This window comes from Mycobacterium sp. URHB0044 (assembly GCF_000620625.1).
Taxonomy (GTDB): Bacteria; Actinomycetota; Actinomycetes; order Mycobacteriales; family Mycobacteriaceae; genus Mycobacterium.
In genome coordinates, this window is sequence record NZ_JIAW01000004.1 from 328,764 (window position 1) to 444,106 (window position 115,343).

The following is a 115,343-nucleotide window of genomic DNA, read 5'->3' on the forward strand; positions in this document are numbered from 1 at the left end:
CGGGACCTCCTCGACGCGCAGATCCCCCGCCCCGTGGGCGACGACGGCCAGGGCAGTCGATGGAGGTGTGTCGAAAGTGGTCATCGCGCCACCGGTTCCGACGTGGTCAGCAGGTCCAGTTCGTCGCGGCGGGGCATGCCTTCCCAGTCGCCGTCGACGGTGCAGGCGAGTGCACCGACGGCCGTCGCCGTGCGTAGCCGCTGCTGGATGTCGCAGCCGGCGAGCCGGTCGGCGAGGTAACCGGCGACGAAACCGTCACCGGCGCCGACGGTGTCGATCACCGACACGGGTACGGCGGGTTGGCGGTACTCGACGCCATCCACCACGGCGAGTGCGCCGTCGGCACCCAGCTTGACGACGGCCTCGGCCGGGCCCATCGCGCACAACCCAACCGCCAGTTGCGCAGGAGTACCGCTGCCGACGACGATGGCGGCCTCGTCCGCGCCTGCGAACACGACGTCGGCGAGCGCGACGAGCACACGATAGGTCGGACGCGCTTCGTCGGCTGACCACAGCGAGTGACGATGGTTGACGTCGAACGACACGGTGATTCCCAGCCCCTTGGCATGCTCGACGTAGTGCACGGTCGCCTTCGCCGCCGAATCCGACAGCGCTGGTGTGATTCCCGTGACGTGAAGCAAGGTCACGGTGTCCCACAACGTTTCTGGGACGTCACCGATGGCGAATCGTGAACCAGCGCTGCCATCGCGGTAGTACCAGACGCGGGTGGCGGAGGCGGTCCGGCGCTCCTTGACCATCAGCCCGGTGGGTGCGTCGTGGTCGCGCACGACGTGTGGGCGAAGGTCTTCGGCGCGCAGTTCGCGCTCCACCAGGTCGCCGAAGCTGTCGTCGCCGACGCGCCCTACCCAGGTCACTTCCGCGCCGAGCCGGCGCAGCGCCACCGCCACGTTCGACTCGGCGCCACCGATACCGAGATGCATGGTGGTGGTGTGCGCCAGCGGACCGGTGCCCGTCGGACGCAGCAGGGCCATCGTCTCGCCGAAGGTGAGCACACTCATCGATGCGCCTCCGCGGCCGCCACGGTGTCGTTGAGTTTGCGGCACCGTCGCGCGAGGGCATCGAGGTCTCCCCCGCTGAGCGCGTCACCGATGAGCGGCCCGCCCACGCTCACCGCGCAGGCACCGGCGCGGATCCATTCGACCGCCTCGGCCATGCCGACGCCACCCGATGGGATGACCTCGATGTCGGGGAACGGGCCCCGCAGGTGCGCAACGTAATCCGGACCCACCAGGGCGGCCGGAAAGACCTTCACGGCAGTGGCACCCGCGGCCCACCCCTTCCACAGCTCGGTTGGGGTGAGACCGCCGGGATAGATCGGCACACCGGCAGTCACGGCCGCGTCGATCACCGCGACGTCGGTCGTCGGTGTCACCACGAAGTCGACCCCCACGCCGAGCGCCTCGTTCAGCTGCGCCACGGTGGTGACCGTCCCGATGCCCACCTGGACCTCGTCGGGTATGCCTGCGCGGATGTCGGCGAGCACGTCGAGCGTTCCCGGTGTGCTCATCGTCAGCTCGATACCGCGAATGCCGTTGTCCGCCAATACGTCGACGACGGGTGCGTATCGGCGCGCGTCGGCCGCGCGCAGCACCGCGATGACGACGGGCGTCACGGCAGGCCGGGGATTCGCGTGGTCCCGCTGCTTGGCGACCGTCATGCGCGCGCCTCCTCGGCCCGCACCGTCAGCGCGTCACGGGTGTCCGTCAGGTCGCGGTTGCGGGTCTCGGGGGCCACCACCGCCGCGATGAGGACGGTGACCGCCATCGCAATCATGTACACCGCCACCGGGATCCAGGACCCAGAGAAGGCCGTGATCAACGACGCGCAGATCAGGGGCGCGACGCCGCCACCGAACACCGAGGCGAACTCCCGGCCGAGTGTCACGCCGGCGTAGCGGTAGCGGGCACCGAACAGTTCGGGGAAGTAGCTCATCGTGACGCCGACGGCACCTTGGCAGGCGAGGATGAATCCGACGATCATCACCAACGTGATCAACAGGTGCGAACCGGTATTGAGGGCGAGGAACGTCGGAATCGGCAACAGCACCAGGCAGATGACGATGCCGATGTAGACGGGCTTGCGGCCTACCCGGTCGGACAGCCTGCCGAAACCGTATGCCGCGATGCCGCCGCAGATCGCCCCGATCAGCAGGACCTTGGGGATGAACGCCGGATCCACCCCGACGTCGTTCTTGAGGTACGACGCCATGAACACCTGATAGGTGTAGGACTGCGAGCTGATCCCGATCGTCATGAACATGACCAGCAGTACCGAACGCCTGCCGTTCGCGAAGACGTCGCGCAGCGGAGTCTTGGGTACCACGTGGGATTGCTTGAGCTGTTGGAAGACCGGGCTCTCGGTGAGTCGGCGCCGGATGACGAAGGCGGCGATGGTCACGAACAGGCTGCTGCCGAACACGAGCCGCCAGCCCCAGGTCATCAGGTCGTCCTCTGGCAGCATCTGCGCAAGGATCCAGGCAATCGCGCCGAGTGCGGTGCCGAGTGCGGCGCCGGTCATCACCAGGGCCGCGAGTCTGCCCCGCCGCCCGATCTGCGCGGTCTCGGTCAACAGGGTGGCACCGCCGGATTGTTCCGCGCCTGCGCCGAAGCCCTGCAGGAATCGACACAGCACCAACAGGATCGGGGCGAGCAGGCCCACCTGGCCGTAGGTGGGGAGCGCGCCGATCAGTAGCGTCGCGCCACCCATCAACAGCAGCGTGGCCACCAACACCCATTTGCGTCCGAGGCGGTCGCCGTAGCGGGAGAAGAACAGGCCACCCAGTGGTCGAGCGAGGAAACCCACGGCGTACGCACTGAAGCTGGCGACGATGCCTGCGGCCGGCGAGATATTGGGGAAGAACAGCTTGTTGAAGACCAGCGCCGAGGCGGTCCCGTAGATGACGAAGTCGTACTGCTCGAGGGTGGTACCGATCAGGCCCGCCCACGCCGCACGCCGGACGGCGGCGGGATCGTGGGTCACCTGGTCCCCGGACTGGTTCGCCGACGGATCAATGGTTGTCGTCATGTCTTCCTCGCTGGTTGGTGCCCGGCCAGGGCTGGATGGTTGTATGGGCGACGTCATCAACTCATCGCCTCCTCGGCCGCAGCGTGCGGACCGTGAGCGACGATTGTCTCGACGAATCGAGTTGTTGCACAGACGAAATCATCGGATGACGCTAGGTCGCCCTGGAAGAGCACGCCAGGGGCGAGCACGCCGCGAACGAAGTCGCGGGTGGAGGCGGATCGCGCGGCCAATTCGACGAGGCGCTGCCGCGCGGGGTCGGCCATCGCGCCCGCCTGCGGACCGGGGTCGAAACCGTGCGGTGCGGCGATGCAACACAGGTAGGCCGCGACGGTCAGGGCGAGGTGTCGTGGTGTGCGGCCGGCGCGCAGATGGATGTCCGCCGGGATGGGAATCCGCTGGGCCAGTTTCACCGATCCGTCGGAACCGACCTGCGCGGTGCGATGCCCGAGCGCGGTATTGGACCAGCGGTCGAACAGCTGGGTGGTGTAGTCGTCGACGCTCACGTCACCTGGCACGGTGACGGTGGGCAGGTAGTCCTCGAGCATCACCTGCCGCGCCGCTGATTCGATGAAGGGTTGCGCGACCGACTCGGGAATGGAGGCACGTCCGTCGAGCGCCCCCAGATACGCGATCAGTGAGTGCGTGCCATTGAGCAGACGCAGCTTCATCAGCTCGTAGGGTTCGACGTCATCGGCGAAGGTCGCACCGCCGACTTCCCAGGAGGGCCGCCCACCCGGGAAGCGGTCCTGCATCACCCACATCGTGAAGGGCTCTGCGGGGACGGCGATCTCGTCGATCACGCCGAGCGAAGTCCGAGCCGCCTCGTTGTACCGGTGGGCACCGCTGGGCACGATGCGATCGACCATCGAATTCGGGAAGGAGGCGTGGCGGTCCATCCACGCCAACGTCTCGTCCGCGGACGGCAGTGCCGCGATGAACTCCCGCACCAAGGCCTCGGTGCGCTGGCCGTTGGCGAGCAGGTTGTCACAGCTGAGGATGGCGACGGGCTCTCCGTGGGTGCGTGCGCGCGCGACGAGGCCGCCGGCGATGCGACCGATCGGCGTCATCGGCGACGACGGGTCGGCGAGGTCGTGCCGGACCGCCGGTGAGTCGACGTCCAGGGTGCCGGTCCTCGGCGAGGTCGTGTAGCCGTGTTCGGTCACCGTGAGGGTGACGATGCGCGTGGTCGGCGCAGCGATGGCGTCGACGACCGTCTCGGGGGCATCGTCGGCGACCATGACGCCGGTGTGCACGCCGGGCACCGCTACCCGCGACCCTGCGGGTGAGATCTCGACCACGCTGTACAGCAGGTCCTGTGCGTTCATCGAATCAACCACGGTGCGTGAGCGATTCGCGACACCCAGGATGCCCCACGGTCCCGGTTCGGCGGCCAGCGCCGCGGCCGTGTACACCGCCTGGTGAGCGCGGTGGAAGTTGCCGAGGCCCAGATGCACGATTCCCGTTCGACGCGCGGCCCGCGGATTGATCAACGCGCTCGCGGGCACCGAGGTTCTCGTCAGTACCGCCGCCGGGGCGAGGCCGGTTCGGTCGGTGGTGCAGTCGGTCACGGGATCACCAATCGGTCATCGAGCCGTCGAGACGACGGGCGACGGGTAGGTAGGCGGCGTCGTACGGGTACTTCACGGCGAGTTCTTCGTCGATCTCCACGCCGATCCCGGGCTGTTCGCCGGGAGTGAGGTAACCGTCGGAGAAGCTCCACGCGTGCGGGAACACCTCGTCGACGAGGGGGTCGTAGCCCATGTATTCCTGGATGCCGAAGTTCGGTGTGGCCAGCCCGAGGTGGATGCTCGCGCCGAGGGTGATCGGCGAAACGTCGGAGGGACCGTGCGGCGCGCCCCGCACCTGGTGGACCTCGGCCAGGCCGAAGATCTTGCGCACGTGGCTGATTCCGCCGGCGTGGGCGATCGCGACCCGGATGAAGTCGATGAGTTGCCCGCTGATCAGCTGGTGGCAGTCCCAGATGGTGTTGAAGACCTCGCCGATCGCCAGCGGCGTCGTGGTGTGCTGGCGCACCAGCCGCAGCGCGTCCTGGTTCTCGGCCGGGGTGACGTCCTCGAGCCAGAACAGGTCGACGTCTTCGACGGCCTTGCCGAGCCGGGCCGCCTGCTGAGGCGTGAGCCGGTGGTGCGCGTCGTGCAACAGCTTGATCGACGGGCCGACGTGGTCGCGTACCGACCGCAGTACGCCGGGGGCGTGGGTGAGATAGGCGTCGGTGTCCCAGATCTCCTCCACCGGTGCGGCACCGCGGGCGGCGGGCTCGTAGCCGGCGGCGTCGCGGTGTACGCCGTAGACGGACTCCAGGCCCGGTACCCCGGATTGGGCGCGCACCGCGATGAAGCCCTCGGCGAGACGCTTGTCCACGGAGTCGAGCAGTTGCGGCAGGTCCCAGCCGGTGGCGTGGGTGTAGGACAGCACGCGATCGCGCACGGAGCCGCCGAGGAGTTGATATACGGGCTGTCCCAGCGTCTTTCCCTTGATGTCCCACAGCGCGACGTCGACCGCGCCGATCGCCGCCATGGTGACGGGTCCACGCCGCCAGTACACGCCGCGGTACAGGTACTGCCAGGTGTCCTCGATCCTGGCGGCGTCGCGGCCGACGAGCAGCGGTGCGACGTGGTCCTTGAGGTAGGAGGCGACGGCGAGTTCGCGACCGTTGAGGGTGGCGTCGCCGTAGCCGACGACACCGTCGGCGGTGGTGATCTTCAGCGTGACGTAGTTGCGGCTGGGGCTGCACACGATGACGTCGGCGGCGACGATGCGGTCGGTCACGAGGGGGTTCCTCCCTTGGCGGCAACGAGATTGAGTAGGGGTTCACCGCGTTGCAGGCGTCCGATGTTGGCGGTGATGTCGTCGACGCGGCCGATGAAGGTCTGACGAGTGATTCCCGAGGAGTGCGGGGTCATGAGGACGTTGTCCAATTCGGCGAACGGCAACCGGCTGGGTGACCCGGTTCCGTTGGCCGGGTAGTCGTACCAGACGTCGAGCGCCGCGCCGGCGATGTCCCGGTTGGCCAGCGCCCCGTAGATGGCCGTCTCTTGGACGAGCGGTCCACGGCCGACGTTGACGAGGACGCCGGTCGGTCCGAGAGCGCGTAGCTCCGACTCACCGATGATGCCCGCGGTGCTCTCGCTCAGGGGTGCCGACACCACGACGACGTCGGATTCGGCCATGAGCTCGCCGAGGCGATCGGTTCGGCCCGCCCAGCGCAAGCCTGCGCTCTCGTCGACGACGCCGCGGCCCGTGATTGCTGATCCGCTGCAGCCGAACTGCCGCAACAGGTTCCAGCATCGGCGGCCGATGTGCCCGAATCCGACGAAGCCGACGTGTGCGGCGCCGAGCGCGTCGGGTTGGGTCAGCGCGTCGTCGTACACCGACGTCGCCCAGACGCCTTTGCGCAACTGCCGGTCCTGGTCGAGGAACCGGCGACGCAGCAGGATGGCGGTCGCGACGACATACTCCGCGATCGACTGCTCGTGGTTGAACGTGTTGGCCACCACCACGTCCGCCGGCAGTGCATCGAACGCGATGCCGTCGGTGCCCGCTCCGCTGACGTGAACCAGCCGTAGGTTGCGTGCCAGCTTGGCGATGGGCGCCGGGAGTTTCGTGCCGACGAACACCTCCGCATCGGGGATGTCGGCTGCCACGGCGTCGCCGTGCGGCTCGTCGTGCCAGACCAGCGTGGTCCCGGAGGGTAGCCGGCTCTCGAACCGCTCGCGGTGTGGCGTCAAATTCGCGTCGGCGACGACGATTCTCATTCCGGGTTACCTTCCGTCCGGCCGAAGACGCGGTCGTGGACGGGCCCGCTCGACTCGCGGACGACCAGCTGGGTGGGCAGGTGGACGATCCGCGGCGCGGCGTCGGGTTCCGCCGCCCGTTGCGCCACCAGATCGGCGCTGACGACTCCGGCGCGAGCCATCGGCACGCTGATGCTGGTGAGGGTGGGATGGAACAGCTGGGCAAGCGGCGAATCGTCGATGCCGATGACGCTGAGGTCGTTCGGCACCGAGAAGCCCATGGCGCGAACGCCGTTGATGAGCCCGATGGCCATCGGATCGTTGTGGGTGATGACGGCGCTGGCGCCGGTGGCGATCACGCTCGCGGCGGCGGCGTGCCCGCCGGCCGGTGTCTCTTGCTGCCAGCCAAGGACGTCGAGCCGGACCCCGCGGTCGGCACACAGCTCCTCGACCGCCGCCGTGCGTTGCGCATTCGACCATGACTGAGCCGAACCCTGCACGTAGGCGATGCGGGTGTGGCCGAGCGCGAACAGGTAGTCGACGGCCTGGCGCAGGCCGTCGCGTGAATCGGCCACCACGCAGTCGCATTCATCGGACAACCGGTTCACCAGCACCAGCGGGGTGTCGCCGGCGAGCTGCACGATGTCCTCCGCGGGCAGCCGCGGTGCGCACACCACCAGGGCGTCGACGTGACCCTGCAGCTCCCCCACCACTTCGCGTTCGTGGTCGGCGCTGCCGTCGGTGTCGGTGAGCACGACCGTCTGGCGGCGGTGCCACCCTTGGGCCTGAGCCGCCTTGACGAACGACGCGAACACGGTGTTGCCGATGTCGGGCACCACCACGGCGATGGTGGTCGCTGTCTGCCGCCGCTCGGTACCCCGCGCGGCGCTGTAACCGATCTCGTCGGCGGCGGCGATGATGCGCGCGAGCGTGTCCGCGCCGATCCGGTCCGGCGTGCTGAACGCCCGCGACGCGGTGGACAGGGACACGCCGGCTCGCTCGGCCACCTGCGTCAGGGTCGGTGCCACGGGCCACTCCTCGTTTGTCGTGTGACGGCTGACACAACGATGCCCCTTCTTGCGCAATGTTGTCAAGGTCTTGCACAACTATTGCCGTCGCTGAGCGGGCAACGAAGCTCGTTAGGCCGGCGACGCTCCCCGTGCTGCATCGAGACGCGCGGGCTCGATCCGGTAGACCCGCCGGGCGGTGCCCGACCAGACGTGGCTTGCCTCTTCGGCGTCAAGGCCCGACAGCGCCGACCTCAGCCCGGCGAACACGCGGTCGTAGCCACCGCTGGCCACCGAGATCGGCCAGTCCCCGCCGAACATGAGCCGTTCCGGGCCGAACACCTCGAGCGCGCGATCGACGAAACGGCGAATACCGTCGACCGTCCACTCCCCGGAGTCGGGGTAGAGGCCGGAGATCTTGGCGCTGACGAGGGGATTCTGCGCCGCCGCGGCGATCAGCGACCACCACGGCTCGACGTCGCGCGCGCCGATCGGCGGCTTCGCCAAGTGGTCGATGACGATGCGAAGCCCGGGATGTCGTTCGGAGACGGTAGGCACGTGCTCGAGATGCCGGGGCAGGTTGGAGACGAAGTCGAACGCGGTGTCGCCCTCCTCGAGGACGGCGAGTCCCTCGTCGACTGAGGCGCTCACGAGCCAGTCCGGATCGGCCTTGTGGTGAACCAGATTGCGAATGCCGACGACCCGGTCGTCCCGGCGGAGCTCGGAGAGACGTGCGGCGGCATGCTCGGGCCGATCCAGCGGAAGGTAGGCGACGATCGCCACCACAGTTGGGTGGGCGTCGGCCACCTCGAACATCAGGTCGGTATCGCCGTCGTCGTCATCGGACTGCACCAAAACCGTGGCCTCCACGCCATTGCGAGCAAGGTGCGGGACGAGTTCCTCGAACCCAAAGGTGCGATTCCACAGCGGAACGTGCGGGCCGAGCCACGGATAGGGCGCCCGGGTCAGGTCCCAAACGTGTTGATGCGCATCGATGATCATCGGACGGCTGCCTCGGACACCACCGCCGCACGTGGGTGACGGGTCGACCAGTACACGCCGTCGGGGTAGGCATAGTCGGCCACGGACGCCGGGAACATCTGAGCGCTATAGCCGGGTTTCGTGGGTAGCACGTACGCGCCGCGCTCGACCACGCAGGGATCCGTGAAGTGCTCGTGCAGGTGATCGACGAACTCGGTCACCCGGTTCTCGGTCGTGCCCGCGACCGCAACGTAGTCGAACACGGACAGGTGCTGCACCAATTCGCACAGGCCTACCCCGCCGGCGTGTGGACACACCGGCACGCCGAACTTCTTCGCCATCAGATAGACCGGGATGATCTCGTTGATCGACGCCAGCCGCGCCGAATCGAGCTGGCAGTAGTCGATGGCCTCGGCCTGGAACAGCTGTTTGAACAGCACGCGGTTCATGCCGTGCTCACCGGTGGCTACGCCGATGGGCGCCACGGCCTTCCGGACCGCCGCGTGTCCGAGGACGTCGTCGGGGCTGGTGGGTTCTTCGATCCACAGTGGCCTGAACCTCGCCAGCGCGTTGACCCATTCGATGGCTTCGGGCACGTCCCACACCTGGTTGGCGTCGATCATGAGGTGGGCGTCCCAGCCGATCACCTCGCGCGCGATCGTGCAGCGCCGGATGTCGTCCTCGAGGTTGGCACCGACCTTGAGCTTGACGTGGCGATAGCCATCGGCGATCGCCTGGGCGGCGAGTTCTCGTAACTTGTCGTCGGAGTAGCCGAGCCAACCCGCCGAGGTGGTGTAGCAGGGGTAGCCCGTGCGTTCCATGTCGGCGACGCGCGCGGAGCGGGTGAGCATCGTCTCGCCCAGCATGTCGATGGCCTCCTGCCTGGTCAGCACGTCGCTGAGGTAGCTCAAGTCGAGGGTGTCCACCAGGTCTTCGGTATTCATCTCGGAGAGGAAGCGCCACAACGGCTTTCCAGCTACGCGTGCGGCGAGATCCCAGGCCGCGTTCATCACTGCGGCCATGGCGAGGTGCTCGACGCCCTTGTCGGGTCCGAGCCAGCGCAATTGAGAGTCGGCTGCCAGGTCCCGGTACGTCCCGCCGAGGTCACCGACCACGCCGGCAACGTCGCGACCGACCAGGGGTTCGCCTCGCCGTCGAGCGGCAAGCGTGCAGATGTCGTTGCCCCGGCCGATGGTGAAGGTGAAGCCATGGCCCGCGAGTTGGGGATCGTCGGTGCGCAGCACGACGTAGGTCGCCGAGTAGTCGCCGTCCTTGTTCATCGCGTCGGAGCCGTCCATCGACAGCGATGTCGGGAAGCGCACGTCGGTGACGTCGACGGAAGTGATGCGGGTCATGGCAGCTCCTGAATGCGGGCGGTGTGATCTTCCGGCGCGTGTGGAGATCAGACCCGCGGCAGCGAGATCCGACCACAAGGCGTCCGGAATCGGACGGTGGTAGCGGTTGGCGGCGTCGGCGACCTGCTCGGGACTCGCAGCACCCACCACGACGGAGATGACAGCCGGGTGGCGCAGCGGAAAGGCAAGTGCGGCGTCTGGCAGTGTCACGCCATGGCTTTCGCAGACGGCCGCGATTGCCTCGACGCGAGCGACGAGTTCGACGGGGGCCGGTGCGTAGTCGTACTTCGGGTCGGGGCCCGGCCGCGGCGTCGCCAGCAGACCGGAGTTGTAGACGCCTGCGGCGACCACGCCGACGCCGCGTTCCGATGCCAGATCGACCAGATCGTCGGCCTGTTCGAGCAGGGTGTATCTGCCTGCGCACATCACCAAGTCGACTCCATGGTCGTCGCGAATCAGTTCGATGAGAGGGTCGGTGAAGTTCATCCCGGCTCCGATCGATCCGACGACGCCTTCCTCCCGCAACTCGATCAGCGCTGGCACGGCCTCGGCGAGCGCTTGCTCCCAATGGTTCTCGGGGTCGTGCAGGTAGGCGACGTCCAGGCGGTCCAGTCTGAGACGACCGAGGGTCTCGTGCACCGAACGGCGGATGCCGTCACGGCTGAAGTCCCATCTCCGGCGCATGGTGGCGGGGACGTCGAAACCCTCATCGTCCATGCGGCCTGCGACGTTCGCGTCGGGCTCGAGCAGTCGGCCCACCTTCGACGACAGCACGTACTCTTCCCGGGGCCGCTCCCTCAGCAGCGAGCCAAGGCGACGTTCCGAGAGACCCAGTCCGTAGTGGGGCGCGGTGTCGAAGTAGCGAATGCCCATGTCCCAGGCGGCATCCACGATGCGTCGCGCATCGTCGTCGCTGATCCCGCGGTACAGGTTTCCCAATTGGGCGCCACCGAGTCCCAGTTCGGTGAAGCTGGTCCGTCCACGTGTGCGTGCGGGGATCACGGAGCCATCAGGCATCAGCCCTTGACCGCCCCCACGGTCTCACCTCGGATGAGGTACTTCTGCGCACCCACGAACACGATGAGCAAGGGAAGCATCGAGATGAAGGTGGCCAGCGCGAGCTGTGGCATGTAGAGCTTCACGTCGAGACCGGCAGCTACGGTCGGGTTGAACAGCGGACTGGCCCCGATGAGCTGCTGGATCCCGATCGAGAGTGTGTTGTTGTCCTGGTTGGAGGACAACAAGGCCAGCGGCAGAAAGAAGTTCGTCCAGTTGGCCACGAAGGCGAAGAAGCCCACCAGCACCACCGCCTGCCTGGAAATCGGCAGACCGATCCGCCAGAAGATCGCCACCTCCGACAGCCCGTCGATGCGGGCGGCCTCGACCAGCTCTCGCGGCATCGTGGTCATGAAGTGGATGTAGGAAAGGTATACGCCGAATGGAAAGAACCCCATGATGATCAGCACCGGCCAGAGTTCACCGACCGCCCCGATGGCATTGACCTCGAGGAACAATGGGATGACCAGGACCGTATTGGGCATGACCATTGTGACCAGCGTGATCATCAAGATGACCCTGCGGAAGCGAAACCTCAACCGCGCCATGGCGTAACCGGCAGGAAGTGCGGCGGCCAGACCCAATAGCGCCCCTCCACCGGCGACGAACAGTGAATTCAGAATCCACTGCGTGAACAGGCCGCCATTCGGCCCGAAGCCGTTGACCTGTGACCAGTTGTGCACGACGTTGCTCCACGAGACGTCCCCCAACCCCAGGAATCCGCCGGCACCGGTGTCGACTCCGTGCTCGGAGCGGAAGGCCATCGCGATGAATCCCACGATCGGGAAGACGAAGATCGCTGCAACGAAGAGCATCGTGACCACTCGCGCAAGGCGGCCGACGGTCCAATACTCGACCCGTGCCGAGCGGACGTCGAGCTGGCTCATGACGGCTCCTCGGTTCCGAACAAGCCACTGCGGAAGACGATGAGCAACCCGATGGACAGGGTGATCACCAGCAGGATGAGCGACATCGCCGCCGCTGCGGGAAAGTTGTAGTTGCTGAACGCGAATGCGTAGCCCAGCTGTGTCGGTGTCCACTGGTCAGGCAGCGCGTTACTGGCGACCTGGTCGAGCAACTGAGGCTCGAGGAACAGCTGGAAGCCGTAGGCCAGATTCATCAGGGCGGCGTAGCCCAGCCATGGCCGGATGATCGGCAGCTTCACGTACCAGGCAAGCTGCCAGGCGTTGACGCCGTCGAGGCTCGCCGCCTCCAGCACTTCCTCGGAGATGCCGTTGAGGCCACCGTTGACGACGATGATCCAGGAACCGACGCCCTGGAAGAACATCATCGCGGTGAGGATGAACGGCAGGTGGTTGGGCGTCGCCACCGCCTGCTTGATGGTGTCGATGCCCAACGCGTGCCAGACGCCTTCGATCGGGGATTGGCTCGGATTGAGCAGGTACACCCACAGCACCAGGTTGGCCACCCCGGCCAGGGCGCCGGGGATGTAGTAGACGAACCGCATCGTCGCACCGAAGGCGCCCGGGCTTGCGTGGACGAGCAGCGCCAGAGCCACGATGCCGATCATCATGATCGGCAGCCAAACTGCCAGTGTGGCAAACACGTTCATGAACGTGTCAACGAAGCGGAAGTCGGTGACGACGGTTCGAAAGCTTTCCACGCTGCCGAACTCGGAACGTGGGTGCAGCGGGGTCGACGGTGTTTCGAGGGCCGTCACGATCGCATAGCCGACGGGGATGATGCCACCGATCATCAGCAGCGCGAGGTACGGGGTGCTCAGCAGCCACGCGCCTCGGGTCTCCGCCGATAGCCGTCCCTGGGAGCGGCGCGGCCGGCGCGACGCGACCGCAACCGGAGCGCGCACGACGGGAGCGACGGTCAGCCCGTTCGTCATTCGGTTCTCCTAGTTCTGCTGGGCAGGGTCCGGACTGAACACGGGACCGGTCAGTTGACCGTGTAACCCATTGCCTTTGCCTGGTTGAGCAACTCGCTCTCGAACGCGCTCCAGCCCTCCTCGACGCTCTTGCCGTCGACAAGCGCGGGCGCGAGCGTTTCGGTCCAGACACTGCCGGTGTTGTAGAGCATGTAGGAGTGGTTGGGCTGGACGAACTGGATGGCCGCCTTCATCGCTGCGAACGTGGTGTCGTTGTCGGCGAAGTAGTTCGCCCGAGATTGCTTCTGGATCCACGCATCTCGGACGGGACCGTACGCGGGAAGACCGGTCGACAGTTCGACCTGCCAGGCGGGATCGGTCGCGACGAAACGTGCGAAGGTCAGGGTGTTCTCGAGTTGCTTGCCGGTGATGTGCTTGGACACTCCCCACAGGCCGCCGCCCTCGTCGCCGGTGGCCGGCTTGGTGTCCCCACGCCACGTAAGCGGTTCGACGGCGGTCATCTCACCGGCCGGGATCTTCCACGTCTGGTTGAACAGGTAGTCGCCCCACCATGCCGCACCCGGGCTCATCACCAGGTTCGCGCCTACCTTGGCGGCGTCGGCGTCGAAGATGCCGAGCGGCGAGAGGGCCTTGCCCTTGACCATGGTCGACAGCAGGTCCTCGGCGCGTTGGCACTTGGGATCGGCCAGATCGATGTGGGCCACGGTTTCGGAGACGCGTTGGTTGGTCGGGCAGCCAGAGGCCCAGAGGTAACGATCCGGAGCGTAGGCATCTCCGGTGAACCCGCCGATCTTCCCGGGGTGTTCCTGGGCGATCTTGACCGCCAGATCGGCGTACTCCTCCCAGGTCTTCGGGACGGTGTAGCCGTTCGTGTCGAAGAATTTCTTGTTGTACCAGAACACATCCGGTGCGGCGTCGTTGCGCAGGCACCGAACTCGGCCGTCGACGTTGCACGGTTCGTTCACCGCTCCGTCGTAGCCCTTGATCACGTCGGGAACGAGGTCGGTGAGGTCAGCGGCGTAGTCGATCTGCGCACCGGTGGCCCAGGCGATGTCGTCGTTCGACGGAAAGAAGATGGCGTCTGGCCAACCCTTGCCCGCCTGATTGAACTGGGCGAATTGCTGCTGGAGCGTCTTCCCGCCGACCGTGCCGTCGATCTGATTGATCGTGACGTCCATCTCGGGATGCGCCTTCTTGAAGGCCTCTGCCGCCGGAACGCGGGGCGGGTCGACCCACACCGTGATGGCCCCGCCGGAATCCGTCGGCGCGGCCGCCGTACCGCTTCCCGAATCGCTGCTGCAGGCGGCCATTAGCAGCATCGCGGCCGCTGCGACGATCCCGGCGGCGGCCTTCATGCCCGAACGGGCATTCCTCGACTTCATCAAGAAACTCCTTGGGATTGTCGTGAATGTGCGGCGCGAGTCGATGAGAAGCGCGCGGCTGCTCAAACGTTAGACCACTTGCGTGATGTTGGTCAATCGTTTGAGCAAGAAATCGCCTTCGCCGTGGGAAACGGCTCGTCAGCGCCGCTTGAAGGGCGCAGACGACTGCCGGACGATGAGCTCCGGCGCAGGATCGGTGATGACCTCGTCGACGGTCACCCCCGTCTCGATCCGGTCGATCACGGCATGGACGGCCGTGCGTCCCATTGCGTAGAACTGCATCTTCACCGCGGTCAGCGGTGGCCAGGTGTTCTCCGCCGTCCACGAGTCGTGCACACTGACGACCGAAAGGTCCTTGGGCACACGGATCTTCAGATCGCGAGCAGCACCGAGAAGTCCCACTGCGGCGTTGACGTTCGCGACGACGACCGCGCTCGGTGGATTGTCGAGCGCCATCAGGCATTCGAGTGCTGAGCGCCCATTCGCCGGTGCATATCCCAATCGTGTTTCATAGCCGGGCGGCACCGGGACGCCGGCGTCTGCCATCGCGGAGTAGTAGCCGACCCGTCGCCGCTTGGCCGTGAACGAGCGTGGCAGCCCATTGGCCAGCGCAATGCGCTCGTGGCCCAGCGCGAGAAGGTGTTCCGTCGCAATCCGAGCGCCGGTTTCGTCGTCGAGGACGACCGACCCAGGATGGCCGCGGTAGGCCGAGTTGATCAGCACGATGGGCGCACCGGAGTCGAGCAAACCGCCAAGACCTGCCGTTGGCACACTGTCGCCAACCTGCACCACCATGCCGTCCACCCGGTTCTCCCCGATCAGACGCCCGATCACCTCACCGCCGGGCCGGACGTCATCGGCGCGGCCGAGCAGCAGTGTGTAGCCGCGAGCGGCAGCTTCGTCCTCGCCGCCGTGCATCAGTTCGGTGAACAGCGCGTTGGTGAGATCTGGCACCACCAGACCGATCACCTGAGTCCGCGCGGACTTCAGTGCCCGCCCGGCGAAGTTCGGGCGGTAGTGCAGCTCGCCGGCCGCTTCGACGATCCGCTGCCTGGTTGCCTCACTCACCCGCGCCGAAGGTGCATTCGAGAGCACGCGTGATACCGCCGAGATCGACACCCCGGCGCGGGCTGCGACATCCCCGAGCGTCGCCGCGTGGCGCTGTTTGGCATCGAGGGGCCGTGGAACCGGACCGTTCGGGTCCCTAGCCATCGGCAGTCCGCGTCGTCACCATCATCGCCCCTCCGTGGTCCTTGACATGTGCGCAATCGTTTGACCAATATTAGACCGGGTGATGTGGACCGCTGCAACCGCCCACCCCGACCAATGGCCCGAGGAATGGCACGGCCATGGCTTCGCAAGCTCGCCAACCCATTCGGCGCGTCTACCAACCGTCTCGACAGAGGCGGCACGGACACCGCGTCCGACCGAACCACTCCGATGTGCCCGCACAATCCGCACCGAATCGTCCGGCACGTGCCTGCCGGTGAAGGGATGTTGTCGTCATGGCTTCCGTGACCTACCGAAACGCCGAGCGCACCTACCCGGGTGCCGAACACCCCGCGGTTCGCGATCTGAACATCGACATCGGAGACGGTGAGTTCATGGTGTTCGTCGGTCCGTCGGGCTGCGGCAAGTCGACGTCCCTGCGGATGCTCGCCGGATTGGAGGAGGTGACGGCCGGCGACATTCTCATCGGCGATCGTTCGGTCACCCACGTGCCGCCGAAGGACCGCGACATCGCGATGGTGTTCCAGAACTACGCGCTCTACCCCCACATGACCGTCGCGGAGAACATGGCGTTTGCACTGAAGGTCGCCGGTGTCGGCAAGGCCGAACGCATCGCCCGAGTCAACGAGGCGGCCGACCTGTTGGATCTTCGCGAGTACCTCGAGCGCAAGCCCAAGGCGCTGTCCGGCGGGCAACGCCAACGAGTGGCGATGGGCCGGGCCATCGTGCGACAGCCGCAGGTGTTCTGCATGGACGAGCCGCTGTCGAATCTCGATGCCAAGCTTCGGGTTTCGACCCGGACACAGATTGCGGCGCTGCAACAGCGACTCGGTGTCACCACCGTCTACGTCACCCATGATCAAGTCGAGGCGATGACCATGGGTGACCGCGTCGCAGTCCTCAAGGACGGCATCCTCCAACAGGTCGACACTCCCCTCGCGCTGTACCGAACTCCAGCGAACGTGTTCGTCGCCGGCTTCATCGGGTCACCCGCGATGAACCTGCTAGACGCGGAGATTCGCGATGGGCGCGCCATCGTCGGCGGCCACGAGATTCCGGTGGATCGTGCGGCGTTGGCGAAGGCGACCGGCGCAGTCACCATCGGCGTCCGGCCGGAGTCCTTCCGGGTCGTCGGTGACGGCCAGGACGGACTACCAGTGCAGGTCACGTTGGTCGAGGAACTCGGTGCAGATGCCTTCGTCTACGGCACGTCCGGCGTCGAAGGGACGCCGAGCAGCATCGTGGTTCGCGTACCGGGTCAGATAAGCCACGCCAAGGGTTCGACCATCAAGGTCAGTACCGATTCGACGGCCGTCCACCTCTTCGACACCGCCACCGGAATTCGGTTGCGTGCGTAGCGTTCCCATCATCCCGTCGACCCGCAGCGAGAGGATTCCGCAGTGCTCACCGCGAACTACCTGGGCGCCCGAAACATCGAGATTCGTCACCTCGACCCCAAACCCGTGGGCCCGGGCCAGGTCCGGATCGAGGTGGCCTATACGGGCATCTGCGGTACCGACCTCCATATCTTCCATGGTCACATGGACGCCCGGGTGGACATCCCCGCCATCATCGGCCACGAGATGAGCGGTCGGATCGCCGTGGTCGGTGACGGGGTTACCGGGTGGCGAGTCGGGGATCACGTCACCGTCATGCCACTGCGCTGGGACGGCACGTGTCCCGGCTGCCGGGCCGGACACCAACACATCTGCCAGAATCTCGACTTCGTCGGAATCGACTCCCCCGGTGCGCTGCAACGGTTTTGGAACGTCGACGCCGATGTCCTGGTACGGCTGCCGGCCGGCTTGCGTCTCGATCACGCCGCATTGGTGGAACCCGTCGCGGTCGCCGTCCACGACGTGCGCCGCGGGGAGGTCGCAGCGGGTGACCACGTGGTGGTTCTCGGCGGGGGCCCGATCGGAGTCTTGATCGCCACCGTCGCGCGGCACGCCGGAGCCAAGGTGGTGGTCGTCGAACTCGACGAGGGCCGCCGCGCAGCCATCACCGAGCTGGGGTTCGACGTGCTGGATCCGACCAGCACCGATCAGGTCGACTGGGTTGAGGATTGGACCGCCGGGGCGGGCGCCGACGTGGTCTTCGAGGTCTCCGGAGCTGCCTCGGCGGTGCTCGCGGCAACTGATCTCGTGAAGGTGCGCGGCACCGTCGTCGTCGTTGCCATCCACCCGCAGCCCCGTCCCATCAATCTGCAGCGCGTGTTCTGGCGTGAGCTGCGACTTCTTGGAGCACGGGTGTACGAGCGGACCGACTTCGAGCGGGCGATCGAACTTCTCGATAGTGGCGTCATCCCGGCGGCCGCGCTGATCAGCAGCATCCGGCCCATCACCCAAACCGCAGACGCGTTCGCGGATCTGGAGGCAGGCAAGGCAATGAAGGTGCTCATCGATCTCGGCGCCAGCGAGGACCCCAAGTGACCACCACACCGTTCGACCTCTCCGGGAAGGCCGCAGTAGTCACCGGGGCCAGGCGCGGCATCGGCTTGGCGATCGCCGAAGCACTGTCCCGCGCCGGTGCCGACATCATCGGCGTCAGCGCCAGTTTGGAATCCACCGGCAGCGACGTTCAACGCCGCGTCGAGGCAGCAGGCCGTGACTTCACCGGCTACCAAGTCGATTTCAACGACCGCGACGCGGTGATCGAACTCGGTGCCCAGCTGGCAGCACGCCCGGTAGACATCCTGGTCAACAACGCGGGAACGATCGAACGGGAGCCAGCCGCCGAACACTCTCTGGAGATGTGGGACCGCGTTCTCTCGGTGAACCTGGACAGCCAGTTCGTGCTGACCCAGGCCGTCGGGCGCTCGATGATCGCCCGCGGACACGGGAAGATCATCTTCACGGCCTCGCTCCTGAGCTTTCAGGGCGGCGTCAATGTGCCCGGATACGCGGCGTCCAAGTCCGCCGTCGCCGGGCTCACCAAGGCATTGGCCAACGAGTGGACGTCGCTCGGCGTGAACGTGAACGCCATCGCGCCAGGCTACATCGCGACCGACAACACCCAAGCGCTGCAAGACGATCCAGATCGCAGCCGGTCCATCCTCGAACGCATCCCGGCCGGTCGTTGGGGCCAGGCCAGCGATCTCGGCGGCGCTGCGGTGTTCTTGTCCAGCTCCGCTTCTGATTACGTCTCCGGAATCACGTTGCCCGTCGACGGTGGGTGGCTCGGCCGCTAACCGACCGCGGAGCCCATCCGCGTCACGGCCTCAGTCAGAATGTCCTGGGACGTAGCGAAATTGAGCCGCACGTGCCCGGCCCCACCCGTACCGAAGACATGTCCGGAACTCAGGGCCACGCGCGCCTTGTCGAGGAACATCGCTGCAGGCCCTTCGAGATCGCTGACGACACCGCGGCGCCCCGACGGCGCATCCGGTCGGGAGGCATCCAGTGAACGGCAATCGAGCCAGGACATATAGGTGGCCTCGGGTGGTGCGTAGGTCAGCATGGGCAGGTGCTGCCGCAGCAGGCTGCCCAGGAGGCGCCGGTTTGCGTCGAGGCCGACGAGCAGATCGTCGAGCCACTGCCGCGCTTCGCGAAACGCGGCGGTGTGGGCGATCACTCCGAGGTGACTCGGGCCGTGGCCAACCTCTTCCGGCATTCGGTCGAGGTCTGCGGCCGCCGCGGGTCCGGCTATCGCCACGGCGGCCTTCAACCCGGCGAGGTTCCAACCCTTGGATGCCGACACGACCGAGAAGGCGTCGTCGCTTCCAGGAACGCTGAGGTACGGCGTGAAGGACGCTCCCGACAGGATCAGCGGCGCGTGGATCTCGTCGGCGACGACGCGGATCCCGTACCGGTTCGCCAGCGCCGCGACCTCGCTGAGCTCCTTGCCGGAATGGACTGTCCCCGTTGGATTGTGCGGATTGCACAGCAGGTATGCGGCGGCGCCGCCGTCGGCCGTCGCGGACCTGAACGCCTCGTCGAGCGTCTCCATGTCGATCCTGCGGTCGGCACCGAGCGGGGCTTCGACGACCCGGCGTCCCATGTGCTCGACGAAGGCATAGAAGGGCGGATAGACCGGGCAATTGATAACCACGGCACCGTCCGCTGGGGTCACCAGGCGCAGTACCTCGACGATGCCCAACATGACGTCGGGAACGATCGCCGTCCTCGCCACGTCGATGCCATCCCATCCCCACCGATCGTGCGCGAACTCTTGCACTGCCTCCGCATAACCGGTTCCGTACGGATAGCCCGTGTCTCCGCGATCAATGGCGTCGCGGAGGGCGTCGGCGACCGGCGGCGCAAGCTGAACGTCCATTTCCGCCACCCACAGCGGAAGTACGTCGGCGGGGTGGGTTCGCCACTTCATGCTCGTGCGGGTCCGCAACTGTTCGAGGCTCAGTTGCTCGAGGGGGGATGGCATGCCGTCGATTCTCCTAGAGCCAGTACGCGGCGACCGGGAGGTCGATGTCGTGTGCCGCGGCGTCGATGATGTCCAGGAACTGCCGGGAGGGCGGGGAGGGTCGCCGCCGGGTGTTGCGGAGCACGCCGATTCGACGGATGACGGGTTCGGTTCCGATCGGCCGCGTCACCACTCCCGGTATCGCCATCAGCGGGAGCACGAAACCCGGTGCTGCCGAGACCCCGAGGCCTGCCGCGCACATTCCGGCTATCGATGCGACGTTGCGCGCACTGATCAGACGAGCAGGCACCACGCCGTGGCCGGCCAGTGCGGCATCCACGATCATCCGGACGGAGCTCGCATCGTCGAACGCTATGAACGCTTCGCCCGCAAGGTCGATCCAGTCGATCGTCGGCTGGTCGAGCAGACGATGGCCCACGGGCAGTACGCAATGGAAGTGATCGACGGCGATCGCCTCGAACACGATCCCTGCCGCGGTCAGCGCCGGCTGCATCGCTTCGGGCGGTGCCGCGGTGACGGCGAGATCGACGGCGCCGCTGCGGACGTACTCGGTGATCTGCCCCGCGAGCACGTCTTCGACTTCCACCAGGATCTCGGGGTAGCGATGCCGGAAACGGGTGATCATCGGCGGTAACAGCGAGACCGCCAGTGACGGCAACGCGGCGAGCCGCAGGACGCCCTTCGTGCCGGCGAGGTAGGCCGAGAAGTCGGCGGTCTCTTGCCCATAGACATCCAGGATGGCCCGCGCCATCGCGATGAATTGCTCACCCTCGTTGGTCAATTCGAGTTGCCGGGTGGTGCGCTCGAACAACCGCACGCCGTAGAGCCGTTCGACTTGTGCCACCGTCCGGCTCAACGACGACTGTGCCACCAGCAGCTCTCGGGCGGCCTTGCTGAAGCTGCGTTCGGCGGCCACGGCCACCACAGCCTCGAGCTGGCTCAACGTCACCGGTATGCGCACAGCGCATAAATCTATGCCATATCCATGTTGGACGTAAGTAGGTCGGCCAACCGATACTCGGTCTGCCAATGTGATCGCCGTTACAGGAGCAGACATGACTGCGACCCTCGGGTTTTTGACAGTGGGAGTCTTCCTCGCACTGACGTTGTGGACGCGCGCGTCAGTGCTGATCTGTTTGGTCTTGGTGCCCATCGCCTTTGCCGTGATCGGCGGTTACGGCTCGCAGCTCGGGACCTTCATCGGCGAGGGTGTGCTCAAGGTCGCCCCGGTGGCGGTCATGATCGCCTTTGCCGTTCTGTACTTCTCCCTGATGGTGGACCTGGGCCTCTTCGACCCGGTGATCAAGCGTGTTCTGAGTTGGGCTGGCGGAGATCCGATGAAGATCACCGTCGGCACCGCGATCGTCACGCTTCTCGTGGCCCTAGACGGTGACGGGGCGTCCACGTTTCTGATCGCGGTGTCGGCCTTCTTGCCGATCTACCAGCGCATCGGCATGCGTCCCCTGGTTCTCACCGGGGTGGTGGCGTTGGCGGCAGGCGTGATGAACATGATCCCGTGGGGCGGTCCGACGGTCCGCGCGATGGCGGCGCTTCATCTGAGCAACGCCGATTTGTTCATTCCCGTCCTGCCGGCCATGGGCGCGGGCATCGCGTGGGTGCTGCTGGCGGCGTACCTGATCGGCCGCCGAGAGCGGTCCAAGATCGGTGTCTGCGAGGTGGACGAAACCTCACCCACCGACGATCTGGCCGCCGTCAAGCGCACGCCTAGTGGACCGGGAACTGTGCACGAGCATGATCTGTCGACGCGGCAGCGACTGGTCACGCGTGGTCGCCAGGTCTTCAACGTCGTCTTGACGGTCGCCTTGGTGATCGTGTTGCTCTTCCAACTGCTCCCGCTGGAGGTCGCCTTCGTCGTGGCGTTCGCCCTGGCGGTGGCGGTCAACATGCCGACGTGGCAGCAGCAGCGCGAGCTCTTCGAGAAGCACGGCGGCAACGTCGTTTTGGTGGTGTCGATGATCTTCGCCGCCGGCGTGCTGACCGGCATCCTGTCGGGGACCGGCATGATCAAGGCGATGGCCGAGGGCCTCGTCGGAGTAGTTCCCGACAGCGCGGCAGGCCTGCTGCCGGTGATCACCGCCGTTCTCTCGATGCCCTTGAGTCTGGTGTTCACGCCCGACGCCTTCTACTTCGGAGTCTTGCCCGTGCTCGCCGAGACCACGGCGTCGTTCGGCGGAGACCCTGCTGAGGTCGGCCGCGCCGCGATCCTGGGCCAGATGACGACCGGCTTCCCGCTCAGCCCGCTGACCGCGTCGACGTTCATTCTCGTTGGCATGGCACAGGTGGAGCTGGGCAAGCATCAGCGCTACATCTTCGGGTGGGCGTTCGCCACGACATTGGTCATGACCGCGGTGGCGCTGGCGACCGGCGCCCTCAGCCTGTGAGAGACGAGAGGACTGCCGTGCCCACCGTGGTTCGATTAGGCACCGGCGCGGGATTCGCCGGTGACAGAATCGATTCCGCCGTAGATCTCGTTCGCGGCGGCGATCTGGACGATCTCATCTTGGAATGTCTCGCAGAGCGGACCATCGCCCTGGCGCAGGCCCGCAAGGCGACCGATCCGTCGCAGGGATACGACCTGTACGCAGAGGAACGCTTCCGTGCCCTGCTACCCGAGACCATTCCGCGCGGGGTCCGAATCTTGAGCAATCTCGGCGCGGCGAACCCGCTCGAGGCTGGGCGGTTGGCCATCACGGTCGCCGAAGAACTGGGCCTGGCCTGCCGCGTCGCCGTCGTCACCGGCGACGACGTGCTGGACCTCGTCGACCAAGAAGCACCAGCGCTCGAAGACGGCAAGCCGTTGGGATCGCACGGTCAGATCGTCTCCGCCAACGCGTATCTCGGCGCCGAGAGCCTCCTTCCCGGCCTTGCCGCAGGAGCCGACGTCGTCCTGACGGGCAGGGTGGCCGACCCATCACTGTTCGTCGCCGCACTCATCGACCGATTCGGGTGGGATCCCGCCGACGAAGCACGGATGGCCGCAGCCACGCTGGCGGGCCATCTGCTCGAATGCGGTACCCAGGTCAGCGGAGGCTACTTCGCCGATCCCGGCTACAAGGACGTACCGGGGCTCGCCGAACTCGGATTGCCGTACGCCGACGTCTCCTCCGATGGGTCGATGGTCATCGGAAAGCTGGCTGGCACCGGAGGATTGATCGATCACCGCACCGTGCGCGAACAACTGCTCTACGAGCTCGGCGATCCCGGTGCCTACGTCACACCGGATGTGACGCTCGACGTCTACTCCGTGTCGGTGCGCAACGTCGGAACCGACCGCGTGCACGTCAGTGGCGCGGTGGGACACCGCCCCCCCGATCAACTGAAGGTCAGCGTCGGATATCGCGCCGGCTTCCGCAGCGAAGCCGAGATCTCGTACGCCGGGCTCGGCTGCGTCGACCGCGCACGATTGGCCGGCGACATTGCGGCACAACGAATCCGGCGAACCGGGATCGACCCGCGGGTCGAGGTCATCGGCACCCTCGACGACCCGAACACCATGGCCGACGGCGAATGCCGGCTGCGGGTGGCCGCCATGACGGCCGACGCGGACCACGCGCGCCACGTCAACCACGAAGTCGAAGCGCTCTATCTCAACGGACCCGCGGGCGGCGGCGGTGTCCGCACCACGGTCACCGACGTCATCGGAATCCTGTCGACGTTCATCGACCGCGCCGCCGTCACATCGAGCACCGAGATTCTGGAGACGACGTGAACACCGTGTTCCTACGCGAACTCGCGCACGCGCGCGCCGGCGACAAGGGTGATACGGCCATCCTGTCGCTGTTCCCTCTCGACGACCACGACTACGACTGGCTCCGAACACATGTGACGGCGGAGCATGTCAAGAGCCACCTCGCCGACTACGTCACCGGGGACGTCGTGCGCTACGAGGTTCCGTCGATCTGCGGGTTGCAATTCGTTTGTGCCAACGCGCTCGACGGCGGCGTCACCACGTCGCTGGCTCTCGACAGCCACGGCAAGTCGCTGAGCTCGCGGCTACTCGGCATGCGGATTCCGAGCCCGGACTGACGGGGGCAAGTACTCGCGGGATTTAGCTGTGGACGCCTCGACGCCGATGCCGTCCGCCCGCCGAAGAAGCGACGAACACTCCGCTACCTGGTTCTATCACGTCCGCCGGCGCGAAGAGTCTGGTAAGCGAGTCGCTTGACGGAATTCGCCGGGGACACGATGATGAGCCGGTGAGCGACGGAGCTGGCGGTAGCCTGCTGCTCCGATGGTGGCGCCAGCACGATGACTACGAGTGGCGGATCGAGTTCCTTCGAAGCTCCGGAATGTTGTCGGTGCTGCGATATGTGATCGCCGGTATCGGTGCGATCATGGGGACGCTCGCAGCGGTAAACGTCTTCGTTCCTCCCATCTCCGACGGTCTGGTGATTCGGATCGGCTGGGCCGTGGTGGCGGTGGGTTCCCTCGGATGGGCGGCGCGTTGGGCGCTGCTCCCCTGGCCCACCGCTCGGCAGTCGGCGGCGCTGGTGGTATTCGTCGATGCCCTCATGACGCTGTCGGTGGTGCTGTTCGGCGATCCGCACCTCGCGATGTCGGGTATCCCCCTATTGCTTTGTGCGGGCGGTTATGTCGTGTTCTTCCACGGTCCGCGGTTGCACCTGGTCCACATCGCCTGGTGCGTGGCTGCGGTCGTGGCTGTCGCCGTGTGGTTGGCTTCCACGACACCGGCCAACGGGCTGCAGTTGGCTGCCTCCCGCGCCGTAATCGCCCTGTTGGTCACCGTGTGCATCCTGCCGGCGCTGCAGTTCGGATTCTGGTTGCTACAGAGCAGTTCGATGCAGTCCTTGACCGATCCCCTGACGGAACTGACCAATCGTCGCGGTCTGGCGGCGTCGGTGAAGCGACTCACGGACGGGGTGCATCCAGATGCACACTTGTGTGCGTTACTCATCGACGTCGATGGCTTCAAGGGAGTCAACGACACTCTCGGACACGCTGTCGGTGACGACGTGCTCATCCGCACGGCACGCCGGATCCGTGCGAGCGTGCGCGCGGACGCCGTCGTCGTGCGCTGGGGCGGCGAGGAATTTCTGGTGGTGGACCGCATTCCGGTCGGTCAAGCCGCGACGGTCGCCGAGCGGATCCGTTCGGCGGTCTCTGCGCCCGGCCAGCCCGGCATTACGGTGAGCGTCGGCATGGCCATCTGCACGCGATCCGATTCAGACCTCGACGACGTGATCACCGCTGCCGATTCGGCGATGTACGAGGCCAAGGCCTGCGGCGGTAACCGCGTCGTCATCGTCACCGAGGGCCCGTCGCTGTCCTGAGATCGCCTCACCCGATGCGGATCAGCTTCTTGTTGATGAACTCGTCGATGCCGAAGCGGCCGAGTTCACGTCCAAAGCCGGACCGCTTGACGCCGCCGAACGGCAGCTCGACGCCATCGGCTCCGACCGCGTTGACGAACACCATGCCCGCCTCGATCTTGTCGGCGACGCGCGTGGCCTGGTCGGGATCGGTGGTGAATAGGTATGAGCCAAGCCCGAACGGCGTGTCATTGGCCAATTCGATGGCTTCGTCTTCGGAGCCCACCTCGTACACGGTGGCCACGGGACCGAACAGTTCCTCCTTGGCCGACGGTGCGGTAGGCGACACATTGGTCAAGACTCCCGGTGGGAAGTACGCGCCGTTCCGCTCCCCCAGCGTGGTCATCGTTGCGCCGTCGTCGACAGCGCGCTTGACTTGTTCGTCGAGGCGCTTGGCTGCGGCCACCGAGGACAGTGGGGCCAGTCCGTCGGTCTTCTCAAGCATCTTCTTGGTGAACTTGTCGAGGAAGGCGTCATAGATCTCCTCGGCGACGATGATGCGCTTGGCGGCGTTGCAGGCCTGCCCGGTGTTCTCCATCCGGCCGTCGACTGCGGCTTGCACCGTCGCGTCGAGGTCGTCGGCGCTGAGCACGATGAACGGGTCGGAGCCGCCGAGTTCGAGCACGACCTTCTTGAGGTTGCGGCCGGCGATCTCGGCGACCGCCGCTCCCGCACGCTCGGAGCCGGTGAGCGAAACCCCTTGTACGCGTGGGTCGGCGATGACTTTAGCGATCTGCTCATTGGTGGCATAGATGTTGACGTAGGCGCCCTCGGGGTACCCGGCATCGAGGAATATCTGGTGCAGCGCGGCCGCTGATTCGGGGCATTGCGGGGCGTGTTTGAGCACGATGGTGTTGCCAGCGGCCAGGTTCGGCCCGGCGAAGCGAGCCACCTGGTAGTACGGGTAGTTCCAAGGCATGATGCCGAGCAGCACGCCCACTGAGCCGCGCCGGATCAACGCCGAACCGTCACCGTCGAGGAGGTCGATGGGCTCATCGGCGAGGAACTTCTCGGCGTTGTCGGCGTAGTACTGGTAGATCATCGCGCTGAAGTCCACCTCTCCAAGCGCCTGGTCCAGCGGTTTGCCCATCTCGCGCTGGATGATTGCGGCCAATTCGTCGCGACGCTCCGTATGCAGTCCGGCGACCGTGCCGATCAGGGCGGCGCGCTCGGCGATCGTGGAGCCTCGAGACCACTCGCGGTGAGCTCTTGCAGCGTTCGCCACGGCCCGTTCGACCTGTTCGTCGGTCGCTGTCGGGTACTCCTTCACCACGCCGCCGGTCGCCGGATCGGTCACCGCGTACAAGCTCATGTCGATGTCGCCTTTCGTTTCTGGTTGAGGAAAGTCGGTCAAATCCGTTACAGGGCAGTGCTTATGACCTGGCGGTTTGGGCGGACGCGCTTGTCGCGAATTCGATCTGGTAGCGGCGACGGTCGGCTGCCGCGACGACGAAGTCGAACAGCCCTTGTTCATGGCCGGCGATGTCGGCGTCGTCTTCGGGATGCCATTGCACGGCGAGAGCGGGGGCGTTGGCGTGTTCGACGGCTTCGATGCATCCGTCGTCGGCGCGCCCGACCACGCGTAGCCCGTCGCCCAACTGGTCGAGGGCCTGATGGTGGTAGGAGGACACGTCGAAGAGGTGTCCGCCCATTGCGGCGGCGGTAGCGCTTCCCGCCTTCAACGTCACCCGGTGCATTCCTTGACGGTGCGCCACGGTGGTCTCGCTCAGATGCTGCACCAGGGTTCCGCCGAGTGCGACGTTGAGGATCTGCATGCCGCGGCAGATTGCCAGGAACGGGACGTGCAGATCGAGAAGGGCTCCTGCGAACGAGATGTCGTAGGCATCCTGGATTGCGTCGGTCTCCTCCGTGCGCTCACCGCGGGGTTGCCCGTAGGTGGCGGGGTCCACGTCGGCACCACCGGGGATGACCGCGCCGTTGGCGTGCACCAGTCGGTCACGCACCGCATCGCCGGGCGGGAGCAAGAATGGGTCGCCGCCAGCGCGGAAGATCGCCTCGCAAATCTTGTCGGCAGCCACCACCCCGGAGCGGCGCAGCCCCGCGATCGTGGTGGAGCGGATTGCGGGGACGGCGATGAACGGCCGAGTCACGGTGCCTCTGCCTGCACGTCACGCAGCGGGAAGTCCAGGTCGGGCATCCACCGTTGCCACACTCGTTCCAGGGACCCGTCGTCGATCGATTCTTGCAGTGCCGCATCGAGTTCGGCGCGGATGGCGTCGTTGCCCTTGGCGACGGCTATCCCCCATCGGTTGCGGGTGGCGATGGTGAATGCGACCTCGAGGTCGGGTTCGTTCCCAACGGGGAGCAGGGCGACGTCGTCGTCGACGAACCCGTCGACGTGCCCGGCCCGCAGTGCGGCGATCATGTCGCCGAAGACGTCGTCGGTGCCCTCGAAGGGGACCGTGATGACACCGGGAAAGGTCTTGGCGAGTGTCATGTTGGTGCTGCCGGCTATGGCGCCGACCCGCTTGCCTGCCAGGTCTGCTGGGCTGGTGATCTCGGATCCCGCGCGTGTCAGCAGGGATTCGTCGAAGACGGCGTAGGGACTGGTGAAGTCGACTAGGGCGGACCGTTCGGGCGTGATTCCTTGTCCGCACCAGACGGCGTCGCCGCGTCCCTCGTTGACGGCCGGAATCATGTCGCTCCAGCTAGTGATCACCCACTCGACTGGTCGGCCGAGTTTGGCGGCCACGTTTTCGGCCGCCGACGGTTCGTAACCGTGCCGGGCCCCGTCGGGGGCGGCCTTGTCGAACAGCGGCGGTGCGGACAAGTCGACACAGATCAGTCGCAAGGGTTGATTCACAGGTACTCCAAGTACATTTCGCGGTCGAAGTCGGTGACGGCTCCGCACGCGCGGGCCCATTCGTCGGTTTTGACTTCGGCGTATTGGTCGGCCAGGTCGGTGGGCAGGCAGCCGCTGATCACCGGGTTGTCGTTGAAGGCCGCGATGGCGTCGCCGAGGGTAAGCGGCAGCTGAGCGTGGATGGATTCTGCGCCGTAGCTGCTGCCGACTTGGGCTTCACCGGGGTCGGTGGCGTTGTCGAGGCCGTGCTTGATGGCTGCCAGCAGGGCGGTGTGCGACAGGTACGGGTTGACGCTGGCGTCTGGGATCTTGTACTCGAGGCGGCCAACGGCCGATAGCCGCACGGTGCACGTCTTGTTGTCCATGCCCCAGTTGACGGTGGTGGGGGCGAATTGGCCACCGTCCCAGAATCGTTTGTAGGAGTTGACCGTCGAGGCCATGATGGCGATCGAGCCAGCGGCGTGCGCGAGCAAACCGCCGAGGGCGTGCACGCCGACCTTGCTCAGGTGCAGGTCTCGGCGACCCGCTTCGGCGAACACGTTCTCCTGCCCCTTCCACAGGCTGACGTTGTGGTGGCAGCCGTTGCCCATCGATCCTTGGGCCGGCTTGGGCATGAAACTGGCCTTCACGCCGACCTCGCGGGCGACCTGGTGACAGATCTGGCGGTAGGTGATGAGGCGGTCTGCGGTGAGGAAGCAGTCGTCGAACTGCCAGTTGAGTTCGAGCTGGCCGGGATCTTCGTAGTCGCCTTCGATCATGTTCAGGCCGAGTTGCTGGGCATAGCCGATAACCTTCTTGAAGATCGGGCGCATGAGTTCGAGGTTGGCGGTTTGGTAGGCGGCGCTGCCCCCTGGTCGCACCGGGACGTCCATTCCTGGTCCGTACCACGTCATCTCGGGTTCGCATCCGCTCTTGAGGACGAAGCCGGTCTCCTCGGTGAAGGCGCTGTGCGCGCGGCGCAGCGTGGCGCGGCTATCCAACCCGAGGTAGTCGCCACCAATCTCAGCGATGTGATCCGGTTCGTAGGCGGTACACAGGAACCGCGCAACGCTCGTATCCCAGGGCAGCACCGCGAACGTGTCGAGGTCGGGAAGGCCGGTCAGTTCCGCCGCTTCGACACCACCTCCGAGCAACCGACCGGTGCGGTCGCTGTGCAGATCCGTCATCGCCGTGCGATGAAATTGGACACCCTTCTCCAGATTGCGGCGAAGATGCTGGGCGGGAACCACTTTGGCGACGGTGCGGCCAGTCAGCGTGACCAGCTGGTAGTAGATGAATTCGACGCCCCGATCGGTGATGACGGATTCGATCTCGGCGATGCGCGCGTCGGTGGTGTTGACGTGGCGGTGGTGATCTAGTGCGGTGGTTGTCATGTCAGGCTTTCTGGTCTCGGGCGGGCGAAGGTTCACAAGGGGGCCAGCGCTGAGCGGGCGGCGTCGACGGCGTTGCGGTAGTGCAGATTCTGGGTCGAAGTGGGTGAGATCATCACCACCCCGACCGGCCGACCACCCCGGTAGTAGCCGACGACGGTCCCAGCCTCGGCGTGCTCGTGGCCCGGTTCGCCGAGGGAGCCTTCGATGACTTGAATGGCGTCGGCGTCCCCGGGTGATCCGTACCCCTGTATCCGCAGGTCGTATTGATCGCTCCAGAATGACGGCAGCGGGCAGAACCTGTCGGTGTCGTCGGGACGACCGGCCAGGTCGGTTAGCAGGGTCCGTGCGGCGCGTTTCGCGGTTTCGGTGGGGATGCACCAATGTTCGATCCGGCGTGCGACGCCGGTCGCCGGATCGGGAAACCGGGCAATGTCACCGACTGCCACTAGGGGTGCCGGCGCGTCGACCCGCATGTGGTTGTCGCACAGTACGCCGTCGGTGACGTCAATCCCGTTGCCCGCCAGCCATTCTACGTTCGGATGCGAGCCGACGGATTCGATGAGTACGTCGGCGTAGACGGCACTGCCGTCGGTCAGCATGGCGCCGGTCAACCGATCGGGGGCGTCGCGGCGGCTGAGCAACGACTGGATGGAGACGCCGGTGTGCACTGCCACACCGTGGAACTCGTGAACCCGACGCAGTGATTGACCAAGTCGTGCACCGAGCGGCCGGACCATCAGTGCTGAATTCGGTTCGACGATGTGGACGTTGCATCCGATCGAGCGCGCGGTGGCCGCCACTTCGCATCCGATGAATCCGCCACCGACGACCACCACGTTCGTGTCCAGGCGCAGGGCGGCTCGCAGCGCGACCGCGTCGTCGAGGGTGCGGATGACATGGCGCCCGACACGCGGGCCGGGCATTTCAAGGCGCCGCGGCCGTAGGCCGGTGGCGATCACCAGTCCGTCGAAGCCGAGTGTTGCGCCGTCGCCAAGGGTCAGGGTGCGGGCGCCCAGGTCGGCGGCGAGGACGGTTTCCCCAAGGCGCCAGGTGACGTCGGCGGTGTTCTTGCGTTGCCGGAAGGCCACGGCCTGGTGCCAGACGTCGATGCCCGAGTTGGTGTCATCGCGGTGCTGGGCCAGCACGTCCTTCGACAGCGGCGGCCGGTTGTAGGGCATGTGCGGTTCGGCGCCCACCACGGTGAGCTGGCCACTGAACCCTTGTGCGCGTAGCTGTTCGGCGGCGCGCAGGCCGCCCATGGAGGCACCGACGACGACGATGTGCTCCGACATGGTCACTCGTCCTGCAGCAGGATGGCCTGGACGGGACAAACGTCGGCGGCTTCTTCCACCTCGTCGAGCACGGCTTCGTCGAACTCCGTGTCGTAGTCCAATTTGCCATCGTCATTGAGCCGGAAGACCTTGGGGGCGGCGATGGTGCACTGGCCGTGGTCGTCGCACAGGGCGCGGTCGACGTGAACCTTCATGATGGGTCTCCTCGTTGGTTGGAGTGGTTGACTAGATGCGGTCGAAGGCAATGGGCAGGTGGATGGGCCCGGTGTTGCCGCTGAGCGGCAGCGAGGTAGCGGTGCCGTTGATGCGCGGATTCTTGAGCCGGCTGGCCAGCAGCGGCAGCGCCTCACTCATGTCGCTGCGGGCCACGAAGTGGCCGAGGCAATGGTGCATGCCACCGCCGAACCCGAAGTGTGGTGGACGTTCCGCCTGCAGGTCGAAGGGCTCGCCGTCGATGACCCGCGGATCGGTGCCCGCCGATTCGGACAGCAAGTGGATGGTGGTACCGGCGACGATGTGCAAGCCCTGATAGTCGAAGTCCTCCAACGCTTCCCGGGTCACCCAGGTCACGGTCGGGTTGACGCGCATGACTTCCTCTACGGCGGCCTTGCCTAATTCGGGGTGCCGGGCCAACAGGTCCCACTGGTCGGGGTAGGTCATGAAGGTCTGCAAGGCCAGGCCCAGCTGGTTGCGCGTGGTGTCCATGCCGCCGAAGATCAGGAGCACCAGCGCGACCCGCAGTTCGTCGCGGCTGAGGTGTTCGCCATCGCGTTCGGCGAGGACGAGCCGGCTGACGAAGTCGTCGCGGGGGTGTTCGGTGCGGTCGGCGATCAACTCGTCGGCATAGCCGTAGAGGCCCGCCAATGCGGTTTCCACACGGTCGAGATCCTGCTTGAGCGTCACACCAAGGGCCAAGCCGATGTCGTTGGACCAGGCCGCGATTCGCCGCCACTCGGACTCGTCGATGCCGAGCATGATCGCGATGACCCGGGCGGCGTAGGGCTCGGCGAATTGGGCGGCGAAGTCGCAGTGCCCGTCGGCGTAGAAGTCGTCGATCAACTCGTTGGCCAATGCCTGGAATCGCGGTACCAGTCCCCCGATGAGCTTCGGCGAGAAGGCGGGGTTCATCAGTCGGCGCAGCCGGTGGTGATCTTCACCTTCGATGTTGAGTAGCGCTCGGCTCCACCAGTGCGCGAAGGCCCCTTCGGTAACACCGTTGTGAGCCGGCCAGGCCCAGCTGCCCTGGCGTAACCGGCGATCCTTCATGAGCTTGCCGACTTCGTCGTAACGCAGCACGGCAAGGCCGTATGGCGTACGCGCGTACCAACTTTGCTCCCGTGCAGCCCGCACCTCGCCGGATTGCACCGAGAACGCCGGGTCGGCCAGATTCAGGTACGGGGCGTCGGTCAGTTGATCAGTGGACATCGACGCCTCCCGTGCGCTCGGACGCCACCACGGGCGGGCCGGCCGGCGACGCGGGGATGGCATCGCCGTAGGGCGCACTGCCGTGGTCGTGGGAGCGGGCCAGCGCCATGTAGATCGCGCCAAGGGTGATGACGAGCACCGACATGACCAGCACCGTGTAGTTGTCGTACCACGGGGCATCCGGCGTGCGCGGCCAGCAGATGTTGACGATGGCGGCGACGCCGTAAACGAAGGCGCCGACGTTGATCGGCATCCCCCACCGCCCCAGGTGGTACTTGCCGGTTGGCGTCCAACCCTTGATGCGGGCGCGCAGCGCGGCCAGAACCACCATCTGGAAGGCGATGTAGATGCCGACCGATCCGAAGCTGATCAGCTTGGTCAACGCGTCGGTCGAGATGACGGAGCCCACGACCAGCACGGCGGGGATGACGGCGGCGACGAGCAGCGCAGCGGGAGGCACGTGGCGTTTCTGGTCGAAACGCGACCACAGCGCCGAGCCGATGATCATGCCGTCGCGGGCATAGGAGTAGATCAGCCGGCTGGCAGCGGCCTGCAGGCTCAGTGCGCAGGACACGAACGAGATGAGCACGACGCCGATGACGATCTTGGAACCCACCGAGCCGAACGCGGTAGTCAGGATCGTGGAGATCGGGTCTGCGTCGGTGCCGTCGATGACGGAGCCGAAGTCGACCACCGACAGCACGAGGCTCAGGCAGACGAATGTCGCTGCGGCACCGCCGATGTAGATGGTGCGCTTCATCGACTTGGGGATCTGCACTCCGGGGTTCTTCACTTCTTCGGCAACGTCGCCGCACGCTTCGAACCCGTAGTACTGGAAGACGCCGATGAGGCTGGCGGCGAGGAAGGCGTAGAGGAAGCTGTGCGAGCCTTGGGCGCCAAAGCTGTCGAACAGCACACCCAGGTTGTGGTGACGTTGGGTCACCAGCAGCCATGCGCCCACGACCAGGGCGCCGACCAACTCGGCGGCGAAGCCGAAGATGGCGACGTAACTCAAAATCTTGGTGCCGCCAAGGTTGATCAGGGTCGCGAGCACCAGGATCACGAGCGCGCACCAGATGGTGGCGTGCACGGTGGCCTCGAAACCGAACACCGCCCCGACGAATGGCCCTGCGGCATATGCCACGCCGGCGATGGTGGCCAGCAGCGCGAACAAATAGACCCAGCCGGTCATCCACGCCCACTTGCGCCCCCACAGCCGGCGCGCCCACGGGTAGACGCCGCCGGCCACGGGGAACTGGGCGACCACTTCGCTGAACACCAGCGCCACCAGGAACTGGCCGGCACCGGCGATGAGCAGACTCCAGATCATCGGCGGTCCGGCCGCGGCAAGGGCGAACGCGAAGACGGTGTAGATCCCGACGACCGGGGATAGATAGGTGAACCCGAGCGAGAAGTTCGCCCACAGGCTCATGTCGCGCTTGAACTCGGACTCGAATCCCAACGCCGCGAGTTGCGCGTCGTCGTCGCCGTCAGGCGTGGGCATCTTTGGCATTGGACTGTCTTTCGTCGGTGACCGGGACTTCAGTCGTTGCGAGGGCCTGAGTGAGGGGCTTCATGTGGGCCCGATCACATGATCGTCTAAACATAAAGCTTCATAGTTCATAGTTCAAGTCTTATCTGTTAAAGTCGTGCAACCAGGCCCTACGTCAGGAGAACCGGGTGGCAGTCGAACAGCTGGGTGGCCTCACCGCTTTGGGTGCAGTGCTGTCGCCGCTCGACGGATCCGGCCCCCGCACCGACGCGGTAGTCGCCCGGATTTCGGCCGCGATCGGGCTGGGCGTAATGACCGATGGCGAGCAGCTGCCCAGTGAGATCGATCTGGCAACGCAGCTCGGCGTGTCGACGATGACCCTCCGGGAAGCGCTGGCCGTGCTCCGCGAACAAGGATTGGTCGAAACCAAACGCGGCCGCGGTGGCGGCAGCTTCGTGCGGGCATCGGCCGATGCCGTCAACACCCGCGCGCTCGCGAGGCTGCAGGAACTCACGGCCGAGGAACTACGCGATCTCGGCGACGAGCACTTCGCCATCGCCGGTGCCGCAGCGGTATTGGCCGCGCGCCGCGCGGTGAAGGCGGACATCGCTCGGCTCCGAGTGCTGACTACACGCCTGGCCGACACTGACGATCCGGTCCGCAGCCGGCGAGCCGACAGTCGTTTTCAGATCGAGGTCGCGGTGTGCTCGCAGTCAGCCCGGCTCACTCGCGCCGAGGTCAACCTGCAGGCCGAGCTCTCGGCGATGATCTGGCTGCCGCAGCTGTCCACGGATCCAGCTACAGAAGCCGCGGTGCACACCGCACTCGTCGATGCGATCGAGGCCGAAAACGAGACCGATGCCCGACGGCTGGCCGAAGATCACAGCGTCGCCAACGTGCGGCGCTTGATCGCTCTACGCATGGAGCTGACCCACCCATGAGCCATCCCCACGAAACCCGCGCCGTCGAACTCGAGCACGTGCAGGCCGCAGTGACCGCGCTCGTGGAGGACGTCTTCGACTCACTGCGGACCGTGGCCTCGGCCGCGACGTCGCTATGGGACCGGCTCGAAAGCGAAGGCACGGCACCACGATCGACCGATTTGTCGGTGTTGCGCGACGTGATCAACGGCGAACTGCGGCGTCAAGGTGAAATGTTCAACGGCGCCGGCGTCGTGGTGGCCGACGGCGTCCTTGCCGACTCTCCTCGTTACCTGGAATGGTGGCGCCCCGACGTCAAGCACGGCGGTCCCGCGCAGAAACTCAGCCTCGACCTCAATCCCCAGAGCGAATACTTCTACGACTACACGACGATGGACTGGTTCGCGCGACCACGCGACCAAGGGACCCGCTGGATAGACGGTCCGTATCTCGACTACACCGGTGTCGATCTGTACGTGTGCACCTTCGCAGTTCCGGTGGCGTCCTCGCATGGGGTGTTCCTCGGTGTGGCCGCGGCCGACGTACCCGTCGCGCGCCTGGACGCGGTGCTGTTGCCGACGTTCACCGCCGGCAGCGGAGCTCTCGCGTTGGCGAATGCCGAGGGTCGGGTGATCATCGCCAACCACCCTGACCACGTGACCGGTTGCAAGATCCGCGACGGCGCTCTCGGCCCACCCCGCCCGGTGCCCGCCACGCCCTGGTCGTTGGTGCCGCTGAAATGACCGCGCTGCCGCCCATTACGTTGGCCGAGGTGATGCCGGCCAAACCAGTCACCACACTTGGCGCACCGCTCGTCGGCGTCGTGGTGCCTCTCAACTACCCCGGTCTCACTGACGAAACCCGGGACCTCGTAGTGCGATTCACGCGTACCGCGTTGAGTACGTTGACCGATCTCGGTGCCCGGCTGCAGATCATCGACCCCACAGCTGAGACACCGTCCAGCATCGCCGCTGACGTCGATGGGCTGTTGTTGCTTGGCGGAGGCGACGTCGACCCCAGCCTCTACGGTCACGTCGGCGACGTGCCGAACCTGTACGGCGTCGACCGCCGCTGCGACCTACGGACCTTGACTTCGATCGAACACGCACTGGCCAAGCAACTTCCCGTGTTCGGAATCTGCCGCGGCGCGCAGATGATCAACCTCGTCCACGGGGGCACGCTCATTCCCGACCTCGGCCCCGACACTCCCCACCACGGGCACGGCGACGAGCCACTGTTCCTCGACGACACCGTACTGATCGAACCCGACACTCGACTGGCCGACGTCCTGGACCGCACGACGGTCACAGTCCGCAACGGCCACCACCAAGCCGTCGGCGAGGTGGCGCCCCAACTGCGCGTCGCCGCTCGCGGTGTCGACGGCGTCATCGAGGCCATCGAAGCCCGGGATCCCGACACCTGGGTACTCGGCGTCCAATGGCATCCCGAAGACACCGACGGTTCTGCGGCCGATAGACGGGCGCTGTTCAGTGCCTTTCTTTCCCACGTCGACGCCAACCGCAGAGCGGCATCCGGCGAAGGAATCCGGTAGCGCCTTCAGTCCGCCTTCTGACACCGCTCAACAAAGGCATCGGCGGCGTCCAGGTCGAAGTCGCCGTGATCGCTGCCGAGGCCCCCGGCGACCAGCGCGGCGACCGCCGTGCCCAGCTGCACGGCTTCCAACGGGGCGCGACCGAGCTTGACGCCGTACACGAATCCGGCGGAGAACGCGTCCCCGCATCCGGTGGTGTCGACGACTTCCACGTCATACGCCGGAACCTGTTGGCCGCCAGACTCATCGAACAGCAACGCGCCGTCGGAGCCCAGCGTGGCGACGACCATGCCCGCTCCCCCGTCGAGCAGTGCCCGGCAGCCGTCGGCCAGGTTGGTCGCACCGGTGAACCCGATGACCTGCTCCGCATTGGGCAGCACGAAGTCGGTGTGCGGGAGCACCGGCGCGATCGCCTCGGGCGAGCCCATGGTGCCGGGCGCAATGAGGTCGATTGAGGTGGTGGCGCCGTTTGCCTTGGCGTGGCTCAGGATTCGGGCAGCGTTGTCGGCGCCAATCAACTCCGGCGCGCCAAAGTGCAGATGGTCGGTGGCGGCCACGCCGTTCCAGTCGACGTCGTCGAGGGTGTACATGGGGTTGGCGCCGAGCAGGTGCAGGCTGGGCCGTTCCCCGTTGCGCCTGATCGGCAGCACCGACGCCGACGTAGGCACCCCTGACTTGCGGACCACGAGGGTGGTGTCGATGCCCGCGCGGCCCAACAGTGAGAGCAGCAGATCCCCCGTCGCGTCGTCGCCGATGGCGCCGGCAGTACGCACCGTAGCGCCGAGCTTGGCGAAGGTCAGCGCCGTTCCGGCGGCGGTGCCCGCCGCACTCATCCGGATCTCCTCGACCAGCGCGGTGTCCTGTCCGTCCGGGATGGCGTCGACCGGCCGGGCGAGGACATCGAGGATGTGTGCGCCCATCGTGATCACGTTCATTCCGGCTCCTCGCTGATATGTTGCGTTTGGCCGTATTTCAGCCGAACGGCGGTTTCGATGACGGCGGCCTGCTGGTCTTCCGACAGCGTCCGGGGGTGGCCGAGCACGCTCGCATCGCGGTATAGCGTGCATGCCCATTCCAGGAGCAGGGAGTACTCGACGGCCTGCTCGAGGGTCTGCCCGTGGGTGACGGCGCCGTGGTTGGCCATCAGCGCGGCGTTGGTTCCGCCCAAGGCCGCGGATACCGCCTCGGCGAGTTCCGTTGTGCCGAACGGATGGAACGGCGCGACCTTGGTCGGTCCGCCGAGAAGGAGCTGTTGGTAGTGCACCACCGGAAGTTCGTCCAGCACGCAGCTGAGCGCAGTCGACATCGGTGCGTGGGTGTGCACCACGGCGCCCGTCTGCAGCCGGCGGTAGACGTCGAGGTGCAGTTGCAGTTCGGAGGTCGGAGCGAGTTGTCCTTCGACGACGGCGCCGTCGAGGTCGGTCACCGTGACTTGGTCGACGGTGATGTCGGCCAGTCGCGCCCCCGACGCGGTGATCGCAATCAAGTCGTCCGCACGCACGCTGACGTTGCCTGCGGTCCCGATCACCAAGCCGTGGTCGGCAAGGTGACGACATGCCGCCACGACCTGGCCGCGCTCCGTGACGAGCCGCGAATTCGTCATGTTCGGCAGACTAAGACTAATCTGAATAAAAGTCACATTCAGATTAGGTGGTCATGAGCGGACTCGAGATACCCGACGCGGTGCTGCGGCGCGTCCCCCGTCAGACGCGCAGCCGGGAGCGGCTGGCACACGTTCTTGCGACGGCGGATCGGCTGTTGGCAGCCGAGGGCCCCGAGGCGTTGACCACCACGCGTGTGGCCGCCGAAGCGGGAATGTCCGTCGGGGCCGTCTACCAATACCTTCCGGACCGCGACGCCATCATCGAGGCGTTGGCCACGTCGTACCTGGCCCGCATCGAGGTCACCATGGCAGCGTTCCTCGGGGTCGCGAACGATCAGACCTGGGCGGATCCGGTCGCCGCCCTGGTGGACGGCTTCGCCGAGGTGTACCGCGCCGAACCCGGCTTCCGTGCGCTATGGTTCGGCCGTCATCTGACCGCGGCGACCCGCGCCGCCGACCGAGAACACAAACGGCGGATGGCCGCGATGCTCAAGCAACTCGTCCTCGCCCAGCGGCTCATTCCCGAAACCGAGCGGCTCGATGACGTCTGCCGTGCGGGTCACCTGATCGCCGACGTCCTGCTGCAGGAGGCGTTCCGGTCCAATGCCGACGGCGACGCCGCGCTGTTGCGTGAAGCGAAGACCGCGTTGCGGGGCTACCTGACTGCGCTCTCGGATCCGATTGACTGACATCTCTTGTCAATGAACAAGCGGGGGGCGACGATGGGGCGATGCCGCCGGCCAAGCGTGTCCTCATTCTCGGGTCCGGGTTCGCCGGGCTCTGGGCCGCGCTCGGTGCGGCCCGTCGGCTGGACGAACTCGCCATCCCACAAGGCACGGTCGACGTCACGGTCGTCAGCTCGCAACCGTTCCACGACATCCGGGTGCGCAACTACGAAGTCGATCTGACCCCGTGCCGAATCCCCTTGCAGGACTTGCTCGGCCCGGTCGGTGTCGGGCACATCACCGCCGACGTCACCGGAATCGACCCCGCCGCCGCGGCGGTGCGCACCGCCGATGGTGCAACCCTGAGCTACGACCGCCTCGTCCTGGCACTTGGCAGCAGAGTGGTCAAACCCGGTCTGCCCGGGCTCGCCGAGTTCGGTTACGACGTCGACACCTACGACGGCGCCATGAGGCTGCAGGCGCACATCCGCGATCTGGCCGGCCACGCCGAGGATCCCGCGTCCGCAACGGCGGTCGTCGTCGGTGCCGGGCTCACCGGCATCGAGACCGCGAGCGAGCTGCCGAAGATGCTGTCGGACTCGCTCGGACCCGGCGTCACACCGCGCGTGATCCTCGTCGACCACAACCCACACGTGGGTTCCGACATGGGCGATTCGGCTCGTCCGGTCATCGAAGCCGCGTTGGCGCAGAACGGGGTTGACGCCGTCACCGACGTGGGCGTCACCGCCGTCGACGAGCGCAGCGTGACGCTGTCGTCGGGCGAGGTCGTGCCCGCCGCGACGCTGGTGTGGTGCGCCGGGATGCGCGCGAATCCGTTGACCGCGCAACTGGGCGTCCCGTGCGACCGCCTGGGCCGGGTGGCCGTCGACGATCACCTGCGCGTCGAGGGCGTCGCCGATGTGTTCGCCGCAGGCGACGTGGCGGTGGCGAGGATGGACGACGAACATCTGTCGGTGATGTCGTGCCAGCACGGGCGGCCGATGGGGCGCTACGCGGGCTACAACGTGATCAGCGACCTGCTGGGCACTCCGATGCTGTCGCTGCGAATCCCCTGGTACGTCACGGTTCTCGATCTCGGCCCGGCCGGCGCGGTCTACACGGAGGGCTGGGACCGCAAGGTCGTGAGCAGCGGTGCAAAGGCCAAGGCCACCAAGCAACTGATCAACGGTGAACGCATCTATCCCCCGCTCAACCGCGACCGGGCCGCCCTACTCGCCGCAGCCGCCCCCGAGTTGCAAGCCGCGCCCGCATACGGGAATTGAACCCCAAGCGGGTGGTTCAGGTTTGGCCCAGCACGCCGGTCAGCTTGCGGATCGTCTGGATCTCGCTGTCCTGATGGGCCCGTCCGTCGGGCCAGAGGAGGTCGCTGAACCATGCCTTCGGCGCCTCCTGGTACGGGTGATCCCAGGAGTCCCACGGCAGGTACGTCTCGGTCTTCCCTGCGACGAAACCCCAGTTGTACGCGCCGACGTTGTGCCGCTGTGCAATTGGGAGGATTCCTTCGACCGTGCTGCCCAGCGACCGTGCCAGGTACTCGGTGCAGAGGATCGGCCGTCCCAGCGGAGTGAGTTCGGCGATCCGGTCCTCGAACTCGGCCGGGGTGCCGTACGAGTGGAAGGTGATCACGTCGGAGTTGTCCAGCTGAAAGCTACTGATGGCGCTGCGGCTCCCGGCATCTGCCCAACTGCCCTGCCACACACCGCTGGTCAAGGGCTGCACGGGATCGACGGCGCGCGCCCACTGGAACACCTGCGGCAGTAGCGCGGCGACGACGTCCTGCTTGTCCTTCCGCTCCACCTTGCGGTAGACCTTCGCGGGGTTGTCGGGTTCGTTCCACAAGTCCCAACCCAAGACGCGATTGTCGTTGCGGAAGAGACTCAACACGCCCGTGACGTAGCTCTGCAGAACGCCGATGTAGCGGGGGTCGTCGATGCGCTCGGCACCCGGGCTTTGCACCCACCCGGAGTTGTGTATTCCAGGTGTCGGTGCACGCTGCGCGCCTAGCTTGGGGAACGGGTCCCAGCAGGAGTCGAACAAGACGAACAGCGGCTTGATGCCGTGACTCGCCGAGATAGCGACGAACTGTGCGAGGCGGCGCGCAAAGCCTTCGCGATCCTGAGCCCACAGCAAATCGTGGAGGAAGACCCGCACGGTGTTGAACCCGAGCGTCCGCGCCACGCGCAGCTCGTCATCGATGCGGCGGGCGTCATAGGTGCCCGCCTGAAACATCTCGAGTTGATTGACCGCGGTTGACGTGATGTAGTTCGCGCCGACCAGCCAGCCTTGCGCTTGATACCAGCGGTTGGCGCGGTCGGCCGGCCACCGGCCCGGTTCGGCAGAGGCGATGGGCACTCGCGTGAGGGTGGCACCTACGGCCAGTAACAGAGGTAGCTTCAGGGCCGTTCGACGGTGCACCGAGCAACCCTATGGGCCCCGGATGGTCTCCCAAGCCATCCGCATCGATTCGGAACCAATGGGATGGAGAATCGTTATCAACCGTCACGTGAAGGGGTTTGGCGTGGGCGTCCGGTCGACGCCATCTAACGCTTCGCCATCGTTTCGGTCACGAATCGGAACTCGGCAACCCTGCGCGGGAGAGGTCGGTGGTTGGATCGGCAAGCGGACCCAGGCAGGCGACCGTCGGAGGTTGGGATATGCACGCGGTCGGACCGGCGCAACTCATACTGTTGCTCGTCGCGGTCGCGATCATCGCTGCGGCAGGCGGCTTCCTCGGGTCGCTCGTGATCCAGCGCAAGAAGCGACGGGCACGGGGCTACTTCCTCTTCGGCTTCCTGTGCGGCGCCACGGTGACGACGATCAGGCGGATGCGGCGCGGCGGCGCTCGTCGCTTCGCCGCTCGCGCCCTCACCCTTGCACTGCCAGCCGGTAAATCCCGATGGAACGCCTGAGGCCTAGGTTCCCTTGACGTTGAGCACCTGACGCAGCGTGTGTTCCACCTCGACGAGGTCGGCGGCGTCGGCCATGACGACGTCGATGTCCTTGTAGGCGTCGGGGATCTCGTCCACCCACTGCTCACCGTGCCGGTACTCGATACCCGCCATGCGGTTGGCGAGATCGTCTGCAGTGAAACGCTTCCGCGCTTCGGTGCGTGAGAATCGACGGCCGGCACCATGCGGCGCGGAGCAGAGGCCGGCCTTGCTGCCCTTGCCGCGGACGATGTAGGAGCGGGTGCCCATGGAGCCGGGAATGACGGCGCGGACCCCTTCGTGCGCGTCGACTGCGCCCTTGCGCGTCAGCCACACGTCCTTGCCACCGTGGTTCTCCTGGACGGTGTAATTATGGTGAGAATTCACCCGGTCCACCTCGATCTCGGCGGCGTCCTCCTTGGGCACGCCCATCCAGTGCGCGAACGCCTGCCGGAACCGGTCCAGCATCTCCTCGCGGTTGAACAGGGCGAAGCGTTGCGCCCAGGACAATTCGGTGAGATAAGCACCGAACTGCGGTGTGCCCTGCGGGATGTACGCCAGGTCGGGGTTGGGCAGCTGCACGTACCACTGCTTGCACAACTGCTGTGCGATCTTGATGTGCTTCTGCGCGATCTTGTTGCCGACACCGCGTGAACCCGAATGCAGGAACATCCACACCCGCTGCTCGTCGTCGATGCACAGCTCGATGAAGTGGTTGCCTCCGCCCAGCGAACCGAGCTGTTCGCGCCACTTCGGGGAATGGCTCAGGTCGACGCCGTTGGTGGTGGCACTGCGCTCCAGTTCGTCGATGCGCGCGGAGGTGAACGGATACCGGTCGACCGCCTGGTTGTAGTTGCCCGGTGACAGCGGGATCGCCGACTCGATCGACTTGCGCAGGACGGCGAGATCGCGGCCGGCGATGTCCTGTTCGGTGTAGACCGTGCGGGCGGCGATCATCCCGCAGCCGATGTCGACCCCCACCGCGGCCGGGATCACCGCACCCAGCGTGGGGATGACGGTGCCGACCGCCGCACCCTTGCCGAAGTGCGCGTCGGGCATCAGCGCGACGTGCGGATGCACGAACGGCATCGACGCGGTCTGCTTCGCCTGCTCGATCGTGTTGTCGTCGACGTGGCTGGCGAAGTTGATCAGCTTCTGACCGAGCTTGGTGATCACGAGCGGCCGCCACGGGTGTGAGTACGCGTTGAACTGGCCATATACCGAGGCTACTGCTGGGCGGGACCCTTGGCGATCGAATTATTTGGCCGCCCTACGGCAATCACATCCGCATACGATTCGGTCAGGCAGCGCCGCTCACGTGCGCGGCGGAATCACCGATCGTGGCGTCGCCATCGCCGATCATGGTGCGCAGTAGAACTTTCTGTTCGCGCTGCCCACGCTCCGCCGCGCGGTCCATCCCGCCGGGCAGCGTCAAGGCGACCACACTTCGGGCCAGGTTGACTGGTATCCGCACCACCGGATACCACGGCGGCACATAGGCAGGCAGGCCCAGTTCACGCATCGTGCGGGGCCCAAGGTAGCCGCTGGTGACAGACAGGTGCTGCGCCCGTGCGAGCCTACGGCGGACACCCGGCAAGCTGCGGTATTGCCAGCCAAGCGGATCCTCGACCATTGGAACCGCCAGGCGCTTGGTGGACTCGTCGGGCTCCGACAGCGCACTGACCGTGTGATACAGGACTCGTATGCCGTCGCGGAAGTCGTGCGGCAGCCACTCGTCCTGCACGCCGATCAGCCACCCCACGTAACGGGTCAGGTGCGCGATGGCGTCGAAGTCTCTGGGCCGCAACACGATTCCCATGCCGATCGCGCCCGCGGCCGGAGCGATCAATGCACCCACCAGAGTGGCGGCCATGTCGGTCTGATTGACCGGCACGCCCCATTCATCGCCACGCCAGTCCGGCATCCGCGCCACGTGCCGACGCACTAAGGCGTGGATCAGCCGGACACGAAGCGTGGACCGGTAGCCGACCGCGCGCGGGGCCATTCCGCCGTCGGAGATCACGTCCATCGCCCACTGCATCGTCTCCGCGAAACGCTTGTTCGAGCCCTTCTCCAGCGCGCCGGTCCGTATCAGGGTCTTGTTGAAGCCGGAGAACTGATAGCCACCGAGCAACGACACGTCACGTGCGATGTACATGCCGTCGGCACCGCCCCTGCGCAGCGCCCGCTGTCCCCGCCGGAGCTGATCCCAGTCGACCCACTCCGGGACCGCCTCGACCCGAGTGAAGAAGTTGTGCAACGGCTCCGGCGCATCCGCGATGTTGGCGATACCCTCGGTGACGGCCCGGTCGAACAGCGACCGCGCCTCATCCATCCCGACGGAGGACATCCACTCCGCGAGGCGATCCATCGACTCGTCGCCGACGGTCAGGGATTCCCCGAGCCGGCGCCACTGCTCCTGCGTGGGCTTGCCGACACCCAATGCCAGCGCCATGGGCCTGAGCACCGACGGAACGGGGCGAGGGCGATCGGGATGACGAGTCGGAATGGGCACGTTCACGTCAGCTCTCCCTTGAGCGATGTTTTGACAACGCGTGTAGTCAGAACCTATGCCGCAGGGCTGACGGTGTCAATGCAGCGCTTGGCCGACGACCTGGTTTACGCCGCCGTCCCGGCGAGGTGAACGCGGGCGGACTGGACGAAGTCGGCGACGAGTGGGTTGGGGTCGCCGACGCGGGTGGCGACCATGACCTTGCTGGTGGGAAAGCCCTCGACCGGCACGGTGGCCAGGTCGGTGCGCAGCGAGCTGCGCCGGTCACCCACCGGCAGGACCGCGATCGCCTGGCCGCTCGCGACGAGTTCCATTCTGTCCTCGAAGCTTTCGTTGGCCGGGCCGGCCGAAATCGGCCCTGGGTCGATACCGCGGTATGAATCAAACGGATAGATCGAGCGGGCTCCGCCATGCGGGCAGATGAACTGCTCACCGGCGAAGTCATCCGGCGACACCGATGCGCGACCTGCCAGGTGATGGTCGATCGGTACGACCAGCATCCGCGGCTCTTCGTAGAGCACGGTCGTGTGGGCCATGCCGGTGGGGAACGTGAGCGGGTCCCGGGCGACCACGACGTCCACTCCACCCTCGGCGAAGACCCGCCCGTCATGGCACTCCAGGTGGCGGGTGTCGATCTCGGCCTCAGGATGGCGCCGGCGCATGTCGCGGACGGCTGGGGTGATGACCAGGTCCTCGACGTAGCCGATGATGACCTTGCCGGCCGGCGCGTACGCACGGGCGGTGAGGGCCGCTTGGCGAGCCGCGTGCAGCAGCGCCTGCGCTTCCGGAAGGAACGCCTTGCCGGCCTCGGTGAGCAGGCTGCCCTGCGGGGTGCGATCGAGCAGGCGAACGCCGAGTCGGTGCTCCAGCCGCTGGATCTGGCGGCTCAGCGACGGCTGCGCCAGGTGCAGCTCGGTGGCCGCGCGGCCGAAGTTCAGATGCTCCGCCACGACGGTGAAATACCGCACCAGCCGCAACTCAAGGTCGGTCCCGAGATCGTTCACCAGCCAATCAACCGGGCCAAGGGCAGGAGGTATTCCTCGCCATGCCGTTTCGGTATGTCGGGGTACCGAACAGGTCTTGGACAACGGTCGCGCACTGCCAAAGACTCGGTGCCACGAGTTGCGACGCGAGAGATGGCGAGAAATGGGCAGGTACGACGGCAAGAACGTGGTGATCACCGGTGGGAGCAGCGGCCTCGGGCTGGCGACCGCGCGGCATCTGGTGGACGAGGGCGCGCGCGTCCTGATCACGGGGCGGACGCGCGAGACGTTGGAGGACGCCGGCCGGCGGCTCGGCGGAAACGCGATCACGGTCCAGAGCGACGCGAGTTCGCTCCCGGATATCGATGTGCTGGCTGATCGGGTGGAGGCCGAGTTCGGCACGGTGGATGCGTTGTTCGTCAACGCCGGCATCGGCAGCTTCGATCGGTTCGACGCGGTGACCGAGCAGACGTTCGACGAGGTGTTCGGGATCAACGTCAAGGGCCCGTTCTTCACCGTGCAGAAGCTGGCGCCGTTGCTCACCGAGGGCAGCGCCGTGGTGCTCACCACGTCGATCGCGAACCAGACGGGCTGGGACGCGCTCAGCGTCTACTCGGCCACCAAGGCCGCGCTGCACTCGATGGCCCGCACGCTCAGCCGCGAGCTGCTGCCGAGAGGTATTCGGGTCAACGCGATCAGCCCGGGCTCGATCGACACCGGCAAGCTGGAGAAGGAGGTGCCGGAGCGAGCAGCGCAGCTGAAGGCCGAGTTCACTGCCAGCAACCCGATGGGACGCTTCGGCCACCCGGACGAGTTCGCCCCAGCAGCAGCCTTTTTGGCGTTCGAAGCGACGTTCGTTGCCGGCATCGAATTCGTGGTTGACGGCGGCGACTCCCAACTCTGATGAAACACAACATGAAAGGAAACACGAATGACTAGCTACGAAGGCAAACGCGTCGTCATCACCGGAGGAACCAGCGGCATCGGACTTGCCACCGCCAAGGCGCTGAGCGCTGGCGGCGCGCGCGTCCTGGTCACCGGCAGGAGCCCGGCATCGCTGGAAACCGCACGGGCAGAACTCGGTCCAGGAGCGATCGTCGAATCGAGCGACGCCGTCAACGACGTCGACAGGCTCGTCGACCGGGCGGCCACCGAGTTCGGCGGCGTCGACCTGCTGGTGCTCAACGCGGGCGGGACGCTGATCGCAGCGCTCGAAGAAACCAGCGAGGCCGCGTACGCCGAACTCTTCGACCTCAACGCCAAGGCGCCCTTCTTCACGCTGCAGAAGTTCCTGCCGCTGATGCCACCCGGGAGCGCGGTGGTGTTGACGACCTCGCTCAGCCACATGAAGGGCATCGCGGGGACGAGCGTCTACTCCGCGACCAAGGCGGCACTGCGGTCGATGACGCGCACCTTCGCTCGCGAACTGATCGACCGAGGCATTCGCGTCAACGCCGTGTCCCCCGGCCCCGTCGATACCGGGATCCTCGAACGTTCCATGCCCCGCGAGGAGGCGCGGCAGTTCCTCGATCAGATGGCGGCCGACAACCCGATGCAGCGCGTCGGTGAATCCGACGAAGTTGCAAGGGCGATCATCTTCCTTGCGTTCGACGCCACGTACACCACCGGCGCGGAGTTACCCGTCGACGGCGGCGCCTCCCAGTTGTGACGCGCTATCGACGCGTTCATTTGTGGCAACGACGTGATTGCTCTCGGCGTCTTCGATGTCTGTACGGAGATCGGCAAGGTGGTGCGCCAACGCCACGGCGGGTGCCGATTTCGACAGCCCGCCAAGCATCCGGTGCTCAACCCCAGAGTTCGGCTATTCGGCTCACCAGCAGGTCCGGTTCGAGCAAAACGGGTGCGACGTGCCCCGTGCCGCGGACTTTTACGGCCCGCCCGTTCGGCATTTTCGCGACCGCAGCCATCGCTTGGTCATAATTCCAACCCGGGTCGTCCTGGCATGCCGCCATCAACGTCGGTGCCGTGACGTCGGGAAGCAGGTTGGTGAGGTCGGGGCGCCTCAGGGACACCGACAGAATCGCGCGATACATCGCCGAGCGGCCCGCGGACCGGAACGAATTCACCAACCTCGCGGTGAGGTCCGGCTGAGCAGCAGCGGCCTCAGCCCCCAGCAGGGCATCGAACAACGGCTTGTAGACGAAACCGATCGGTCCGGCGACGCGGTACCCCGCAAGCAGCGGGATGATCTGCGTCAACCGTTCGGTCGTGTTGAGCGCGTGAACGGGGGTGCCGATCGTCACCAGGGTGCGGCAGTGGTCGGGGTGTTGGGCAGCGAAGGCTATTCCGATGTGCCCGCCCCACGCATTGCCGACCCAGTCGATCGGTCCGGAAACTCGAAGCGCGTCAAGCACTTCGATTGCTGCCGCAGCACAGTCCGCGATGCGGTAATCGCCGTCCGGGTGGCCACTACGGCCGTGCCCGGGACCGTCGACGACGATGAGCCGCCGGTGCTGCGCCAGTTTCGGGCGGAGCAGTTCCCACGACGTCGAGTCGATGAAGAGGCTGTGCCACAGAAGGGCGGGAGGTCCGTCGCCATCGGTTTCGACGTAGAGGCGACCGACGCTTGTGTCGACGAAGTCACCAGACATGGCGTCCAGTAAAGCCCTGACCGGCCGCGGATACTGTCAAATCCAGGAGTGTGAGTACCTCGGCGTGTTCGAGGCCTAATTGGGTAACGCGGATAGCGGCGAAGATCTCATCCGGGCGTTGATCGCCCGCTTCCCGCACGCGGGAATGCTCGTCGCCGCCCAACTCGGCGCGAAGGTGGCGAAGGGCGAAATGACGTGGGGTTGGACCGGAGATGGCCGGGGTTCAGCAAGCAATACAGGCTTGACGGCGTCACATGCCGTCAAGCGTCCCACCATCGCGTGTAGACGCTGACGAGCCAATCGTCGAGCTTCGCGTAGTCCGCCTCGTCGGGCAGGTCGACGGTCTCGGTGAGACGGACCAGCTGGTCGCGCAGATCCTCGATCCGATCGAGTGCTTCCCGTTTCTCGTGGCCGCCGGTGCGGAGCTCGCGTAGCCAGGTTCGTTCGGGTTCGGCAATCGGCAGGGTGATGCGGCCGGTGGTGAGCAGCTCGACGCCCTGAAGCCCAAGCCGCACAGCGTGATACGCGAACTTGGTGTCGAAGCCGTAGACGTCGACCAGTTCTGGCCGATTCGTGTGTGGAGAGCGAAGGCCCAGCATCCGCTCGTGCTGGGCGTCGAGGTAGCCGATGAAGCGGCGGCCGGCGTCCCGTGACACGAAGAGGCCGGCGTTGGCCTGCAGTTCGCGGCCAGGCCATTGGACCTCGACGATTTCCTGCTCGGGAACGAACAGCATCAGCAGGACGGTGGGGTTGCCGGCCGCGGCCAGTCGCGCCCACTTCCGCAGGCTGTAGATCGTGAGGTCCAGATCGCCGGCCCCGGACCGCGCGCCCTCGGGTTGGGTCCGGTACTGATACTGCTGGAAGCTCTGCAAACCGATCACGCAGTCCGCCGGTTCGATGCAGACACCCATCTCATCGCGATCGTCCGTACCTTCGACGGTGACTCCGTGAAGTCCGGATCCGACCTGCGTGCGCAGCACGGTGTTGGCGACCGCGATCTCGCGGTGCCATTCCGTGTTGTGCCGATTCCGGAACGGACCGAGATCGTCAGCGGCACCGTCCCCGGGCATGGGGTCCATTCGACGAGGTTAAGCCGACGTCGCGATCGTCACCCCAAGATTTCTTCGAGCTGTCGACAAGACGAATTCGATTCGGCATCGTCGAGCGGAGCGACAGCACGCTCGCTCGGGTTTCATGGTCGCCGTGCGGTGGCAATACTGACCAGTGCCACCGTGCAGGTGTCAGCTCAGGCCGAGTAGCAGCGGCGTGGAAACGAAGCAGGTAAGGAATCACATGTCGCAGATGGCGCAGTCGGCACCCGATGACCAGCCGAACGAGCCAGCCGAGATCACCTTCGATGAGCATCTGCATCCTGCCCGTCCGCGCACGCTGCGATTTCGTCCTCGCGTCAGGACTCCTTTCCTTCGGCGGTCGGTGTCCCAGGACGGCGCCGCCTCCGGGGACAACCCCGCGTATGTCTCCTGGCTCGTGTCCCATTCGATGCTGGCCGACGCGAACGAGATCAGCCAGCAGTTCTCGGGGCAGGGCTCGATGTGGCAGAACCCGTATGCCACGCCCAATGCCCGCGGCGCGGTCGACACCGCATCGGTGTGGTTCACCGCCTACCCGTTGTCGCTGATCACTCGCCCCGACGAGTCGTTCCTTCAGGCGATGGCCGACGAGGCGATGTGGAAGGCATTCGCCGAGATCGGCATCGAGGCCGTGCACACCGGGCCGGTCAAACTCGCAGGCGGTATCTCCGGCTGGCACCAGACGCCAAGTGTGGACGGGCATTTCGACCGAATCAGCACCCGTATCGACCCCGCCTTCGGCACCGAAGAAGAATTCCGTCAGATGTGCGGAACTGCCAATTGGTACGGCGGCACCATTATCGACGACATCGTGCCCGGCCATACCGGCAAAGGCGCCGACTTCCGGCTCGCTGAAATGAAGTACGCCGACTACCCGGGCATCTACCACATGGTTGAGATCGACCCCCGAGACTGGGAACATCTGCCCGACGTACCTGACGGTGCGGACTCAATCAACATCGACGCCGCCACCGAGGAGTGGCTCGACAAGGCCGGCTACATCATCGGCCGGTTGCAGCGAGTGATCTTCTACGCCGAGGGCGTCAAGGAAACCAACTGGAGCGCCACCCGGCCGGTCGTGGGTATCGACGGTGTCGAGCGGCGGTGGGTTTACCTGCACTATTTCAAAGATGGCCAGCCGTCGATCAACTGGCTGGACCCGTCGTTCGCAGGTATGCGGCTGGTAATCGGGGATGCGCTGCACTCCCTGACGGACTTGGGTTCTGGCGGGCTGCGTCTAGACGCCAACGGCTTCCTCGGCGCCGAGAAGTCGGCTGCCGACGACAACCCAGGCTGGTCGGAAGGCCATCCACTGTCGGAGGCGGCAAACCATCTCATCGCCAGCATGGTCCGCAAACTTGGTGGCTTCACCTTCCAAGAACTCAACCTCACCATCGACGACATCCGTGAGATCGGTGACGCCGGCGCCGACCTGTCCTACGACTTCATCAATCGGCCGGCCTATCACCACGCCTTGGCTACCGCCGATACCGAGTTTCTGCGGTTGACCTTGCGCACCACATTAGAGCTCGGCGTCGACCCCGCCTCGCTGGTGCACGCCTTGCAGAATCACGACGAACTGACCTACGAACTGGTGCATTGGTCGACCGGCCACCACGACGACGTCTATCCCTACAAGGGCGTGGAGATCACCGGCGAAGAGCTGGGCGACACCGTCAGACGAGACCTCACCGAGCGGCTGACGGGCGAAAAAGCGCCATACAACTTGGTTTTCACCACGAACGGCATTGCCTGCACAACGGCTAGTGTCATCACCGCCGCGCTCGGCATCAGCGACCTCAACGCGATCGATGACATCGATTTGATCCGTCGTGCACATTTGCTGCTGGCGATGTTCAACGCGCTACAACCGGGTGTGTTCGCGTTGTCGGGTTGGGACTTGTGCGGAATGCTCCCACTCGCAGCCGATGATGTCGAAGATCTGTTGCGGGGCGGCGATACTCGGTGGATCCATCGTGCAGGACACGATCTCATGGGTGTGGACCCGCAGGCCACCAAATCAACGGCCGGCATGCCACGCGGACGCAGTCTGTACGGATCGATCCCCCACCAACTCGCCGATGAGACAAGCTTTCTGCGGCAGTTACAGGCGATCCTGCGGGTCAGAACGCACTACGGCATCGCCACTAGCCGCCAGATCGACATTCCGGACGTATCGCATCGCGCAATGCTCGTGCTGGTTCACCAGCTCGATGAGCATTCGCGGTACCAACTGACGGTCCTCAACTTTGCCAATGAAGACATCGCCGGCACCGTTCGTTCGGAGCACCTCCCGCCGGACGCTCAGGTCTCAGATATGTTCAGCGGCAAGCCCGTAGCCACCATCGATGACCTTCACAGCTTTGCCGTCCACTTACAGCCGTACCAGGGGATGTCCTTGCTCGTTGAAGCGTCCGACCCGGATGACGTCACTTCGTGAAGAACCCAGTGTGGCGCGCAGCGGGACCTGGTGCAGTCACGACGTATGTACGCCGTCAGGCGTCCCACCATCGCGTGTAGACACTGACGAGCCATTCGTCAAGCTTCGCGTAGTCCGCCTCGTCGGGCAGGTCGACGGTGTCGGTGAGACGGACCAGCTGATCGCGCAGATCCTCGATCCGATCGAGTGCTTCCCGTTTCTCGTGGCCGCCGGTGCGGAGCTCGCGTAGCCAGGTTCGTTCGGGTTCGGCAATCGGCAGGGTGATGCGGCCGGTGGTGAGCAGCTCGACGCCCTGAAGGCCTAGCCGTACAGCGTGATACGCGAACTTGGTGTCGAAGCCGTAGACGTCGACCAGTTCTGGCCGGTTCGTGTGTGGAGAGCGAAGGCCCAGCATCCGCTCGTGTTGGGCGTCGAGGTAGCCGATGAAGCGGCGGCCGGCGTCGCGTGACACGAAGAGGTCGGCGTTGGCCTGCAATTCGCGGCCAGGCCATTGGACCTCGACGATTTCCTGCTCGGGAACGAACAGCATCAGCAGGACGGTGGGGTTGCCGGCCGCGGCCAGTCGCGCCCACTTCCGCAGGCTGTAGATCGTGAGGTCCAGATCGCCGGCCCCGGACCGCGCGCCCTCGGGTTGGGTCCGGTACTGATACTGCTGGAAGCTCAGCAAACCGATCACGCAGTCCGCCGGTTCGATGCAGACACCCATCTCATCGCGATCGTCCGTACCTTCGACGGTGACTCCGTGAAGTCCGGATCCGACCTGCGTGCGCAGCACGGTGTTGGCGACCGCGATCTCACGGTGCCATTCGGTGTTGTGCCGATTCCGGAACGGACCGAGATCGTCAGAGGCAGCGCCGCCGGACATGGAGTCCATGGGACAAAATCAACCCGCCGCCGTGATGACGGCGAATGGGTTATTGCGGTCGCGTACGGCGCGCGCGGTACTCCGGATACCCGAGAGGTCCGCGCCCCATGGCGCTCGACGGGCTGTGCGGATCGAGTCGGTTAGCGTTGCCCTAGGTAGTCGTGTACGTCCGGGCTTGAAGTAGCCCTCCGAAGCCGTGGCGTTGAAGGCTCCGCGTCATCGTCGGACCGGGAGTGTTGTGCTCCAACCACTGACGGATGGCCTCGTTCTGCTTCTCGAACGGGGCGTCCTTGACGTGCAATTTCCGCAGCAACAGAGGCACCGTGCTCGGTTGGGTGGAGCCGCGTGGCTTCAACGGGATGTCATCCGAAAATCTACCCATCGCTCACCTCCAGCTCCACGATCGGAATTGCACCTGACATGTCCACCGCGACGATACGCGTTTCTACGCCCGGGAGCAGGAGCAATTCTTGCTGGTGAGCCTCTTCAGGATCGCCGACCGGTGGCAGCCACACCACCGTGGTACCGCCCTGAACTGCGATTCTGTACAGCGCGGGAGCTCGCGCCGGTTCAGTGAACTCCCGCTCTGCGACGCGCCGGTCGATGGTCGTGGAGAAGAACCGATCGATGTCGAAGGACTGGCCGACGAGCGCGCTGAGCTCTGAGGCTGGAACTCCGAAGGTCTTGTCGATTGAACGTATGCCGCGCCAAACCTCGATGGTCTGGGTGAGCGGCGATGCCAGCGCTGTCAGGTCGTCGGCAACGTCACGCGCTTCGTCAGACGCGGATGGATCATCTGTTGCGGCAAGCTGCACCTGCTCATAGAAGCGATCGCGCCCCTGCCAGCGTCGAACCGATTGCCGCTGTTCAGACGTTGCGTTTGCGCTCTGATCGGCAAATATCCACGTAAGTCTCGCTGCGAGCTCGTCTGGATCGTCGCCGCCCCGCACTGATGGACCGCCTGTTGGTGGATTGGCGGGCGGTGTTCCGCCCTCGCCGACCCTACCGGCACGACCAGGGCTACCTACCCGCGTTCGTGATGACGGCGAATGCTTCCAGCGTGGCCGGGCCGTCTATCACGCGCTTAACAGCCCAAAAGAAGTGGAGCTAAGGGGATTCGAACCCCTGACCCCCACACTGCCAGTGTGGTGCGCTACCAACTGCGCCATAGCCCCTTGATGTTGTGCGGGTCGACGGTACACCACCCGCAGTGCCGGTTCAAAGTCGCAGGTCACGGCACCTCGCCGCCGGCTTCCGGGCCGAGCGGGCGGGAGGCGGTCGGCTCGTCCCCCGGCCGCCGACGCGTCTCCGGCGCGAACATCCAGCCGACAGCGGCGACCAGCAGAATCACGCCACTGATCAAGAACGCCGACGAGTACGAGAAGTACTCGGCGATCGCGCCGACCGCCAGTGAGCCTCCGATCGCCCCGAAGTCGGCCATCATCTGGAACGTCGCGACGGCGGTGCCCCCGCGAGCCTTGCTGCCGATGATGTCGGCCACCGCCGCCTGCTGCGGCGAGATGAACATCCCGGTCGCCGCTCCAGCCACGAACGCCGCCGCCAGGAAGGCCGGCCACGACGACGAGAAGCCCACCAGCGCCGTCGCCAACGCCGACACCGTCAGCCCGCAGATGAGCAGCAGTCGGCGGCCGATGCGATCGGACAGGAAGCCGCTCGGAATCACCGCGGAGACGTTGCCCACCGCGAACGTCGCCAGCGCAAGGCCGGCCATCCCGGCACTGCGTCCCAGCACCTCCACCACGAACAACGGCACCAGCGCGATGCGCAGGCCGAACGCCGACCACCCGGTCGCGAAGTTGGACAACAGCGCGGCGCGATACGCCGGGTTGCGCAGCGCCGTGCGCACGGAGACGACCGGCTCGGTGTGCTCTTCCCGCGCAGCGAGCGACGAGTGCCGCAGCCGGATGAACACCACGGCCGCAGCGATCAGCAGCGCCACGCCGTAGATGACGAACGGCGCGCTCAGACCCAGGCCCACGGTGAGGCTGCCAAGCACGGGTCCGCCCACCGAGCCGACCAGGAAGGAGGAGGAGAACATGCCCGCGACGCGGCCGCGGGCGTTCGACGGCGAGATCCGGATCATCAAGCTCAACGACGAGACCGTGAACATCGCCGAACCCAAGCCCCCGAGCGAGCGGAACACCAGCAGCTGCCAGTAGGTCTGCGCGAACGCGCACGCTCCGGTGGAGACCGCGACGATGAGCAGGCCGGTGATGTAGATGCGGCGCTCCCCCAGCCGCTGCACCAGCACACCACTGGCGGGTGCGGCGCACAGTCGCATCAGCGCGAAGGCGGTGATGACGAACGTCGCGGCGCTGATGCTGACCCCGAAGTTGCGCGCATACTGCGGCAGCACCGGCGCCACCACGCCGTACCCGAGTGCGATGACGGCATTCGCCGTGATGAGCACCCAGACCTCACCGGGCAGACGCTCCTTCGGTGGTGTCTCTTCCCGGGTCGCTTCGCTCCTGCCCTCCGAAGCCGAACAGTCTCCCTCCGCGACAGAACTCACACGAGAACTTTATTGGATGACGCTGTTCACCAACTCCTTGGCCGCGTCCTGCACCTGTGCCAGGTGCTCGGGCCCCTTGAACGACTCGGCGTAGATCTTGTAGACGTCCTCGGTGCCGGACGGCCGCGCGGCGAACCAGGCGTTCTCCGTCGTCACCTTCAGCCCGCCGAGCGCGGCGCCGTTGCCCGGCGCGGTGGTCAGCTTCGCGGTGATCGGCTCACCGGCCAGTTCCGACGCGGTCACCTGCTCGGCCGACAGCTTGGCCAGGCGTGCCTTCTGGTCCCGATCCGCGGGCGCATCGATGCGGGCATACGTTGGGGCGCCGTACTTCTCGGCCAGCTCGGCGTAGCGCTGCGACGGCGTCGAACCCGTCACCGCGAGCATCTCCGAAGCCAGCAACGCCAGGATGATGCCGTCCTTGTCCGTCGTCCACACCGAACCGTCGGTGCGCAGGAACGACGCTCCCGCGCTCTCCTCGCCACCGAAACCGATTGTGCCGCTGATCAACCCGTCGACGAACCACTTGAACCCGACCGGCACCTCGATCAGCTTGCGACCCAGCCCGGCCACCACCCGGTCGATGATCGAGCTGCTCACCGCTGTCTTGCCGACGGCGGTGGAGCCGGGCCACGACGGCCGGTGGGTGTACAGGTAGTCGATGGCGACCGCCAGGTAGTGGTTCGGGTTGAGCAGTCCGCCGTCGGGCGTGACGATGCCGTGCCGATCGGAGTCGGCGTCGTTGCCCGTGGCGATCTGATACGCATCGCGGTTGGCGATCAGGGACGCCATCGCGTTGGGCGAACTGCAGTCCATCCGGATCTTGCCGTCGGTGTCCAGCGTCATGAACCGCCAGGTGGCGTCTACAAGCGGATTGACGACGGTCAGGTCGAGCCCGTGCTTCTCGGCGATCGCGCCCCAGTAGTCCACGCTGGCACCGCCCAGCGGGTCGGCGCCGATCTTGATCCCCTCGGCGCGGATCGCGTGCACGTCGACGACGTTCGGCAGGTCCTCGATGTAGGCGTTGAGGTAGTCGTGCCGCTGCGCAGTCGTCAGCGCGCGGGCCAGCGGGATCCGCTTCACATCGGCCAGGCCGCCACGCAGAATCTCGTTGGCGCGCTTGGCGATCACCCCGGTCGCGTCGGTGTCGGCGGGGCCGCCGTTGGGCGGGTTGTACTTGAAGCCGCCGTCCCGAGGCGGGTTGTGCGACGGCGTGACGACGATGCCGTCGGCGAGATCGGCGGAGCGCCCCCGGTTGAAGGTGAGGATGGCGTGGCTGACCGCCGGGGTCGGCGTGTACCGGTCGGCGGCGTCGATCATCGCCACCACGTCGTTGGCCGCCAGCACCTCCAGCGCCGACGCCCACGCCGGCTCGGACAATGCGTGGGTGTCGCGGCCGATGAACAGCGGGCCCGTCGTGCCCTGCGCGGCGCGGTACTCGACGATCGCCTGCGTGGTGGCGAGGATGTGCGCCTCGTTGAACGCCGCGTCGAGGCTGGAGCCGCGGTGCCCGGACGTGCCGAACGCCACCTGCTGCGCGATCTCCCCTGGGTCGGGAACCACGGTGTAGTAGGCGGTGACCACCTGGGCCACGTCGATGAGGTCGTCTGGTTGCGCCACTTGTCCGGCGCGGGGATTGGCCGCCATCTAGAAGATTCTGCCCCTGTTCCAATCCCAGCGTCCGGCGCTCGAAGACTTGCGACGATACTTTTGTCTCGTGTTCGCCCACGACAACCGGGAATTGGCCGCCGTGTTCATCGGTGGTGCCGTGGGAACGGTCGCGCGCGCCGGTCTCGAGATGCTTGCTGACGGCAACCCCGGCCGTTGGCCGTGGCCGACCTTCGTGGCCAATGTCGTGGGCGCCTTCCTGCTCGGCTACTTCACCACTCGCCTGTTGGAGAGGTTGCCGGTTTCGAGTTATCGCCGCCCGCTGTTGGGCACCGGCCTGTGCGGCGGGTTGACGACGTTCTCCACCATGCAAGTCGAAACCGTCCGCATGTTGGAACACCAGCACTACGGCCTTGCGGTCGCCTACACGTCGGCCAGCGTCGCCGCGGGACTGTTGGCGGTCTATCTCGCCACCGTGTTGGTGCGCCGGGTGCGGATCCGGTGACGACGGCGGCGCTCTGGGCGGGCGTCCTCGTCATCGGCGGCATCGGCGCCGTGCTCCGCTTCGTGGTCGACCGCGCGGTGTTGGCGCGGGTGGGCGGCCGGTTCCCGTTCGGCACGCTGGCGGTGAACCTCAGCGGCGCACTGCTGCTGGGCTTCTTCGGTGGGCTCGCGTTCAGCCCGCACGTCGCCCTGCTGGCGGGTACGGCCTTCGTCGGCTCGTATACGACGTTCTCCACGTGGATGCTGGAGACGCAGCGGCTAGGCGAGGAGCGCCAGGTGCTGCGGGCGTTCGCCAACGTCGCCGTCAGCGTGGTGCTCGGGCTGGCCGCGGCGTGGCTCGGGCTGTCGATCGGACATGCGCTGTGACCGAGGATCTGCTCAAGCTCACCGCCTACTTCGGCGAACGGCAGCGGCACGGGGACAGGTTCCTCTCCGACGAGCTGCTCGGCCTCTACGCCGAGAGCGAGGTCGCGACCAGCGTGGTCCTGCGTGGCATCGCCGGATTCGGGCCGCGACACGAGTTGCGCAGTGATCAGTCGCTGAGCATGTCCGAGGACCTTCCGGTCGCGATCGCCGCGGTCGACGCCGCCGAGAAGATCGCTGGGTTGGCCGAACGCGCCGTCGAGCTGACCACCCGCGGCCTGATCACCCTCGAGCGGGCCAGCCTCATCGGCCGGTCGGCGTCGTCCATGCCGGAGACCGCCAAGCTCACGGTGTACGTCGGCAGGCAGGAGCGGGTGTCCGGGCACCAGGCCTACCGCGCGGTGTGCGAGCTGCTCCACCGCCACGAATTCGCCAGTACCGCAGTGTTTCTCGGTGTCGATGGCACCGCTCACGGGCAGCGGCACCGCGCCCACTTCTTCGGCCGCAATGCCGACGTCCCCGTGATGATCATCGCCGTCGGCGCCGGAGCGCGGGTAGCGGAGGTGCTGCCGCAGCTGGAGGGCATGTTGCACCGTCCGCTGCTGACGGTCGAGCGGGCGCAGCTGTGCAAGCGCGACGGGGAGTTGCTGACCCGTCCGCTTTCGGTGCCCGCTTCCGACCGCGATGGACGGGCGCTGTGGCAGAAGCTGATGGTCTACACGTCCGAAGCCACGCTGCACGACGGCGAGCCGATCCACCGGGCCATCGTGCGCAAGCTGCAAGGCATCCCCGATAGCCGAGGCGCGACGGTGCTGCGCGGCGTCTGGGGTTTCCACGGCGATCACCCGCCACACGGCGACAGGCTGGTTCAGTTGGGCCGACAGGTGCCGGTGACGACGATCGTCGTGGACAACCCCGACCGCATCGCGGCCAGCTTCGACGTGATCGATGAATTGACCGGTCGCCACGGCGTCGTCACCAGCGAATTGGTGCCCGCACTCATCAGCATCGACGGGAGTGAACGACGCGGCGGCACCGCGCTCGGGCGGTTCGATCAAGCCTGAGGGCGATGCGAGACCGCCTCACCCGGCCGTGAGTTGGACGCCCGCTGCAATCAGCGCGATGACCTTGACCAGCTCGAGGGCGATGTAGACGTAGTGGGCGCGCGACCGCGGCCCCTCCTCGCCTGCGAGAACCGCCTCCGTACGCCGGGACAACAGCGGCCGCACCACCACGTTCTGGATCAGCAGCGTGCCGATCGCGACGGCGATCGGCACGTCGATCGCGAGCGACGTGGCTCGCGTGAACAGTGACGCGGCGATGACCACCGCGAGCACGAACTCGCAGGCGTTCAAGGCGCGAAAGACCAAGCGGCCGATGCCCAATCCGACCGCGAGCGTCACCCCGGGGGCGCGGAACTTCAACGGGGCTTCGAGGAACGAGATCGCCACGACCATGCCCAACCACACGAACACGGCGCCAAGCGCCACACGTGATCCCACATCCACGGCCGCAGCCTACGACAGCGCCGTGGAATCCTGGGGAGCGTGGACCGCGATCGCGTTGCAGAACTCGTTCGGTGGGAGGACGCCGGCGCCACCTGGCAGGTGGTCTCCCGGACGTCCCGCGGTGTGACGATCGCGCTGTTGCGGTGCGACGGCGGCGAAGAGGTCGATAGGTTCACCTCCGACGATCCCCGGCTGCTCGCCTACGTAGACGGGCGCTAGCCGTCGATCTCGCCCGCGATGCCGCGTTCGATTCCCGCGCGCGTCGTGGCCGGAAGCACCAGCAGGCCCTCCAGTTCGCGCCCCGCCACCTCGTAGGCCCGCTCACGCTCCTGCTGCGTCGCGCTGGGATCGGCGGCTACGCGCAGCAGGCTGTGCGCACGCGCGATCCGCTGTTGCCCCTCTCTCGAGAAGTCGCTGCGGCGCCGGCGAATCGCCTCTGCCTCAGCGGTGTTGAAGGCCGTCACGTAGTCCTCGACCGCGCTCAGATAGCGCTCGGCCGACGCTCTGTCGTCGACGAGGTCCTCGGCCTTCGCCGGCCGCAAGACATCCGCGCGGAGTTTCGCCTTGTGAAACGCCGTAATCAGCGGGTCACGCATGTCGGTCATGAGCGGGTAGTCGAGCAGCTTGGTCACGTCGAGTTCGTAGTCCAGCCAGCGGTCGTCGGTCCTGGCGTGCTCGTCGAGGGTGCGGGTGATGGCCCGCCATTGTGCGGCCGCATTCCTCGTGCGCTCCGCCGGAGTGGCGGCCACGTCGTCGTAGGCAGGGTTGGCCGACTGCTCGGGTGACTGCGCGCGCTGCCACGCCCTGACGCCCGCGACGATCACGCCGACCAGTGGCACCAGCACGATCAGCAGCTCGGCCAGGCGAAACAGCAATCCCATACGGCCAGAATGCCACCGCGACCGTCAGTGATAGCGCCGCGGCGGCCAGACCGGAGCACCCAGTTCACGGGAGACCGTCCTGGCCGTATCGCGCAACGCATCCAACGCGTCGGGCGGCAACGGCCACCGTCCGGCCGGGACGACGAGTCCGACGGCACCGGTGGCCTCGTCGGAGGAGTCGAAAACCGCTGCGGCGACGCCGCATTCACCCAGCACCGCTTCTTCGACTTCGGTCGCGATCCCCGTCGCCCGAGCCTGCTCCAACTGACCGGTCAGCACGGCCGGATCGGTGATCGTCTCACCGGTCATGCTGCGCAACTCGTCGGCCTTGAAGTCGGTACCGAACGCGAGCAGTGCCTTGCCCAGCGCGCTGGCGTGCGCGGGGATGACGATCCCGACTTCCGGCATCTGACGGGTGCCGTCGGGGCGGGGCTCATGGGCGACGACCACGACCTCGTCGAACAGCAGCACTCCGGTCCGGACCGCGCACCCGGTCCGGCGTGCCAGCCCCTCGGCCCAAATCGCCACGCGCGAGCGCAATTCGAGGGTGTCCAGATAGACGTTGCCCAGTCGCAGGGTCGCCGGACCCAGCCGGTAACGAGCGGAATCGAGTTCCTGCGCCACCATGCCGTGGGCCAACAGCGTGCGGACCAATCCGTGCACCGTGGACGGGGCGAGGTCGATCGCAGCGGCGATCTCCCCCAGGCTCATCCGGCGTCCACCCTGCAGGACGGTGAGGATGCGCAGCGCGCGATCCACGGCCTGGATCATCCCGTCCGCCTCTCGTCGAAAGTGCCCACATTCACCCTTGTGGCCCTCGAAGCATAAGCGTATGGTCCAGATCACATTCGATAATGTCGAATGTGATCCGAGATAGTCGACTAAGCATCGGTCACCTGACTCAAGGGAGAGCACCATGGACGAGCCGTCAATCATCCAGAAACTCGCCGCCGAAGTGGTCGGCACGGCGTTCCTGGTGTTCGTCGGCGTGGGGTCCGTACCCGCGACGATCATCGTCAACGGCGATGCCCCGTTCACGATGGCCGACCTCGGGATGATCTCGTTCGCCTTCGCCACCGTGGTCGTGGCCACCGTCTACGCGCTCGGACACATCTCGGGCAATCACATCAACCCGGCCGTCACGCTGGGCCTTGCCGTCACCGGCAAGTTCCCGTGGTCACGGGTGCCCGCCTACATGGCCGCCCAGGCCGTCGGCGCGATCATCGGCGCGGCCGCGATCCTCGGGGTGCTCGGCACGGCGGCCCGCGACGCCGGCCTCGGGGTCGCCACCTATGCGGCGAGCGTGAGCCCCGTACAGGCCTTCTTCGCCGAATTCGTGGGTACCTTCATTCTCGTGTTCACCGTCTTCGGCGTGATACACCGCAAGGCCTCCGCCGGGTTCGCCGGTGTCGCGATCGGACTGGTCGTGTTCGCCGCGATCATCCCCGTCGCCCCCGCCACGGGCGCGTCGATCAATCCCGCGCGCACGTTTGGCCCCATGCTCGTCCAGCAGATCGCCGGCGGCTCTGTGTCGTGGAGTCAGCTGCCCGTCTATCTGGCCGCCGAGCTCCTGGCCGGCGCACTCGCCGCCCTCACCTACGTGGCGATCTCGCGCACCCGCGCCGACGCAATCCCCGAGCCGGAGCACAGCCCGTCCCCCGCCGTCCAGACCACCGCCGCAGCCTGAGGAGCCCGTCCCATGAAGAAACTCATCAACGACCCGGCCGACGTCATCAGCGAGGCGCTGCGCGGCATCGCCATAGCGCACCCCGAGCTCCGCGTCGACCACACCAACCGCATCATCTACCGCGGTGACGCACCGGTCACCGGCAAGGTCGGCCTGATCTCGGGTGGCGGATCGGGGCACGAACCATTGCACGGCGGCTTCGTCGGGCGCGGCATGCTCGACGCCGCCTGCGCCGGTGAGGTCTTCACCTCCCCGGTGCCGGACCAGATGCTGGAGGCGACCAAGAACGTCGACGGTGGTGCTGGCGTGCTGCACATCGTGAAGAACTACACCGGCGACGTGATGAACTTCGAGATGGCCGCCGAACTGGCCGACGCCGAAGGCATCACCGTGGAGTCCGTGCTCATCGACGACGACGTCGCGGTGCAGGACAGCACCTACACCGCCGGCCGCCGCGGCGTCGGCGCCACCGTGCTCGTCGAGAAGATCGCAGGCGCGGCAGCCGACCAGGGCCGCAGCCTCGCCGACGTCGCCGACGTCGCCCGTCGGGCCAACGCGGCGTCGCGCAGCATGGGTGTCGCGCTGACGTCCTGCACGGTACCCGCGGTCGGACACCCCACGTTCGAGTTGTCCGACACCGAAATCGAAGTGGGCGTTGGCATTCACGGCGAACCGGGTCGCCAGACCCTGCCCATGCAACCCGCCCGCGCGATCGCCGAGCTGATGCTCGACCCCGTGCTCTCCGACCTCGACTTCGCCGGAGACGACGGGGTCATCCTGTTCGTCAACGGCATGGGAGGCACGCCGCTGATCGAGTTGTACGTCATGTACGCCGAGTACGCCGCGATCCTGGACAAGGCAGGCATCCGCGTCGCACGCTCACTGGTGGGTCCGTACATCACCAGCCTCGACATGGCGGGCTGCTCGGTCACGCTGTTGCGGGCCGACGACGACATGCTGCGGCTGTGGGACCACCCGGTCCACACCCCGGCGCTGCGAAGGGGATGCTGAATGACCAACGACACCATTGACGTAGCCGCCCTGACCGGCTGGATCCGCGAATTCGGCCGGGTGATCGACGAGAACGCGCAACTGCTCAGCGACCTCGACGCCGCGATCGGCGACGCCGACCACGGCATCAACATGCAACGCGGCATGACGGCGGTGCTCGCCACGCTGGAAGAGTCTGCGCCCGTGGACATGTCGGCACTGTGCAAACAGGTCGGCATGACGTTGGTGAAGTCTGTCGGCGGAGCCAGCGGACCGCTGTACGGCACGTTCTTCCTGCGCATGGCTCCCCCACTGGGCACGTCCGACACCGTGGCCGCCGCCGACTTCGCCAAGGCGCTTCGCGCCGGCGTGGAGGGCGTGGTGCAGCGCGGGCGCGCCGAGTCCGGTGACAAGACCATGTACGACGCGCTGGCACCCGCACTCGACGCGCTCGACGCCGCTCTCGCCTCGGACACCGGCCTGCCGGCCGCACTGTCGGCCGCGGCGACGGCAGCCGCGGACGGCCGCGACGCCACGGAATCGATGGTCGCCCGCAAGGGCCGGGCCAGCTATCTCGGGCAGCGCAGCGTCGGTCACCAGGATCCGGGCGCCACGTCCGCGGCGATGTTGATCGCCGCCGCCGCAACCGCATTCGCCGGCGGGTGAGCGCCATGACCGTCGGACTCGTCGTCGTATCACACAGCAGGGCGCTGGCCAGGGCGGCCACCGCACTGGCTCAGGAAATGCTGCACGGCAAGCCAACTCGCATCACCATCGCCGCCGGTTTGGATGAAACCACCTTCGGCACCGACGCCGCCGCGATCGTCGACGCCATCACCGCCGCGGACCAGGGCCACGGGGTGGTGGTCCTGATGGACCTCGGAAGCGCCGTACTGTCGGCCGAACTCGCCTGTGAACTGCTCGACGACGACGCCCGCGACCGCGTCCGCTTGTGCCCCGCCCCCTTGGTGGAGGGACTGGTCGTCGCCGCGGTCGCCGCGGCGGGCGGAGCGTCGATCGACGAGGTGGTCGCCGAAGCCGCAGGAGCACTGGCCGGCAAGATCGGGCACCTCGGCCCCACTCCCGTCACGGAGGTCACCGACGAGCCGGGCGATGCCGACGAGTTGGCGGGTGCGTTCGTCGTCGCCAACCCGCACGGCCTGCACGCCAGGCCCGCAGCGCGGCTGGTGCAGGAGGTACGCCGCCGCGACGCCCGCGCGCGAATCCGCAACCGCAGCAGCGAATCGGCGTGGGTCGACGCAGGCAGCCTGTCGAAGTTGGCCACGTTGGGAGTCCGCTGCGGTGACGAGGTCGAGGTGCGCGTCTCGGGCAGTCAAGCCGCCGAGACACTGGACCACGTACTTGCCCTCGCCGCGCGCCACTTCGACGAGTCACTGACGGCCCCGACTGCCACCCCGGAACCCGCTGTGGCCCAAGCCCCCATCGGCGCCGGCCCCGGCCTGGGCATCGGCCCCGCCCGCTCGGCGCGGCTGAGCACGATCGAGGTTCCCGACGAGCCCGCCGAGGAACCCGCGGCGGAATGGCGCCGCCTGAGCAAGGCCATCGCCGGGGTGCGCCGCACCATCAGCCAGCTGCGCAATCGAACCGCGCGGGAGGTCGGTGAGGCGGAGGCGTCGATATTCGACGCTCACCAACTGTTGCTTGACGACGACGAGTTGCTCACCGCCGTCCGGCAACGCATCGACGGCGGCATGTCCGCGCCGGCGGCGTGGGCGGCGGCCATGCAGCACCTCGCGGCGGAGTTCGCGGCGATGTCGGATCCCTACCTGCGGGCCAGGGCGGAGGACGTCAGCGCCGTCGGCGATCAGGTGCTGCGGGCCATGCTCGGCAGCACCGCGCCGGCATCGGCCACTGCAGGAGTCCTGGTCGCGGCCGACCTCACGCCTGCCGAGGCGGCGGAACTCGATCCCGACCAGGTGGCCGGCGTGCTGCTGGCGTTCGGCAGCCCGCACGCCCACAACGTTATCTTGCTGCGGGCCAAGGGAATTCCGGTGATCGTCGGCGCGGGGCCCACGGTGCTGTCGATACCCGACGGCACGCCGGTGGCACTCGACGGCACCCACGGCGAGTTCGTCGTCGACCCGCCCCAGGACGTCCAACGCGACTTCGCGGCCAGGGTGGCCACGCTCGCCCGGCGTCAGTCCGAGGCGAAGGCCCACGCAGGAGAACCGGCGGTCACCCGCGACGGCGTCACCGTTGCGGTGGGCGCCAACATCGGCTCGGTCGACGACGCGCGGGCGGCGGCCGCGCAGGGCGCCGACTTCGCCGGCCTGGTACGCACCGAGTTCCTGTTCCTCGGCAGGCAGGACGCGCCGGACGTCGAGGAGCAGTTCGCCGTCTACCGCAAGATCGCCGAATCGCTTGATGGGCGGCGGATTACGCTGCGCACGCTCGACGTCGGCGGCGACAAGCCGCTGGAGTTCCTGCCCACGCCCGCGGAGATGAACCCGTTCCTCGGCGTCCGCGGCATCCGGCTGTCGCTGGCGCATCCCGAACTGCTGGCCGATCAGCTGCTGGCGATGGTGCGGCTGGCCGAGCAGACACCGGTCAGCGTGATGTTCCCGATGATCTCGACACTCGACGAGTTATTCGCGGGGCGTCGGCTGCTCGACGAGGCGATCGCGCGCACCGGCCGCGAGCGGCCGGCGGGACTGCAGGTCGGCATGATGGTCGAGGTGCCCGCGGCGGCGCTCAAGGCGGCCGCGTTCGCCCGTCACGTCGACTTCTTCTCCATCGGCACAAACGATCTCACGCAGTACGCCCTGGCCGCCGACCGCAACAACGACGCCGTCGCCGCGATCGGCGACACGTTCGATCCTGGGTTGCTGAGCTTGGTGCGGGCGACCTGCCTGGGCGCGGCTGGGCGCGCGTCGGTGTCGGTGTGCGGTGAGTTCGCCGCCGACGAGCGCGCCGCAGCGTTGCTGCTGGGATTGGGTGTCGACGCGCTGTCCGTCACGCCGCCTGCCATCCCGGCGACGAAGGAGGCGGTGCGTGCGGTCGACACCGGCGCGGCACGCCGGCTCGCCGAAGAGGCCCTGTCGGCTGACGGACCGGTCGCGGTGCGGGAGTTACTGGGCTAGCCGGCGGAGGAAGGCGATGGTCTCGAGTTCGCGATTGGTGGACTCGTCATCGCTGGTGCCGTACATGTGGTTCGCAGACAGCTTGACGACGACGGTCTTCGTGGTCGGGCTTACGTAGACGAACTGGTTGTACACGCCGATGGCGCTGAATTCACCGGAATCGCTTGCGGGAAGCCACCACTGATATCCGTATCCGAGGCCGAGGGGATGGCTGCCCACCACCGGGCGACCCGGCTGCAGGTGATCGGCGTCGGAGGTCAGTGATGCGCTGACCCATGACTCCGGAACGATCTGCCTGCCCTGCCATCGGCCGCCGTTGCGGAATAGCTCACCGACTTTGGCGTAGTCCCGCGCGGTCATGACGAGCCCCGCGAAGGCCACCTCCATGCCAGCGGAGTCGATCAACCAGTATGCGGTCGAACTGAATCCGAGTGGCTCGACGAGCTTTTCCTGCATGTAGTCGGTGATCGACCGACCGGTCGCGCTGACCAGTAGCGCGCCGAGTGCTTGGGTATCGCCCGAGTTGTAGCGGCAGAGGCGCCCCGGTTCGTTGTCGCGCACCATCGTTGCGACGAAGTCTTCGAGGGTTCCGCCATCGCCCATCGCGGCAGCTAGCCGATAGATGTCCGACGCCGGATCGTGGTAGTCCTCGTTCCACCGCGCACCCGACGACATCTGGAGCACGTCCTTGATCGAGACGCCGTCATAGGCCGAGCCCGGCGTCACGCGGATGTAGTCACCGATGGGTCGATCGATGCTCGAAATGTGGCCCTCATCAACGGCAATGCCCACCAGCGCCGAGATGACGCTCTTGGCCACCGACATCGAGATCCACGGAACGTTTGGCCCACCGGTCAGCCCGTACCACTCGTAGCAGATGGCGCCGTCGCGAAGCACCAGGAGCGCAGCGGTGTCGGTTTCCACGACGAAGTCCGCCGCCGAGCGGCTCTCACCGCCGAACGCGTAGGTGTCCGGAAAGTCGATCTGATCGGTCACCGACCAGTCGTGTGGCGTCGAGGAGGGCGACATCTTGCTGGTGGGAATGAGATCCGGCACACGCGAGAAGTTCTCGTGCTGCGGAATTCCAGTGAACAAGCCCAACTCGATCAAGGAGGACGGGGTGTGGCCGGCCATGTCGACCTCTCATTCGGGGACGGTAGGGCTAACATAGCCGTACCGAATGGTTATGACAACCACTTGGTACGCCTACATGAAGAGGTCGCTGACATGCCCGTGCAGGAAGACCGCGTGGACGGACGCACTCTCCGCCACCAGCACCGACGGCCGGAACTGCTGGCCGCCGCCACCGAATACGTGCTCGACCACGGCATCGGTGATCTGTCGCTGCGCGAGATGGCCAGCGCTCTCGGCGTCACCCACGCAACACTGCTGCGGCACTTCACGTCGAAGGAGGACCTGCTGTTGCAGGTCATCGAGAAGATCCGCACCGACTTCGTCGCCCGACTCGCTGACGACGAGCAGCTGCGATCCGCCCACCCCGCCTCCGAACTTCTGCGCACGACGTGGCAACGCCTGTGCGAACCCGCCGAACAACGGCAGTTCGCCCTCCTCTTCGAGCTCGTGGGCCGGGCAACACGAGGCGGTGGCCGCGTCGCCGAACTGGCGCAGTCGAGCATCGATGACTGGCTCGCCGTCATCTCGGCACAGCTGGTGCGCATCGGCCATCCCGCCGAAGAGGCAGACACCCTCGCCACCTTGTTGTTGGCGCAGGTGCGCGGGCTTCAACTCGATCTACTCCTGACGGGCGACCGGCCTCGCGTGGATCGAGCGATCGACGCGCTGATCGCCATGGTCGACCAGACGCACTAGCGCCAAACGAAGGAGGCCGCCTTGCCAAATGGCAAGGCGGCCGTCCCCATTCGTGGGAATTAGACCGGCGTAAATCCGCCGTTCACCCAGATGCCCCAACCCGGGACGTCGGGATTCCACACCACCTGCGCCCACGGCGCCCACGGCGGTGGCGGAGGCGCGGGCGGCGCCCACACCGGCACGGCTACATCCCTGTGTCCCGGCGGGGGCTGGTAGTTCTGCCCAGGAGGCAGCGGATTGCCTGGCCCGCCGAGATTGACGCCCGGACCCGGAATGGGCGGCGGTGGTGTCGGCCACATCGGATCGGCCTGTGCGAGGCCGGTGGTAGCCCCAAGAGCGGCGAACCCGACGGCGCCTGCAAATGCCGCCTCGGCGGCGATCTTCTTCAGATTCATCGTGTGTGCTCCTTTCGGCTCGTCAGCGCTGCCGCACTCTGCGACACCACCCGTTGACGTGCCCATCTGGATCACTGCCGCGATGGCAGCTCACGACCCCCCACGGGCTGGTACCCGGCGCTTCGGGAGCGCTAAACACCCGTGGGTCGGAGCCTGCTCGATGAATCGGTTACTCGGAGTTGGACCAGTCGAAGTCGTAGTAGATCCAGTTGCTGTCCTCGAACGACAGGTGAATGCCCTCCGCCTCGACGTCGAAGGTGCCCTGGCCGCAGTCACCGCGCTTCCAGATGAAACCGGTCTCGAGCACGATCGCGGCGCGGTGTTCCTCTCCGGTGACGGGGTTCTTCAGCGTCGTGCCCTTGGCCTCGCCCACGCCGGGCACGCTGAAACCGCTGTAGATGCCGTCGTCGTCGAGGTTCACGTCGGCGCGCACGACGCCGACGACGTCGTACGTGGTGCCGAGAATCTCCCACGGCATGCCGCCGAGCTGGCCGGTGTAGATCTGGGCCAGCGCGTCGAGCTGGGCGTCGCTGACCTCCGGCGGGACGACGAAGACGGCCCTGCCGTCGCCGTCGTGAATCGCCTTGGGCCAATCCACGATCATCAGCGCCGTCACGCCGGACAGGTCGACGTCGCCGCACTGCCCCTCGGTGATCCGGTTGGCCACGGCGGCCTTGCAACTGCCGTCCGACGATGTCGGATACCCACTGAAGTTGCAGGTGCAGCCTGGCTGACAGTTGCAGAACTCGTAGCCAATTCCCTTGAGCCGCCAGGCGGTAGTGGTTGCGGTGACTGACATGGTGCCCTCCTAGGCGATTGTCGTTACCAACGACGGGGAAATCAGAAGCACCGCACCGAGAATGGCGAGCACGGGCGCGGCCGCGAGCGCGATGCGCTCGCCGTAGCGGGAGTTCTTCTCCAGCACGATCAACGCGGTGAACACGGCCAGCCACAGCACGCTCATGCTGCCGGTGGCGACCAGGACCGCGAACAGCGCCCAACAGCAGCCAATGCAGAACGCGCCGTGGACGATACCCATGCGAAGCGCGCTCACGGGGCGACGCAGGCGTTTGGCGTAACGCATGAAGAACCCGAGGGGCGATCGGCAGTGGCGCAGGCACGCCGACTTCAGCGGGCTCACCTGCCACACCGCAGCCACCAGCAGCGTGGCACCCGCGACCCGACCGGCCCACGCCCGGCCGTCGGACAACGGCATCTCCAGCGCGCGCCATGCGAGGTAGGCGGGGATCGCGAGCGTCGTCCACAGCGCCAGGTAGCCGCCGACGAAGAACGGCAGCGGCGCGACGGTGCCCCGGCCGGCCGCCCTGGCGTACAACATCACGACCGGCAGGATCGCCGGAAGCATCATCGCGGCCATCATCGCCACCCAGGCCACGACGAACGCCGCGAACGACATGGGGCCCGCCATCGAACCCATGTCACCCATGTCGCTCATGGAATCCATGGGCAGGGGGGCCACCCCGTCACCGGACATGTCCGCGGCCACGCGGGCAGACCACCACCAACCGACCCCGGCCAGACCGATCAGCGCAGCGGGGACCCCAATGCGCAGAGCAAATCCGTCGCTCCCCTTCGCGACACCGGCGACCGCGTCCCGCATCCCCATTCGACCGCGCCTCCCTGAACCGCATTATGGCTGGTTGCGCCAGCAACCGTCGCCGATTCACAGAAGCGGTCAAACCGAAGTGGATCGGTCAGTCGGGCCCGTCGACCCACGTTCCGTGTCGCATCACGGCAGTCACGGCAAAGTCTGCGTCCAACACCACCAAATCTGCCTTGGCCCCGGAAACGAGTCCCGCGCTCGGCATGCCCAGTGCCCGGGCGGGATTGATCGACGCCTGGCGCACGGCCTGCATCAGCGCGTCCCCGCGGGACAGTCCGCCGTAGACGACGGCGAAGCGGAACACCTGGTCCATGGTCGCGGTACTGCCGGCGATCGTGTCGGTTCCGGACACGCGCGCCACACCGTCGACGACGTCCACGGCCAGCGGTCCAAGGGGATAGACCCCGTCGGCCATCCCCGTGGCCGCCATCGCGTCGGTTATCAACGACACCCGGTCGGGTCCGGCGCTGCGCGTGACGTGCCGGTAGATCGCCGGGTCGACGTGCACCCCATCGGTGATCAATTCGACTGTCACGCGCGGATCTTCGAGCAGCGCGACGACCGGGCCCGGCTCGCGGCGATCGATCGGGCGCATCGCATTGAACAGGTGCGTGCCCACCGTCGCGCCCGCGTCGATCGCCGCCCGCGTCTGCTCGTAGGTGGCCTCGGTGTGGCCGACGGCGACCACCACGCCCGCCTCGACGAACTGACCGATCGCGGCCAGCGCGCCGTCGCGTTCCGGCGCGATGGTCACCATGCGAACGGTTCCGCCGGCCGCGTCGAGCACGCGGGCGATCTCCGCCGGATCCGGGTCACGCATCAACGACGGCTGATGCGCACCGCACCGCGTCGTGGACAGCCACGGGCCTTCCAGATGGATGCCGTCGATCAGGCCGTCACGAACGTCAGCTGCCAATTCGCTTACCTGGCGCAGCAACTCGGCCGGACCCGCGGTCACCAGGGAGGCGATCAGCGCGGTGGTGCCCTGCCTACGGTGCAGGGCCACGGCGGTCGACGTGTCCGCGCGAGATGCGGTGGAGAAGTTGGCCCCTCCCCCGCCGTGCAAATGGGTGTCGACGAAGCCGGGCACGACCGTCGCCGCACCGAGATCGCGGTCCGGCGGCCGGGTCGGGACGCCACCGCCGATGGCCGCCACCTCGTCGCCTGATACCTCAATCCAGCCCGGCCGCAACGATTCTCGGCCGGTGAGCAAGGTATCAGCCGTCAGCAGCACTCAGATGCCCTGCCACTTCGGCTTGGACCGGTACGTCTCGCGGTAGTAGTCGACGAGCTGAAGCCGCCGGGCGGCCGCGTCGTCGAGCAAGACCGTCACGTGCGGATGGTGCTGCAGGATGGTCGCCGGCCACAGCGCGCTGACCGACCCCTCGACGAGGTGGTGCACGGCTTCGGCCTTGTGCCGACCGGTCGCCACCAGGATCACGTGGCGCGCCGCCATGATCGTCGCCAGTCCCTGGGTCAGGCAATGCGTGGGGACGGCGTCGACGTCCCCGCCGAAGAAGCGGGCATTGTCGACGCGCGTCTGCCTGGTCAGCGTCTTGATCCGGGTTCGGGAGGCCAGCGAGGAGCCCGGCTCGTTGAACCCGATGTGCCCGTCGGTGCCGATTCCGAGGATCTGCAGGTCGACCCCGCCTGCCTCCCGAATTGCGTTCTCGTAGGCCGCGCACGCGGCGGGGATGTCGGCCGCGGCGCCATCGGGGCCCTGCACCGCTCCCGCAGCGAAGTCCACCCGCGACACGAACACGGTGTCGATGACGTTGCGGTACCGCTCGGGATGGTCGGCGGGCAGGCCGACGTACTCGTCGAGCGTGAAGCCACGGGCCTGCGCGAACGAGATCTGACCGGCAGCGTGGCGCGCCGCCAGTTCGTCGTAGATCGCCACCGGCGACGACCCGGTGGCCAGGCCCAGCACCGCCGCCGGGTTGCGACCGAGCAGAGCACCGATCGCGTCCGCGGCGACGCCACCGATCTCCTCGGCCTCGGCCAGGATGACGACTTCCATCTACTTGTTCGCCGTGAACAAGATGGCACCGGAAGGGATCTGCGCGCCCTCGGTCACTGCTTCGGACGCAATGACGTTGCCGGCTTCCCGCTCGTCCATGACCACCACGGGGACAATGGGATTGAGCCCCTTGGCCTCGACCGACGGGACGTCGTAGGTGATGACGAGCTGACCGGCGTTGACCTCGTCGCCCTGGCTGACGTGAGCGGTGAACCCCTCGCCCTCGAGCTTGACGGTGTCGATGCCGAGGTGCACGAGTACCCCGACGTTGTCCGGGGTCAGAACGATGTAGGCGTGCGGAAGCAACTTCAAGACCTTCCCGCTGACCGGGGCGACCGCCTCGACGACACCGCGCGGAGGGTCGATTGCGGCGCCGTAGCCCACCATCCCCTGGGCGAAGACCGGGTCGGGGACGTCGTGAAGCGGTACCGCACGCCCCGCGACGGGAGCGAGCACTGGCGTCTTGGTCATTCGTCAACAATACGAGCGGGACGGAAAGACGGACTCGGGTTCGCAGGTTCTCGTCTAAGCTTCCGCTGAGCTTGGGTGGTGGGCGACGTCTGCGGCAGAGAAGGGTGACCGGAATGAGCGACACGGCGAAAACTCAAGGCGCATCGAAGAAGTCGGGCCTTCGCATTCCCGGCTTCGCGCAACTTCAGCGACTGGGCAAGAGCCTCATGCTGCCGATTGCCGTGTTGCCCGCGGCAGGCATCCTGCTGCGCCTTGGCCAGCCCGACCTGCTCGGCAGGATCCACGCTCCCGTCATCGGATCGTTCTTCCAGGCGATGAGCGCCGCCGGCGACGCACTGTTCAGCAACCTTCCGCTGCTCTTCGCCGTCGGCGTCGCCATCGGTTTCGCCAAGAAGGCCGACGGTTCCACCGCACTGGCCGCCGTCGTCGGCTACCTCGTCGTGCAAGCGGTGTTCAAGACCATGTCGCCGATCGTCCTGGCCGGTGAGGTCGACAAGGCAGGCGACCAAGCCCAGATCAACTACAGCGTGTTCGCGGGAATCGTGGTCGGCCTCGTCACCGCGTGGCTCTTCGACCGCTACCACACCATCCAATTGCCGTCCTACCTCGGATTCTTCGGCGGCCGACGCTTCGTCCCCATCGTGGTGTCGCTGGCGTCCTTGTTCATCGCCTTCGCGATGAGCTACTTCTATCCGATCTTCGACGCGGGGCTGACGGGCCTCGGCGAGTTCATCGGCGGTTCGGGTGCCCTGGGTGCCTTCGTGTACGGATTCGCCAACCGCATGCTGATTCCGCTTGGGCTGCATCACATCCCGAACTCGTACGTGTGGTTCCTCTACGGCGATTACCAAACCCCCGGCGGCGAGAACGTCACCGGCGAGCTGACCCGCTTCGCCGCGGGCGACCCGACGGCGGGCCTCCTCACGTCCGGTTTCTACCCGATTCTGATGTTCGGACTGCCCGCCGCGGCGCTTGCCATGATCTTCGCGGCCAACAAGAAGCAACGAAAGCTCGCGGTCGGCATTCTGTCGGCGGCCGCACTGACCGCGTTCGTCACCGGCATCACCGAGCCGCTCGAGTTCGCGTTCATGTTCGTCGCGTTCCCGCTGTACCTCCTGCACGCGGTGCTGACCGGACTCTCCCTCGCCATCGCGTACCTGCTGGACATCCACCTGGGCTTCTCGTTCTCCGCGGGCCTGATCGACCTACTCCTCTACGGCACTGCACCCGCGGCGAAGAACATTCCGTTGCTCATCGGCATGGGGATCGTGTTCTTCGTCGTCTACTTCCTGGTGTTCTGGTTCGCGATCACGAAGTGGAACCTGCGCACCCCCGGACGCGAGCCGGAAGAGGAATTCGAAGCGGAGGAGGAAGCGAACCTCGGCGAGGGTGCCGAGGCGGCTACGGCCGTGACGGCAGGCGGGTCGGGTGCCGCGACGGTGACCGCACCTGCTCCGGTCGCTACCGACAGCAAGGCCGAACAGGTCATCGAGGCGTTCGGAGGGCGGGACAACCTGGTGAACGTCGACGCCTGCATCTCGCGGCTGCGGATGGAGGTCGCCGACACCAGCAAGGTGGATCAGGCCCGACTGCGCAGCTTGGGCGCCGCGGGCGTCGTCGAGGTCGGCAACAGCGTCCAGGCGGTCTTCGGCACCGATTCCGACGCGCTGAAGAACGCCATCACCGAGATCCTCTAGGGAGATCGTTGAAGGCGATACCCGTCATCGCGCTGACCGGTTACCTCGGCGCTGGCAAGACGAGTCTGCTCAATCACGTCCTTCGCGCACCCGGAGCGCGGATCGGCGTGGTGATCAATGACTTTGGCGAACTCAACGTCGACGCGGCCCTGGTAACGGGGCAGATCGACGAGCCCGCGTCGATCGCCGGTGGGTGCATCTGTTGCCTGCCCGACGAAGGTGGGCTGGATGCGGCGCTGGAGAAGCTTGCCGATCCCCGACTGGAACTCGACGCCATCATCGTCGAGGCCAGCGGCCTGGCCGACCCGGTCGCGATATCCCGGATCATCCGCTTCAGCGGGGTCGAACGGGTGCGGCCCGGCGGCATCGTCGACGTCATCGACGCCGCCACGCACTTCGACACCGTCGATGCCACGAACACCCCGCCGGCTCGATATGGTGCCGCGTCGTTGGTCGTGGTCAACAAGCTCGACCAGATCCCCGAGGCGGATCGCGTCACCATGGTGGAGCGCATCGAAACGCGTGTGCGCGAATCCAATCCGGACGTGCACGTCGTCGGCGCGGTCGGCGCCAGAGTCGATCCCGCTCTGCTCTACGACGTGTCCGACATCGACGCCTCCGGACAGCTGTCGATCAGGGAACTGCTGATCGATTCGGCACAGGATCCCGCGCACGCCGATCAGCACGATCACGTCCACGCCGCCTCCGTCACGGCGACCAGCGAGGGCTGCGTCGACCCCGGCGTCCTGCTCGACCTGCTCGAACAGCCGCCGGCAGGCGTGTACCGCCTCAAGGGCATCGTCGCCGTCCGCTACTCCGCGCGGGTACGCACCTACGTCGTCAACGTCGTCGGCACGTCGATCCACGTGGCGGCCGCACCGCCGGCGGCACGCGCCAACTGCCTGGTGGCGATCGGCACCCGGTTCGACGTCGACGACGTTCGCACCCGCATGGAGGCGGCGGTGCGACCGCACGACGGCCCCGTCCCCACCTCCGGCGTCCGCCGCCTGCAGCGGTACCGGCGACTCAGCATCTGAGCACGGCCTCCCGATAGGCTGGGAACCATGGTGGGAACGCGATGAGTGCTGGTCTGTTCGGCCTTCTCGACGACGTCGCGGCATTGGCGCGGCTGGCGGCGGCGTCGGTCGACGACATCGGCGCTGCTACGGGCCGTGCGACCGCGAAGGCGGCGGGCGTCGTCATCGACGACACCGCGGTGACGCCGCAGTACGTGCACGGGATCACCGCCGACCGCGAACTACCGATGATCAAGCGGATTGCCATCGGGTCCCTGCGCAACAAACTGGTGTTCATCCTTCCCGCGGCGCTGCTGCTGAGCCAATTCGTGCCGGTGGTCATCACCCCGATCCTGATGCTGGGTGCCACCTACCTCTGTTACGAGGGCGCCGAGAAGGTATGGGGCTGGTTCCCCGGGCACGACACCCACGCCGCACCGACCGCAGCCGTCGGCGAGGACGCCGAGAAGCAAATGACGGCCGGCGCCATCCGCACCGACTTCATCCTCTCCGCCGAGATCATGGTCATCGCGCTGAACGAGGTTGCCGACCAATCCTTCTGGCCGCGGTTCATCATTCTCGTCATCGTCGCGCTGGTCATCACCGCCGCGGTGTACGGGGTGGTCGCGCTCATCGTCAAGATGGACGACATCGGCCTCAACCTCGCGGGGCGCGCCTCGAAGTTCTCGCAGAAGATCGGCCGCGGACTCGTCGCGGCGATGCCCAAACTCCTGTCGGCGCTGTCGACCATCGGAACCGTCGCGATGCTGTGGGTCGGCGGCCACATCCTTCTGCAGGGGTCGGACACGCTCGGCTGGCACGCGCCATACGGCTTCGTGCACCACCTCGAGGAAATCGTCCACCACGCCGTCGACGGGATCGGCGGCGTGCTCGCCTGGCTGGTCAACACCGGAGCTTCGGCCCTCATCGGCCTGATCGTCGGCGCCATCGTGGTCGCCGTCATGCACCTGCTGCCGTTCGGCAAGAAGGCCGCACACTAGTCACGCGCGGCAAGCTCGGTTGACTGTGACCTGGCTCACAGTAGAATGAACCGATGTCAACGCGGACACATTCACAGTCGCTCGGTGCGGGTGGCCTCAATTGGAACAGCCTGCCGCTCAAGCTGTTTGCCGGCGGCAATGCCAAGTTCTGGGATCCGGCCGACATCGACTTCTCCCGTGACCAGGAGGACTGGGAATCCTTGACGGAAGTCGAGCGCGACTGGGCCACCCGGCTGTGCGCCGAGTTCATCGCCGGCGAGGAAGCGGTCACCCAGGACATCCAGCCCTTCATGGCCGCAATGCGGGCCGAAGGACGGCTGGGCGACGAGATGTACCTGACCCAGTTCGCGTTCGAGGAGGCCAGACACACCCAGGTATTCCGGCTGTGGCTCGACGCCGTCGGAATCACCGACGACCTGCACCGCTACCTCGACGACCTGCCGTCGTACCGGAAGATGTTCTACGAGGAACTCCCCCAGTCGCTGGATACGCTTTCGAGTGATCCTTCACCTGCCGCCCAGGTTCGGGCGTCGGCGACGTACAACCACGTCATCGAAGGGATGATGGCGCTGACGGGATACTATGCGTGGCACAAGATTTGCATCGGTCGCGGCATTCTTCCCGGCATGCAGGAGCTGATCCGGCGCATCGGTGACGACGAGCGCCGCCACATGGCATGGGGCACCTTCACGTGTCGGCGCCACGTCGCCGCCGACGATGCCAATTGGGCGGTCTTCGAAACCCGGATGAACGAGCTGATTCCGCTGGCATTGCGCAACACCGAAGAGGGCTTCGCGCTCTACGACCCCGACCACGTTCCCTTCGACCTGACGATGGACGAGTTCATGCAGTATGCGGCCGACAAGGGAATGCGTCGGCTCGGCACGATCAGCAGCGCCCGGGGACGGCCGCTCGGCGACATCGACGTCGACTATTCGCCGCTGCAGCTTGAGGACGCTTTCGCCGACGAGGACAGCAAGGTCCTGGCCGCCGCGCGGTAGCACTCGCTCAGAACGGCACGCCAACGCGTTTACTGACGCGGAAGACTTCGGTTTCTTCTGCCATCCCCTTGAGGTGCTGGGTGCCCAGACTGTCGAAACGCAGTCCCGAGCCCGCCGACAGATCACGAACGGTGCGACTCGCGAGGACCTCGTCGGCGTGCGCCATGCCTCCGATCCGCGCACCGACGTGGACCGCCATGCCGCTCCATTCGTCGCCGCGCCGCTCGCATTCGCCGATGTGCACGCCCACCCGTACGTGGATGCCGAGTCCGGCAAGGGTCGGCACGAGTTCCAGTCCGCAACGGGCGGCCTTGGTGGGCCCGTCGAAGAGCGCGAAGACGCCGTCACCGGTGTGTTTGGCGCGCCGCCCGCCGTACTTCGACAGCAATCTGTCGACGAGTCGGTCATGAGCGTCGAGCTCGTGGCGCCACTGTGCATCGCCGTGCGCGCTGAGCAGCTCCGTTGAGCTGACGATGTCGGTGAACATCACCGTCGCGAGCACCCGCTCGCCCGTCTCCTCGGATGATTGGCCGCAGACGAAGTCGAGTATGGCGGACGCCATCGCGTCGTCGAAGAGGCCGTGCGGCCCAGGCGGCAGTTCCTGGAATTCCGCGTCGGGGATGGCCGCTGCCAGTGCGGTGGCGGCCTCGACCGGGGCGACCAAATCACCCCGCCTGCCGAGGACGAGCGTCGGCGTGCGGATGGTCTGCAACACCGGACGAACGTCGATCTCCGCGAGGGCTTGGAACAGCATCGACGCCATCATCGGGCTCGCCGAGGCGCGCTGAATCCGGCCGTACATCTCGCGAAACCCTGGCACGTCGGCGATGGAACCGAAGAATGCTTCGGCCAAAGCGCCTTCGCCCCAATGGGTCTCGATGTCCTGGTGATACTCGGCTGCCTGGCCGGGATCGAAACCCCAAGGAAACTCCGGCAGTTCGGGAGTGAACCGAGGCAATGTTCCGTACAGCACCAGCGAGCGGACGCGCTGCGGATACGTCGCCGCGAACAGGATGCTCATCGGTCCGCCTTCGGACACACCGAACAGCGAGGGGCAATCGGCTCCGGCCGCATCCATTACCGCGTGTAGGTCGTCCATGCGTTCGTCGAGCGGCGGAACACGTGTGACCGGATCGGAAAGGCCGGTACCGCGCTTGTCCCAAGCAACGAACCGGGTGCGCTGGGCAAGCTGCTCGAAGAACGTCGTGAACGGCAGGTCGGGGTCCACCAGCATGTCGACATTGCTGATCCAGCCGGGAACCCACACCAACGTCGGGTCTTGATCACCCAGCACGCGATATGCGAGGCGAACGGCCCCGTTCCGCGCGTAGTGCACTCCCCCGTCGATCACATGACCATCGTGCACCCGCCGGTCGGCTCTACACGTGCGTTTTCGTCGAGCCGACTTCGTGCGCGACCTACGACCTCAGCCGAGGGCGAACAACTCGAGCTGGATGTTGTCGGGATCGCGGAAGACGACCGTGGCGAAGGCGAACGGCTCGGCCACCTCCCTGATGCCGGAGTGTGCGATGCCGAGCTGGTCCAGCCGGGTGGTCCACGCCTCCAGCTCGTCGCGTGTGGCCACGTTGAAGGCCACGTGGTCCAGCCCGGTGCGGGCCTCGTCGAACTGCCGTCCGTCGTTGCCGGTATTGGTGTGCAGGCCGATGACGACACCCGAACGCGGCTCGATGAGCAACTCGGCGTAGCCCGTGTCCTCGCATTCGTAGTGCGGAAACGCCGTCGGGACGCGGTTCGCGCCCAGTAGCCGTTCGTACCAGCCAACGCTGGCCTCGAGGTCGGTCACGGTGATGGAAATGTGGTGTATCCCGGCGATGCCGGGAACGGCGACCTCGGACATGCCCGTCAACTTCCCGTCGGAATCGGTGCGGTGGTCGGCTCGGGCCGGATTGCCGCGAGCCGCCGCCGTGATGCGGGGGTTCGAATGACTTGCGGCCACCAGAACCAACGTCCGAGTAATGCTGCGATCGCCGGCGTCATGAACGACCGCACGATCAGGGTGTCGAAGAGCAGCCCCAACGCGATGGTGCTGCCGACCTGGGCGATGCTGCGCAGGTCGCCGAACATGAACGATCCCATGGTGGCCGCGAACACCAGACCCGCCGAGGTCACCACCGAACCCGAACCGGCCATGGCACGGATGATGCCGGTCTTGAGGCCGTGGTGCAGCTCCTCCTTGAACCGGGACACCAGCAGCAGGTTGTAATCGGATCCCACGGCCAACAGCAGGATGACGGACATCACCAGCACGATCCAGTGCAGCCGGATGCCAAACAGGTGCTGCCACACCAAGACCGAGAGCCCGAAGGACGTGCCGAGCGACAGGAGGACGGTTCCCACGATCACGGCCGACGCCACCACGCTTCGCGTGATGATCAGCATGATGATGAAGATCAGGGCCACCGCAGACATCGCGGCGATCATCAGGTCGTACTTCGACCCGTCCGCCATGTCCTTGTAGGTGGCCGCGGTCCCACCGAGGTAGATCGTGGAACCTTCGAGCGGGGTGCCCTTGATGGCTTCCTTCGCCGCCTGCTTGATGGTGTCGATGTGCGAGATGCCCTCGGGGGTAGCGGGATCGCCCTCGTGCTCGATGGTGAAGCGCACCGACTTGCCGTCGGGTGAGATGAAGTTCTTCATGCCGCGTTTGAAGTCGCTGTTGTTGAACGCTTCCGGCGGCAGATAGAACGAATCGTCGTTCCGCGATGCGTCGAACGCGTCGCCCATGGCGGTCGAGTTCTCCTGCATCGCCGACTGCTGATCCTGCGAACCCTTCTGGGTCGCATACATCGTCAGCATCATTGTCTTCATGCTCTTCATCGTCTCGATCATCGACGGCATCAGCGCGACCATCTGCGGCATCAACGCATCGAGGCGTTCCATGTCGGGCATCAGGGCCTGGATGTCGTCGGTCATCGTGTCGATGCCGTCGAGGGTGTCGAAGACCGACCGGATCGACCAGCAGACCGGGATGTCGTAGCAATGCGGTTCCCAGTACAGGTAGTTGCGCATCGGGCGGAAGAAGTCGTCGAAATTGGCGATGTTGTCGCGCAATTCGGCGATGTCGATCGTCATGCCCTTCATCCGGGCGACCATGCTGTGCATCACGTCGGCCATCTGCATGGTGACGCTCTGCATCTTGGTCATGTTGTCGATCGTGGTCTGCATGTCGTCGGCCTGTTTGAGCATGTTGGCCGTCATGTCCTGGTTGTACTTCTCGTTCATCTTCTGACCGGTGCTCTGCATGCCGATCTGGAACGGGATCGTCGTGTGTTCGATCGGTTTGCCCGTGGGCCTGGTGATCGTCTGGACCCTCGCGATCCCCGGCGAATGGAAGATGGCCTTGGCGATCTTGTCGATGACGAGGAAGTCGGCGGAGTTGCGCAGGTCGTGGTCGCTTTCGACCATCAACAGCTCGGGGTTCATCCTCGCGGCGTCGAAATGCCGGTCAGCGACGGCATATCCGACGTTGGCCGGCGTATCGGCCGGCATGAAGTGGCGTCCGTCGTAGTCGGTCTTGTAGCCAGGCAGGGCGAGCAGGCCGATCAGCGCCAGCGCCAACGTCGCGACCAGAATCGGGCCGGGCCACCGCACCACCACGACGCCGATGCGGCGCCACCCTCGGGAACTGATCGCGCGCTTGGGGTCGAACAGCCCGAAGCGACTGCCAATGACGATGACCGCGGGGCCAAGCGTCAACGCCGCGATGACGGCGACGAGCACGCCCACCGCGCAGGGCACCGCCATCGTCTGAAACCACGGCAGGCGCGTGAACTTCAGACACAGCAGTGCACCGGCGATGGTGAGGCCGGAGCCGAGCACCACATGCGCGGTGCCATGAAACATGGTGTAGTACGCCGTTTCCCGGTCCTCGCCGGCTCCGCGGGCTTCTTGGTACCGGCCGAGGAGGAAGATCGCGTAGTCGGTGCCCGCGGCGATCGCGATGAGCGTCAGCAGACTCGTCGCGAACGTCGAGAGCCCGATGACGCCGGTGTTGCCGAGAAAGGCGACGATTCCCCTGGAGGCACCGAGTTCGAGGAACACCATCAGCAGGGTCAGGACCGTGGTGACGATCGAGCGATACACGAAGAGCAGCATGATCGCGATGACGACCAGCGTGACGGCCGTGGCCTTCGCCGCACCCTTGTCGCCGGCGACCCGCTGGTCGGCGTTCATCGCCGCGCCTCCGGTGACGTAGGCCTTGACTCCTGGCGGGGCTGGCGTCTCGTCGATGATGTCGCGCACGGCGGCGATGGACTCGTTGGCCCGCGTCTCGCCCATGTTCCCGCGCAGATACAGCTGTACGAAGGCGGCCTTGCCGTCGCCGCTCTGCGCGCCCGAGGCGGTCAACGGGTCACCCCAGAAGTCCGCGACGTGCTCTACGTGCGCCGTATCGGCTTGAAACTTCTTGACCAGCTCGTCGTAGAAGTGGTGGGAATCGGCGCCGAGCGGCTTCTCCCCCTCGAGGATGACCATCGCGTTGCTGTCGGAGTCGAACTCTTGGAAATTGGCCCCGACGCGCTGCATCGCCATGAAGGCAGGCGCGTCGTGGGCGTTCATCGAGACGGTGTGAGCCTCGCCGACCTTCTCAAGCGTCGGTACGAAGACGTTGGTGACGACGGTCAGCGCCAGCCAGGCGAGCACGATGGGTACCGCAAGGACGCGGATGACGTGCGCAATCTTGGACCGCTCCGGCGACACCGTCGCCAACCGATCAACGATCGCCATCGCCTTGCCCCCGATCAGGCCCTTAGCCGCCGACAGGCAAGCCTTGCGCGTAACACGAAGTGTCGCGCGTGTAATACGTTTAGTCCATCAAACTGTTCCCTGTCAATCGCTGGCCAGCGCCGGTCCACCTCGTCAGGTTGTCGAGTCTTGGGCCCGGTCAGAGGCAACGACCCCGCGCATACGCGGGAAATGAATCATCCGAGTCGTGCATCGCGCAGCGCTTCCCGCGTTAGTCTTTGCCGATGCTCGCGGGCGACAAGGCGCCTGACTTCAGTCTGCTCGATCATTCGGGTCGGCCGCGGACACTGTCCGCGCTCCTGGCCGATGGGCCGGTGGTGCTGTTCTTCTTCCCGATAGCGTCCTCACCGATCTGTACAGCCCAGGCCTGTCATTTTCGGGACCTGAGCAGTGAATTCGCCGCGGTGGGCGCCCAGCGGGTGGGCATCAGCACCGACACCGTCGACAGGCAAACGCACTTCGCCGAGCAGCGCTCATTCGACTATCCGCTGCTCTCCGACGCGGACGGCGTGGTGTCCGAGTTGTTCGGGGTGCGCCGAGGCAGGTTCGCCAAGCTGCGCAAATCCGTCGTGGCGCGTGAGGCCCGGCGTGGGCGGCACAGTCGGCGCCGTGGCCTGCTGGCCCGGGTGCTGCCGGTCAGACGGACCACATTCGTCATCGACACCGACCGCACCGTACTCAAGGTCGTCTCCAGCGAGCTGCGCGCATCGGTGCACGCCGACCAGACCTTGCGGTTCTTGCAGAACCACGCGGTGGCACATGGCTTGCCACATGTCCGGGAGAAGCACACCGACCCCGGGGTCGAACTGCCACTCGAGGCTCCGGTCGAAGCGCTCAACACCAGAACGAAGCCGCCGCGCTGGCCGAGAAATGATGTGCGAGAACAGATCCTGACGTGTTGCGTGGACAACCCCTCGGTCGCCGAGATCGCCGCTCAATTGTCCTTGCCGCTCGGTGCGACGCGGTTCCTCGTCGGCGACCTGGTGACACAGGGTTATTTGCGGGTGCACGCCATCTCCGGTGACTCGACGACGATCGACGAACGACGTGAACTGATAAGAAGGACCCTGATTGGCCTGCGCGCACTCTGAGGCAGCGCTATCAGCCCGGCGACGTCGGGTCCGATCGCCCTAGCGGGGTCATCCGTCGGCGCCGTCGGCGCCCTGGGTACTACCAGCCGTGCCATCGCCATAGCCGCCTTCGCCACCGGTACCCCCTGGTGTGCCGCCGTTGCCGCCGTTGCCGCCGAACGCCTTGCTGACGGTGCTCTCGGCATTGCCGCCGTCTCCGCCGAAACCACCGACACCGCTCGGCCCCCCGCCGCTGCCGCCGTGGCCGCCATTGCCGCCGGTGGCCTCGGCATTGGGAATGCTGGCGTCGCCGGTGCCGGCCTTGGCGTACGAGCCCTGACCGCCATTGCCGCCTTTGCCGCCACCTCCAGTCCCGCCGTTGCCGCCGTTGCCGCCAGCTGCGTTGCCCTCTGCGAATACGGCAACAGGGGCGTCGCCGCCATTGCCGCCGTTGCCGAGCACGCTGCTGCCGCCATCGCCGCCGTTGCCGCCCGTCGCGTTGCCACCACTAAAGGAATCGGTCTGGTCGCCGCCGTTGCCACCGTTGCCACCGTTGCCGCCCCAGGCGTTGCCGCCGTCACCTCCGTCACCGCCGAAGACATCACTGTGATAGCTGTAATTGCTGTGGCTGGCGTCGCCGCCGTCGCCACCATTGCCGCCGTTGCCTCCGTCGCCGCCGTCGCCTCCGTAGGCCTTGCCGTCAGGCGCAATGGCCTGGCTGATGTAGCCCGCGTCGCCACCATTGCCCCCGTGGTAGGCGGTGCTGCCCGCGAAACCATTGCCGCCGTCGCCGCCGTCGCCTGCGATGGCATCACCGACAAGAGTGACGGCCATACCGCCGTTACCTCCGTCCCCACCGTTGCCCAAGGAGCTGTCACCGCCCCTACCGCCGTTGCCGCCGGTCGCGGGCACGTTGAGGGCGACGATGTTCTGCTGGTCCGCGGGGTGGACGCCGGCGTCGCCGCCGTCGCCACCCTTTCCGCCATTGCCGTAGTACGCGCTCCCGCCGTTGCCGCCATTGCCGGCGATCCCGATCAACGGATCCGCATTGCCTCCTCTGCCGCCGTTGCCGCCACCCCCGTAGAGCAACCCGCCAGCCCCGCCGTTGCCGCCGTCCTGGCCGAGCCCACCGTTGGCGCCGTCGGCGCCCCTGCCGACGAGCAGACCGCCGTGCCCGCCGTTCTGGCCTGGTATGCGGCCGGCGGCGCCGTTACCGATGAGCAGGCCGCCATTCGCACCCGGCGTGATGGCATTGCCGATCAGCCAACCTCCCGGCCCGACCACGTTGAACGGGTTGGCCAGGATCTGCGCCGGCGCACCTAGCAGACGAGCCAGGATCGGGTCGATCGGTGCCGCCGGGCCGACCCGGCCGATCGTCGGCGGCACGAACAGCGACGGCACGGACACGCTGTCCGCGCTCCGCTCTCGGCCCAAGGCGCAGACGAGGTCGGTCGCGGCGCAAGAGGCAGCGAGCAGTTCATTCGGTATCGGCACCGAATGATCAACCAACACAATGGATGTGGAGAGGATCCTCGCCTGAACCGCCGGGCTCGGGTGGCCACCGGTCAACGCAGTGCCGGCCCCCACCGCGGCCAGTGCACCGACAGTCGCCGCCGACGCAAGGATCCGCTTCCGGCCCCGCGACTGCTTCATGTGCTTGCCCATTACGTCCTCCCGAAGACCTTGTTGGAGCTATCCGTCGGCGCCGTCGGCACCGTTGGCGCCGGTGCCCGTGCCGCCTGTGCCGCCGGAACCGGCGGTACCCCCGTGGCCGGGCGCAGCGCTTCCGCCATTGCCGCCGTTGCCGCCGGTGCCGTTGCCACTGGCCGGGCTTTGGGCGTTGCCGCCATTGCCACCGTTACCGCCGTCGTCGCCGAGAGGTCCGCCGTCACCGCCGTCACCGCCGGCACCGCCGAACGACGCCCCGTCCGACCGGGGATTCTTGGCACCGCCACCATCGCCGCCGCTGCCGCCGTTGCCGTTCGCGATGTTGGCGCCGCCGTTGCCACCGGTTCCGCCGGCGCCGCCCGTCGCAACCGTGTTGCCGAAGCCGCCGCCGAAGCCGCCGGCGCCGGCTGGGCCGCCGTCACCGCCTTCACCGCCGTAGCTGCCGCTGCTGATGGCGCCGAGGCCGCCATTGCCACCGGTACCGCCGGTCGCGTTGCCGTCCGCGAAGACACCGGTGGCGAAATCGCCTCCGGCAGCTGAGGCGTCGCCGCCGTCGCCGCCGTCGCCGAAGTAGCCCCCGGCGTTGCCGCCGTCGCCACCGTTTCCGCCGACTGCGTCACCGGCCAAGCTGGCGACGCTGTGGCTGCCGTCGCCACCGTCACCGCCGCTGCCGAAACCGTTGCCGCCGGTGCCGAAGCCGTTGCCTGCGTTACCGCCGTCGCCACCGCTGCCGCCGGTGGCGGTTCCGTTGAGGGCGGTCGTGGTGGCGCCGACCCCGGCGTTGCCCCCGACGCCACCGTCGCCATCGCCGCCGCCGTTGCCCCCCGCGCCGCCGCTCCCGGCGGTGGCGTCACCGTTGGTAGTGGCGGCCTCGCCGCCGTTCCCTCCGGACCCACCATTGCCATCCGCCCAGCTGTGGCCGCCGGCGCCACCATTCCCGCCGACCGCCGGCACCGCGAGGGAATTGTCGACCCGTTCGCCGTTGACGATGTGAATCGAGCCGGCGTCGCCGCCGTCGCCACCGTCACCGCCGTCGCCCCGAAATGCGCTCCCGCCGGCACCGCCATTACCCGCGATACCGGTCAACGGGTCCGCGGCACCGCCGTTGCCGCCGTGACCGCCGTTGCCGATGAACAGGCCGCCGGCCCCGCCGCTGCCGCCGTTCTGGCCGATGCCACCGTTCGCGCCGTTGCCGCCGGCACCGATGAGGAGGCCGCCGTACCCACCGTTCTGGCCCGGCGTTCGGCCGCCGGCACCGTTGCCGATGAGCAGACCACCGTTCGCGCCGGGGGTGACGGCATCACCGATGAGCCAACCGCCGCGCCCGATCACGTTGAACGGGTTGGCCAGGATCTGGCCGGGCGCTCCCACCAGGCGGACGATCAGCACATCAACGGTGTCGAACAGTGCCGCGTCAAGCCTGTTGACCGGCAACGCGGGTACCGGGAGGCGAATCGCCGACGGGCCTTCCGATCCACTGCGCCCACCGGCCAAGGCACAGATGATGTCCGTCGAGGCGCAAGAGCCGACGACCCGTTCACTGGGTGCCGGCACCGAAAGATCGACCAAGGCGACGGGCATGCTGACCACCAGGGGCTGAACGTCAGAACTCGGTTGGACGGCCACCAACGCGGCACCGGACGCGGCCAACGCACCGGCCGTCACTGCCGACGCAAGAAACCGATGATGAGCCGGGGACGACTGGCGCGCGTGCTTGGCCATGGGGAACGATCCTCTCGCCGGAATAACCCGCTGTGGGCTTCCTGTGTGCTTGCCAGGAACCTAAGTCGGTGGCGATGGACCGGCTGGGGTAGTCCACTACCCCAGTTCCACCTGCGGCTCGCGAAGATCGTGATTGGAGTAGTCCACTACCCCAGCCCGCCGTTGCCGCAGCAGCCATCGTCGATCCCATGGGCACCCATGCGCGCCGGGCCGAGTTCTTGCAGCGGTTGCCGTTGCCGTACGCCACCGCCCTGCGGTTGCGTGATGCGGGGTTTGCGGACGAGGTGATCGCCGAGCGTGTCGGGGTGGATCCGGCCGCGCTCCCGACGTTCATGCGAGTAGCCGAGGCCAAGCTGGCCGCCGCGTCGGACGAGGCACCGGCCTGATCGCTTGCTCGATTCCCGAAGCGGAATGCCTGTGCCGGTTAGAATCTGCCGGTGATCCGCCAGTGGCCCCTGGTCGGGCGATCCGAGGAGCTTCAGGAGATCGCCGACGCCACGCGGGCCGTCACCGACCGCGCCAGGGGAATCGTGTTGTCCGGCGCCCCCGGCGTCGGCAAGACGCGGGTCGCACGTGAAGCCGTCGCCGACTGTGGCCGCCGTGATACGCGCAGGCATTGGATCGTCGGTACGGCCTCGGCGCGCGGCGTTCCCTTGGGCGCCTTCGCCGACATCGCCAGGGACTTCGGGCCAGATCCGTTGCGCCGGGTGCGTGAGGTGATCGACGGCCTCATCGGCGACGCACCTGCCGGGGAGGTGGTCGTCGGTGTCGATGATGCGCATCTACTGGATGACCTGTCGGCCTTCACGGTTCACCAACTCGTCACCCGCCGCCTCGCAACCGTCATCATGACGATCCGCTCGGGGGAATCGTCGCCAGACGCCATCACGGCGATCTGGAAAGATCAGCATCTTGAACGCCTTGAACTGCAACCACTTTCAAGCTCGGAGACGACGTACCTGGTGGAGAACGTCCTCGACGGTCCTGTGGACTCTGCCAGCGCACAACGACTTTGGCAGTACACCCAAGGCAACGCGTTGTATTTGCGGCACCTCCTCGAGAATGAGGTAACCGCCGGGCGGATGACACAGCGCTCCAACCTATGGGTGTGGGACGGCCAGCCCAAGCTCTCACCAACACTCGCAGAGTTGCTCGAGACGCGGTTGACCCAGGTGCCCACGATCGTTGGGGATGTCCTCGACGCTCTCGCGGTGGCCGAACCCTTGGACGTCGACGTGTTGGCAGCGATCACGAATTCCGATGCACTCACGCAGGCCGAAGCACTGGGCCTCATCAGCGTAGATACCAGCACACGCCCCGAGTCCGTGCGGCTTGCCCACCCGATGCTGGGTGAGATCCGCCGCACCAACTCCCTGCGCATGCGGGGCCTGCGCGGGCGCATCGCGGGAGAACTCGCGCGGAAGGAGTCGACGGATGCCCGAGACCTGGTGCGACGCGCCGTCCTCACCATCGAATCCGATCTCACCGCTGACCCCGAGCTTCTCCTGACCGCGGCGTCGGCCGCGATGCAACTGCTGGATCAGCGGCTGGCCGAGACCCTCGCGGAACGCGCCGTTGCCGCCGGTGGCGGCGTCGGAGCCAAGTTCGCGCACGCGATGACGGTCACCTGGCAGGAGCGCGGCGTCGAAGCGGAGACCATCCTCGGCGAGCTTGCCGAGGAGACGTCGGGCCCCATGCGGGTTCAGATTGCGATCCTTCGCGCGTTGAACTTCGCGGTGGTACTCGGTCAAACCACAAGCGCCGAGCGGGAACTCGACGAGGAAATGTCTGCTACCGCCGACGAGGCCGCGCAAGCACTCGCCTCGGCACTGCGAGCGTTGATCGACGTCGTGCGCGGCAAGGCCGGGGGCGCGGTCGATCGCGCCAGAACCATCCTCGCCGCCGCACCCGCCACCGACCTCGAGCACGTGCTGCTGGCATGGGTGTTGGTCGCCGGACTCGGCGACCTCGGTCGCATCGACGAGCTCGAGGCTGCGGCCAACGACGGCTACGCAGTCGCCGCCAGATCTGCGGAAGCGTCCCACCTGCGGCACCCGTTGGCGTTCCTTCAGAGTTACGGCTATCGACTTGCCGGTGCCCTTGCACAATCGGACGCCGTGATCGCCCGGATCTGGCGTGACACACGCGACGTTCCGTTTGAGGAGTCGTGGCACAGCGTGCTCGTCGGCATGTCCGCGATGAGCCGGGGCGCACTCGATGACGCCCGTCGTTCGTTGTGGGAAGCCGTTGCATATCTGGGTACCGGCGACAGCGGCCGCATGGTGAAGACGTTCGCGCGAGCATGGGCGACGACCGTGACCGCGATGGTCGGAAGAGCCGCGGATGCGCGCCGGGAATTCGATGCGATCGAATGGTGGGCCAACGAGCCCGACGCGTGCATGGTCGATGCGGAGAAGTCCATCGCAGAGGCCTGGGTGTTCGCGGCCGAAGGCGTTACGTCGCAGGCGATCTCCATCACCCGTGCGGCGGCGATGCAGGAACGTCGACTCGGTCGGCCCGCGTGGGAGGTCGTGCTTCTGCAGATGGCGACACAGTTCGGCGACCACACCGCCGCTCCGAGACTGGCCGAACTCGCCATCGGCGCCCAGGGTCCGCGCGCAGCGGCAGCCGCTGCTCATGCGGCAGCTCTCGCAGCGGGAAGCGGCGACGGGCTGGTGACCGCGTCGCGCCACTACGAGGCGTTCGGCGATCGACTTGCCGCCGCCGACGCCGCAGCCCAAGCCGTCGTCGCCTACCAGAACGCCGGGTTACGCGGTGCCGCGATGAGCGCCTCCGCCACGGCCCAACGTCTCGCCGCCGAATGCCAAGGGGCGCAGACTCCCGCGTTGCGGGCCACGACGACGTCGCAACCCTTCACGGCTCGCCAGCGCGAGATCATCTCCCTTGCGGCACAAGGGCTGTCGAACAAGGACATCGCCGACCGGCTCACCATGTCGACGCGCTCGGTCGAGGGGCACCTGTTCCGCGCTTCCCAACGGGTCGGCGCCAACAGCCGCGAACAACTGGTCTCGATCCTGCGAGGGGTCTAGTGAGCTGGGTTCAGTCCGAAGACCTGAATCTCGGCTGACTTACCCTTCAACGCGTACAGGCCCCGGTCGGTGAGTGCGGACGGTCGCGAGCTCAGGGCGTCGACGGAGCGGTGAGTGAGAAGGATCGCGTCGCCAGTGGTCTTGGTCAGCTGCTCGACGCGGGCGGCGACGTTGACGGTGTCACCGATCAGGGTGAACTCCAGCTTGCTTCCCCCACCGATGGTGCCGGCGATCACCTTGCCGGTGTTGATGCCGATGCCGATGCGCAGTTCGCCACCGAAGCGCTCAGCGACCAGGCGGTGAATCTGAACCGCCGCGCTCACCGCGGCGTCGGCATGGTTGGCAACGTCGTTGGGGGCGCCGAACACGGCCAACGCACCGTCGCCGAGGAACTTGTTGACGTGCCCGCCTGCGTCGACGACGGCAGGTACGACGATCCCGAACAGGGCATTGAGTCGCGCGACGGTGTCCTCGGCGCTGTTGGCTTCGGCGAACGGAGTGAAATCCCGGATGTCGACGAACATCACCGTCACCTCCCGGCGCTCTCCGGTGAACACGTCGTCACCCTGCTCGAGCAACCGGGACGCCAGAATCGGGTCGACGTACGTGCCGAACGCCGCCTGAAGCCGTTGCCGCTCAGCCAAACCCGCCTGCATCCGATTGAACGACGCCGCCAGCACACCAAGATCATCGTCCTGCACCACCGGCACGCGCTGGCTGTAATCCCCGGCCGCAACGCGTTTGGTCCCCTTTGCCAGGTCGCGAATGGGTTGCAACGATGACGAGAACGCGGCGCCAACCGTGATCGGCACCGCCAAACCGAGCGTCAGCGCACATCCGATCAGGACGGCGAGCACCGGAGAGTCATTGGCCCGATCGAACACAGCCGCGAGCATCGCGCCCCCGACACCGAACGCCAACGCGGAGGCGAGGATTGCGGCGTTCGACCAGGCAGCAAAGGTGGGTCGAGGACGCGCGAGCGAATCACCGATGCCCGATTCGCCGGCGATCGCAACCCTGGCAGGCCGCGCCGCTGCTTCCAGGAAACCGTGCACACCGGGTAACAGGGCCGCGCCCCCGACGACGGCACCCAGGATCCCGTACTGGACGAGTTTCGACCCAGTCGCTCCGACGACTGCACCAACTCCGACCATGAGGGCAGCGGTCCCGACCGCGCTGCCGCCCACCACTCGAACGAACGCCCCCCGAGCCCAGCGGTAGGTCGCATCCAGCGCCAGGACTCCATCGACGCCGCGGCCCACGGCCCACCGCTCGACGAGTTGCATCCGGCCGACGCCGGGAAGAACTATCGCGTACACCAGCAACAGCACCGCCGCACCTGTGCCGACGGCCGTCTCGACGTATGCATGCGAGCTCTCGTAACCAAGAACGACGAACGAGAAGACTAGGTAGACGGGTAGTACCACTGCGACGCTGATCGCCGCGATCACCCAGGAGTACCTCGCCGCGTGACGATCCCACGCCCATTGCCAGATGCGGTCCATTTCAAGAGACTAGGCGCCCACCAGAGCCAAGAGAGACGAATATGCGTTCATTTCGTGCTTATTTCGTTGTGCCGCATATGAGTAAGCACCGGGAGAATGTGGGACGGTAATCATTGGCCATCCGGCCTCAATACACAGGGCCCCGGCCGCAGTCGCCGAGTTCACCTTGCGGGAGTCCATATGCGACGTACGACGAGCATCCGAACAACTGCCGTGATCGGAACGCTCACCGTTCTAGTAGCTTTGGTGATGGCACCAGGCGCGCTGGCAGATCCCGACGAAGGCGTTGACTCGTCGCAGACCTCGGCGCCGTTGGAACAGACTGCGGGAGAAGTCAACGAGACAGGCTCCAGCACAGCATCTTTCAGTGTAGAGGCAGTGAACCCTTCGAACGAATCGATCGTTGGCGTCGCCAAGCCGATCGTCATCACCTTCACCGCGCCAATTACGGACCGGAAGGCGGTCGAGGACGCGATCCACATCTCATCGGATCCCCCGGTGGAAGGAAAGTTCTACTGGACGAATGACAGCCAGGTGCGATGGCGGCCCCTTGCATTCTGGCCCGAACACACAGGAGTGCACATCGATGCGGCGGGCACCACGTCCAGCTTCAGCACTGGAGACGCGCTAGTCGCCACGGCCGACAACAACACCCACCAGATGACGATCACGCGCAATGGCAACCTCGAGCAGACATTTCCGATGTCGATGGGCAAGCCGGGCCACGACACCCCCGACGGCACCTACTACGTTCAGGACAAGTTTTCCGACGTCGTGATGGACTCCGAGACGTACGGAGTGTCGAATGAGTCACCAGAGGGCTATCGCCTCCACGTCAAGCTGGCGGTGCAAATCGACAACAGCGGCACCTTCGTGCACAGCGCGCCTTGGTCGGTCTCCGATCAGGGGAACCGGAACGTGAGCCACGGCTGCATCAACATCAGTCCGGCAGACGCGCAGTGGTTCTACGACAACTTCGGGGTGGGCGATCCCATCGTCGTCACGAATTCCGTCGGTAGCTACACGCAAAACGACGGTGGCCAGGATTGGCAAATCGATTGACGATGGATCAACTTGGTTGCCCCGCCGCGGGGTCGAGGCCGAATACCTGCACGACGGCCGCCTTGCCCTTCAGCGCGTGAGGTCCTCGGTCGACGAGCTCGGGCGGTCGAGAAGCCAGCGCATCGACGCACTGCTGGGTGAGAAGGATCGCGTCACCGGTGGTCTTGGTGAGTTGCTCGACGCGGGCGGCCACGTTGACGGTGTCACCGATGAGGGTGAACTCCAACTTGCATCCCCCACCAATGGTCCCCGCGATCACCTTGCCGGTGTTGATCCCGGTCCCGATCCGAAGTTCGCCATCGAATTGCTCGGCGACGAGGCGGTGAATCAGAACAGCGGCCGTCACCGCGGCGTCGGCGTGGTGCTCGAGGTCGTCCGGGGCACCGAACACGGCCAGCGCACCGTCGCCGAGGAACTTGTTGACGTGCCCGCCCGCATCGACAACGGCAGGCACGACGATCCCGAACAGGGCATTGAGCCGGGCGACGGTGTCCTCGGCGCTGTTGGCTTCGGCGAACGGAGTGAAATCCCGGATGTCGACGAACATCACCGTCACCTCCCGGCGCTCCCCGGTGAAGATGTCATCACCCTGCTCGAGCAACCGAGACGCCAGAACCGGGTCGACATACGTCCCGAACGCTGCCTGAAGCCGTTGCCGCTCAGCCAAACCCGCCTGCATCCGATTGAACGACGCCGCCAACGCACCAAGATCATCGTCCTGCACCACCGGCAGGCGTTGGCTATAGTCGCCCGCCGCAACACGTTTGGTGCCTTCGGCGAGATCGCGAATCGGTCGTAGCGACGGCGAGAAGGCTGCGGCGACGGTGATTGGGACTGCGAAGCCAAGAGTCAACGCCGACCCGATCACAACGGAGAGCACTGGTACCTCGCTGACCCGATCGAACACGGCCCCCGCCATCGCGCCCGCGACGGCGAACGCGAATACGGCCGCAAGCATTGACAAGTCCGACCACGCGGCAAAGGTCGGCCGGGAGCGGGGCAGCGAGTCACCCGTCCCGGTGTCACCAGCGATCGCAATCCTGGCTGGCCGCAGTGCTGCTTCCGGGAAGCTGTGAATAGCGATCAGCTGGACGGCAGTTCCGACGACGGCGCCTAGGATCCCGTACTGGACCAGCCGGGCAAGGCTCCCCCCTGCGATCGCACCGACAACGACCAATAGCAGTGCGGCGCCGACAGCGTTGCCTCCCACCGCCCGGGCAACCGACCCCCGAGTCCAGGTGTAGGTCGCCTCGAGTGCGTTCGCCCGATCGACAGCGTGGCCAGCTGCCCACTGCTCCACGAGGCGGGTCCCGCTCCGGCCGGGAAGAATCATCACGTACACCACCACCAACACGGCGATGACGGTGACGGCCCCTGCCTCGACGTAGCGACTGGACTCCTCGAATGCAACAACGACAAACGACGTGACGAGGTAGATCTGCAGTATCACGGGGAAGGTGACCGCGTAGAGCGCCCATGAGTATCTCGCCCCATACCGATCCCACGCCCATTGCCAGATGCGTTCCATGCCTGAGACTAGGCCTGGCCGTAGCAAACCAAACCGGCTTTGCGAGCGACGGAAGAAGCTCGCGCCGGAGATCAGATCAGGAGAAGCGAAGCGCCGCCATGGCGGCTGCGCGCAGTGACGCACGCCGAAGCCGGCTTCGCTTCACACGCCGCTCGGCGTGGTCGGCGATCGAAGTTTCCAACCCCAGCCTTCGAGTTCCGACGTCGTGCGCGCCGAATACCCGGGGCAGCTTCGCGGCGCACCTGAACTTCTCCTCGGACGCCGTCTCCCGCGCATCGTGGCAGGTCGCCGTCAGGAACCGATCCGGTAGCGACAGCGTGCAGATCGTGCGCACGGTGTGCCAGAACTGACGAATCAACGGACCCGTCGTATAGGGAAGGTCGTATTCAGCCAGGACTGCCCGAACTCGGGCCGCGATCTCGGGATGCCTGTTACTGGGCAGGTCGGGGAAGAGGTGGTGCTCGATCTGGTGGCAGAGGTTTCCACTCATGAGCCTCATCGCTGGGCCCGCATTGAAGTTCGCGGTACCGAGCATCTGCCGCAGGTACCACTCCCCCTTCGTCTCGTTCTCGACGCTTGCGGGAGTGAACTTCTCGGCGCCGTCGACGAAGTGCCCGCAGACGATCACGATGTAGGCCCACCCGTTGCGGAACCCGGCGGCGACGAGATTCGCCAAGAACGTCCGCAGAAAGCGGCGTCCACTGAGCGCTGGATAGAAGAGGTAGTCCTTGGCGGCCTGGCGGCCCATTTTGCGGAACATGGACCGACTGAGCTCGGCCTTGGCTTCCTCGCTCACCTGATCCCGTTGCTCCGCGGCAAGATTGTGCAGCGCGATGCCCCACTCGAACACGATGGACAGCCCGACCGCCCGCAAGGGGGCCCACAGGTAGCCCGGCTTCCACTCCTGGTCGCGGCTGACGCGTATGACGCCGAAGCCGAGATCGTCATCCATGCCGATCACGTTGGAGAACACGTGGTGGCGATAGTTGTGGGCGTAGCGCCACTGCGAAGACGGGCCCACCATGTCCCACTCCCAGGTGTTGGAGTGGACCTCGGGGTCGTTCATCCAATCCCACTGTCCGTGGGTGATGTTGTGACCGAGCTCCATGTTCTCGACGCACTTCGCCACGAACAAAGCCACGGTGCCAGCCGTCCATCCGGCCTTGCCCCTACTGGCGAAGATGGTCAGCCTGGCGGCGGCTTCGAGGCAACGTTGAAAGCGGATGGTGCGCTTGATGTAGGCACGATCGTTGCTACCAAGCGACGCCTCGATGTCGCTACGGATCTGGTCCAGCGAAGACGCGATCGCTTCGACGTCCGCTTCACTGAGGTGTGCGTATTCAGCTACTTCGGTGATGGCAACGGTGCATCACATCCCGACCGGGCGACGGAGGGCTGCGGAAGAGCCACGCAAAGACTCACTCCGTCCCTTGGCCGCGGCGACGTCTTCACCGCGGACGGCACAATCTATCCACAACGGTGAGTGCCTGCATAATCGGGACGCTCGCAAATTCCCCAATCGGGATGCTTTGGCAACCAGATCGACACCGGCATCCACAAGCCTCGGCGCGCTCAATGCGCCCGGCGACCTGCGCGGCGACAGTACCCTCAGACGGTGGCGGAAACCGCGTACGCACCGTGCGGCGAACTTAGCCTCGCGTATCAGGTATTCGGCGAGGGCCCCATCGAGCTGGTCATCGCCGGCCCGTTCGCCACCCACGTGGAGCTGTTCTGGACCCAGCCCGAATTCAAGGCGTTCTTCGATCAGCTCGCGACGTTTTGTCGCGTCCTGGTATTCGACAAGGCTGGGGTCGGGCTATCGGACCCGGTCCCGCGGGTTCGCTCGCTGGACGACCGAGCTGCCGAAATAGAGGCGGTCATGGACGCCGTCGGCTTCAAAAGGGCCGCCATTCTCGCTCTGAGCGAGGGTGGGCCGGCCGCCATCGTGTTCGCGGCAAGTCGCCCAGAGCGAACCCGGGCGTTGGTCCTCGCCAGCACGTTCTCGGTTTTGCCAGTTTGGTGGGACGACATCGACCGCGATGCGGACGAGGTGCGGGCGCGCGTCCTACCGGAGCTGGGTGAGGACTACACGCCGTCGACGGCGCAGATTGCCCGCATGCAGGAACTCGGCCGCGCCGTCCGCTCGGCATGGGGCAGCGGTGCGGCACTCAAGTGTGTAATGCCGTCGGTCCGATCGATGCGCCAGCTCGGAACGTTGGAGCGCATGAGCGCCAGCCCGGGGATGGCGCGAGCGACACTCGAGGCGATGTTCCAAATCGACGTCAGGCCGATCCTGCCGACGATCACCGCGCCCACCCTCGTCATCCATGCCCGCGAGGACCCCGCCGCGCCGGTGCAGTCGGGCCAGTACCTCGCCGACCACATCCCCGGCGCGCGGTTGCTCGTGGTCGAAGGCACCGACCACGCACCTCAGTTCACCGATCCGGACAGGATTCTGACCGGGATCGAGGAGTTCCTCACCGGCGGGCATGCGGCACCGTCGCAGGCTCATCGCGCCCTGCGGACCGTGTTGTTCACCGACATCGTCAAGTCGACGGAGCGTGCCGCCGCGACGGGCGACGAGCGGTGGCGGGCGGTGCTCCAGCGCTTTGGTGAGGTCACCCATGAACTCACGGAACGCAACGGCGGCACCGTGGTGAAGAGCACCGGCGACGGGCACCTCATCACGTTCGATGGCCCGACACAGGCCATCTGCTGCGCCGAGGCCTTATGTGCTGATGCCGAAGCGCTTGGCATCGAGATCCGAGTCGGCATCCACACCGGAGAGTGCGAACTGCTGGATGGCGACATCGGCGGGATCGCGGTCCACATCGCGGCGCGAATCCTCGGCCAGGCCGGAGCGGGCGAGATCATCGTCTCCCGCACCGTCCGTGACTTGGTCGTCGGCTCGGGCACGGGTTTCGACGATCGCGGCAGCGTCGAACTGCGTGGCGTACCCGGCAGCTGGCAACTGCTGGCGGTCGATCGCCACGGCGCGCGATCTGGATCGGCCGAGGCGAGACTTGGGTCCATGCCCACGCCCGGTCCTCGGACCGCGATGCGCACGTCGGACCGCGTCATCGAGATGATGGCCAGGCGAACACCGTGGATCCTTCGGGCGATGGCGCGCACAGCCCCGACCACCGGCCGGAGATGAAACCGGGCTTTAGCCGGATGCCGTGATTCCGAGTTCGCCCAGTCGGGCATGGTAGGCCTCGACGCTGGCCAGTTTGACGTCCTCATAGCCCCGCACCATGTCCGCCAGGCTTGCCACTTCCACTGCCCGGTCGTAATTCGTCTGGTCCAGCTCCCCCGCGAGTCGCGTGACGACATCGACGTACTCGGTGATCAGGCTGCGCTCGACCCTCCGGACGTGCGCATAGCCGAACGGGTCGAACCTGGTGCCGCGCAGTCGCTTTCCCCTTGCGAGAATGCGGAGAGCGACGTGGCTTCGTGGACCGAGACCGATCTTCTTGCTCCGCCCCATGGCCCGCAGCACGGGCGGGTGGAGCTTGTAGGTCACGTTCTCGCCGGCCGGGACCTCGGACTTCACGTACGAGAGGAACTGCGGGTCGGTCAGCAGCCGGGCCACCTCGTACTCGTCCTTGTAGGCCATGAACTTGTAGAGCCCCTTCGCGACGGCCTCACTGAATTCGGTGCGATCGCCTACTGCACGCTCAGCGGTCCAGATCGACTGCAGCAGCGTCACGTATCGGCGCGCGACCTTCTCACTTTGGAACTGAACGAGGTTCGCAGCCCGTCGTGAGATGAGGTCGCCCACCTCGCCGGAGAACGTGGCGCCGTCAAGGACGCGGGCAGGCGGCAGCGCCGGCCGCCGGTCGCGCGCGGGTGACACCACGTCGTCGAAGCGGGCAGGGTCGGCAATGGCGATGCGTCCCCAGCGGAAGGCCGCGATGTTGGCCTTGACGGCAACGCCGTTGAGCTCGATGGCCTCTTCGATCGACGCCGCCGGAAGCCGCAGTGCCCCAGCCTGATAGGCGGCCCCGATCAGCAGGAAGTTGGCTGCGGCAGTGCTGCCGAACAGGTGCTGCGCGGCGGCCAGGGCGTCGAGGGAGTGCACGGTGCGCGACACCTGGTCGAGGCGGTTGAGCAGGTATGCGGTTTCGGGATAGGTGATCGTCTTGTCGTAGACCATGTCGCCGGTCGGCGTCTTGCTGGTCGACACCACGGAGACCGTCTTGGCGTGGTCGCCGTAGCCGAGGTTCTTGGTGTCGGCGGCGACCAGCAGATCGAAGGCCACGATGCAGTCGGCACTGCCGGGAGTGAGACGGTTGGACGGATCCAGCTTGCCTGCAGCGAATCTCAGATGCGACACGACGGGACCGGCCTTCTGACTCAGCCCGATCTGGTCGAGGCTCTCGACGTCATAGCCTGCGCGCAGCGCCGCAGTGGCGAGTACTTGATTCACCGTGACGATGCCGGTACCGCCGATTCCGGTCAGGAAGACGTTGTGGGTGGCGGTGATTGGCGCGACGTCGAGGTCGGGCAACACCGGAGGCTCGGGCGCCGACGGTGTGCGCGGATTCTTGCCGGGGCTGACCTCGACGGTGACGAAGGACGGGCAGTCACCGTCAAGACAGCTGTAGTCGGTGTTACAGGAGGTTTGGTCGATCCGCGTCTTGCGGCCGAACTCGGTGTCCACGGGCTGCACCGACAGGCAGTTGGACTTGACGCCGCAGTCTCCGCAGCCTTCGCAGACCGCCTCGTTGATGATCACCCGGGTGGCGCGGGTGGGCAGCGTGCCGCGCTTGCGTTGTCTGCGTGCGTCGGCCGCGCAGTGCTGGTCGTAGATCAGAACGGTCACGCCCTTGACGTCGCGCAGTCGCTTCTGCGCATCGTCGAGGCGGTCGCGGTGCCAGACGACGGTGCCCCTGGCCAGTGCACGCTTGTCGTGCCGCTTCGGTTCGTCGGCGCAGATGATGATCTGCTTGACGCCTTCTGCGGTCAGCTTGTGCGTCAGCTGCGCGACGGTGAGCGCGCCCTCGGCGTCCTGGGCGCCGGTCATCGCCACCACCTCGTTGTAGAGCAGCTTGTAGGTGATGTTCACGCCGGCAGCGACGCAGGCCTGAACCGCGAGTTGTCCTGAGTGGAAGAAGGTTCCGTCACCGACGTTCTGGAACAGGTGGGGCACGTCGGTGAATGGGGCCTGGCCGATCCACTGGCTGCCCTCCCCACCCATCTGGGTGAGTCCGGTGACGGCGCTGTCCGTGCGGCTCGACATCGTCACCATGGTGTGGCAGCCGATCCCGCCGCCGGCCAGCGAACCTTCTGGCACCGCGGTCGACCGATTGTGCGGACAGCCACTGCAGAAGTAGGCGGCACGGTTGGTGGGAAGCACTTCCAGCGAAAGCGCTGGCGGTGCCGGCCTTTTGAGTTCCAGTCGATCGCCGAGCACGCGACGCAGTGGAGCCAGCAGGCGCCCCGCGGTGAGTTCACCGCCTGCGGGGATGAGCGGTCGACCCGTGGCGTCCTTCTTGCCGATGATCCGCGGCGCATCGGTTCGGCCGTAGAGGATTTCGCGCATCTGGGTCTCGACGAACGCGGTCTTGTCCTCGACGACGAGGATCTCCTCGAGCCCCTCGGCGAAGGTGGCGACGGTGTCCGGTCCCAGCGGGGTTGGCATGCCGATGCGCAGCAGCCTGACACCGGCCTCGTGGAGCGCGAAGTCGTCGGCGCCGAGGTCTACGAGGGCCTGGCGAACGGAGTCGAATGTGGTTCCCGTTGCAGCGATTCCGATCGTCGCGTGCGTCGAATCGAGTTCGATGACGTCGAGCACGTTGGCGGCACCGTAGGCGCGAACGACCTCGGCACGGGGTCCGTAGAGGTCGGCCTCGGCGTCCAGGCTGGTGGCAGGCGCACCCATCGGGCGCTGACGGTAGACGAATGGCTGTCCTTCCCAATGCACTTGGGGAACGACGATGTCGACGTCGACGTCGTTGCCGTCGACTGACCAGGCGCCGTCTGCCACGTCCGCGACGATCTTGAGCGCCACGACACAGCCCGACGCCCGCGACATCGCCACACCGTGCATGGCCATCGTCACGATCTCGCGGGCGTTGCGTGGGAACAGAACCGGGATTCCGAGCGCGGCCAACGAACGCTCGCTGACGGCAGGCACGGTGGACGACTTGGAGGCTGGGTCGTCACCGACCAAGAGCAGCATCCCGCCGCGCGGGTTGGCGCCATACATGTTGGCGTGCCGGAGGGCGTCGGTCGCGCGGTCCAAGCCGGGGCCCTTGCCGTACCAGACTCCAACGACGCCGTCGTGCGTCGGCGTGCCGGCGGGTAGGTCGGCCTGACTGCCCCACACTGACGTCGCCGCCAGTTCTTCGTTGAGGCCCGGGACGAAGGTGATGTCGTGCTTCCGCAGCACCTCGGGCATTCCCGCGAGCATTTTGTCCACCCCGCCGAGCGGGCTGCCCTGATATCCCGAGACGAACGTGGCCACCCGCTGGCCTGCACGCGCGTCGCGCTCGTGCTGTTCGACGAGTGCGCGGGCGATGGCCTGCACACCGGTGAGCACCACGGGACCGGATCCCGTGCGGTAGCGATCACCCAGCTCGTAGGGCTGGCGGTCCGGTCGGCGGATGTCGAGATCTGTCACCTGAGCTAAACCACCTAGGCGTTTGATGGGCGTATTGCTTCCATAAGCGTCACACCTGGATGCATAGTGAGCAAGTGAATGTGCAGTCATTGAGCATGTTGCGCAATATCAGCCGAATGTGACGTGCAATACTGTGCGACATGACGAGGTTGGATCGCACCGACGCCCGACTGCTCTTGGCGCTATGTGACGCACCGCGCGCCACCGGAGTGCAACTGGCGAACAAGCTGAACCTGGCGCGGAACACCGTGCAGGCGCGGCTGGCCCGGTGGGATCAGGAAAAGGTCCTCGCGCCGATCGATCGCTGCGTGTCGCCGCGCGACCTCGGTTATCCGCTGAAGGCCTTCATCACCGCGGTGGTCGATCAACACAGACTCGAGGACGTCATCGCCGCGCTGGAGACCGTCACTCAGGTCACCCAGGTGACCGGGCTCTCAGGTGCGGCCGATCTGTTGATCGCCGTGGTGGCAATCGATGCAGACGACCTCTATCGCGTCGCCGGACTGGTTCTCGCGGTGCCCGGGGTGGAACGCACGACGATGTCGGTCGCAATGCACGAGGTCGTCGCCTACCGGACGCGACCCCTGCTGGAGCAGCTCGCGCGTTACAGCTGACCCAGCGGTCGGCAGACGTTCGACAACGCGTTCCAGTACTCACCCGGCGCACAATTCTCCGCCGGACGCGGCGTCTGGCAGGTGTTGGTGATCGGATCCCAGAATTGCCCGTTCACGCAGTTGAGCGGCTCCGCCGAACCAATCCCGGCGCTGAACAGCGACACGGCGACGATGGGAGCGGCCGCAACGGCCGCGATGGTCGAACGGCGTAGAAGACTTGGCATGAGTTGATCTTGCCCGAAAACGCGCATCATCAAACGCGACGCAGAAAGGCCCAGGTTCGGGATTTCTCCCTGACCTGGGCCTTCTCTGGTGGAGCTGCCGGGAATCGAACCCGGGTCCTACGGCATTCCCTCAAGGCTTCTCCGTGCGCAGTTCGCTATGTCTCTACTTGGATCTCCCGGTCTCGCGAACAAGCCGAGATGACGATCCCAGTCGCTGTTTGGTGTCCCCATGGGTTCCGCGACCGAACCCGTGGGTTTGTCCCTCTAGCTGATGCCAGGGTCCGGGCCGAGGGCGCTCCCGGTCTGACAGACACACCGTCGCTTAGGCAGCGAGGGCGTAGTCGCGCTGATTGGAATCGGCGCTTAATTGGTTGCAACGACGCTTACGGTGGTCTCTTGCCTGCACCGGCACGCTTCCCTTGATTCGATGCGCGAAGTCGAAACCGTTCAGCCCCTCGCATCCCCACCGAACTTCGGCAGGACAGTCCATTCTAGCGTGTAGAAGAACAAGGGCCAGCGAATAAATAGTCCCACTCAGGTCACGTAGGCCAGGTTGTCGACGATCCGCTGGCCCACCTCGGCGTCACCGTCGAATTCGATGGCCGTCGGGCGGTCGGTGCCCATCGGTCGGCCACCGCACACCCGGGTGAACTGCAGGGCGTCGAGCCGGATGACCGTCGTCGGCGTGGCGCCACCGAAGTCGTCGACCAGGGAGGCCCGGCCGTCGACCGCCACCCGCAGCGTCCTGGCCAGTGGGCCGGTCAGCTCGAGGGCGACGCGCGCGCCGTCGGGCGCCTTGCCGAGCTTGCCGACGACGAAGCCCATGGTGGCCGCCATCTCGTCGAACACCAGGCGCGCGGTGAGGGTGTCGAGGTCGGCATCCGACGGTGGGCGTGACAACGCCTGGCGGATGTCCTGCTCGTGCATCCAGCAGTCGAAGATGCGGATCCGCATGAAGCGGCCATAGCTGTCCGGGCCGGCAGGCGTCATCGTGGCCGCGTTCCAGTCCTCGTCCCCCATGTCGGTGAGCATCGATCGGCGCTGACCGGTCACGTCGCGGAACCGCTTCAGCACGTCCTCCCCGGTCTCGCCCCGTAGGTGCTGCACCCAGCACTCGTTGAACTCGCCGACGGCGTTGCGGACGTGGTCCAGAGTGGTGGGGTCGACGTCGGCTTCCGGGCTGGCGATTCCCGCCAGCATCGCCTCGGTTCCGATCACATGGGCAACGACGTCGTGGACGCACCACCCCGGCAGCGGGGTTGGCGACTGCCATCGGGCGTCGGGCAGATCGGTTACCAGGCGATCGATGGCGTCCCATGATGCGAAGAGACCGTCGAGGATCTCCGACTTGTCGAGCTGGGTTACGGGGCGTGTGGGGCTGTTCACCGGCCGACGGTATCGCCTGAATCGGTGTTGCACACAGAAATCAGGCGCCGGTAATCCGACCGATGAGCGCCACCAGGATTCCCGCGAGAAGCAGCATGGGCGCGGCCACCGCAACTACTACATCCGCCATCCCGAACGTCGCCAGTGCCCCGACGGGTATCGCGGCGACGACCAGTCCCAGCCGAAGCACCAACACGGGTTTGATCCGCAACACCGACCGCCAGGTACGCAGCGGCACGATGCGACACATCCACACCAGACCGGCGAGCAGGGCGACGGTGAACACCGCCGCCGCAACCCGCGCCTCCACCGTCGACGACCCCGGGTCAGTGCTCTCCACAGTGCCGATCGCGACGAACGCCAGAACGACGACGCCGAACGTGGCCAGCCGCAAGGACTTTGCCAGCGCGGTGCCGATGTTGCGCCGTGCCAGATCGGCCAATTCGGGGTCGAGCCGCGCCGCACCGAGAAATCCCCGCAACGCGCTGGACCACTGACTGCGGGCGAGGCCGTTGACGGCAATGTTGTGCACGGCGGACGCATTGCCTGGATCCAGCCGCAGCGCTTCTTCATAGGACGCCGTCGACTCATCGAACCTCCGGAGCCGCGCGAGAATCTGACCACGCAACACGTGGCTGTCGGCGTTGGCGGGGTCGAGGCGCAGCGACTCGCCGACGACGTAGAGCGCCGCTTGCGGCTGCGCGGCCTTGAGCAGCAGGTCCGCGTACACGAAGTGGGTGAGCCGATCGTCGGGGTACGTGGTGGCTACCCGCCACGCCATCCACAGCGCGTCGTCCAACCACCCACAGCCGTCGAGCGCGATGGCATAGATCCGCATGGCGAAGCCGTCCTCCGGCGCGATCGCCAACGCCGCGTAAGCACTTCGTGCCGCCGACGCATAGTCGCGCGTCAGAACCTGGACCCGCGCCAGCTGCCCCAGCAATACGGCACTGTTCGGAGAGCCAGTCAATGCATCGCGCAGCACCTGGTGGGCGCGGGCATAGTTGCGGGCGTCGAGGTACGCGCCGGCGAGCGCGACGGCCCCGTCGACGTCGCCGGCAGGAGACCCCGCTGCGGTCAACGAGTCTTCTTGCGCCGCAGGTAATTCGCCAACTCGTCGTACGTGCCGTCCCCGTTGGCGAACTCGACGACGTTGCGCGCGGTGTCGAACCACGGACCGGCGCTGGGCCTGATCTGCGCCAGTGCGGCATGGACGTCGTCCATCCGCACCGGCCGCACCTGGCCCGTGCGCAATGAGTCGGCCATCGCCAATTGCGTTGCGGTGTCGCAGACGTGGGCTACGTCGGCACCCGAGAAACCGTCGGTGCGCTTCGCCACGGCGATGGGATCGATCCGCTCGATGGGCCGATCACGAAGATTCATCCGAACGATGGAGGCGCGAGCCTCCGTATCCGGCAGGCCGACGAAGATCATCCGGTCGAATCGGCCTGGTCGGCGCAGCGCCGGGTCGACGTCCCACGGCATGTTGGTCGCCCCAAGCACGTACACACCGTCATTGGACGACGTCGCGGTGTCCAACTCGGCGAGCAGGGCGTTGACGACGACTCGGAGGCCCGAGCTGTTGCTCAATGCCGCTCGACGCTGGCCAAGCGCGTCGACCTCGTCGAAGAACAGCACACAAGGCGCGTTCCGGCGGGCGGTCTCGAAGATGCGGTTCAGCGCCCTTTCGCTGTCACCGAGCCAGTGCTGCAAGACGTCTGCGATCCCGACGGGATAGAAGTTTGCGCCCAGTTCGCCGGCCACTGCCCTGGCCAGATACGTCTTGCCACACCCCGGCGGTCCGTACAACAACAACCCGCCGCGCGCGGTCACCTTGTAGGCCTTCATCAATTCCGGGTTGCGGATCGGGCCGAGGAGTGACACTTCGAGCCGCTGCTTCACGTCGACCATTCCCGCCACGTCGGCGAGCTTGACCGTGCTGCGACCGATGACGTCGAAGTCGGTGTCGTCCTCGCTGGCCGGCACGTCGGCGACGCCGTCGACGAAGGCAGGGCCGATGATGTCGGAGACCTCCTCCTCGGCGGCCGACCAGTTGAACTCCGACTTCGGTCCAGCAGCGGACGGTGCCACGGATGCGTCGGGTTGGGAGTGCGCGGCCGACAAGCCGGCGCTGCACTGTTGCAACAAGCTCAACGCCGTCGGATTGGTCGCATCGTGCGAAAGCGCGGCGCTGCAGTGCATCAGCGCCTCGGCGTGGCTGCCCTGCTGGATCAGGAGGTCCGCGAGATGCAGCCGCAGCTCGATCGCGTCGGGACTGCGCTCGACGGCCGCGGCCAACTCGCGAATCACCGCGTCACTCGCCATCAGTTCCCCCGTCGCTTCCCGGCTCGGTCAATCGTACTGAACGCCGGCACCGCTACCCGCCGGCGATCATCCCCACCGCTGCCAGTGCGAACACCATGCCGACGGCCTGCCAGCGGGTCACCCGCTCCTTGAGCACCAGCATCGCCAGCGCCACCGTCGCTGCCGGATACAACGACATCAACACCGCGGCCAACGACAGCAGCGACGCCTGCAGGGCCAGCAGCATCGCGACGTTCGCGATGGTGTCCAGGACGCCTGCGGCGAGCGCGAGCCGCAAGGGCACCCCCGTCGGTACCGACAAGCTGCGGGTGAACAGCGCGATGAGCACGACGAGAGTGGTCGCCGTGACCCTGGCGAAGACCAGTGGCCAGAGGTGCGCCTCAACGGGCGCCTGCGAAATCAGGACGAAGTTCAGCCCGAACGCCAAGCCCGAGCCGACGGTGAGCCAGGCGACCTTGGCGGTGAAGCGGTGCGACGTCGCAAGCGGCTCATCGGCCACCCCCCGCGAAACCAGCACCACCGCAACCAAAGCCAACACGATGCCGACGACGGCGACCAGCGAGGGCCGCTCCCCCAGCGCCAGCCCGACGCTGACCGGAACCGCCGAGACCAACACCGCGGTCAACGGCGACACCACCGAAATGGGACCGGAACCCAGCGCCGCGTAGAACCACCACACCCCGAATGCCTGGCTGATGCCGCACAGGCTGCCCCACATGACTGCGGGTGCCGACACGTCGCCGCCGACGACCACGGCGAGCACAGTGAGTAGCACCGTCGCGACCGGGTAGGACACCAACACCACCCGCAGGGCAGCCACCCGACGCGACGCGACACCGCCGACGAAGTCGCTGACGCCGTAGCCGATCGCCGACAGCAGCGCGAAGGCGACGCCGATCAGGTCATGCCCTTGGCGCGCCGCCCCAGTTCACGAGTGACCTCCCGGTTGGCGTCACGCTTGGCCAGATCCTGTCGCTTGTCATGCGTCTGCTTGCCTCGCGCCAGGGCGAGCTCCACCTTGACCTTGCCGTCGGTGAAGTACAGCGACAGTGGAACCAGCGTCAGGTTGCCGTCCCTGATCTTGCCGATCAGGTTGTCGATCTGACTGCGGTGCAGCAACAGTTTTCGGTTGCGCCGCGGCGCATGGTTGGTCCAGCTGCCTGCGCGATACTCCGGAATGTGCAGATTGCGCAGCCAGATCTCGCCGTCGTCGACGGTGGCGAACGCGTCGGCCAGCGACGCCTGCCCGTCGCGCAGAGCCTTGACCTCCGTGCCCATCAACGCGACACCGGCCTCGAACGTCTCGAGGATCGCGTAGTTGTGCCGCGCCTTGCGGTTGGTCGCCACCACCTGGTTGTTCCGCCGGGTGGCCGCGTCCTGCTTCTTCGTCGCCATGGCTACCGCCGCACGTACAGCCGCAGCGTGACGTACGCGGTGACACCGGCCATCGCCACGCCGACGAACAACAGGATGGGCGCGATGTAGAGGATGTCCGCGTAGTCGATCCTGGCGATCAGATTGGCTTGATAGAACTGGTTGAGCGCCTTCTCCAGGAACAACGCCCGCACCGTGATCAGGCCGAGTATCGCGATCACCACGCCGATGAAGGCCGCCAGCATCGCCTCGACCAGGAATGGCAACTGGGTGTACCACCGACTGGCACCGACCAGTCGCATGATGCCCACCTCGGTTCTTCGGGTGTAGGCCGCGACTTGAACCATGTTGGCAATCAACAGGATCGCCCCGACCGCCTGTACCAGGGCGACCGCGAACGCCGCGGCACTGAGCCCGTCGAGCACCGCGAACAGCCGATCGATCAGATCCTTCTGGTTCAGCACGTTGAGCACCCCGGGCTGCCCCAGCAAGGAATCGTCGAACTCCTTGTGCTGCTCGGGATTGTCGAGCTTGACGATGAACGATGCGGGGAAGGCATCCTTGCCGGCGACGTCCTTGTATTGCGGGAACTTCTTGATCGCATCGTCATAGGCGTCGTTGCGGTTGAGGAAGCGCACCGACTTCACGTCGTCGCGGTCCTCGATCTGCGCGCGCAGCGCCTTGCACGGGTCGGCGTCGCACGTCGGGTCGTTGGCCGAGACGTCGTTGGTGAGGAAGACCTGGCTCTCCACCCGGTCCAGATAGATCGTGCGGGAACTTTCGGCGAGCCGGACGACGAGCAGGCCGCCGCCGAACAGGCCGATCGAGATGGCGGTCGTCAGAATCATGGCGACCGTCATCGTGACGTTGCGGCGAAGCCCGGTGAAGACTTCGTTGATCAGAAAGCCGAAGCGCACTTAGCGGTCCATTCCGTAGACACCGCGTTGCTCGTCGCGGATCAGGCGACCGAGCTCGAGTTCGATGACGCGTTGGCGCATCGAGTCGACGATGTGGTGGTCGTGAGTGGCCATCAACACCGTCGTTCCGGTGCGGTTGATCCGCTCGAGCAGATCCATGATGTCCTTGCTGGTATCCGGATCCAAGTTTCCGGTGGGCTCGTCGGCCAACAACACCAGCGGGCGGTTGACGAAGGCGCGGGCGATGGCGACGCGCTGCTGCTCGCCACCGGACAATTCGTGCGGCAGGCGGTTGGCCTTGCCCGACAGGCCAACCATCTCCAGCACGTCGGGCACCACGCGGTTGATGACGTCGGACCGCTTGCCGATCACTTCGAGGGCGAACGCAATGTTCTCGAACACCGTCTTCTGTTGCAGCAGCCGGAAGTCCTGGAACACGCAGCCGAGCACCTGACGCAGGCTGGGGACGTGACGGCTCGGCAGCTTGTTCACGTGGAACTTGGACACCTGGATGTCGCCGCTGCTGGGTGTCTCCTCGGCGAGCAGTAGCCGCATGAACGTCGACTTGCCCGATCCGGACGGGCCGATGAGGAAGACGAACTCACCCTTGTCGATCTTGAGCGACACGTTGTCCAGGGCTGGCCGTGCCGAGGATTTGTACTGCTTGCTCACGTGGTCGAGGGTGATCATCACGGCTCGCCAGTGTAGCGGTGCCTGCGGAGTGGCCCGCCTAGGTCGGCGGCAGGGGCGGCGTCGGCGCCGGCCCAGGGACGATCGGCGTCGCCGACAGCGGACCGGGAACGATCGGCGTCGCCGTGATCGTCGGCGTGACGGTGGTCGCCGGAAGCGGACCGGGACCATCGGGATCCACGACCGTCGTCGGCGCCAGCACCGTGGGCGAGGTGGGCGTCGTCGGTGACGTCGTCGGGGTGTCCGTGGGGCTGGTCGTGGTCGTCGTCGGCGTCGTCGTCGTGGTCGTCGGGGTGGTGGTCGTGGTCGTGGTGGTCCGCTGCTGAACGTTGGTGCGGGGCACCCAGGTGTAGTCCGGGTCCGGAACGAAGCCGGGCGGCACCACTGCCGTCTCGGGACCGACGGCGGGCGGAGGCGTGGGTTTGTACGCCTCGTACAGCCACCACGTGGCGATGAAGGCGACGACGAGGACCACCGTCGACGTCCGGATGCGGCTCAAGGGCACGTAGGCGGGCCAGCGACGGTTCTCGCCGTCCCTGCGGAACAGGAGCCTCATCGGTGATCCTCCGGGCCCTGCGTCTCCTCCTCGGCGCCACCCGCCGTGGCCGGGTGCACGATCGCCCCGATCATCGGCCGCGGGTCTCCGGGGGTGACGATGCCTGCCCGGCTCAGGGCTCCGACGACGAGCGCACGCAGCCGCCTGCCGACCTCGAACTGCTTGCCGGGAAGGGTGCGCGCCACCATCCGCAGGTTCACGGTGTCGACTTCGATGCTCTCCACGCCCATCAACTGCGGCGCGTCGAGCAGCAGGGCACTGAGCATCTTGTCCTCCATGGCCTTGTCACCAACCTGGTGCAACACCTCGTTGACCCGGTTGAGATCGGCGCTGGTGGGCACCGGGATGTCGACGACCGCTCGCGCCCAGTCCTTCGACAGGTTGACCGTCTTCACGATCTGCCCGTTCGGGATCGTGAACACCTCACCCTCGGTGGAGCGCAACTTCGTCACCCGCAGCGTCACGTCCTCGACGGTGCCCTCGGCGGGTGCGGCGATACCGGAAACGGTCAAGGCGACCAGGTCGCCGAAGCCGTACTGCTTCTCGGTGATGACGAAGAATCCCGACAGCAGATCCTGCACCACGCGCTGCGCGCCGAAACCGAGCGCCGCACCCAGCACGGCGGCAGGTGCGACCAGCGAGCCGACGGGGATGGCGACGATGTCGGTGATCTCGACGAGGACGACCACGAACAGGATCGCGATCGACACCCAGGAGATCACCGACGCCACCGCCTGGCGGTGCTTGGCGCTCTCGCTGCGGACCAGCTGGTCGCTCTCCTGGTACTCGGCGTCGATGCGCCGGGTGACCTTCTGCGCGGCCCAGTTGATGAAGCGGGCAGCGAGAACCGCAGCCAGGACCAGCATCACGATCCGCAGGCCGCGGGTGATGATCCATTCGCCGATCTCGCCCCGCCAGAACCCTTGCCAGCGCTGGGCCCAGTCGAACGCGACGTAAGTCTTAGTCGTCATCTTTCCTATTGCGCCAACGGATTCCCGCTTCCAGGAATCCGTCGATGTCGCCGTCGAGTACCGCAGCCGGATTGCCGACTTCGTATTCAGTGCGCAGGTCCTTGACCATCTGATAGGGCTGCAGCACGTAGGAGCGCATTTGGTTGCCCCACGAGCTGCCTCCGTCGCCCTTCAGCGCATCCAGCTCGGCACGTTCTTCTAAACGCTTGCGTTCCAACAACTTTGCCTGAAGCACGCGCATTGCCGAAACCTTGTTCTGCAATTGCGACTTCTCGTTCTGGCAGGTCACCACGATACCCGTCGGGATGTGGGTGAGTCGAACGGCGGAGTCGGTGGTGTTCACCGACTGGCCGCCGGGTCCGCTGGACCGGTACACGTCGACGCGCAGGTCACCGTCGGGAATCTCGATGTGGTCGGTGGTCTCCACCACCGGCAGCACCTCGACGTCGGCAAAGGACGTCTGACGTCGGCTTTGGTTGTCGAACGGGCTGATCCGCACCAACCGGTGCGTGCCCTGCTCGACCGACAGCGTGCCGTAGGCGAACGGCGCGTGCACCGCGAACGTCGCACTCTTGATGCCCGCCTCTTCGGCATATGAGGTGTCGAACACCTCGACGCCGTAATTGTGTTTCTCGGCCCACCGGATGTACATCCGCATGAGCATCTCGGCCCAGTCGGCGGCGTCGACGCCGCCCGCGCCGGATCGGATGGTGACGACGGCCTCGCGCTCGTCGTATTCCCCTGACAGCAGCGTGCGGACCTCCATGGCCTCGAGGTCCTCGCGCAGCGACTTCAGCTCCGCGTCGGCCTCGGCGAGCGCCGCCTCGGCACCCGCACCTTCTTCTTCTGCGGCCATCTCGTAGAGCACGGGCAGGTCGTCGAGCCGCCGCCGGAGGTCCTCGACGCGGCGCAGCTCACCCTGCGCGTGCGACAGCTCGCTGGTGACCTTCTGGGCGTTCGCCTGGTCGTCCCACAGCTTGGGATCGGAGGCCTCTTGTTCGAGTGTGTCGATGCGGCCTCGCAGACCGTCGACGTCGAGCACGCGCTCCACCGTGGTCAGGGTGGTGTCGAGGGCTGCTATGTCGGCTTGACGGTCGGGATCCACGGGAAATCACAGTACCGACCGTCGCGCCAATCGTTTCCCGCCTTCCCCCCTGGAAGGGCTCATCCGGTTTAGCATCGGCTTGTAACCACCCCGGCGACGTCGCGACAGCCCCTTGCGCGCGCCGGTACGAGACAGACGGCTTACAGAAAGCTGAAGCATGCGCCCTTACCACGTGGCGATCGTCGGCTCCGGACCTTCGGGTTACTTTGCCGCGGCGTCGCTGCTGAAGTTCGCCGACTCGACCGACGACGCCGACGTGCGCGTCGACATGCTGGAGATGTTGCCGACCCCGTGGGGTCTGGTGCGCTCCGGCGTCGCTCCCGACCACCCCAAGATCAAGACCATCAGCGCGCAGTTCGAGAAGACGGCCGCCGATCCCCGGTTTCGCTTCTTCGGCAACATCGCCGTGGGTCAGCACGTGCAGGCCGATGAACTCGCCGAACGCTACGACGCGGTGATCTACGCGGTCGGTGCGCAGTCCGACCGGCCGCTGAACATTCCGGGTGAGGACTTGACGGGAAGCGTGGCGGCAGTCGACTTCGTCGGTTGGTACAACGCGCATCCGCACTTCGAGGAGATGACGCCGGATCTGTCGAGCGGCCGGGCCATCGTGGTCGGCAACGGCAACGTCGCACTGGACGTGGCGCGCATCCTGGTCAGCGACCCGGACATGTTGGCATCCACCGACATTGCCGGACACGCACTGGACTCCTTGCACGCCCGCGGCGTCGAGGAGGTCGTCATCATCGGGCGCCGGGGGCCGCTGCAAGCCACCTTCACCACGTTGGAGTTGCGCGAGCTGGGCGATCTCGAGGCGATGGCCGACGTCGACGTGATCGTCGACCCCGCCGATCTCGCCGACATCACCGACGCCGACCTCGAAGCGGCGGGCAAGACGGTCAAGCTGAACGTGAAGGTGCTGCGCGGATACGCCGGACGGGAACCCCGCGGTGCCGCGCGTCGCATCGTCTTCCGGTTCCGCACCTCGCCGATCGAGATCAAGGGCGACGGCCGAGTGGAATCGATCGTGCTTGGCCGCAACGAGCTCGTCGACGACGGCGGCAGAGTGGTCGCCAAGGACAGCGGCGAACGCGAGGAGCTGCCCGCTCAGCTCGTTGTTCGCGCCGTCGGGTACCGCGGGGTGCCGACCCCGGGTTTGCCGTTCGACGAGCGCGCGGGGACCATTCCGCACACCGACGGCAAGGTCGAGGGCAGACGCAACGAATACGTGGTCGGGTGGATCAAACGTGGCCCGTCGGGAGTGATCGGCAGTAATAAGAAGGACTCGCAGGAAACCGTGAACACGTTGATCGCCGAGCTCGACGGGGCGCAGTTGGCGGACTTCGGGCCGCAGCATGCCGACGAGCTCGTCGAATGGCTGGTGTCGCGCCAACCCAAATTGGTCACCGACGATCATTGGAAGCTGATCGACGACCACGAGCGTTCGGCCGGGCAGGCGCTCGGGCGCCCGCGGGTGAAGCTGACGAGCGTGGCCGACCTGCTGCGGATCAGCCACGGCTGAGGCTTGGCTTCAGTCGCGCGCGGGGATTGCGCGAGTCAGGGCTAATCGCACCGCCTAATACGTCGGGGGCGCCTCATACGTCGGCGGTGGTTCCGGCGGCGCGAAGGCCCAGTTGTCCGGGTTCTTCGGCGAGTAGACGACGGGCATCAGCTGGCCCATCGACGGCCACTGGGTGACGGGCACGGCCATTCGTTGATAGACGACGTGCTCGTTGACGGTCGGTCCATTGATGACGCCGGTGATGGTGACGAACTGTTCACCCTCGGCATCCGGGCGCGGACTGACGCCCGTGAGCAGCAGCGTGCCGTGCATCAGCTCGCCCCGTGGGCCGCCCTTGCGCATGCGCGGCACCACCACCAAAGCGATCGCACCGAGCAGCAGTAAGAGCACAGCGAATTCCCACACACCGCCATGGTAGGACTGCTGCCATGAGTACCCGCGCGGATGACCTCGCACTCGCCCTGGAACTGGCCGATCACGCCGACGCCTTGACGTTGGACCGGTTCGGCGCACTGGACCTTCAGATCGAGACCAAACCGGACCTGACCCCGGTCACCGATGCCGACCGGTCCACCGAAGAACTGCTGCGCGGCCTGCTTGCCGAACATCGGCCGGACGACACCGTTTTCGGCGAGGAGTTCGGCGGCACCGCGACCTTCGAGGGCAGGCAGTGGGTCCTCGATCCGATCGACGGCACCAAGAACTTCGTGCGTGGCGTGCCGGTGTGGGCGACGTTGATCGCCCTGCTGCAGGACGGCGTGCCGGTGGTCGGCGTGGTGAGCGCCCCCGCGATGCAACGGAGGTGGTGGGCGGGCACCGGCGAGGGAGCCTTCACGACGTTCCGCGGCGGCACCCGTGCCATCTCCGTCTCCCGCGTCAGCGACCTCGAGTCGGCCAGTCTGTCCTTCTCCGATCTCACCACCGGCTGGGGTGACCGTCGGGCACGCTTCCTCGACCTCACCGACGCCGTGTGGCGGGTGCGCGGTTACGGCGACTTCTGGTCCTACTGCCTGGTGGCAGAGGGCGCGATCGACATCGCCGTCGAACCCGAAGTGAAGCTGTGGGACCTCGCCCCACTCGACGTGCTGGTGCGTGAGGCGGGTGGGTCGTTCACCAACGTCGAGGGCTCCCCCGGCCCGCACGGTGGAAGTGCGGTGGCGACCAACGGTCCGTTGCACGACGACGTGGTCAGCAGACTGACTGGGTTGTGACCTTCTTAACAAGATCGGCGGACCTTACTCAGGAGTAAGATACGGTCATAGCACTGCCCCATCGACGCGAGGCTGCACACATGACCAACACCCTGCCGGCCAAGAACGGCACGAAGCAGCGCACCACACGCACCGGATCGGAGAGCGCCGTCGGTCTGCAGCGGCACAAGCGAACCGCAACTGACATCGGGCTGGCGCTGATCACCCCGATCGTCGGCCAGGAGTTCCTGGACCGCTACAACCTGCGCGACCCGCTCAACCGCGGCCTGCGATACGGCGTGAAGACGGCGTTCTCGGCCGCCGGCGCGTCCACGCGTCAGTTCAAGCGCGTCCAGCGTCTCGGCAAGCCGGCCACCCGGCTCAAGCCCAGCGGCGCCGACTACTTCGACCTCACCCCCGATGACGACCAGAAGATGATCGTCGAGACAGTCGACGAGTTCGCCGCGGAAATCCTTCGGCCCGCTGCCCACGACGCCGACGCCGCCGCCACGTATCCGAAGGATCTGATCGCGAAGGCAGCCGAACTCGGCGTCACCGCCATCAACGTTCCCGAGGACTTCGACGGCATCGCCGCTCAGCGCAGCACGGTGACCAACGCCCTGGTGGCCGAGGCGCTCGCGTACGGCGACATGGGGTTGGCCCTGCCGATCCTGGCCCCCGGCGGCGTCGCATCGGCACTCACCCACTGGGGCAGCGCCGAGCAGCAAGCCACCTACCTGTCCGAGTTCGCCGGCGAGAACGTTCCGCAGGCCTGTGTGGTGATCGCCGAGCCGCACGCGCTCTTCGACCCCACCGCGCTGAAGACCACCGCAGTGCGCACGCCGAGCGGCTACCGGCTGTCCGGAGTCAAGTCGCTGGTACCGGCCGCAGCAGACGCCGAACTGTTCATCGTCGCCGCCCAATTGAACGGCAAGCCAAGGCTGTTCATCGTCGAGTCGGCCTCGGTGGGTCTCACCGTGACGCCCGACCCGAGCATGGGCATCCGCGCCGCGGCGCTCGGCCGCATCGAACTCGACAACGTCGCGGTGCCGCTCCACAACCGGCTCGGCGACGAGGATGCCGATGCCGCCGAACTCGCCGCGAACTATTCGGAGGCCATCGCCTTGTCCCGGCTCGGCTGGGCGGCGCTCGCGGTCGGCACCTCGCACGCGGTACTCGACTACGTGGTGCCCTACGTCAAGGAGCGCCATGCTTTTGGTGAGCCGGTGGCCCATCGCCAGTCCGTCGCGTTCATGTGCGCCAACATCGCCATCGAACTGGACGGCCTTCGGCTGATCACCTGGCGCGGCGCAGCGCGTGCCGAGCAGGGGCTCTCGTTCGCCCGTGAAGCCGCGCTGGCCAAGCGGATCGGCACCGACAAGGGCATGCAGATCGGCCTCGACGGCGTGCAACTGCTCGGCGGTCACGGATTCACCAAGGAACACCCGGTCGAACGCTGGTACCGCGATCTGCGGGCCATCGGCGTCGCCGAGGGTGTCGTGGTCCTGTAGCGGTCCTTCGACGAAGAAGAACGGAAAACCTGACATGGCAATCAATCTGGAACTACCGAAGAAGCTACGGGCCGTCGTCGAGAAGGGGCATCAGGGGGCCGCCGAGATGCTGCGTCCCATCTCCCGCAAGTACGACATCGCCGAGCACGCCTACCCCGTCGAGCTCGATACCCTGGCCACGTTGTTCGAGGGCATCTCCGAGGCGAACACCATCTCGTTCGCCGGCGCCGAGGCGTTTCGCGACAGCGAGGGCCCGAAGGGTAACGTCAACGGCGGCAACATGTCCGCGGTGCTCAACGTGGTCGAGGTCAGCTGGGGCGACGTCGCGCTCATGCTGTCGATCCCCTTCCAGGGGCTGGGCAACGCCGCGATCTCGGGCGTGGCGACCGACGAGCAACTCGAGCGCCTCGGCAAGGTGTGGGCCGCAATGGCCATCACCGAGAACAGTTTTGGCTCCGACTCGGCCGCGGTGTCGACGACGGCAAAACTCGACGGTGACGAGTACGTGATCAACGGCGAGAAGATCTTCGTCACGGCGGGTTCGCGTGCCAGCCACATCGTGGTGTGGGCGACGCTGGACAAGTCGAAGGGCCGCGCGGCGATCAAGTCGTTCATCGTCCCGCGCGAACACCCCGGCGTGACGGTCGAGCGGCTCGAGCACAAGCTCGGCATCAAGGCGTCCGACACGGCCGTGATCCGCTTCGACAATGCGCGCATCCCGAAGGACAATCTGCTCGGCGACCCGGACATCCACGCCGACAAGGGTTTTGCCGGCGTCATGGAGACCTTCGACAACACGCGGCCCATCGTGGCGGCGATGGCCGTCGGCATCGGCCGCGCCGCACTCGAGGAACTGCGGACCATCCTCACCGAGGCGGGTGTCGAGATCTCGTACGACAAGCCGGCCCACGCCCAGAGCGCGGCCGCCGCAGAGTTCCTGCGCATGGAAGCCGATTGGGAGTCGGGCTACCTGCTGACGCTGCGGTCGGCCTGGCAAGCCGACAACAAGATCCCGAACTCCAAGGAAGCCTCGATGGGCAAGGCCAAGTCCGCAAGGGTCGCCAGCGACATCACCCTCAAGACGGTCGAGCTTGCCGGAACCGCAGGCTATTCCGAGGAAACGCTGCTGGAGAAGTGGGCACGCGACTCGAAGATCCTCGACATCTTCGAGGGCACGCAGCAGATCCAGCAGCTCGTGGTCGCACGCCGGCTGTTGGGCTTGTCGTCGGCCGAACTGAAGTAGCACGGGGCCATGACGTCGACGTGAAGGACGTACCGAACGTTATCGACCACGGCGCGGCCGGAGCGTACTCCGGCCGCGCCGTGGTTCGAGTCGCTAGCGGGTTTTGACGCTCAGCCGATGAGGACGCGCTGCAGGTCGGGCTTCATCTGCTGCAGCTGCTGACCCCAGTACGCCCAGTTGTGCGTGCCGCTGTCCGGGAAGTTGAACACGCCGTTCTTGCCGCCGGCCGCGATGTAGTTGTCCTGGAAGGTCCGGTTGGTGCGGATGGTCAGGCCCTCGAGGAACTTGGCAGGCACGTCGCCGCCACCCAACTCGCTGGGTTGACCGTTGCCGCAGTAGACCCAGAGGCGGGTGTTGTTCGCGACGAGCGTCGGGATCTGAAGCATCGGGTCGTTGCGCTTCCAGCCGCTGTTGGGGTCTTCGGTGGGACCCCACATGTCATTGGCCTTGAAGCCACCGGCGTCGCCCATCGAAATGTTGATCAAGAAGGGCCACGA

The 115,343-nt window shown here is 66.5% G+C and carries 107 protein-coding genes, 1 tRNA gene, 1 other RNA gene and 1 pseudogene (2 of these 110 cut by a window edge); 40 read left to right on the forward strand and 70 right to left on the reverse strand.

Annotated features, from left to right (window positions below; all coding sequences use genetic code 11):
* From N536_RS0110830 to N536_RS38050, 14 genes are all read right to left on the reverse strand, one after another.
* A protein-coding gene (locus tag N536_RS0110830; protein WP_029113628.1) for an L-idonate 5-dehydrogenase crosses the window boundary here: on the reverse strand, positions 1-84 show its beginning. The gene continues 966 nt to the left of window position 1, outside the view; 84 of the gene's 1,050 nt are visible here — the first part of the coding sequence; it begins with the start codon at positions 82-84; the stop codon falls past the left edge of the window.
* The gene (locus tag N536_RS0110835; protein ID WP_029113629.1) at positions 81-1,019 is read right to left on the reverse strand and encodes a sugar kinase; all 939 of its coding nucleotides are present in this window, start codon (positions 1,017-1,019) and stop codon (positions 81-83) included. Before N536_RS0110835 ends, N536_RS0110830 begins: the two co-directional genes overlap by 4 nt.
* Positions 1,016-1,633: a bifunctional 4-hydroxy-2-oxoglutarate aldolase/2-dehydro-3-deoxy-phosphogluconate aldolase gene (locus N536_RS0110840; RefSeq protein WP_029113630.1), complete on the reverse strand. Its 618-nt coding sequence runs from the start codon at positions 1,631-1,633 to the stop codon at positions 1,016-1,018. Before N536_RS0110840 ends, N536_RS0110835 begins: the two co-directional genes overlap by 4 nt.
* A gap of 41 nt (positions 1,634-1,674) precedes the next feature.
* Entirely contained in the window at positions 1,675-3,045 is a 1,371-nt protein-coding gene (locus N536_RS0110845) for an MFS transporter (protein WP_029113631.1), read from the reverse strand.
* A 56-nt stretch (positions 3,046-3,101) separates the two neighbouring features.
* Complete coding sequence (locus tag N536_RS0110850; RefSeq protein WP_231514481.1) at positions 3,102-4,613, reverse strand: mannitol dehydrogenase family protein; 1,512 nt, start codon at positions 4,611-4,613, stop codon at positions 3,102-3,104.
* Between the two features lie 4 nt (positions 4,614-4,617).
* Entirely contained in the window at positions 4,618-5,835 is a 1,218-nt protein-coding gene (gene manD, locus N536_RS0110855; protein WP_029113633.1) for a D-mannonate dehydratase ManD, read from the reverse strand.
* Positions 5,832-6,821 (reverse strand): 2-hydroxyacid dehydrogenase, encoded by a 990-nt coding sequence (locus N536_RS0110860; protein ID WP_029113634.1) that lies wholly within the window; start codon positions 6,819-6,821, stop codon positions 5,832-5,834. Before N536_RS0110860 ends, manD begins: the two co-directional genes overlap by 4 nt.
* Positions 6,818-7,828, reverse strand: coding sequence for a LacI family DNA-binding transcriptional regulator (locus tag N536_RS0110865; protein WP_029113635.1), 1,011 nt, complete (start codon positions 7,826-7,828; stop codon positions 6,818-6,820). The genes N536_RS0110860 and N536_RS0110865 overlap by 4 nt, the downstream gene beginning before the upstream one ends.
* Before the next feature lie 111 nt (positions 7,829-7,939).
* Positions 7,940-8,809: an amidohydrolase gene (locus N536_RS0110870; protein ID WP_029113636.1), complete on the reverse strand. Its 870-nt coding sequence runs from the start codon at positions 8,807-8,809 to the stop codon at positions 7,940-7,942.
* Positions 8,806-11,160, reverse strand: a complete 2,355-nt coding sequence (locus tag N536_RS41425; protein WP_081809145.1) for an aldo/keto reductase — start codon at positions 11,158-11,160, stop codon at positions 8,806-8,808. Before N536_RS41425 ends, N536_RS0110870 begins: the two co-directional genes overlap by 4 nt.
* The gene (locus N536_RS0110880) at positions 11,160-12,086 is read right to left on the reverse strand and encodes a carbohydrate ABC transporter permease (protein WP_029113637.1); all 927 of its coding nucleotides are present in this window, start codon (positions 12,084-12,086) and stop codon (positions 11,160-11,162) included. Before N536_RS0110880 ends, N536_RS41425 begins: the two co-directional genes overlap by 1 nt.
* A complete protein-coding gene (locus N536_RS0110885) occupies positions 12,083-13,057 on the reverse strand; it encodes a carbohydrate ABC transporter permease (RefSeq protein WP_051574404.1) in 975 nt (324 codons plus the stop codon). Before N536_RS0110885 ends, N536_RS0110880 begins: the two co-directional genes overlap by 4 nt.
* A 50-nt stretch (positions 13,058-13,107) precedes the next feature.
* Positions 13,108-14,439: an ABC transporter substrate-binding protein gene (locus tag N536_RS0110890; RefSeq protein WP_029113639.1), complete on the reverse strand. Its 1,332-nt coding sequence runs from the start codon at positions 14,437-14,439 to the stop codon at positions 13,108-13,110.
* A gap of 138 nt (positions 14,440-14,577) precedes the next feature.
* A complete protein-coding gene (locus N536_RS38050; protein WP_051574405.1) occupies positions 14,578-15,651 on the reverse strand; it encodes a LacI family DNA-binding transcriptional regulator in 1,074 nt (357 codons plus the stop codon).
* 293 nt (positions 15,652-15,944) lie between these two features.
* Here N536_RS38050 and N536_RS0110900 point away from each other — a divergent pair, with 293 nt between their 5' ends.
* The 3 genes from N536_RS0110900 to N536_RS0110910 are packed head-to-tail and all read left to right on the forward strand — an operon-like array spanning position 15,945 to position 18,859.
* Entirely contained in the window at positions 15,945-17,027 is a 1,083-nt protein-coding gene (locus N536_RS0110900; protein ID WP_029113640.1) for an ABC transporter ATP-binding protein, read from the forward strand.
* Between the two features lie 42 nt (positions 17,028-17,069).
* On the forward strand, positions 17,070-18,101 hold the full coding sequence (locus N536_RS0110905; RefSeq protein WP_029113641.1) for a (R,R)-butanediol dehydrogenase: 1,032 nt from the start codon (positions 17,070-17,072) through the stop codon (positions 18,099-18,101).
* Complete coding sequence (locus tag N536_RS0110910; RefSeq protein WP_029113642.1) at positions 18,098-18,859, forward strand: SDR family oxidoreductase; 762 nt, start codon at positions 18,098-18,100, stop codon at positions 18,857-18,859. The genes N536_RS0110905 and N536_RS0110910 overlap by 4 nt, the downstream gene beginning before the upstream one ends.
* Here the strand turns inward: N536_RS0110910 and N536_RS0110915 are convergent.
* Both N536_RS0110915 and N536_RS0110920 read right to left on the reverse strand, forming a co-directional pair.
* Positions 18,856-20,049: a MalY/PatB family protein gene (locus tag N536_RS0110915; protein ID WP_029113643.1), complete on the reverse strand. Its 1,194-nt coding sequence runs from the start codon at positions 20,047-20,049 to the stop codon at positions 18,856-18,858. The genes N536_RS0110910 and N536_RS0110915 overlap by 4 nt on opposite strands.
* Before the next feature lie 13 nt (positions 20,050-20,062).
* Positions 20,063-21,010 carry a LysR family transcriptional regulator gene (locus tag N536_RS0110920; protein WP_029113644.1) on the reverse strand — a complete coding sequence of 316 codons (948 nt, stop codon included), beginning with the start codon at positions 21,008-21,010 and terminating at the stop codon, positions 20,063-20,065.
* A gap of 94 nt (positions 21,011-21,104) precedes the next feature.
* Between N536_RS0110920 and N536_RS0110925 the strand changes: the two genes are divergently transcribed.
* The 4 genes from N536_RS0110925 to N536_RS0110940 all read left to right on the forward strand — a co-directional run bounded on the left by N536_RS0110925 (position 21,105) and on the right by N536_RS0110940 (position 25,361).
* Positions 21,105-22,451, forward strand: coding sequence for a CitMHS family transporter (locus N536_RS0110925; RefSeq protein WP_029113645.1), 1,347 nt, complete (start codon positions 21,105-21,107; stop codon positions 22,449-22,451).
* 17 nt (positions 22,452-22,468) lie between these two features.
* Positions 22,469-23,779, forward strand: coding sequence for an acyclic terpene utilization AtuA family protein (locus N536_RS0110930; protein ID WP_029113646.1), 1,311 nt, complete (start codon positions 22,469-22,471; stop codon positions 23,777-23,779).
* A complete protein-coding gene (locus N536_RS0110935; protein ID WP_029113647.1) occupies positions 23,776-24,096 on the forward strand; it encodes a hypothetical protein in 321 nt (106 codons plus the stop codon). Before N536_RS0110930 ends, N536_RS0110935 begins: the two co-directional genes overlap by 4 nt.
* A 170-nt stretch (positions 24,097-24,266) precedes the next feature.
* On the forward strand, positions 24,267-25,361 hold the full coding sequence (locus N536_RS0110940) for a diguanylate cyclase (protein WP_029113648.1): 1,095 nt from the start codon (positions 24,267-24,269) through the stop codon (positions 25,359-25,361).
* Positions 25,362-25,368: 7 nt separating this feature from the next.
* On the opposite strand, the gene N536_RS0110945 is transcribed toward N536_RS0110940, so the two are convergent.
* The 8 genes from N536_RS0110945 to N536_RS0110980 all read right to left on the reverse strand — a co-directional run bounded on the left by N536_RS0110945 (position 25,369) and on the right by N536_RS0110980 (position 33,818).
* Positions 25,369-26,712, reverse strand: coding sequence for an NAD-dependent succinate-semialdehyde dehydrogenase (locus tag N536_RS0110945; protein ID WP_029113649.1), 1,344 nt, complete (start codon positions 26,710-26,712; stop codon positions 25,369-25,371).
* A 61-nt stretch (positions 26,713-26,773) separates the two neighbouring features.
* Positions 26,774-27,511 carry a gamma-glutamyl-gamma-aminobutyrate hydrolase family protein gene (locus N536_RS38055; RefSeq protein WP_051574406.1) on the reverse strand — a complete coding sequence of 246 codons (738 nt, stop codon included), beginning with the start codon at positions 27,509-27,511 and terminating at the stop codon, positions 26,774-26,776.
* The gene (locus N536_RS0110955) at positions 27,508-28,224 is read right to left on the reverse strand and encodes an ABC transporter substrate-binding protein (RefSeq protein ID WP_029113650.1); all 717 of its coding nucleotides are present in this window, start codon (positions 28,222-28,224) and stop codon (positions 27,508-27,510) included. Before N536_RS0110955 ends, N536_RS38055 begins: the two co-directional genes overlap by 4 nt.
* Positions 28,221-29,597 (reverse strand): glutamine synthetase family protein, encoded by a 1,377-nt coding sequence (locus N536_RS0110960; RefSeq protein WP_029113651.1) that lies wholly within the window; start codon positions 29,595-29,597, stop codon positions 28,221-28,223. The genes N536_RS0110955 and N536_RS0110960 overlap by 4 nt, the downstream gene beginning before the upstream one ends.
* A gap of 32 nt (positions 29,598-29,629) precedes the next feature.
* Positions 29,630-30,889: an NAD(P)/FAD-dependent oxidoreductase gene (locus N536_RS0110965; RefSeq protein ID WP_029113652.1), complete on the reverse strand. Its 1,260-nt coding sequence runs from the start codon at positions 30,887-30,889 to the stop codon at positions 29,630-29,632.
* Positions 30,890-30,891: 2 nt separating this feature from the next.
* Positions 30,892-31,083, reverse strand: coding sequence for a ferredoxin (locus N536_RS0110970; RefSeq protein WP_029113653.1), 192 nt, complete (start codon positions 31,081-31,083; stop codon positions 30,892-30,894).
* 31 nt (positions 31,084-31,114) lie between these two features.
* Entirely contained in the window at positions 31,115-32,314 is a 1,200-nt protein-coding gene (locus tag N536_RS0110975; protein WP_029113654.1) for a cytochrome P450, read from the reverse strand.
* Positions 32,304-33,818 carry an APC family permease gene (locus N536_RS0110980; RefSeq protein ID WP_051574422.1) on the reverse strand — a complete coding sequence of 505 codons (1,515 nt, stop codon included), beginning with the start codon at positions 33,816-33,818 and terminating at the stop codon, positions 32,304-32,306. The genes N536_RS0110975 and N536_RS0110980 overlap by 11 nt, the downstream gene beginning before the upstream one ends.
* Before the next feature lie 176 nt (positions 33,819-33,994).
* Here N536_RS0110980 and N536_RS0110985 point away from each other — a divergent pair, with 176 nt between their 5' ends.
* Genes N536_RS0110985 through N536_RS0110995 form a run of 3 tightly spaced genes read left to right on the forward strand, consistent with a single transcriptional unit; the run spans position 33,995 to position 36,278 of the window.
* Positions 33,995-34,747, forward strand: a complete 753-nt coding sequence (locus N536_RS0110985; protein ID WP_231514482.1) for a FadR/GntR family transcriptional regulator — start codon at positions 33,995-33,997, stop codon at positions 34,745-34,747.
* Positions 34,744-35,469 carry a cache domain-containing protein gene (locus tag N536_RS38060; RefSeq protein WP_051574407.1) on the forward strand — a complete coding sequence of 242 codons (726 nt, stop codon included), beginning with the start codon at positions 34,744-34,746 and terminating at the stop codon, positions 35,467-35,469. The genes N536_RS0110985 and N536_RS38060 overlap by 4 nt, the downstream gene beginning before the upstream one ends.
* Complete coding sequence (locus N536_RS0110995; protein WP_029113657.1) at positions 35,466-36,278, forward strand: gamma-glutamyl-gamma-aminobutyrate hydrolase family protein; 813 nt, start codon at positions 35,466-35,468, stop codon at positions 36,276-36,278. The genes N536_RS38060 and N536_RS0110995 overlap by 4 nt, the downstream gene beginning before the upstream one ends.
* 5 nt (positions 36,279-36,283) lie before the next feature.
* Here N536_RS0110995 and N536_RS0111000 read toward each other — a convergent pair whose 3' ends face one another.
* Positions 36,284-37,213 carry a carbohydrate kinase family protein gene (locus N536_RS0111000; RefSeq protein WP_029113658.1) on the reverse strand — a complete coding sequence of 310 codons (930 nt, stop codon included), beginning with the start codon at positions 37,211-37,213 and terminating at the stop codon, positions 36,284-36,286.
* On the reverse strand, positions 37,210-37,881 hold the full coding sequence (locus N536_RS0111005) for a class II aldolase/adducin family protein (RefSeq protein WP_029113659.1): 672 nt from the start codon (positions 37,879-37,881) through the stop codon (positions 37,210-37,212). The genes N536_RS0111000 and N536_RS0111005 overlap by 4 nt, the downstream gene beginning before the upstream one ends.
* A gap of 53 nt (positions 37,882-37,934) precedes the next feature.
* On the opposite strand from N536_RS0111005, the gene N536_RS0111010 reads away from it, so the two are divergent.
* Positions 37,935-38,570, forward strand: coding sequence for a TetR/AcrR family transcriptional regulator (locus N536_RS0111010; RefSeq protein WP_029113660.1), 636 nt, complete (start codon positions 37,935-37,937; stop codon positions 38,568-38,570).
* A 41-nt stretch (positions 38,571-38,611) separates the two neighbouring features.
* The gene (locus tag N536_RS0111015; RefSeq protein WP_029113661.1) at positions 38,612-39,829 is read left to right on the forward strand and encodes an NAD(P)/FAD-dependent oxidoreductase; all 1,218 of its coding nucleotides are present in this window, start codon (positions 38,612-38,614) and stop codon (positions 39,827-39,829) included.
* A 16-nt stretch (positions 39,830-39,845) separates the two neighbouring features.
* Here N536_RS0111015 and N536_RS0111020 read toward each other — a convergent pair whose 3' ends face one another.
* A complete protein-coding gene (locus tag N536_RS0111020; RefSeq protein WP_029113662.1) occupies positions 39,846-40,982 on the reverse strand; it encodes a cellulase family glycosylhydrolase in 1,137 nt (378 codons plus the stop codon).
* A 239-nt stretch (positions 40,983-41,221) separates the two neighbouring features.
* On the opposite strand from N536_RS0111020, the gene N536_RS0111025 reads away from it, so the two are divergent.
* Entirely contained in the window at positions 41,222-41,476 is a 255-nt protein-coding gene (locus tag N536_RS0111025; protein ID WP_029113663.1) for a hypothetical protein, read from the forward strand.
* 3 nt (positions 41,477-41,479) lie between these two features.
* Here the strand turns inward: N536_RS0111025 and N536_RS0111030 are convergent, their stop codons facing one another.
* The 3 genes from N536_RS0111030 to N536_RS0111040 all read right to left on the reverse strand — a co-directional run bounded on the left by N536_RS0111030 (position 41,480) and on the right by N536_RS0111040 (position 45,010).
* Positions 41,480-42,670: an RtcB family protein gene (locus N536_RS0111030; RefSeq protein ID WP_369798412.1), complete on the reverse strand. Its 1,191-nt coding sequence runs from the start codon at positions 42,668-42,670 to the stop codon at positions 41,480-41,482.
* Positions 42,671-42,794: 124 nt separating this feature from the next.
* Entirely contained in the window at positions 42,795-44,015 is a 1,221-nt protein-coding gene (locus N536_RS0111035) for an oxygenase MpaB family protein (RefSeq protein ID WP_029113665.1), read from the reverse strand.
* 98 nt (positions 44,016-44,113) lie between these two features.
* Positions 44,114-45,010 (reverse strand): LysR family transcriptional regulator, encoded by an 897-nt coding sequence (locus tag N536_RS0111040; protein WP_029113666.1) that lies wholly within the window; start codon positions 45,008-45,010, stop codon positions 44,114-44,116.
* A 142-nt stretch (positions 45,011-45,152) separates the two neighbouring features.
* On the opposite strand from N536_RS0111040, the gene N536_RS0111045 reads away from it, so the two are divergent.
* Both N536_RS0111045 and N536_RS0111050 read left to right on the forward strand, forming a co-directional pair.
* A complete protein-coding gene (locus tag N536_RS0111045) occupies positions 45,153-45,893 on the forward strand; it encodes an SDR family oxidoreductase (RefSeq protein ID WP_029113667.1) in 741 nt (246 codons plus the stop codon).
* A 27-nt stretch (positions 45,894-45,920) separates the two neighbouring features.
* Complete coding sequence (locus tag N536_RS0111050; protein WP_029113668.1) at positions 45,921-46,658, forward strand: SDR family oxidoreductase; 738 nt, start codon at positions 45,921-45,923, stop codon at positions 46,656-46,658.
* Between the two features lie 136 nt (positions 46,659-46,794).
* Here the strand turns inward: N536_RS0111050 and N536_RS0111055 are convergent, their stop codons facing one another.
* On the reverse strand, positions 46,795-47,601 hold the full coding sequence (locus N536_RS0111055) for an alpha/beta fold hydrolase (RefSeq protein ID WP_029113669.1): 807 nt from the start codon (positions 47,599-47,601) through the stop codon (positions 46,795-46,797).
* A gap of 260 nt (positions 47,602-47,861) precedes the next feature.
* The gene (locus tag N536_RS0111065) at positions 47,862-48,680 is read right to left on the reverse strand and encodes a DNA polymerase beta superfamily protein (protein ID WP_231514483.1); all 819 of its coding nucleotides are present in this window, start codon (positions 48,678-48,680) and stop codon (positions 47,862-47,864) included.
* A gap of 214 nt (positions 48,681-48,894) precedes the next feature.
* Here N536_RS0111065 and treS point away from each other — a divergent pair, with 214 nt between their 5' ends.
* A complete protein-coding gene (gene treS / locus N536_RS0111070) occupies positions 48,895-51,132 on the forward strand; it encodes a maltose alpha-D-glucosyltransferase (protein ID WP_029113671.1) in 2,238 nt (745 codons plus the stop codon).
* A gap of 55 nt (positions 51,133-51,187) precedes the next feature.
* Here the strand turns inward: treS and N536_RS0111075 are convergent, their stop codons facing one another.
* The 5 genes from N536_RS0111075 to pgm all read right to left on the reverse strand — a co-directional run bounded on the left by N536_RS0111075 (position 51,188) and on the right by pgm (position 56,174).
* On the reverse strand, positions 51,188-52,006 hold the full coding sequence (locus tag N536_RS0111075; RefSeq protein WP_231514484.1) for a DNA polymerase beta superfamily protein: 819 nt from the start codon (positions 52,004-52,006) through the stop codon (positions 51,188-51,190).
* 365 nt (positions 52,007-52,371) lie between these two features.
* Complete coding sequence (locus N536_RS0111085) at positions 52,372-52,947, reverse strand: hypothetical protein (RefSeq protein WP_155948540.1); 576 nt, start codon at positions 52,945-52,947, stop codon at positions 52,372-52,374.
* Positions 52,948-53,099: 152 nt separating this feature from the next.
* Positions 53,100-53,172: transfer RNA gene (locus N536_RS0111095), tRNA-Ala, on the reverse strand.
* Positions 53,173-53,228: 56 nt separating this feature from the next.
* Positions 53,229-54,530 carry an MFS transporter gene (locus N536_RS0111100; RefSeq protein WP_029113675.1) on the reverse strand — a complete coding sequence of 434 codons (1,302 nt, stop codon included), beginning with the start codon at positions 54,528-54,530 and terminating at the stop codon, positions 53,229-53,231.
* Positions 54,531-54,539: 9 nt separating this feature from the next.
* Positions 54,540-56,174: a phosphoglucomutase (alpha-D-glucose-1,6-bisphosphate-dependent) gene (pgm, locus tag N536_RS0111105; RefSeq protein WP_029113676.1), complete on the reverse strand. Its 1,635-nt coding sequence runs from the start codon at positions 56,172-56,174 to the stop codon at positions 54,540-54,542.
* Between the two features lie 70 nt (positions 56,175-56,244).
* Here pgm and crcB (N536_RS0111110) point away from each other — a divergent pair, with 70 nt between their 5' ends.
* The 3 genes from crcB (N536_RS0111110) to N536_RS0111120 are packed head-to-tail and all read left to right on the forward strand — an operon-like array spanning position 56,245 to position 58,066.
* The gene (crcB, locus tag N536_RS0111110; protein WP_029113677.1) at positions 56,245-56,640 is read left to right on the forward strand and encodes a fluoride efflux transporter CrcB; all 396 of its coding nucleotides are present in this window, start codon (positions 56,245-56,247) and stop codon (positions 56,638-56,640) included.
* Complete coding sequence (gene crcB / locus N536_RS0111115) at positions 56,637-57,005, forward strand: fluoride efflux transporter CrcB (protein WP_029113678.1); 369 nt, start codon at positions 56,637-56,639, stop codon at positions 57,003-57,005. Before crcB (N536_RS0111110) ends, crcB (N536_RS0111115) begins: the two co-directional genes overlap by 4 nt.
* Positions 57,002-58,066 carry a DUF190 domain-containing protein gene (locus N536_RS0111120; protein WP_029113679.1) on the forward strand — a complete coding sequence of 355 codons (1,065 nt, stop codon included), beginning with the start codon at positions 57,002-57,004 and terminating at the stop codon, positions 58,064-58,066. The genes crcB (N536_RS0111115) and N536_RS0111120 overlap by 4 nt, the downstream gene beginning before the upstream one ends.
* 18 nt (positions 58,067-58,084) lie before the next feature.
* Here N536_RS0111120 and N536_RS0111125 read toward each other — a convergent pair whose 3' ends face one another.
* Complete coding sequence (locus N536_RS0111125) at positions 58,085-58,510, reverse strand: hypothetical protein (protein WP_029113680.1); 426 nt, start codon at positions 58,508-58,510, stop codon at positions 58,085-58,087.
* Positions 58,511-58,549: 39 nt separating this feature from the next.
* Here N536_RS0111125 and N536_RS0111130 point away from each other — a divergent pair, with 39 nt between their 5' ends.
* Complete coding sequence (locus N536_RS0111130) at positions 58,550-58,729, forward strand: hypothetical protein (RefSeq protein ID WP_029113681.1); 180 nt, start codon at positions 58,550-58,552, stop codon at positions 58,727-58,729.
* Here N536_RS0111130 and N536_RS0111135 read toward each other — a convergent pair.
* A complete protein-coding gene (locus N536_RS0111135) occupies positions 58,726-59,391 on the reverse strand; it encodes a hypothetical protein (protein WP_029113682.1) in 666 nt (221 codons plus the stop codon). The genes N536_RS0111130 and N536_RS0111135 overlap by 4 nt on opposite strands.
* A 24-nt stretch (positions 59,392-59,415) precedes the next feature.
* Positions 59,416-60,162 (reverse strand): IclR family transcriptional regulator, encoded by a 747-nt coding sequence (locus N536_RS0111140; protein WP_029113683.1) that lies wholly within the window; start codon positions 60,160-60,162, stop codon positions 59,416-59,418.
* Between the two features lie 145 nt (positions 60,163-60,307).
* Here N536_RS0111140 and N536_RS0111145 point away from each other — a divergent pair, with 145 nt between their 5' ends.
* From N536_RS0111145 to ptsP, 4 genes are read left to right on the forward strand one after another with little or no spacing between them, the layout of a single operon-like run.
* A complete protein-coding gene (locus N536_RS0111145) occupies positions 60,308-61,078 on the forward strand; it encodes an MIP/aquaporin family protein (RefSeq protein WP_029113684.1) in 771 nt (256 codons plus the stop codon).
* Between the two features lie 12 nt (positions 61,079-61,090).
* Positions 61,091-62,089, forward strand: coding sequence for a dihydroxyacetone kinase subunit DhaK (dhaK, locus tag N536_RS0111150; RefSeq protein WP_029113685.1), 999 nt, complete (start codon positions 61,091-61,093; stop codon positions 62,087-62,089).
* A 15-nt stretch (positions 62,090-62,104) separates the two neighbouring features.
* Positions 62,105-62,734: a dihydroxyacetone kinase subunit DhaL gene (gene dhaL / locus N536_RS0111155; RefSeq protein ID WP_029113686.1), complete on the forward strand. Its 630-nt coding sequence runs from the start codon at positions 62,105-62,107 to the stop codon at positions 62,732-62,734.
* A gap of 5 nt (positions 62,735-62,739) precedes the next feature.
* Complete coding sequence (gene ptsP / locus N536_RS0111160) at positions 62,740-65,169, forward strand: phosphoenolpyruvate--protein phosphotransferase (protein WP_029113687.1); 2,430 nt, start codon at positions 62,740-62,742, stop codon at positions 65,167-65,169.
* On the opposite strand, the gene N536_RS38065 is transcribed toward ptsP, so the two are convergent.
* A complete protein-coding gene (locus N536_RS38065) occupies positions 65,158-66,303 on the reverse strand; it encodes a serine hydrolase (protein ID WP_036435955.1) in 1,146 nt (381 codons plus the stop codon). The genes ptsP and N536_RS38065 overlap by 12 nt on opposite strands.
* Positions 66,304-66,396: 93 nt before the next feature.
* Here N536_RS38065 and N536_RS0111170 point away from each other — a divergent pair, with 93 nt between their 5' ends.
* On the forward strand, positions 66,397-66,999 hold the full coding sequence (locus tag N536_RS0111170) for a TetR/AcrR family transcriptional regulator (RefSeq protein WP_036435956.1): 603 nt from the start codon (positions 66,397-66,399) through the stop codon (positions 66,997-66,999).
* Positions 67,000-67,058: 59 nt separating this feature from the next.
* On the opposite strand, the gene N536_RS0111175 is transcribed toward N536_RS0111170, so the two are convergent.
* From N536_RS0111175 to N536_RS0111200, 6 genes are all read right to left on the reverse strand, one after another.
* On the reverse strand, positions 67,059-67,394 hold the full coding sequence (locus N536_RS0111175) for a hypothetical protein (protein ID WP_029113689.1): 336 nt from the start codon (positions 67,392-67,394) through the stop codon (positions 67,059-67,061).
* Between the two features lie 169 nt (positions 67,395-67,563).
* Positions 67,564-68,193 (reverse strand): DUF1326 domain-containing protein, encoded by a 630-nt coding sequence (locus tag N536_RS38070; protein ID WP_051574408.1) that lies wholly within the window; start codon positions 68,191-68,193, stop codon positions 67,564-67,566.
* A gap of 9 nt (positions 68,194-68,202) precedes the next feature.
* Entirely contained in the window at positions 68,203-69,021 is an 819-nt protein-coding gene (locus N536_RS38075) for a DUF2182 domain-containing protein (protein ID WP_064751534.1), read from the reverse strand.
* Between the two features lie 88 nt (positions 69,022-69,109).
* Positions 69,110-70,252 (reverse strand): N-acetylglucosamine-6-phosphate deacetylase, encoded by a 1,143-nt coding sequence (nagA, locus tag N536_RS0111190; protein WP_029113690.1) that lies wholly within the window; start codon positions 70,250-70,252, stop codon positions 69,110-69,112.
* Positions 70,253-71,038, reverse strand: a complete 786-nt coding sequence (nagB, locus tag N536_RS0111195; RefSeq protein WP_029113691.1) for a glucosamine-6-phosphate deaminase — start codon at positions 71,036-71,038, stop codon at positions 70,253-70,255.
* The gene (locus N536_RS0111200) at positions 71,039-71,509 is read right to left on the reverse strand and encodes a PTS glucose transporter subunit IIA (protein WP_029113692.1); all 471 of its coding nucleotides are present in this window, start codon (positions 71,507-71,509) and stop codon (positions 71,039-71,041) included. It abuts the gene before it with no gap.
* Between the two features lie 113 nt (positions 71,510-71,622).
* On the opposite strand from N536_RS0111200, the gene N536_RS0111205 reads away from it, so the two are divergent.
* The 4 genes from N536_RS0111205 to N536_RS0111220 are packed head-to-tail and all read left to right on the forward strand — an operon-like array spanning position 71,623 to position 76,224.
* Complete coding sequence (locus tag N536_RS0111205; protein WP_029113693.1) at positions 71,623-73,206, forward strand: PTS transporter subunit EIIC; 1,584 nt, start codon at positions 71,623-71,625, stop codon at positions 73,204-73,206.
* An 8-nt stretch (positions 73,207-73,214) separates the two neighbouring features.
* Positions 73,215-74,243: a GTP-binding protein gene (locus tag N536_RS0111210; RefSeq protein WP_029113694.1), complete on the forward strand. Its 1,029-nt coding sequence runs from the start codon at positions 73,215-73,217 to the stop codon at positions 74,241-74,243.
* 41 nt (positions 74,244-74,284) lie between these two features.
* Positions 74,285-75,223, forward strand: coding sequence for a DUF808 domain-containing protein (locus tag N536_RS0111215; protein WP_029113695.1), 939 nt, complete (start codon positions 74,285-74,287; stop codon positions 75,221-75,223).
* A gap of 53 nt (positions 75,224-75,276) precedes the next feature.
* Positions 75,277-76,224 carry a R2-like ligand-binding oxidase gene (locus N536_RS0111220; protein ID WP_029113696.1) on the forward strand — a complete coding sequence of 316 codons (948 nt, stop codon included), beginning with the start codon at positions 75,277-75,279 and terminating at the stop codon, positions 76,222-76,224.
* Positions 76,225-76,231: 7 nt separating this feature from the next.
* Here N536_RS0111220 and N536_RS0111225 read toward each other — a convergent pair whose 3' ends face one another.
* The 3 genes from N536_RS0111225 to N536_RS0111235 all read right to left on the reverse strand — a co-directional run bounded on the left by N536_RS0111225 (position 76,232) and on the right by N536_RS0111235 (position 80,970).
* On the reverse strand, positions 76,232-77,575 hold the full coding sequence (locus tag N536_RS0111225; protein ID WP_029113697.1) for an adenylate/guanylate cyclase domain-containing protein: 1,344 nt from the start codon (positions 77,573-77,575) through the stop codon (positions 76,232-76,234).
* A 75-nt stretch (positions 77,576-77,650) separates the two neighbouring features.
* The gene (locus N536_RS0111230; protein WP_029113698.1) at positions 77,651-78,082 is read right to left on the reverse strand and encodes a VOC family protein; all 432 of its coding nucleotides are present in this window, start codon (positions 78,080-78,082) and stop codon (positions 77,651-77,653) included.
* Between the two features lie 5 nt (positions 78,083-78,087).
* Positions 78,088-80,970, reverse strand: coding sequence for an RND family transporter (locus tag N536_RS0111235; RefSeq protein WP_051574410.1), 2,883 nt, complete (start codon positions 80,968-80,970; stop codon positions 78,088-78,090).
* A 242-nt stretch (positions 80,971-81,212) separates the two neighbouring features.
* Here N536_RS0111235 and N536_RS43515 point away from each other — a divergent pair.
* Positions 81,213-81,731, forward strand: a pseudogene (locus tag N536_RS43515) (peroxiredoxin); the annotation flags it as partial.
* A 9-nt stretch (positions 81,732-81,740) separates the two neighbouring features.
* A complete protein-coding gene (locus tag N536_RS43520; protein WP_231514492.1) occupies positions 81,741-82,079 on the forward strand; it encodes a DUF742 domain-containing protein in 339 nt (112 codons plus the stop codon).
* A 48-nt stretch (positions 82,080-82,127) separates the two neighbouring features.
* On the opposite strand, the gene N536_RS43330 is transcribed toward N536_RS43520, so the two are convergent.
* Both N536_RS43330 and N536_RS42570 read right to left on the reverse strand, forming a co-directional pair.
* The gene (locus tag N536_RS43330; protein ID WP_036435958.1) at positions 82,128-83,723 is read right to left on the reverse strand and encodes a hypothetical protein; all 1,596 of its coding nucleotides are present in this window, start codon (positions 83,721-83,723) and stop codon (positions 82,128-82,130) included.
* Between the two features lie 27 nt (positions 83,724-83,750).
* Positions 83,751-85,448: a hypothetical protein gene (locus N536_RS42570; RefSeq protein WP_051574411.1), complete on the reverse strand. Its 1,698-nt coding sequence runs from the start codon at positions 85,446-85,448 to the stop codon at positions 83,751-83,753.
* A gap of 188 nt (positions 85,449-85,636) precedes the next feature.
* On the opposite strand from N536_RS42570, the gene N536_RS0111255 reads away from it, so the two are divergent.
* Positions 85,637-85,834 carry a hypothetical protein gene (locus tag N536_RS0111255; protein WP_029113701.1) on the forward strand — a complete coding sequence of 66 codons (198 nt, stop codon included), beginning with the start codon at positions 85,637-85,639 and terminating at the stop codon, positions 85,832-85,834.
* 51 nt (positions 85,835-85,885) lie between these two features.
* Positions 85,886-88,498, forward strand: coding sequence for a LuxR C-terminal-related transcriptional regulator (locus tag N536_RS0111260; protein WP_036435959.1), 2,613 nt, complete (start codon positions 85,886-85,888; stop codon positions 88,496-88,498).
* Here the strand turns inward: N536_RS0111260 and N536_RS0111265 are convergent.
* Positions 88,495-90,003 carry an adenylate/guanylate cyclase domain-containing protein gene (locus N536_RS0111265; RefSeq protein ID WP_029113703.1) on the reverse strand — a complete coding sequence of 503 codons (1,509 nt, stop codon included), beginning with the start codon at positions 90,001-90,003 and terminating at the stop codon, positions 88,495-88,497. The genes N536_RS0111260 and N536_RS0111265 overlap by 4 nt on opposite strands.
* 213 nt (positions 90,004-90,216) lie before the next feature.
* Between N536_RS0111265 and N536_RS38090 the strand changes: the two genes are divergently transcribed.
* Positions 90,217-91,065 carry an Ig-like domain-containing protein gene (locus tag N536_RS38090; protein WP_304413323.1) on the forward strand — a complete coding sequence of 283 codons (849 nt, stop codon included), beginning with the start codon at positions 90,217-90,219 and terminating at the stop codon, positions 91,063-91,065.
* Positions 91,066-91,072: 7 nt separating this feature from the next.
* Here N536_RS38090 and N536_RS0111275 read toward each other — a convergent pair whose 3' ends face one another.
* The gene (locus N536_RS0111275) at positions 91,073-92,593 is read right to left on the reverse strand and encodes an adenylate/guanylate cyclase domain-containing protein (protein WP_029113705.1); all 1,521 of its coding nucleotides are present in this window, start codon (positions 92,591-92,593) and stop codon (positions 91,073-91,075) included.
* A 76-nt stretch (positions 92,594-92,669) separates the two neighbouring features.
* Entirely contained in the window at positions 92,670-93,950 is a 1,281-nt protein-coding gene (locus N536_RS38095) for an acyl-CoA desaturase (RefSeq protein WP_051574412.1), read from the reverse strand.
* Between the two features lie 258 nt (positions 93,951-94,208).
* On the opposite strand from N536_RS38095, the gene N536_RS0111285 reads away from it, so the two are divergent.
* A complete protein-coding gene (locus N536_RS0111285; protein ID WP_029113706.1) occupies positions 94,209-95,750 on the forward strand; it encodes an adenylate/guanylate cyclase domain-containing protein in 1,542 nt (513 codons plus the stop codon).
* A gap of 9 nt (positions 95,751-95,759) precedes the next feature.
* Here N536_RS0111285 and N536_RS0111290 read toward each other — a convergent pair whose 3' ends face one another.
* Positions 95,760-99,218 carry an indolepyruvate ferredoxin oxidoreductase family protein gene (locus N536_RS0111290; protein WP_029113707.1) on the reverse strand — a complete coding sequence of 1,153 codons (3,459 nt, stop codon included), beginning with the start codon at positions 99,216-99,218 and terminating at the stop codon, positions 95,760-95,762.
* A 140-nt stretch (positions 99,219-99,358) separates the two neighbouring features.
* On the opposite strand from N536_RS0111290, the gene N536_RS0111295 reads away from it, so the two are divergent.
* The gene (locus N536_RS0111295; protein WP_029113708.1) at positions 99,359-99,832 is read left to right on the forward strand and encodes an Lrp/AsnC family transcriptional regulator; all 474 of its coding nucleotides are present in this window, start codon (positions 99,359-99,361) and stop codon (positions 99,830-99,832) included.
* Here the strand turns inward: N536_RS0111295 and N536_RS0111300 are convergent.
* From N536_RS0111300 to prfB, 12 genes are all read right to left on the reverse strand, one after another.
* Positions 99,823-100,056, reverse strand: a complete 234-nt coding sequence (locus N536_RS0111300) for a hypothetical protein (RefSeq protein ID WP_029113709.1) — start codon at positions 100,054-100,056, stop codon at positions 99,823-99,825. The genes N536_RS0111295 and N536_RS0111300 overlap by 10 nt on opposite strands.
* Positions 100,057-100,142: 86 nt before the next feature.
* Positions 100,143-100,511, reverse strand: a transfer-messenger RNA (tmRNA) gene (gene ssrA / locus N536_RS41065).
* 79 nt (positions 100,512-100,590) lie between these two features.
* A complete protein-coding gene (locus tag N536_RS0111305) occupies positions 100,591-101,442 on the reverse strand; it encodes a maleylpyruvate isomerase family mycothiol-dependent enzyme (protein WP_029113710.1) in 852 nt (283 codons plus the stop codon).
* Positions 101,443-101,482: 40 nt separating this feature from the next.
* Positions 101,483-102,523, reverse strand: coding sequence for a tetratricopeptide repeat protein (locus tag N536_RS0111310; protein WP_029113711.1), 1,041 nt, complete (start codon positions 102,521-102,523; stop codon positions 101,483-101,485).
* On the reverse strand, positions 102,520-103,767 hold the full coding sequence (locus N536_RS0111315; RefSeq protein WP_029113712.1) for an AAA family ATPase: 1,248 nt from the start codon (positions 103,765-103,767) through the stop codon (positions 102,520-102,522). The genes N536_RS0111310 and N536_RS0111315 overlap by 4 nt, the downstream gene beginning before the upstream one ends.
* A 52-nt stretch (positions 103,768-103,819) precedes the next feature.
* Positions 103,820-104,668, reverse strand: coding sequence for a DMT family transporter (locus tag N536_RS0111320; protein ID WP_081809152.1), 849 nt, complete (start codon positions 104,666-104,668; stop codon positions 103,820-103,822).
* Positions 104,665-105,162 carry an SsrA-binding protein SmpB gene (smpB, locus tag N536_RS0111325; protein WP_029113714.1) on the reverse strand — a complete coding sequence of 166 codons (498 nt, stop codon included), beginning with the start codon at positions 105,160-105,162 and terminating at the stop codon, positions 104,665-104,667. Before smpB ends, N536_RS0111320 begins: the two co-directional genes overlap by 4 nt.
* A gap of 2 nt (positions 105,163-105,164) precedes the next feature.
* Positions 105,165-106,058 carry a permease-like cell division protein FtsX gene (gene ftsX / locus N536_RS0111330; protein ID WP_029113715.1) on the reverse strand — a complete coding sequence of 298 codons (894 nt, stop codon included), beginning with the start codon at positions 106,056-106,058 and terminating at the stop codon, positions 105,165-105,167.
* Positions 106,059-106,748: a cell division ATP-binding protein FtsE gene (gene ftsE, locus N536_RS0111335; protein ID WP_029113716.1), complete on the reverse strand. Its 690-nt coding sequence runs from the start codon at positions 106,746-106,748 to the stop codon at positions 106,059-106,061. It lies immediately after the preceding gene.
* Positions 106,749-106,788: 40 nt separating this feature from the next.
* Entirely contained in the window at positions 106,789-107,304 is a 516-nt protein-coding gene (locus N536_RS42575; RefSeq protein ID WP_029113717.1) for a hypothetical protein, read from the reverse strand.
* Complete coding sequence (locus N536_RS0111345; protein ID WP_029113718.1) at positions 107,301-108,275, reverse strand: mechanosensitive ion channel family protein; 975 nt, start codon at positions 108,273-108,275, stop codon at positions 107,301-107,303. Before N536_RS0111345 ends, N536_RS42575 begins: the two co-directional genes overlap by 4 nt.
* Positions 108,265-109,380, reverse strand: a complete 1,116-nt coding sequence (gene prfB, locus N536_RS0111350; protein WP_029113719.1) for a peptide chain release factor 2 — start codon at positions 109,378-109,380, stop codon at positions 108,265-108,267. The genes N536_RS0111345 and prfB overlap by 11 nt, the downstream gene beginning before the upstream one ends.
* Positions 109,381-109,537: 157 nt before the next feature.
* On the opposite strand from prfB, the gene N536_RS0111355 reads away from it, so the two are divergent.
* Positions 109,538-110,902: an FAD-dependent oxidoreductase gene (locus tag N536_RS0111355; protein ID WP_029113720.1), complete on the forward strand. Its 1,365-nt coding sequence runs from the start codon at positions 109,538-109,540 to the stop codon at positions 110,900-110,902.
* A 54-nt stretch (positions 110,903-110,956) separates the two neighbouring features.
* Here the strand turns inward: N536_RS0111355 and N536_RS0111360 are convergent, their stop codons facing one another.
* Positions 110,957-111,307: a hypothetical protein gene (locus N536_RS0111360; RefSeq protein WP_029113721.1), complete on the reverse strand. Its 351-nt coding sequence runs from the start codon at positions 111,305-111,307 to the stop codon at positions 110,957-110,959.
* A 23-nt stretch (positions 111,308-111,330) separates the two neighbouring features.
* Between N536_RS0111360 and hisN the strand changes: the two genes are divergently transcribed.
* The 3 genes from hisN to N536_RS0111375 all read left to right on the forward strand — a co-directional run bounded on the left by hisN (position 111,331) and on the right by N536_RS0111375 (position 114,846).
* Complete coding sequence (hisN, locus tag N536_RS0111365; protein WP_029113722.1) at positions 111,331-112,113, forward strand: histidinol-phosphatase; 783 nt, start codon at positions 111,331-111,333, stop codon at positions 112,111-112,113.
* A gap of 80 nt (positions 112,114-112,193) precedes the next feature.
* Positions 112,194-113,603, forward strand: a complete 1,410-nt coding sequence (locus N536_RS0111370; RefSeq protein ID WP_029113723.1) for an acyl-CoA dehydrogenase family protein — start codon at positions 112,194-112,196, stop codon at positions 113,601-113,603.
* A 34-nt stretch (positions 113,604-113,637) separates the two neighbouring features.
* The gene (locus N536_RS0111375; RefSeq protein ID WP_029113724.1) at positions 113,638-114,846 is read left to right on the forward strand and encodes an acyl-CoA dehydrogenase family protein; all 1,209 of its coding nucleotides are present in this window, start codon (positions 113,638-113,640) and stop codon (positions 114,844-114,846) included.
* A 110-nt stretch (positions 114,847-114,956) separates the two neighbouring features.
* Here N536_RS0111375 and N536_RS0111380 read toward each other — a convergent pair whose 3' ends face one another.
* On the reverse strand, positions 114,957-115,343 hold the 3' portion of the coding sequence (locus N536_RS0111380; RefSeq protein ID WP_029113725.1) for an esterase family protein. 594 nt of this gene lie beyond the right edge of the window; only the last 387 of its 981 coding nucleotides appear in the window; its start codon lies off the right edge, out of view — the gene reads right to left on this strand; the stop codon is at positions 114,957-114,959.

Bases quoted from the DNA above. Each gene is read 5' to 3' on its own strand.
- N536_RS0110835 (WP_029113629.1), bottom strand. From the start codon at position 1,019: ATGAGTGTGCTCACCTTCGGCGAGACGATGGCCCTGCTGCGTCCGACG.
- N536_RS0110845 (WP_029113631.1), bottom strand. From the start codon at position 3,045: ATGACGACAACCATTGATCCGTCGGCGAACCAGTCCGGGGACCAGGTG.
- N536_RS0110860 (WP_029113634.1), bottom strand. From the start codon at position 6,821: ATGAGAATCGTCGTCGCCGACGCGAATTTGACGCCACACCGCGAGCGG.
- N536_RS0110870 (WP_029113636.1), bottom strand. From the start codon at position 8,809: ATGATCATCGATGCGCATCAACACGTTTGGGACCTGACCCGGGCGCCC.
- N536_RS41425 (WP_081809145.1), bottom strand. From the start codon at position 11,160: ATGCCTGATGGCTCCGTGATCCCCGCACGCACACGTGGACGGACCAGC.
- N536_RS0110880 (WP_029113637.1), bottom strand. From the start codon at position 12,086: ATGAGCCAGCTCGACGTCCGCTCGGCACGGGTCGAGTATTGGACCGTC.
- N536_RS0110885 (WP_051574404.1), bottom strand. From the start codon at position 13,057: ATGACGAACGGGCTGACCGTCGCTCCCGTCGTGCGCGCTCCGGTTGCG.
- N536_RS0110890 (WP_029113639.1), bottom strand. From the start codon at position 14,439: ATGAAGTCGAGGAATGCCCGTTCGGGCATGAAGGCCGCCGCCGGGATC.
- N536_RS38050 (WP_051574405.1), bottom strand. From the start codon at position 15,651: ATGGCTAGGGACCCGAACGGTCCGGTTCCACGGCCCCTCGATGCCAAA.
- N536_RS0110900 (WP_029113640.1), top strand. From the start codon at position 15,945: ATGGCTTCCGTGACCTACCGAAACGCCGAGCGCACCTACCCGGGTGCC.
- N536_RS0110915 (WP_029113643.1), bottom strand. From the start codon at position 20,049: ATGCCATCCCCCCTCGAGCAACTGAGCCTCGAACAGTTGCGGACCCGC.
- N536_RS0110925 (WP_029113645.1), top strand. From the start codon at position 21,105: ATGACTGCGACCCTCGGGTTTTTGACAGTGGGAGTCTTCCTCGCACTG.
- N536_RS0110945 (WP_029113649.1), bottom strand. From the start codon at position 26,712: ATGAGCTTGTACGCGGTGACCGATCCGGCGACCGGCGGCGTGGTGAAG.
- N536_RS0110960 (WP_029113651.1), bottom strand. From the start codon at position 29,597: ATGACAACCACCGCACTAGATCACCACCGCCACGTCAACACCACCGAC.
- N536_RS0110965 (WP_029113652.1), bottom strand. From the start codon at position 30,889: ATGTCGGAGCACATCGTCGTCGTCGGTGCCTCCATGGGCGGCCTGCGC.
- N536_RS0110970 (WP_029113653.1), bottom strand. From the start codon at position 31,083: ATGAAGGTTCACGTCGACCGCGCCCTGTGCGACGACCACGGCCAGTGC.
- N536_RS0110975 (WP_029113654.1), bottom strand. From the start codon at position 32,314: ATGTCCACTGATCAACTGACCGACGCCCCGTACCTGAATCTGGCCGAC.
- N536_RS0110980 (WP_051574422.1), bottom strand. From the start codon at position 33,818: ATGCCCACGCCTGACGGCGACGACGACGCGCAACTCGCGGCGTTGGGA.
- N536_RS38060 (WP_051574407.1), top strand. From the start codon at position 34,744: ATGAGCCATCCCCACGAAACCCGCGCCGTCGAACTCGAGCACGTGCAG.
- N536_RS0110995 (WP_029113657.1), top strand. From the start codon at position 35,466: ATGACCGCGCTGCCGCCCATTACGTTGGCCGAGGTGATGCCGGCCAAA.
- N536_RS0111000 (WP_029113658.1), bottom strand. From the start codon at position 37,213: ATGAACGTGATCACGATGGGCGCACACATCCTCGATGTCCTCGCCCGG.
- N536_RS0111005 (WP_029113659.1), bottom strand. From the start codon at position 37,881: ATGACGAATTCGCGGCTCGTCACGGAGCGCGGCCAGGTCGTGGCGGCA.
- N536_RS0111010 (WP_029113660.1), top strand. From the start codon at position 37,935: ATGAGCGGACTCGAGATACCCGACGCGGTGCTGCGGCGCGTCCCCCGT.
- N536_RS0111015 (WP_029113661.1), top strand. From the start codon at position 38,612: ATGCCGCCGGCCAAGCGTGTCCTCATTCTCGGGTCCGGGTTCGCCGGG.
- N536_RS0111025 (WP_029113663.1), top strand. From the start codon at position 41,222: ATGCACGCGGTCGGACCGGCGCAACTCATACTGTTGCTCGTCGCGGTC.
- N536_RS0111045 (WP_029113667.1), top strand. From the start codon at position 45,153: ATGGGCAGGTACGACGGCAAGAACGTGGTGATCACCGGTGGGAGCAGC.
- N536_RS0111050 (WP_029113668.1), top strand. From the start codon at position 45,921: ATGACTAGCTACGAAGGCAAACGCGTCGTCATCACCGGAGGAACCAGC.
- N536_RS0111055 (WP_029113669.1), bottom strand. From the start codon at position 47,601: ATGTCTGGTGACTTCGTCGACACAAGCGTCGGTCGCCTCTACGTCGAA.
- N536_RS0111065 (WP_231514483.1), bottom strand. From the start codon at position 48,680: ATGGACCCCATGCCCGGGGACGGTGCCGCTGACGATCTCGGTCCGTTC.
- treS (WP_029113671.1), top strand. From the start codon at position 48,895: ATGTCGCAGATGGCGCAGTCGGCACCCGATGACCAGCCGAACGAGCCA.
- N536_RS0111075 (WP_231514484.1), bottom strand. From the start codon at position 52,006: ATGGACTCCATGTCCGGCGGCGCTGCCTCTGACGATCTCGGTCCGTTC.
- pgm (WP_029113676.1), bottom strand. From the start codon at position 56,174: ATGGCGGCCAATCCCCGCGCCGGACAAGTGGCGCAACCAGACGACCTC.
- N536_RS0111135 (WP_029113682.1), bottom strand. From the start codon at position 59,391: ATGGGATTGCTGTTTCGCCTGGCCGAGCTGCTGATCGTGCTGGTGCCA.
- N536_RS0111140 (WP_029113683.1), bottom strand. From the start codon at position 60,162: ATGATCCAGGCCGTGGATCGCGCGCTGCGCATCCTCACCGTCCTGCAG.
- N536_RS0111145 (WP_029113684.1), top strand. From the start codon at position 60,308: ATGGACGAGCCGTCAATCATCCAGAAACTCGCCGCCGAAGTGGTCGGC.
- dhaK (WP_029113685.1), top strand. From the start codon at position 61,091: ATGAAGAAACTCATCAACGACCCGGCCGACGTCATCAGCGAGGCGCTG.
- ptsP (WP_029113687.1), top strand. From the start codon at position 62,740: ATGACCGTCGGACTCGTCGTCGTATCACACAGCAGGGCGCTGGCCAGG.
- N536_RS38065 (WP_036435955.1), bottom strand. From the start codon at position 66,303: ATGGCCGGCCACACCCCGTCCTCCTTGATCGAGTTGGGCTTGTTCACT.
- N536_RS0111170 (WP_036435956.1), top strand. From the start codon at position 66,397: ATGCCCGTGCAGGAAGACCGCGTGGACGGACGCACTCTCCGCCACCAG.
- N536_RS0111175 (WP_029113689.1), bottom strand. From the start codon at position 67,394: ATGAATCTGAAGAAGATCGCCGCCGAGGCGGCATTTGCAGGCGCCGTC.
- N536_RS38070 (WP_051574408.1), bottom strand. From the start codon at position 68,193: ATGTCAGTCACCGCAACCACTACCGCCTGGCGGCTCAAGGGAATTGGC.
- N536_RS38075 (WP_064751534.1), bottom strand. From the start codon at position 69,021: ATGGGGATGCGGGACGCGGTCGCCGGTGTCGCGAAGGGGAGCGACGGA.
- nagB (WP_029113691.1), bottom strand. From the start codon at position 71,038: ATGGAAGTCGTCATCCTGGCCGAGGCCGAGGAGATCGGTGGCGTCGCC.
- N536_RS0111200 (WP_029113692.1), bottom strand. From the start codon at position 71,509: ATGACCAAGACGCCAGTGCTCGCTCCCGTCGCGGGGCGTGCGGTACCG.
- N536_RS0111205 (WP_029113693.1), top strand. From the start codon at position 71,623: ATGAGCGACACGGCGAAAACTCAAGGCGCATCGAAGAAGTCGGGCCTT.
- N536_RS0111215 (WP_029113695.1), top strand. From the start codon at position 74,285: ATGAGTGCTGGTCTGTTCGGCCTTCTCGACGACGTCGCGGCATTGGCG.
- N536_RS0111220 (WP_029113696.1), top strand. From the start codon at position 75,277: ATGTCAACGCGGACACATTCACAGTCGCTCGGTGCGGGTGGCCTCAAT.
- N536_RS0111230 (WP_029113698.1), bottom strand. From the start codon at position 78,082: ATGTCCGAGGTCGCCGTTCCCGGCATCGCCGGGATACACCACATTTCC.
- N536_RS0111235 (WP_051574410.1), bottom strand. From the start codon at position 80,970: ATGGCGATCGTTGATCGGTTGGCGACGGTGTCGCCGGAGCGGTCCAAG.
- N536_RS43330 (WP_036435958.1), bottom strand. From the start codon at position 83,723: ATGGGCAAGCACATGAAGCAGTCGCGGGGCCGGAAGCGGATCCTTGCG.
- N536_RS42570 (WP_051574411.1), bottom strand. From the start codon at position 85,448: ATGGCCAAGCACGCGCGCCAGTCGTCCCCGGCTCATCATCGGTTTCTT.
- N536_RS0111255 (WP_029113701.1), top strand. From the start codon at position 85,637: ATGGGCACCCATGCGCGCCGGGCCGAGTTCTTGCAGCGGTTGCCGTTG.
- N536_RS0111265 (WP_029113703.1), bottom strand. From the start codon at position 90,003: ATGGACCGCATCTGGCAATGGGCGTGGGATCGTCACGCGGCGAGGTAC.
- N536_RS0111275 (WP_029113705.1), bottom strand. From the start codon at position 92,593: ATGGAACGCATCTGGCAATGGGCGTGGGATCGGTATGGGGCGAGATAC.
- N536_RS0111295 (WP_029113708.1), top strand. From the start codon at position 99,359: ATGACGAGGTTGGATCGCACCGACGCCCGACTGCTCTTGGCGCTATGT.
- N536_RS0111300 (WP_029113709.1), bottom strand. From the start codon at position 100,056: ATGCCAAGTCTTCTACGCCGTTCGACCATCGCGGCCGTTGCGGCCGCT.
- N536_RS0111315 (WP_029113712.1), bottom strand. From the start codon at position 103,767: ATGGCGAGTGACGCGGTGATTCGCGAGTTGGCCGCGGCCGTCGAGCGC.
- smpB (WP_029113714.1), bottom strand. From the start codon at position 105,162: ATGGCGACGAAGAAGCAGGACGCGGCCACCCGGCGGAACAACCAGGTG.
- ftsE (WP_029113716.1), bottom strand. From the start codon at position 106,748: ATGATCACCCTCGACCACGTGAGCAAGCAGTACAAATCCTCGGCACGG.
- N536_RS42575 (WP_029113717.1), bottom strand. From the start codon at position 107,304: ATGAGGCTCCTGTTCCGCAGGGACGGCGAGAACCGTCGCTGGCCCGCC.
- N536_RS0111345 (WP_029113718.1), bottom strand. From the start codon at position 108,275: ATGACGACTAAGACTTACGTCGCGTTCGACTGGGCCCAGCGCTGGCAA.
- N536_RS0111355 (WP_029113720.1), top strand. From the start codon at position 109,538: ATGCGCCCTTACCACGTGGCGATCGTCGGCTCCGGACCTTCGGGTTAC.
- hisN (WP_029113722.1), top strand. From the start codon at position 111,331: ATGAGTACCCGCGCGGATGACCTCGCACTCGCCCTGGAACTGGCCGAT.
- N536_RS0111370 (WP_029113723.1), top strand. From the start codon at position 112,194: ATGACCAACACCCTGCCGGCCAAGAACGGCACGAAGCAGCGCACCACA.
- N536_RS0111375 (WP_029113724.1), top strand. From the start codon at position 113,638: ATGGCAATCAATCTGGAACTACCGAAGAAGCTACGGGCCGTCGTCGAG.